The organism is Microbacterium hydrothermale, from assembly GCF_004854025.1.
Taxonomy (GTDB): Bacteria; Actinomycetota; Actinomycetes; order Actinomycetales; family Microbacteriaceae; genus Microbacterium; species Microbacterium hydrothermale.
This window is the reverse complement of the sequence record NZ_STGM01000005.1, coordinates 57672-173014: the sequence shown is the minus strand read 5'-3', so window position 1 is coordinate 173014 and position 115343 is coordinate 57672. Positions and strand designations below refer to the sequence as shown.

At 72.0% G+C, this 115343-nt stretch carries 98 protein-coding genes (2 of these 98 cut by a window edge); 46 read left to right on the top strand and 52 right to left on the bottom strand.

The genetic code is table 11. From position 1 onward, the window contains the following. The 3 genes in view from FB047_RS11605 to FB047_RS17375 are tightly spaced (each overlapping or abutting the next) and all read left to right on the top strand, a layout consistent with a single transcriptional unit that may run on beyond the window. On the top strand, positions 1 to 557 hold the 3' end of the coding sequence (locus FB047_RS11605; protein ID WP_136587357.1) for a heparinase II/III domain-containing protein. Its footprint begins 1366 nt before the window's first position; 557 of the gene's 1923 nt are visible here — the last part of the coding sequence; its start codon lies beyond the left edge, outside the window; the stop codon is at positions 555 to 557. Next, positions 554 to 1654, top strand: a complete 1101-nt coding sequence (locus tag FB047_RS11600; protein WP_136587356.1) for a substrate-binding domain-containing protein — start codon at positions 554 to 556, stop codon at positions 1652 to 1654. Before FB047_RS11605 ends, FB047_RS11600 begins: the two co-directional genes overlap by 4 nt. Next, positions 1651 to 3243 (top strand): DapH/DapD/GlmU-related protein, encoded by a 1593-nt coding sequence (locus tag FB047_RS17375; protein ID WP_136587355.1) that lies wholly within the window; start codon positions 1651 to 1653, stop codon positions 3241 to 3243. The genes FB047_RS11600 and FB047_RS17375 overlap by 4 nt, the downstream gene beginning before the upstream one ends. A gap of 96 nt (positions 3244 to 3339) precedes the next feature. On the opposite strand, the gene FB047_RS11590 is transcribed toward FB047_RS17375, so the two are convergent. Both FB047_RS11590 and FB047_RS11585 read right to left on the bottom strand, forming a co-directional pair. Continuing rightward, positions 3340 to 6882, bottom strand: coding sequence for a glycoside hydrolase (locus FB047_RS11590; protein WP_136587354.1), 3543 nt, complete (start codon positions 6880 to 6882; stop codon positions 3340 to 3342). Positions 6883 to 7279: 397 nt separating this feature from the next. Further along, the gene (locus tag FB047_RS11585; RefSeq protein WP_136587450.1) at positions 7280 to 8263 is read right to left on the bottom strand and encodes a LacI family DNA-binding transcriptional regulator; all 984 of its coding nucleotides are present in this window, start codon (positions 8261 to 8263) and stop codon (positions 7280 to 7282) included. A 194-nt stretch (positions 8264 to 8457) separates the two neighbouring features. Between FB047_RS11585 and FB047_RS11580 the strand changes: the two genes are divergently transcribed. The 7 genes from FB047_RS11580 (at position 8458) to FB047_RS11550 (ending at position 16258) form a co-directional block, all read left to right on the top strand. Next, the gene (locus FB047_RS11580; protein WP_136587353.1) at positions 8458 to 9381 is read left to right on the top strand and encodes a carbohydrate ABC transporter permease; all 924 of its coding nucleotides are present in this window, start codon (positions 8458 to 8460) and stop codon (positions 9379 to 9381) included. Beyond that, on the top strand, positions 9378 to 10307 hold the full coding sequence (locus tag FB047_RS11575) for a carbohydrate ABC transporter permease (protein WP_205822938.1): 930 nt from the start codon (positions 9378 to 9380) through the stop codon (positions 10305 to 10307). Before FB047_RS11580 ends, FB047_RS11575 begins: the two co-directional genes overlap by 4 nt. A gap of 91 nt (positions 10308 to 10398) precedes the next feature. Next, positions 10399 to 11760, top strand: a complete 1362-nt coding sequence (locus FB047_RS11570; protein ID WP_420812653.1) for an ABC transporter substrate-binding protein — start codon at positions 10399 to 10401, stop codon at positions 11758 to 11760. 70 nt (positions 11761 to 11830) lie between these two features. Continuing rightward, positions 11831 to 13351, top strand: coding sequence for an arabinosylfuranosidase ArfA (arfA, locus tag FB047_RS11565; protein ID WP_136587352.1), 1521 nt, complete (start codon positions 11831 to 11833; stop codon positions 13349 to 13351). 14 nt (positions 13352 to 13365) lie between these two features. Further along, on the top strand, positions 13366 to 15084 hold the full coding sequence (locus FB047_RS11560) for a glycoside hydrolase family 35 protein (RefSeq protein ID WP_136587351.1): 1719 nt from the start codon (positions 13366 to 13368) through the stop codon (positions 15082 to 15084). Positions 15085 to 15251: 167 nt separating this feature from the next. Continuing rightward, entirely contained in the window at positions 15252 to 15821 is a 570-nt protein-coding gene (locus tag FB047_RS11555) for a pyridoxamine 5'-phosphate oxidase family protein (protein ID WP_136587350.1), read from the top strand. Then, the gene (locus tag FB047_RS11550; RefSeq protein WP_136587349.1) at positions 15818 to 16258 is read left to right on the top strand and encodes a cupin domain-containing protein; all 441 of its coding nucleotides are present in this window, start codon (positions 15818 to 15820) and stop codon (positions 16256 to 16258) included. The genes FB047_RS11555 and FB047_RS11550 overlap by 4 nt, the downstream gene beginning before the upstream one ends. A gap of 16 nt (positions 16259 to 16274) precedes the next feature. On the opposite strand, the gene FB047_RS11545 is transcribed toward FB047_RS11550, so the two are convergent. Then, positions 16275 to 17291 carry a LacI family DNA-binding transcriptional regulator gene (locus tag FB047_RS11545; protein ID WP_136587348.1) on the bottom strand — a complete coding sequence of 339 codons (1017 nt, stop codon included), beginning with the start codon at positions 17289 to 17291 and terminating at the stop codon, positions 16275 to 16277. A gap of 140 nt (positions 17292 to 17431) precedes the next feature. Between FB047_RS11545 and FB047_RS11540 the strand changes: the two genes are divergently transcribed. The 4 genes from FB047_RS11540 (at position 17432) to FB047_RS11525 (ending at position 22731) form a co-directional block, all read left to right on the top strand. Further along, the gene (locus FB047_RS11540; RefSeq protein WP_136587347.1) at positions 17432 to 19495 is read left to right on the top strand and encodes a beta-galactosidase; all 2064 of its coding nucleotides are present in this window, start codon (positions 17432 to 17434) and stop codon (positions 19493 to 19495) included. Next, on the top strand, positions 19492 to 20421 hold the full coding sequence (locus tag FB047_RS11535; protein WP_136587346.1) for a carbohydrate ABC transporter permease: 930 nt from the start codon (positions 19492 to 19494) through the stop codon (positions 20419 to 20421). The genes FB047_RS11540 and FB047_RS11535 overlap by 4 nt, the downstream gene beginning before the upstream one ends. Next, on the top strand, positions 20418 to 21323 hold the full coding sequence (locus FB047_RS11530; protein WP_205822936.1) for a carbohydrate ABC transporter permease: 906 nt from the start codon (positions 20418 to 20420) through the stop codon (positions 21321 to 21323). Before FB047_RS11535 ends, FB047_RS11530 begins: the two co-directional genes overlap by 4 nt. 73 nt (positions 21324 to 21396) lie before the next feature. Next, the gene (locus tag FB047_RS11525; RefSeq protein WP_136587345.1) at positions 21397 to 22731 is read left to right on the top strand and encodes an ABC transporter substrate-binding protein; all 1335 of its coding nucleotides are present in this window, start codon (positions 21397 to 21399) and stop codon (positions 22729 to 22731) included. A gap of 73 nt (positions 22732 to 22804) precedes the next feature. On the opposite strand, the gene FB047_RS11520 is transcribed toward FB047_RS11525, so the two are convergent. Further along, positions 22805 to 23770 (bottom strand): helix-turn-helix transcriptional regulator, encoded by a 966-nt coding sequence (locus tag FB047_RS11520; RefSeq protein WP_136587344.1) that lies wholly within the window; start codon positions 23768 to 23770, stop codon positions 22805 to 22807. Positions 23771 to 23867: 97 nt separating this feature from the next. Here FB047_RS11520 and FB047_RS11515 point away from each other — a divergent pair, with 97 nt between their 5' ends. After that, the gene (locus tag FB047_RS11515) at positions 23868 to 24284 is read left to right on the top strand and encodes a VOC family protein (RefSeq protein ID WP_136587343.1); all 417 of its coding nucleotides are present in this window, start codon (positions 23868 to 23870) and stop codon (positions 24282 to 24284) included. Between the two features lie 217 nt (positions 24285 to 24501). Here the strand turns inward: FB047_RS11515 and FB047_RS11510 are convergent, their stop codons facing one another. Further along, complete coding sequence (locus FB047_RS11510; RefSeq protein WP_167494222.1) at positions 24502 to 25455, bottom strand: LacI family DNA-binding transcriptional regulator; 954 nt, start codon at positions 25453 to 25455, stop codon at positions 24502 to 24504. Between the two features lie 61 nt (positions 25456 to 25516). Here FB047_RS11510 and galT point away from each other — a divergent pair, with 61 nt between their 5' ends. Continuing rightward, positions 25517 to 26692 (top strand): galactose-1-phosphate uridylyltransferase, encoded by a 1176-nt coding sequence (gene galT / locus FB047_RS11505; RefSeq protein WP_136587342.1) that lies wholly within the window; start codon positions 25517 to 25519, stop codon positions 26690 to 26692. Next, on the top strand, positions 26689 to 27840 hold the full coding sequence (gene galK, locus FB047_RS11500) for a galactokinase (RefSeq protein WP_136587341.1): 1152 nt from the start codon (positions 26689 to 26691) through the stop codon (positions 27838 to 27840). The genes galT and galK overlap by 4 nt, the downstream gene beginning before the upstream one ends. 196 nt (positions 27841 to 28036) lie before the next feature. Here the strand turns inward: galK and FB047_RS11495 are convergent, their stop codons facing one another. From FB047_RS11495 to FB047_RS11480, 4 genes are all read right to left on the bottom strand, one after another. Next, positions 28037 to 29020, bottom strand: coding sequence for an LLM class F420-dependent oxidoreductase (locus tag FB047_RS11495; RefSeq protein ID WP_136587340.1), 984 nt, complete (start codon positions 29018 to 29020; stop codon positions 28037 to 28039). 238 nt (positions 29021 to 29258) lie between these two features. Beyond that, a complete protein-coding gene (locus FB047_RS11490) occupies positions 29259 to 30206 on the bottom strand; it encodes a DNA methyltransferase (protein WP_136587339.1) in 948 nt (315 codons plus the stop codon). After that, the gene (locus FB047_RS11485) at positions 30203 to 31252 is read right to left on the bottom strand and encodes a lipoate-protein ligase LplAB (protein ID WP_136587338.1); all 1050 of its coding nucleotides are present in this window, start codon (positions 31250 to 31252) and stop codon (positions 30203 to 30205) included. Before FB047_RS11485 ends, FB047_RS11490 begins: the two co-directional genes overlap by 4 nt. A gap of 167 nt (positions 31253 to 31419) precedes the next feature. Then, entirely contained in the window at positions 31420 to 32379 is a 960-nt protein-coding gene (locus FB047_RS11480; protein ID WP_136587337.1) for a DMT family transporter, read from the bottom strand. A gap of 71 nt (positions 32380 to 32450) precedes the next feature. Between FB047_RS11480 and FB047_RS11475 the strand changes: the two genes are divergently transcribed. Further along, positions 32451 to 33359 carry a LysR family transcriptional regulator gene (locus FB047_RS11475; protein ID WP_136587336.1) on the top strand — a complete coding sequence of 303 codons (909 nt, stop codon included), beginning with the start codon at positions 32451 to 32453 and terminating at the stop codon, positions 33357 to 33359. A gap of 103 nt (positions 33360 to 33462) precedes the next feature. Here the strand turns inward: FB047_RS11475 and FB047_RS11470 are convergent, their stop codons facing one another. Further along, positions 33463 to 34311, bottom strand: coding sequence for an alpha/beta fold hydrolase (locus FB047_RS11470; protein ID WP_136587335.1), 849 nt, complete (start codon positions 34309 to 34311; stop codon positions 33463 to 33465). Positions 34312 to 34418: 107 nt separating this feature from the next. Here FB047_RS11470 and FB047_RS11465 point away from each other — a divergent pair, with 107 nt between their 5' ends. From FB047_RS11465 to FB047_RS11445, 5 genes are all read left to right on the top strand, one after another. Then, positions 34419 to 34880: a MarR family winged helix-turn-helix transcriptional regulator gene (locus tag FB047_RS11465; protein ID WP_136587334.1), complete on the top strand. Its 462-nt coding sequence runs from the start codon at positions 34419 to 34421 to the stop codon at positions 34878 to 34880. Between the two features lie 8 nt (positions 34881 to 34888). Continuing rightward, positions 34889 to 36250, top strand: coding sequence for an MFS transporter (locus FB047_RS11460; RefSeq protein WP_136587445.1), 1362 nt, complete (start codon positions 34889 to 34891; stop codon positions 36248 to 36250). 143 nt (positions 36251 to 36393) lie between these two features. Further along, positions 36394 to 38004 carry a DHA2 family efflux MFS transporter permease subunit gene (locus FB047_RS11455; RefSeq protein WP_136587333.1) on the top strand — a complete coding sequence of 537 codons (1611 nt, stop codon included), beginning with the start codon at positions 36394 to 36396 and terminating at the stop codon, positions 38002 to 38004. Positions 38005 to 38142: 138 nt separating this feature from the next. After that, on the top strand, positions 38143 to 38733 hold the full coding sequence (locus tag FB047_RS11450; RefSeq protein ID WP_136587332.1) for a TasA family protein: 591 nt from the start codon (positions 38143 to 38145) through the stop codon (positions 38731 to 38733). A gap of 4 nt (positions 38734 to 38737) precedes the next feature. After that, entirely contained in the window at positions 38738 to 39889 is a 1152-nt protein-coding gene (locus tag FB047_RS11445) for a S24/S26 family peptidase (protein WP_136587331.1), read from the top strand. Positions 39890 to 39930: 41 nt separating this feature from the next. On the opposite strand, the gene FB047_RS11440 is transcribed toward FB047_RS11445, so the two are convergent. The 4 genes from FB047_RS11440 to FB047_RS11425 all read right to left on the bottom strand — a co-directional run bounded on the left by FB047_RS11440 (position 39931) and on the right by FB047_RS11425 (position 42756). Beyond that, positions 39931 to 40242 carry a winged helix-turn-helix domain-containing protein gene (locus FB047_RS11440; RefSeq protein WP_136587330.1) on the bottom strand — a complete coding sequence of 104 codons (312 nt, stop codon included), beginning with the start codon at positions 40240 to 40242 and terminating at the stop codon, positions 39931 to 39933. After that, positions 40239 to 40670, bottom strand: a complete 432-nt coding sequence (locus FB047_RS11435; protein ID WP_136587329.1) for a chemotaxis protein CheY — start codon at positions 40668 to 40670, stop codon at positions 40239 to 40241. Before FB047_RS11435 ends, FB047_RS11440 begins: the two co-directional genes overlap by 4 nt. 134 nt (positions 40671 to 40804) lie before the next feature. Then, positions 40805 to 41935 carry a Gfo/Idh/MocA family protein gene (locus tag FB047_RS11430; RefSeq protein ID WP_136587328.1) on the bottom strand — a complete coding sequence of 377 codons (1131 nt, stop codon included), beginning with the start codon at positions 41933 to 41935 and terminating at the stop codon, positions 40805 to 40807. Next, the gene (locus FB047_RS11425; protein WP_136587327.1) at positions 41932 to 42756 is read right to left on the bottom strand and encodes a sugar phosphate isomerase/epimerase family protein; all 825 of its coding nucleotides are present in this window, start codon (positions 42754 to 42756) and stop codon (positions 41932 to 41934) included. The genes FB047_RS11430 and FB047_RS11425 overlap by 4 nt, the downstream gene beginning before the upstream one ends. A gap of 103 nt (positions 42757 to 42859) precedes the next feature. Between FB047_RS11425 and FB047_RS11420 the strand changes: the two genes are divergently transcribed. Further along, the gene (locus FB047_RS11420) at positions 42860 to 43477 is read left to right on the top strand and encodes a TetR/AcrR family transcriptional regulator (protein ID WP_136587326.1); all 618 of its coding nucleotides are present in this window, start codon (positions 42860 to 42862) and stop codon (positions 43475 to 43477) included. 277 nt (positions 43478 to 43754) lie between these two features. Here FB047_RS11420 and FB047_RS11410 read toward each other — a convergent pair whose 3' ends face one another. The 5 genes from FB047_RS11410 to FB047_RS11390 all read right to left on the bottom strand — a co-directional run bounded on the left by FB047_RS11410 (position 43755) and on the right by FB047_RS11390 (position 50420). After that, complete coding sequence (locus FB047_RS11410) at positions 43755 to 45014, bottom strand: alpha-hydroxy acid oxidase (RefSeq protein ID WP_136587324.1); 1260 nt, start codon at positions 45012 to 45014, stop codon at positions 43755 to 43757. Between the two features lie 65 nt (positions 45015 to 45079). Continuing rightward, positions 45080 to 46546: a rhamnulokinase gene (locus tag FB047_RS11405; RefSeq protein WP_136587323.1), complete on the bottom strand. Its 1467-nt coding sequence runs from the start codon at positions 46544 to 46546 to the stop codon at positions 45080 to 45082. After that, positions 46543 to 48579: a bifunctional aldolase/short-chain dehydrogenase gene (locus FB047_RS11400; RefSeq protein WP_136587322.1), complete on the bottom strand. Its 2037-nt coding sequence runs from the start codon at positions 48577 to 48579 to the stop codon at positions 46543 to 46545. The genes FB047_RS11405 and FB047_RS11400 overlap by 4 nt, the downstream gene beginning before the upstream one ends. Positions 48580 to 48861: 282 nt before the next feature. Further along, positions 48862 to 50028: an L-rhamnose isomerase gene (rhaI, locus tag FB047_RS11395; protein ID WP_136587321.1), complete on the bottom strand. Its 1167-nt coding sequence runs from the start codon at positions 50026 to 50028 to the stop codon at positions 48862 to 48864. Beyond that, positions 50025 to 50420, bottom strand: a complete 396-nt coding sequence (locus FB047_RS11390; RefSeq protein WP_136587320.1) for an L-rhamnose mutarotase — start codon at positions 50418 to 50420, stop codon at positions 50025 to 50027. Before FB047_RS11390 ends, rhaI begins: the two co-directional genes overlap by 4 nt. Positions 50421 to 50502: 82 nt before the next feature. Here FB047_RS11390 and FB047_RS11385 point away from each other — a divergent pair, with 82 nt between their 5' ends. Continuing rightward, positions 50503 to 51501, top strand: a complete 999-nt coding sequence (locus tag FB047_RS11385; RefSeq protein ID WP_136587319.1) for a LacI family DNA-binding transcriptional regulator — start codon at positions 50503 to 50505, stop codon at positions 51499 to 51501. Positions 51502 to 51711: 210 nt separating this feature from the next. Here FB047_RS11385 and rhaS read toward each other — a convergent pair whose 3' ends face one another. Genes rhaS through FB047_RS11365 form a run of 4 tightly spaced genes read right to left on the bottom strand, consistent with a single transcriptional unit; the run spans position 51712 to position 56470 of the window. Beyond that, positions 51712 to 52752, bottom strand: a complete 1041-nt coding sequence (gene rhaS / locus FB047_RS11380) for a rhamnose ABC transporter substrate-binding protein (RefSeq protein WP_136587318.1) — start codon at positions 52750 to 52752, stop codon at positions 51712 to 51714. A 37-nt stretch (positions 52753 to 52789) separates the two neighbouring features. Continuing rightward, the gene (locus tag FB047_RS11375; protein ID WP_136587317.1) at positions 52790 to 53854 is read right to left on the bottom strand and encodes an ABC transporter permease; all 1065 of its coding nucleotides are present in this window, start codon (positions 53852 to 53854) and stop codon (positions 52790 to 52792) included. Further along, positions 53851 to 54885 carry an ABC transporter permease gene (locus FB047_RS11370; protein ID WP_136587316.1) on the bottom strand — a complete coding sequence of 345 codons (1035 nt, stop codon included), beginning with the start codon at positions 54883 to 54885 and terminating at the stop codon, positions 53851 to 53853. The genes FB047_RS11375 and FB047_RS11370 overlap by 4 nt, the downstream gene beginning before the upstream one ends. 52 nt (positions 54886 to 54937) lie before the next feature. Continuing rightward, positions 54938 to 56470: a sugar ABC transporter ATP-binding protein gene (locus FB047_RS11365; RefSeq protein ID WP_136587315.1), complete on the bottom strand. Its 1533-nt coding sequence runs from the start codon at positions 56468 to 56470 to the stop codon at positions 54938 to 54940. A gap of 142 nt (positions 56471 to 56612) precedes the next feature. Here FB047_RS11365 and FB047_RS11360 point away from each other — a divergent pair, with 142 nt between their 5' ends. Beyond that, entirely contained in the window at positions 56613 to 57623 is a 1011-nt protein-coding gene (locus FB047_RS11360; protein ID WP_136587314.1) for a LacI family DNA-binding transcriptional regulator, read from the top strand. 9 nt (positions 57624 to 57632) lie between these two features. Here the strand turns inward: FB047_RS11360 and FB047_RS11355 are convergent, their stop codons facing one another. After that, positions 57633 to 59099 carry an MDR family MFS transporter gene (locus FB047_RS11355; protein ID WP_136587444.1) on the bottom strand — a complete coding sequence of 489 codons (1467 nt, stop codon included), beginning with the start codon at positions 59097 to 59099 and terminating at the stop codon, positions 57633 to 57635. Positions 59100 to 59170: 71 nt separating this feature from the next. On the opposite strand from FB047_RS11355, the gene FB047_RS11350 reads away from it, so the two are divergent. After that, positions 59171 to 59782 carry a TetR/AcrR family transcriptional regulator gene (locus FB047_RS11350; RefSeq protein WP_136587313.1) on the top strand — a complete coding sequence of 204 codons (612 nt, stop codon included), beginning with the start codon at positions 59171 to 59173 and terminating at the stop codon, positions 59780 to 59782. 52 nt (positions 59783 to 59834) lie between these two features. Here FB047_RS11350 and FB047_RS11345 read toward each other — a convergent pair whose 3' ends face one another. From FB047_RS11345 to FB047_RS11335, 3 genes are read right to left on the bottom strand one after another with little or no spacing between them, the layout of a single operon-like run. Then, complete coding sequence (locus FB047_RS11345; protein WP_136587312.1) at positions 59835 to 60680, bottom strand: transglutaminase family protein; 846 nt, start codon at positions 60678 to 60680, stop codon at positions 59835 to 59837. 46 nt (positions 60681 to 60726) lie between these two features. Further along, positions 60727 to 61659 (bottom strand): alpha-E domain-containing protein, encoded by a 933-nt coding sequence (locus FB047_RS11340; RefSeq protein ID WP_108320594.1) that lies wholly within the window; start codon positions 61657 to 61659, stop codon positions 60727 to 60729. Continuing rightward, a complete protein-coding gene (locus FB047_RS11335) occupies positions 61653 to 63386 on the bottom strand; it encodes a circularly permuted type 2 ATP-grasp protein (protein WP_136587311.1) in 1734 nt (577 codons plus the stop codon). The genes FB047_RS11340 and FB047_RS11335 overlap by 7 nt, the downstream gene beginning before the upstream one ends. 108 nt (positions 63387 to 63494) lie before the next feature. On the opposite strand from FB047_RS11335, the gene FB047_RS11330 reads away from it, so the two are divergent. Beyond that, positions 63495 to 64718 (top strand): ATP-grasp domain-containing protein, encoded by a 1224-nt coding sequence (locus FB047_RS11330; RefSeq protein WP_136587310.1) that lies wholly within the window; start codon positions 63495 to 63497, stop codon positions 64716 to 64718. 145 nt (positions 64719 to 64863) lie between these two features. Here the strand turns inward: FB047_RS11330 and FB047_RS11325 are convergent, their stop codons facing one another. The 5 genes from FB047_RS11325 to FB047_RS11305 form a co-directional block, all read right to left on the bottom strand. After that, positions 64864 to 66045: a zinc-dependent alcohol dehydrogenase gene (locus FB047_RS11325; protein WP_136587309.1), complete on the bottom strand. Its 1182-nt coding sequence runs from the start codon at positions 66043 to 66045 to the stop codon at positions 64864 to 64866. Positions 66046 to 66133: 88 nt separating this feature from the next. Next, on the bottom strand, positions 66134 to 66838 hold the full coding sequence (locus tag FB047_RS11320) for a glycosyltransferase family 2 protein (protein WP_240752769.1): 705 nt from the start codon (positions 66836 to 66838) through the stop codon (positions 66134 to 66136). Between the two features lie 11 nt (positions 66839 to 66849). Next, positions 66850 to 68262 (bottom strand): PIG-L family deacetylase, encoded by a 1413-nt coding sequence (locus FB047_RS11315; RefSeq protein WP_205822934.1) that lies wholly within the window; start codon positions 68260 to 68262, stop codon positions 66850 to 66852. Then, positions 68256 to 69305, bottom strand: coding sequence for an acyl-CoA dehydrogenase (locus FB047_RS11310; RefSeq protein ID WP_240752768.1), 1050 nt, complete (start codon positions 69303 to 69305; stop codon positions 68256 to 68258). Before FB047_RS11310 ends, FB047_RS11315 begins: the two co-directional genes overlap by 7 nt. Before the next feature lie 361 nt (positions 69306 to 69666). Further along, positions 69667 to 70836, bottom strand: a complete 1170-nt coding sequence (locus FB047_RS11305; RefSeq protein WP_136587307.1) for an alpha/beta fold hydrolase — start codon at positions 70834 to 70836, stop codon at positions 69667 to 69669. A 160-nt stretch (positions 70837 to 70996) separates the two neighbouring features. Between FB047_RS11305 and FB047_RS11300 the strand changes: the two genes are divergently transcribed. Continuing rightward, positions 70997 to 72550, top strand: coding sequence for a molybdopterin-dependent oxidoreductase (locus FB047_RS11300; RefSeq protein WP_136587306.1), 1554 nt, complete (start codon positions 70997 to 70999; stop codon positions 72548 to 72550). Positions 72551 to 72887: 337 nt separating this feature from the next. Here the strand turns inward: FB047_RS11300 and rocD are convergent, their stop codons facing one another. Continuing rightward, positions 72888 to 74105: an ornithine--oxo-acid transaminase gene (gene rocD, locus FB047_RS11295; protein ID WP_136587305.1), complete on the bottom strand. Its 1218-nt coding sequence runs from the start codon at positions 74103 to 74105 to the stop codon at positions 72888 to 72890. Then, on the bottom strand, positions 74102 to 74986 hold the full coding sequence (gene ddaH, locus FB047_RS11290; RefSeq protein WP_136587304.1) for a dimethylargininase: 885 nt from the start codon (positions 74984 to 74986) through the stop codon (positions 74102 to 74104). The genes rocD and ddaH overlap by 4 nt, the downstream gene beginning before the upstream one ends. A 364-nt stretch (positions 74987 to 75350) precedes the next feature. Between ddaH and FB047_RS11285 the strand changes: the two genes are divergently transcribed. The 9 genes from FB047_RS11285 to mtnB all read left to right on the top strand — a co-directional run bounded on the left by FB047_RS11285 (position 75351) and on the right by mtnB (position 85774). Next, on the top strand, positions 75351 to 76346 hold the full coding sequence (locus FB047_RS11285; RefSeq protein ID WP_167494221.1) for a LacI family DNA-binding transcriptional regulator: 996 nt from the start codon (positions 75351 to 75353) through the stop codon (positions 76344 to 76346). A 97-nt stretch (positions 76347 to 76443) separates the two neighbouring features. Next, positions 76444 to 77766: an ABC transporter substrate-binding protein gene (locus FB047_RS11280; RefSeq protein ID WP_136587302.1), complete on the top strand. Its 1323-nt coding sequence runs from the start codon at positions 76444 to 76446 to the stop codon at positions 77764 to 77766. A gap of 63 nt (positions 77767 to 77829) precedes the next feature. Further along, complete coding sequence (locus FB047_RS11275; protein ID WP_136587301.1) at positions 77830 to 78705, top strand: carbohydrate ABC transporter permease; 876 nt, start codon at positions 77830 to 77832, stop codon at positions 78703 to 78705. An 82-nt stretch (positions 78706 to 78787) separates the two neighbouring features. Then, a complete protein-coding gene (locus FB047_RS11270; RefSeq protein ID WP_167494220.1) occupies positions 78788 to 79600 on the top strand; it encodes a carbohydrate ABC transporter permease in 813 nt (270 codons plus the stop codon). Between the two features lie 29 nt (positions 79601 to 79629). Then, positions 79630 to 82092, top strand: coding sequence for a carbohydrate binding domain-containing protein (locus tag FB047_RS11265; protein ID WP_136587299.1), 2463 nt, complete (start codon positions 79630 to 79632; stop codon positions 82090 to 82092). Positions 82093 to 82145: 53 nt separating this feature from the next. Next, positions 82146 to 83081, top strand: coding sequence for a glycoside hydrolase family 43 protein (locus FB047_RS11260; protein ID WP_136587298.1), 936 nt, complete (start codon positions 82146 to 82148; stop codon positions 83079 to 83081). A gap of 193 nt (positions 83082 to 83274) precedes the next feature. Then, on the top strand, positions 83275 to 84447 hold the full coding sequence (locus tag FB047_RS11255; protein ID WP_136587297.1) for a translation initiation factor eIF-2B alpha/beta/delta subunit family protein: 1173 nt from the start codon (positions 83275 to 83277) through the stop codon (positions 84445 to 84447). Next, positions 84444 to 85145 (top strand): acireductone synthase, encoded by a 702-nt coding sequence (gene mtnC, locus FB047_RS11250; protein ID WP_136587296.1) that lies wholly within the window; start codon positions 84444 to 84446, stop codon positions 85143 to 85145. The genes FB047_RS11255 and mtnC overlap by 4 nt, the downstream gene beginning before the upstream one ends. Next, positions 85142 to 85774 (top strand): methylthioribulose 1-phosphate dehydratase, encoded by a 633-nt coding sequence (gene mtnB, locus FB047_RS11245; protein ID WP_136587295.1) that lies wholly within the window; start codon positions 85142 to 85144, stop codon positions 85772 to 85774. The genes mtnC and mtnB overlap by 4 nt, the downstream gene beginning before the upstream one ends. Positions 85775 to 85983: 209 nt before the next feature. Here the strand turns inward: mtnB and mtnK are convergent, their stop codons facing one another. Genes mtnK through FB047_RS11225 form a run of 4 tightly spaced genes read right to left on the bottom strand, consistent with a single transcriptional unit; the run spans position 85984 to position 90879 of the window. Continuing rightward, the gene (mtnK, locus tag FB047_RS11240) at positions 85984 to 87180 is read right to left on the bottom strand and encodes an S-methyl-5-thioribose kinase (protein ID WP_136587294.1); all 1197 of its coding nucleotides are present in this window, start codon (positions 87178 to 87180) and stop codon (positions 85984 to 85986) included. Beyond that, on the bottom strand, positions 87177 to 88229 hold the full coding sequence (locus tag FB047_RS11235; RefSeq protein ID WP_240752767.1) for an ABC transporter permease: 1053 nt from the start codon (positions 88227 to 88229) through the stop codon (positions 87177 to 87179). Before FB047_RS11235 ends, mtnK begins: the two co-directional genes overlap by 4 nt. Continuing rightward, the gene (locus FB047_RS11230) at positions 88226 to 89788 is read right to left on the bottom strand and encodes a sugar ABC transporter ATP-binding protein (RefSeq protein WP_136587293.1); all 1563 of its coding nucleotides are present in this window, start codon (positions 89786 to 89788) and stop codon (positions 88226 to 88228) included. The genes FB047_RS11235 and FB047_RS11230 overlap by 4 nt, the downstream gene beginning before the upstream one ends. Beyond that, the gene (locus FB047_RS11225; protein ID WP_136587292.1) at positions 89785 to 90879 is read right to left on the bottom strand and encodes a substrate-binding domain-containing protein; all 1095 of its coding nucleotides are present in this window, start codon (positions 90877 to 90879) and stop codon (positions 89785 to 89787) included. The genes FB047_RS11230 and FB047_RS11225 overlap by 4 nt, the downstream gene beginning before the upstream one ends. Before the next feature lie 216 nt (positions 90880 to 91095). On the opposite strand from FB047_RS11225, the gene FB047_RS11220 reads away from it, so the two are divergent. After that, a complete protein-coding gene (locus FB047_RS11220; RefSeq protein ID WP_136587291.1) occupies positions 91096 to 91677 on the top strand; it encodes a 1,2-dihydroxy-3-keto-5-methylthiopentene dioxygenase in 582 nt (193 codons plus the stop codon). A gap of 183 nt (positions 91678 to 91860) precedes the next feature. On the opposite strand, the gene arfA (FB047_RS11215) is transcribed toward FB047_RS11220, so the two are convergent. Together arfA (FB047_RS11215) and FB047_RS11210 are read right to left on the bottom strand one after the other, a co-directional pair. Continuing rightward, positions 91861 to 93375, bottom strand: coding sequence for an arabinosylfuranosidase ArfA (arfA, locus tag FB047_RS11215; protein ID WP_136587290.1), 1515 nt, complete (start codon positions 93373 to 93375; stop codon positions 91861 to 91863). Between the two features lie 191 nt (positions 93376 to 93566). After that, positions 93567 to 97340 carry an aldehyde dehydrogenase family protein gene (locus tag FB047_RS11210; protein ID WP_136587289.1) on the bottom strand — a complete coding sequence of 1258 codons (3774 nt, stop codon included), beginning with the start codon at positions 97338 to 97340 and terminating at the stop codon, positions 93567 to 93569. 188 nt (positions 97341 to 97528) lie between these two features. Between FB047_RS11210 and FB047_RS11205 the strand changes: the two genes are divergently transcribed. Both FB047_RS11205 and FB047_RS11200 read left to right on the top strand, forming a co-directional pair. Then, positions 97529 to 98662: a S1 family peptidase gene (locus FB047_RS11205; RefSeq protein ID WP_240752766.1), complete on the top strand. Its 1134-nt coding sequence runs from the start codon at positions 97529 to 97531 to the stop codon at positions 98660 to 98662. Between the two features lie 158 nt (positions 98663 to 98820). After that, positions 98821 to 99798, top strand: a complete 978-nt coding sequence (locus FB047_RS11200; RefSeq protein WP_136587287.1) for an acetylxylan esterase — start codon at positions 98821 to 98823, stop codon at positions 99796 to 99798. Between the two features lie 21 nt (positions 99799 to 99819). Here the strand turns inward: FB047_RS11200 and FB047_RS11195 are convergent, their stop codons facing one another. Next, the gene (locus FB047_RS11195) at positions 99820 to 100380 is read right to left on the bottom strand and encodes an acyl-CoA thioesterase (protein WP_136587286.1); all 561 of its coding nucleotides are present in this window, start codon (positions 100378 to 100380) and stop codon (positions 99820 to 99822) included. A gap of 180 nt (positions 100381 to 100560) precedes the next feature. On the opposite strand from FB047_RS11195, the gene FB047_RS11190 reads away from it, so the two are divergent. Further along, positions 100561 to 101067, top strand: a complete 507-nt coding sequence (locus FB047_RS11190; protein ID WP_136587285.1) for a GNAT family N-acetyltransferase — start codon at positions 100561 to 100563, stop codon at positions 101065 to 101067. 2 nt (positions 101068 to 101069) lie between these two features. After that, on the top strand, positions 101070 to 101822 hold the full coding sequence (cofE, locus tag FB047_RS11185) for a coenzyme F420-0:L-glutamate ligase (RefSeq protein WP_136587284.1): 753 nt from the start codon (positions 101070 to 101072) through the stop codon (positions 101820 to 101822). A 367-nt stretch (positions 101823 to 102189) separates the two neighbouring features. Here cofE and FB047_RS11180 read toward each other — a convergent pair whose 3' ends face one another. The 5 genes from FB047_RS11180 to FB047_RS11160 form a co-directional block, all read right to left on the bottom strand. After that, positions 102190 to 102798: a CbiQ family ECF transporter T component gene (locus tag FB047_RS11180; RefSeq protein ID WP_136587283.1), complete on the bottom strand. Its 609-nt coding sequence runs from the start codon at positions 102796 to 102798 to the stop codon at positions 102190 to 102192. Then, positions 102792 to 103478 carry an energy-coupling factor ABC transporter ATP-binding protein gene (locus tag FB047_RS11175; protein WP_136587282.1) on the bottom strand — a complete coding sequence of 229 codons (687 nt, stop codon included), beginning with the start codon at positions 103476 to 103478 and terminating at the stop codon, positions 102792 to 102794. Before FB047_RS11175 ends, FB047_RS11180 begins: the two co-directional genes overlap by 7 nt. 109 nt (positions 103479 to 103587) lie before the next feature. Then, positions 103588 to 104691 (bottom strand): thiolase family protein, encoded by a 1104-nt coding sequence (locus tag FB047_RS11170; protein ID WP_167494219.1) that lies wholly within the window; start codon positions 104689 to 104691, stop codon positions 103588 to 103590. Next, a complete protein-coding gene (locus tag FB047_RS11165; protein WP_240752765.1) occupies positions 104678 to 105796 on the bottom strand; it encodes an AMP-binding protein in 1119 nt (372 codons plus the stop codon). Before FB047_RS11165 ends, FB047_RS11170 begins: the two co-directional genes overlap by 14 nt. Further along, entirely contained in the window at positions 105754 to 106350 is a 597-nt protein-coding gene (locus FB047_RS11160; protein WP_136587280.1) for a biotin transporter BioY, read from the bottom strand. The genes FB047_RS11165 and FB047_RS11160 overlap by 43 nt, the downstream gene beginning before the upstream one ends. A gap of 56 nt (positions 106351 to 106406) precedes the next feature. Here FB047_RS11160 and FB047_RS11155 point away from each other — a divergent pair, with 56 nt between their 5' ends. Beyond that, positions 106407 to 106952, top strand: coding sequence for a TetR/AcrR family transcriptional regulator C-terminal domain-containing protein (locus tag FB047_RS11155; RefSeq protein ID WP_136587279.1), 546 nt, complete (start codon positions 106407 to 106409; stop codon positions 106950 to 106952). Positions 106953 to 107061: 109 nt separating this feature from the next. Here the strand turns inward: FB047_RS11155 and FB047_RS11150 are convergent, their stop codons facing one another. The 3 genes from FB047_RS11150 to FB047_RS11140 are packed head-to-tail and all read right to left on the bottom strand — an operon-like array spanning position 107062 to position 110765. After that, positions 107062 to 109023, bottom strand: a complete 1962-nt coding sequence (locus FB047_RS11150) for a cytochrome b/b6 domain-containing protein (RefSeq protein WP_136587278.1) — start codon at positions 109021 to 109023, stop codon at positions 107062 to 107064. Next, positions 109024 to 109989 carry an electron transfer flavoprotein subunit alpha/FixB family protein gene (locus tag FB047_RS11145; protein ID WP_136587277.1) on the bottom strand — a complete coding sequence of 322 codons (966 nt, stop codon included), beginning with the start codon at positions 109987 to 109989 and terminating at the stop codon, positions 109024 to 109026. Continuing rightward, positions 109986 to 110765, bottom strand: coding sequence for an electron transfer flavoprotein subunit beta/FixA family protein (locus FB047_RS11140; protein WP_136587276.1), 780 nt, complete (start codon positions 110763 to 110765; stop codon positions 109986 to 109988). The genes FB047_RS11145 and FB047_RS11140 overlap by 4 nt, the downstream gene beginning before the upstream one ends. A 180-nt stretch (positions 110766 to 110945) precedes the next feature. Between FB047_RS11140 and FB047_RS11135 the strand changes: the two genes are divergently transcribed. Continuing rightward, positions 110946 to 111473, top strand: coding sequence for a MarR family winged helix-turn-helix transcriptional regulator (locus FB047_RS11135; protein WP_136587275.1), 528 nt, complete (start codon positions 110946 to 110948; stop codon positions 111471 to 111473). Positions 111474 to 111537: 64 nt separating this feature from the next. On the opposite strand, the gene FB047_RS11130 is transcribed toward FB047_RS11135, so the two are convergent. From FB047_RS11130 to FB047_RS11120, 3 genes are all read right to left on the bottom strand, one after another. Continuing rightward, positions 111538 to 112326 (bottom strand): enoyl-CoA hydratase-related protein, encoded by a 789-nt coding sequence (locus FB047_RS11130; RefSeq protein WP_136587274.1) that lies wholly within the window; start codon positions 112324 to 112326, stop codon positions 111538 to 111540. 177 nt (positions 112327 to 112503) lie between these two features. Beyond that, entirely contained in the window at positions 112504 to 113682 is a 1179-nt protein-coding gene (locus tag FB047_RS11125; protein WP_136587273.1) for an acyl-CoA dehydrogenase family protein, read from the bottom strand. A 254-nt stretch (positions 113683 to 113936) separates the two neighbouring features. Continuing rightward, complete coding sequence (locus FB047_RS11120; RefSeq protein ID WP_136587272.1) at positions 113937 to 114656, bottom strand: VIT1/CCC1 transporter family protein; 720 nt, start codon at positions 114654 to 114656, stop codon at positions 113937 to 113939. A 197-nt stretch (positions 114657 to 114853) separates the two neighbouring features. On the opposite strand from FB047_RS11120, the gene FB047_RS11115 reads away from it, so the two are divergent. Then, positions 114854 to 115343, top strand: the 5' portion of a protein-coding gene (locus FB047_RS11115; protein WP_136587271.1) for a choice-of-anchor I family protein. It continues 2996 nt past the right edge of the window; only the first 490 of its 3486 coding nucleotides appear in the window; its start codon is at positions 114854 to 114856; the stop codon falls past the right edge of the window.

The window sequence follows — 115343 nt, the reverse complement described above, 5'->3', positions numbered from 1 at the left end:
ACACCGCGGCCACGTTCGGTCCCGATCGCTACGACATCTGGACCATGCAGAGCTCCTGGCACAACGTCCCGGTCGTCCGGGGGACGACGCAACCCGCGGGCGGGGATGCCGCCGCCCGCGACGCCGTGACAGGGATCGACGACGAGCGGGCGACGTTCTCGGCCGACCTCGCGGGGGCCTATCCCGCGGCGGGCCTGGCGTCGTGGCGGCGCACGGCCGCCCTGGACCGCGTCACGCGGCGCATCGAGATCCGCGACGAATGGCGCTTCGCCGACGCCGCCCCCACCCGGGCCGACACGGCCCTGCACCTGCTGCTGGCCGGCGAGGTGCAGCTCGAGCGGGGAGGAGCGCGGGTGACGCCCCTCGGCGGCGCGCGGCCGGTCCGACTGCGCTGGGCCGACGACCTCGAGGCGACCGCGCAGGTGCGGCACCTCGACGATCCGATGCTCACCGAGGTGTGGGGCGAGCGACTCACGCGCCTCGCCCTCCCCCTGGCATCCCGCACGCAGCTCCTGCTCACGGTAGAACTGGACACACCGATCGAGGACCTCCCATGACCGACACCACTCCGCATCAGCCGCTGGCCGCGGAACGCCGCGCCCACATCCTGAGCGCGCTGCACAGCGACGGCGCCGTGCGCATCTCCCAGCTGACCGAGGACCTGGGGGTGGCCACCGTGACCCTGCGTCGTGACCTCGCCCAGCTCGAGAAGGAGGGAGTGCTGCGACGCGTGCACGGCGGCGCGGTGCCCGGCGAGAACATCCCGGCGCGCCCCGAACCCGCCGTCGACGAGACGAGGACCGGGTCGCTCGCGGTCCTCGTGCCCTCGCTCGCCTACTACTGGCCCGGGGTCGTCCGGGGGATGGAGACCGCCGCTCAGCGCCTCGGCTACAAGATGCTGCTGCGCGGAGCCTCGTACGAGCTGCAGGACGAGCGGCCCGTCCTCGAACGCCTCGTGGCCGGCGGAGACGTGCGCGGCCTGATCGTGGCGCCCAACACCGACACCGCCCACGCGAGCGACGTCATGAGCTGGCTGGCCGACTGCCCCGTACCCAGCGTCCTGGTCGAGCGCGACGCGGTGCCCGGGGCGGGCGGCATCCCGATGGAGTCCGTGACGACCGACCACGCCCTCGGAGCCCTCTTGGCGGCGCGGCACCTCGCCACGCTGGGGCACCGCAAGGTCGGCCTGATCCTCTCGCGGCACTCCCCCACCTCGCGCAAGATCGCCGCCGGATGGCAGACCGCGTGCGAGGAACTCGCTCTCACGCCCGCCGATCACTTCGAACAGACGCTGCCCGACCGCACGAGTCCGGACTTCTCCGACGTGGTCAACGCGACCCTCGACTCCGCTCTGGCCACCGGTGTGACGGCTCTGCTCGTGCACTCCGATCCCGAGGCGATGGCCTTCGTCGATCTCGCCCTCACCCGCGGGATCTCGGTGCCCGACGACCTGTCGATCATCGCCTACGACGACGAGGTGGCCCAGCTCTTCACGCCCGCCCTCACCGCGGTCAGCCCGCCGCGCGCGAGCGTGGGCGAGGCGGCCGTTGAACTGCTCGTGCGACGCATCGAGGACCCGGGCCGTCCGGTGCACCGGGTGCAGCTGAGTCCCCGGCTCAACGTCCGCGCCTCGACGGCGGCGCCGCGGTCATGACATCTCCCTCGTCTCACGACTTCTCGCCGTGGACGTTCTGGGACGAGGCATCCTCCGAAGACCGGGACCGGCAGCGCACCCACCTCGACGCGCTCCGCCGGGAGCACCCGGAGTGGAATTTCGGTGATCGCGTGTTCGTCTCGGAGCACGCGGGGGTCGACCCCGAACAGCTCGCGATCGGCGACCGCTCGTACCTCGCCCTTGGCACCTACGTCACGGGCACGATCCGCATCGGCGCCGACTGCTCGATCAACCCGTACACCGTCGTTCGCGGCGACGTGCAGCTCGGCGACGCGGTCCGCGTCGGCGCGCACACCTCGATCATCGGCTTCAACCACTCATTCGAACCGGGCAGCCCGGTCTTCCGCCAGCCCCTGACCTCGCGAGGCGTGCGCATCGGCGACGACGTCTGGATCGGCTCGCACGTCGTCGTCCTCGACGGTGTCTCGGTCGGCGATCACGCGGTGCTCGCGGCGGGGGCCGTGGTGACGAAAGACGTGCCGAGCGGCGCGATCGTCGGCGGCAACCCCGCGCGCCGTCTCCGGTGGCGCGTCGCTCCCCCGACTTCTCGTGATCCGCGCCGCGACGAGCTCGCGCGGTTCGCCGACCGCGCCCGCGACGATCTGGCATCCGTCCTCTCCCTCACCGCGGTCGAGGGCGGCTTCCGCGACCGCCCGGGCGCGGCGCCGTCGTTGCGCGGACTGGGTGACGCGGTCGAACTCTTCGACCTGCTCCACGACGCACCTCCCCCGGGTGCACGTCGCGCCGAGTGGATCGCCGAGCTGTCGTCAGCGCAGCGTCCCGCCACGGGGCTGACGACCGACGCGGCGTCGCTGTGGGACGACCCCGACGCCGCGTACGGCGTCCTCAGCGCCGGCTACGCCCTCGACCTGCTCGGTGCGCGCTTCCCCCATGCCCTCATCGACGTCGTCGATGCCGACGTCCCCGGTCTCGTCGCGCATCTCGAGGCCCTTCCCTGGGCCACCGACCCCTGGAGGGCGGGGCATCACGTCGATGCGTTCGGGACCGCGCTCCTGTGGAGCGGGCGGCGGACGGATGCCATCCCCCCGGGGCTCGCCGAGGCGCTGTTCGGCTGGCTCGCGCTGCGCGCCGACCCGCGCACGGGGATGTGGGGCGAGCCCGGCCCCGGTGGGGATTCACGCCTCCTGGTCAATGGCTTCTACCGCGCCGCGCGCGGCACCGTCGCGCAGTTCGGCCTCGACGTCGCGCACCCGCTCGCCGTGATCGACACCGTGCTGCGTCACGCGCGCGACGATCGATGGATGCGGCCCGAGCGACGCGACGCCTGCACCGTGCTCGACATCGTGCAGCCCCTCTGGCTCACGCGGTCGAGCGGCTACCGCACCGACGAGATCCGTGCTCTCGCCGCCGAGCTGCTGCGTCACGCCCTGAGCGGTTGGCGCGCGGGAGCGGGCATGGCCTTCCGCCTCGACGGCGACGATCCCGGCCTGCAGGGCACGGAGATGTGGCTCGCGATCGTCTGGTACCTCGCGGATCTGTTGGAGTGCTCCGACGCGCTGGGGTACCGACCGCGCGGAGTGCACCGCCCCGAGCCCGCCCCGCGCTGAGCGCTCGACCCGCCAAGGCGGGTGCCGGCCGCGCGGCGAGCTGAACCTCCGCCCCGCGGAGAGGGTGCGGCCCGCCGCAGCGGACCGCACCCGTTCTCACACCCGTGATCGACGGCGCCTCAGCAGGAGCGTTCCCGCGCCGAGGGCGAGGAGCAGCAGCGCGACGCCGGCCGTGACGGCCGCGCCCGTGGTGTCCTGACCCGTGGATGCCAGGTCGTCGCGCCCGTGGGGCTGGCCGGGGTCGGAGCCTCCTCCGGACGGCGGGCCGGGCGTGCCGGGCTCTTCGGGCGCTCCCGGCTGACCGGGCTCCGCCGGCTGACCGGGCTCGGACGGTTCGCCGGGTGCCGCCAGCGTCACCGCGACCGTGTAGGTGCGCGTCGCCCCGTCGGGGGCCGTGACCTGGACGGTGCCCGTGCCGTCGGCATCCTGAGGCTGCGTGATCGCGACGACGGCGTCCTCGTCGACCGCGAGGGCGAACAACTGCGGCAGCGTGTCGCCCTCCACCGTGACGGCGTACTCGGTCGTGGTCGGGTCGAATACCGCGACCGCGTCGTCACCGACGGTCAGTCGCGCGAGATCGACGACTCCCGCGGGCGCCGGGGCGTCCGCGAGGATCTCGACCTCCGACACGATCATGTGCTGGTTCTCGCGAGCGGTCAGCACGACCCGCACCTCGTCGACCCGGGCGCCGTCGACCGGCACCTCGACCCGCGGGGCGCCCTGCTCGGGCACGGGGACCGCGACCGGCTCGCCCTCGACCCACTCTCCGCCATCGAGGCGGTGGTCGACCCGGAGGCTGTCGGCCCAGCTCGGCCCGCCGTCGCGGAAGAACTGCACGGCGACGCCGCGCACGGTCTCCTCCGCGGCGAGCGCGTAGCTGAGCGTGTCGGAGGTGTTCTTGGCATCCGATCGCCAGTTCGACCAGCCCTTGTCGGCGGTGTCGCCGTTGATCGTGCGTTCCACGCCGTAACCGCTCTCCGTGTAGGTCGCCGAGGGCGTGCTCTCGGGAGCGACGTTGCGCTCGACCGCGGCGGTCACGATGACCGTGAGTCGCGCGTCGAGGCCGTCCTGCGTGGTGCCCGCGACCTCGACGGTGCCGGGCGCGGCGAACGCGGCGTCATCCACGCCCTTCCAGTCCCACGAAACCGGTACCGCGTAGCCGGACCCCGAAGGACGCAGCTCGGCGAGCACCGTGTCATCCGCGTGCGCCTGCACGGCGGCGAGCGCCGACCCGGCGACGACGGTGACCGAACGGGGGCGGGTCGCGGTGAACGCACCCACCTCGACCTCGGCGCGCGCCTCGACGGAGGTTCCGAAGACGTCGGCCGCCGTTCCGGGCACCGTGACGGTCCCCGCGGCGCCGACGTCGAGCCCCGCGGTGTTCCACGTGACGGGCGCCGCGCGGCCCACACCGTCGGCGTAGCGCACCGTCACGGTCTCGGGCAGATCGGGAGCCGTCCCCACGGGGGTCGCGACCGAGACCGGGTCGCTTCCCACGGCGGTCGTGCTCACGAGGCGCCAGGTCTGGTTGCCCGCACCGTTCGAGGTCCACAGCCCCACGGCCGCCCCGGCATCGCCGCTCGCGCCGTTCACATCGAGAACCCGCTCCGCGGCGACGTTGAGCACCGAGTACGTGGTGCCGTCGAGGGTCGAACCCATCCACTGGGTCGTCGGATCCGCCGCGGCCGTGGCGGCATCGGTGTCGATCAACGCCGTGGCGCCGTCCCGTGAACCGAGGAACATCCCGTCGCCGTTCTGGAGCGTGAACCGGTGGCGGTTGGTCCCGGCACCGTCGATCGTGCGCACCGTCCAGCCCTGGGCGCGAGCGGCTTCGGGGGTGGCGGCATCCGTCTCGATCGTGAGGTCGGTGTCGCCGTTCAGGGCGAGACCGCTCTGCACGCCCACGAGCTGCACGGTCTCGCCGTCGCGGAACGCCGGAGCATCCGCGGCGACGCCCGAGACGCCGTCGACCTCGAACGTGACGACCGATTTCGCGGGGATCGTGAGCCGGGCGATTCCGGATGCCGCATCCACGGCGACCGCGTCACCGGCGCGCAGCGCGTTGACGGTGGGCTCCTCGGCGGTCGACTGGGTCGTCACGATCGGGGTGACCGTGGCCCCGGGGGCGATCTCGCCGAAGCGGCTCAGGTCGAGCTCGACGGTCTGCTCGGCGTCGTCGGCGTTGACGTGGACGATCGACGCGCCCTGTCCGTCGGCGTCGATCGCCGCCGTCGAGTTCGTGTCGTCCGTCGCCATCAGCCGGTCACCCGGATGGATGTAGTGCGTGAAATTGCGCACGGTGTTGAACTTCTCGTTCGTCAGCACCTGACAGCTCGGGTCCGCCTCGCCGTCCGCGATGCGGCGCTCCGAGAGGCCCTCGGCATTGCAGTCGAAGTCGATGAAGACGCTGCCCCAGTTCAGCTTCTCGACCTTCTCCATGTTGTAAAGGTCTTCCACCGGCTGCCAGAACACCCACGCCTCGGGCTCGAGCTCGCGCAGGTCGCCGACGATGTGCGAGGCCATGCCGAGGCCGTTCTCGATGTCGTTCGAGACGAATCCGCGGCTCGTGTCGGTCCAGTTGCCCTCGACCTCGCTCATCCACAGGGGCTTGTCCGACGCCTTGGCGATGTCGCGCACGACGGGTCGCCCGCCCGTTCCGTACGTGTGCACGTTGAGCTGGTCGACGGCATCCTTCGACCCGTCGGACCACGTGTTCCAGTTGTTCGCGAAGATGCCCGGGTTCGTCTCGTCCATCGCCGAGATCACGGCATCCGTCGTCGTGTCGTCGCGCCCGAGTCGGTCGGCGAGCGCCCGGATCATCTCGTCCTGGCGCTCGGGGCCGATATGCGCGCCCTCCTGGCGACCACCGGTCGGCCATGTCGCGCCGTCAGGGATCTGCGTCTGCCAGTAGTTCGTGTTCGGCTCGTTGAAGGGATCGATCGTGTCGAACCGGATGCCATGGGCTTTCTCGAGCTCGTCGACGACGGTGACCAGATACCCGGCGAACTTCTGCATGTCGGCCGAGCGGAGCTGCTCGCTGGTGGCGTCGTTGACGCCGCCGGAGACGAAGCCGCTGTCGGTGAGGAAGTAAGGCGGGGAGTTGCTGAAGGCCTCCCAGTGGGTCACCTTGTCTTTCAGCGCGTCGAGCCACCACCGCTGGGCGGAGTCGGCGTCGAAGTCGTAGTGCGTCGGGTCGTCGGGGTTCCACGCGTCGCGGTAACGGTCGCGGTCGGCGTAGGTCGAGGTGATCTCGCCCTCGGCATCCGTCGCCGGGAGGTCGGGGTTCCAGAACCCGGGCACCGCGCCGCCCGCGCGCAGGTAGGGCGGCACGTCGGTCGCGTTGCCGCCGCCCACGTTGTAGCGGGCGATGTTGAGGTTGAGCCCCTCCTCGCCGAACACGGCGTCGAAGAGCTTCTGCCGCACGTCGGCGGGGTAGTTACCGGTGGCATTGGCGAACCACACCAGGCTCGTGCCCCAGCCCTCGAAGGCCTCGGTGGCCGAGGCGGGATTGGGCGTGATGCGCACGGCCGAGGGCGCGTCGGCGGCGCTCGCCGGGGGTGGCGCGGCGGCCGCTCCGGCGGTCAGGGCGCCGGCGACGAGAGCCGCGGCGCACGTGGAAGAAAGGACTCGAGACGTCATCGTCGTTTCCGTTTCCGGCCGCGTCGGTGCGACCTGTGGGGGGATGTTGACGTCAACATGTTGACGTCAACACCGAGCCTAAGCCGAGGCGCGGGGCGCGCGCAACGGTTCCGCCGCGCGGCGGACGGCTCGCGCGGGCCGCGTGCGCGTGCCACGTGGGGCCGTGCACGGCAGTCACGCGGGGCCACGTACCCGGGGCCAGCAAGGAGCCGCGCAGCGCCGTGCACCCAGCGCGCGCCGAGACTGCATCCGGCCGACATCCCGGCAGCACGCTGCACGGGGAGATGTCAGCGGCATGCAGTCTCACGGGCCAGATCGAGCGCGGGCGCGCGGGACCGGCGAGCGCCTCGAAATCACGGGCCCGATCGAGCCGAAGCGCGCCGCAGCGGCGACCGCCTCAGCGCCGCGGACCGGAGCTCGCCCGCACGACCAGGGAGGTCGGCACGAGGGTGCGCGCGTGCTCGCCGCCGCGCCCCTCGATGTCGGCGATGAGCGCGGTCATCGCCTCCTCCCCCACGCGCTCGAAGCGCTGGCGGACCGTGGTGAGCGGGGGCCAGAAGTTGGCCGATTCGGGCATGTCGTCGAAGCCGACGACGCTGACGTCCCCCGGGACGGCGCGGCCCGTCTCGTGCAGGGCGCGGATGACGCCGAGCGCCATCTGATCGTTGGCCGCGAACACGGCCGTCACCTCCGCCATGGTGGCCAGCGCGAGCCCGATGCGGTGCCCCGACTCGGCTGTCCAATCGCCGATCTGCACCACGGGCACGCGGCATCCGCGCTGTTCGAGGGCGGAGCGCCAGGCGTCGCGACGGCGCTCCGCGGCGAACGACTCGGGCGGCCCCGACACGTGCCACACGGTCTCGTGTCCGAGGTCGAGCAGGTGCTCGGTGGCGAGCCTCGCTCCCTGCGCCTGGTCGTTGTCGACCACGGCGTAGGGGTAGTCGGCACTGGAGTCGACGACCACGACCGGCAGGCCCGACGGGATCGACAGCTCGGTCTCGCCCAGGCGGTGGGTCTCGATGAGGATGACGATGCCGTCGACCGCGTGCTCGCGCAGGCGCAGGAAGGCCCCCGACACGTCGGACTGCGACGCGGACTGCACGGTGATGAGGGTGATGGAGTATCCGGATGCCGCGGCCATCGACGCCAGCGCGTCGAGGGTGCGCGTGTTGCCGTAGGAGCTCAGCGAGAACATGATCACGCCGATGCTGCGGAAGCGCCCCGAGCGCAGCGCGCGAGCCGCACTGTTGGGGCGGTAGCCGAGGGTCGACATGGCATCGAGCACCCGCTGACGCGTCTCGGGGTCGACGTTGGTGCGGCCGTTCGCGACGCGTGACACCGTCTGCCCCGACACTCCGGCGGCCGCGGCGACGTCGGCCATCGACACCTCGCGCCGACGCCCGCGCGCCGGCGCGGCGGTCGGAATCGCGGTCTCGATCGCGGTCGACGTCGTCGTCTCGCTCACGTGTGCCCCCTTGGGATGTTGACGTTGACACACTAGCGCGACGGAGTTATGTTTACGTCAACATCTCGACGACCCGGCCGAGATGCGCACCGACGAAGAGGCACCGGACGATGACGACCACCGCGGCACCCCCGCCCGCCCTGCGCACCCCCCGGCGCAAGCGGCGCACCCGAATCGACGACCGCGGCTGGCTGTTCGTCGCGCCCTTCGCGATCGTGTTCGCCCTGGTGTTCCTCGCGCCGCTCGCGTACTCGATCTACCTCAGCCTCTTCCGCGACCAGCTCATCGGCGGCAACGCGTTCGTCGGCTTCGCGAACTACGTGACGGCCTTCAACGACCCCCAGTTCTGGGACGGCCTGGGTCGCGTCGCGATCTTCCTCGTCGTGCAGGTGCCGATCATGCTGCTGCTGGCCCTCGCCGCCGCCCTCGCGATCGACAGCGCGCGTCTGCACGCCGCGGGCTTCTACCGCATCGTGATCTTCCTGCCCTACGCCGTGCCCGCGGTCGTCGCCGTGCTCATGTGGGGCTACATCTACGGCGACCAGTTCGGGCTCACCCGCAACCTCAACGACCTGCTGGGCGGTCAGTTCGTGCAGCCCTTCCTCCCGGAGTGGATGCTCGTCTCGATCGGCAACATCGTCACGTGGCAGTTCGTGGGCTACAACATGCTCATCTTCTACTCCGCGCTGAAGACGATCCCGAACGAGCTGTACGAAGCGGCATCCATCGACGGGGCGGGCGCGTGGCGCACGATCTTCTCAATCAAGATCCCCGCCGTGCGCGGCGCGATCGTGATCGCCACGATCTTCTCGATCATCGGCAGCTTCCAGCTCTTCAACGAACCCAACATCCTCAAGCCGCTGGCGCCGAACACGATCTCGACGTACTTCACGCCGAACATGTACGCCTACAACCTGTCCTTCGCCGGACAGCAGTACAACTACGCGGCCACGATCGCGATCATCATGGGCGTCATCACCGCCGTCATCGCTTACGTCGTGCAGCTGCGCGGCTCACGTCAGGAGGCGCGATGACCACCGCGACCGCACCCCGTACCGACACCGTCGCCGTGACGACCCCGCGTCGCGCGCCGCGCCTGGCGCGCCGCTCCCCCACCCAGGGCAAGAAGTCGCTCGTGCTGAGCATCGTCATGGGCCTGTACCTGCTCTACACGCTCGTTCCGCTCGCGTGGCTGCTCATCAACGCCACGAAGACGCAGCCCGACCTGTTCACCACCTTCGGCCTGGGCCCCGGCAACAGCTTCGCCCTGTTCGACAACATCGCCCAGACCCTGACCTATCGCGACGGGATCTTCCTGCGGTGGCTCGGCAACACGCTGCTCTACGTCGTGGTCGGCGCGGGCGGCGCGACCCTCCTGGCGACCCTCGCCGGGTACGGTCTGGCCAAGTACAACTTCCGCGGCCGCAAGGCGGTGTTCGCCGTCGTGCTCGGCGCGATCGCGGTGCCCGGAACCGCCCTGGCGGTGCCGACGTTCCTGCTGTTCAGCCAGCTGGGCATTACCAACACCCCGTGGGCGATCATCATCCCCTCGCTGATCAGCCCCTTCGGCCTCTACCTCATCTGGGTCTACGCCACCGACGCGATCCCGACCGAGCTGCTCGAGGCCGCGCGCATGGACGGAGCGGGCGAGTTCCGCACGTTCTTCACGATCTCGATCCGCCTGCTGACCCCCGGCATCGTCACGGTGCTGCTGTTCGCGGTGGTCGCGACCTGGAACAACTACTTCCTGCCGCTCATCATGCTCAGCGACCCCCAGTGGTACCCGCTGACGGTCGGCCTGAACCAGTGGAACGCGCAGGCGACCGGTGTCGCCGCGCAGCCCATCTACAACCTCGTGATCACCGGGGCCCTGCTGTCGATCATCCCGATCGTCGCCGCGTTCCTCGTGCTGCAGCGCTTCTGGCAGTCGGGCCTGAGCGCCGGCAGCGTCAAGCAGTGATCCCCTGACTCCCCCTCACCGCTGCTCCCCGTCCGCGGGGCGTCGCACCTGCAACCGCACCACATCCACAACAACGAAGTAGAGGAATCCGATGACATTCATGCGTTCCGGCTCCGCCGCGCGGCGGACCGTCTTCGCCGTCGCCGCGACCGCCCTGTCGGTGGCCGCGCTCACCGCCTGCTCGGGCGGCAGCACCGGCGGCGGCGCCGCCGCGGGCTCGGCCGACGACATCGAGAAGGCCCTCGAGGCCGGCGGCGAGATCACGTACTGGTCGTGGACCCCGTCCGCCGAGGCCCAGGTCAAGGCGTTCGAGGCGAAGTACCCCAACGTCAAGGTCAACTACGTCAACGCCGGCACGAACAAGGACGAGTACGCCAAGCTGCAGAACGCGATCAAGGCCGGCTCGGGCGCCCCCGACGTCGTGCAGATCGAGTACTACGCGTTCCCGCAGTTCGCCCTGTCCGACTCGCTCGTCGACCTGTCGTCGTACGGTTTCGGCGACCTGAAGGGCGACTACAGCTCCGGCACGTGGGGCTCGGTCGACTTCGACGGCAAGATCTTCGGCCTGCCGCAGGACTCCGGCCCGATGGCCCTGTTCTACAACAAGGCCGTCTTCGACCAGTACGGCATCGCGGTCCCCACCACGTGGGACGACTACTACGCCGCCGCGCAGAAGCTGCACGCGGCCGACCCGACGAAGTACATCACCGCCGACACCGGCGACGCCGGTTTCACCACCAGCATGATCTGGCAGGCCGGCGGCACCCCGTTCACGACCTCGGGCGATGCCGGAACCGACGTGAAGATCGACCTCCAGGACGACGGATCGAAGAAGTTCGCCGACAACTGGAACCGCCTCATCGAGGGCGGCCTCATCTCCGACACCCCGAGCTGGAGCGACGAGTGGTTCAAGGGCCTCGGTGACGGCTCGATCGCCTCGCTCGTGACCGGTGCCTGGATGCCGGGTGTGCTGGAGTCCTCGGTTCCCGACGGCGCCGGCAAGTGGGCCGTGGCCCCCATCCCCACCTACGACGGCAAGGCCGTGACGGCCGAGAACGGCGGCGGCGGCCAGGCGGTCACCAAGCAGAGCAAGAACCCGGCCCTGGCCGCGGGCTTCCTGAAGTGGCTCAACAACGACGAGGAGAGCCTGAAGATCTTCGCCGAGTCGGGCGGCTTCCCGTCCACGACCGCTCAGCTGAGCGACTCGGCGTTCGTCGACAAGGCCTCGGACTACTTCGGCGGCCAGAAGATCAACGAGGTCCTCACGCAGGCCTCGGGCGAGGTGCGCGAGGGCTGGAGCTACCTGCCCTACCAGGTCTACGCCAACAGCATCTTCAACGACACCGTGGGCCAGGCCTACGCCACCAAGGGCGACCTGAACGCGGGCCTGAGCGCGTGGCAGGACCAGCTCGTGCAGTACGGCAACGACCAGGGCTTCTCGGTCAACAAGTAACACTGTCGCGGGGGCGGGTCGCATCTGTCGTGCGACCCGCCCCTTCCTCTTCCCACCAGGAGAAACCCGAATGACCTCCCCCACCCGCATCGTCGTCGACCGCGCCGCGGTCGGAGCCGACGTCCCCCGCCGCCTGTTCGGCTCCTTCGTGGAGCACATGGGCCGCTGCGTGTACGACGGCATCCACTCCCCCGGTCACTCCACCGCCGACGCGTCCGGGTTCCGAGCCGACGTGCTCGAGCTCGTGCGCGAACTGGGCGCCACGGTCGTGCGCTATCCGGGCGGCAACTTCGTCTCGGGCTACCGCTGGGAAGACGGTGTCGGCCCCCGCGACGAGCGTCCCGTGCGCCTGGATGCCGCGTGGCACAGCACCGAGACGAACCAGGTGGGCCTGCACGAGTTCGCCGAGTGGGCGGATGCCGCGGGCCTGGAGGTCATGGAGGCGGTGAACCTCGGCACGCGCGGCGTCGCCGAAGCCGCCGACCTGCTCGAGTACGCGAACCACCCCGCCGGGACCGAGCTCAGCGACCGACGCCGCGCGAACGGACGCGACGAGCCGTTCGGCGTCCGCCTCTGGTGCCTCGGCAACGAGATGGACGGCCCCTGGCAGATCGGCCACAAGACCGCCGACGAGTACGGCCGCCTCGCCGCCGAGACCGCCCGCATGATGCGCTTCATCGACCCGGACGTCGAGCTCGTCGCCGCCGGCAGCTCGAACCACGAGATGCCCACGTTCGGCGAGTGGGAGCGCACCGTGCTGCGCCACACCGCCGGCCTCGTCGACCACATCTCGGTGCACGCCTACTACGAGGAGGACCCGGCCGACCCGGCGAGCTTCCTCGCCAGCGGCACCGCCCTCGACCGCTACATCTCCGACGTCGTCGACATCATCGACGAGGTCGGCGCCACGACCCCCGACGGCGGGACCATCGGCATCAGCGTCGACGAGTGGAACGTGTGGAATCAGACCCGCTGGAACGAGGTCGACAAGCCCCGCGTCTTCACCGGCGACTGGCCGATCGCGCCGCGCCTGATCGAAGACGACTACACCGTCACCGACGCCGTCGTCGTCGGCTCCCTGCTCATCACGCTCATCCGCCGCTCCGACCGCGTCTCGATGGCCAACCTCGCGCAGCTGGTCAACGTCATCGCCCCCATCCGCACCGAGCCCGGCGGGGGCGCGGCCTGGCGCCAGAGCACGTTCCACCCGTTCGCGCTCACCGCGAAGGCGGCATCCGGTCGCGTGGTCCTCCCGCGCGTCGAGGGCGCCACCATCGACACGGCCCGCCACGGCGCGGTGGACGCGGTCGACGCGGTCGCCACAGTGGACGGCGACACCGTCGCGGTGTTCCTCGCGCACCGCGACCTCGACGCTCCCACAGACGTCGAGCTCGATCTGGGCCCGATCGCCGATGTGGACGCCGTCGTGATCACGATCCCCGACGGCGGCGACCGTCACACCACCAACTCCGCCGACGCCGAACCCGTTGCGCCCGCTCCCCTGACCGTCGAGGTCGGAGCCGACGGCATCCTGCGCTTCACCCTCCCCGCCCTCGCCTGGGTGCGCCTGACCGCGCGCCTGACCGACTGATACCGAAAGACATCGTGACGACCTTCTCCCTCGGCGAGACCGACTTCCTGCTCGACGGACGACCGCACCAGGTCATCTCGGGCACGCTGCACTACTTCCGCATCCATCCCGAGCACTGGGCCGACCGCATCCGCACCGCCAGGGCGATGGGCCTCAACACGATCGAGACCTACGTCGCGTGGAACGCGCACGAGCCGGTGAAGGGCGAGTGGGATGCCACGGGCTGGAACGACCTCGGACGCTTCCTCGACCTGATCGCCGACGAGGGACTGCACGCGATCGTGCGCCCCGGGCCCTACATCTGCGCGGAGTGGCACAACGGCGGGCTCCCGGTGTGGCTGACCTCGACGCCGGGGATCGGCATCCGCCGCTCCGAGCCGCAGTTCGTGGAGGCCGTGACCGCGTACCTCCGCCGGGTGTACGAGATCGTCGCCCCCCGCCAGATCGACCGCGGCGGCAACGTCGTGCTCGTGCAGATCGAGAACGAGTACGGCGCGTACGGCTCCGACAAGGAGTACCTGCGCGAGCTCGTGCGCGTGACGAAGGAGGCCGGCATCACGGTGCCGCTGACCACCGTCGACCAGCCGATGCCGTGGATGCTCGAGGCGGGGAGCCTGCCCGAGCTGCACCTCACCGGCTCGTTCGGCTCGCGCTCCGCCGAGCGCCTCGAGACCCTCCGCGAGCACCAGCCCACGGGACCGCTGATGTGCAGCGAGTTCTGGGACGGGTGGTTCGACTGGTGGGGTAGCATCCACCACACGACCGACCCCGCGGCATCCGCCCACGATCTCGACGTGCTGCTCGCGGCCGGGGCCTCGGTGAACATCTACATGGTGCACGGCGGGACCAACTTCGGCACGACGAACGGCGCGAACGACAAGGGACGCTTCGACCCGATCGTCACGTCCTACGACTACGACGCCCCCATCGACGAGTCGGGTCATCCGACGGCGAAGTTCCACGCGTTCCGCGAGGTCATCGCGAAGTACGCGCCCGTGCCCGCCGACGTGCCCGCACCGCGACCGGCGGCACCCGCGTTCACCGTCTCGCTCTCGGGCGAGGGCGACTGGATGCCGGCCGTCGACGGTTCGCCGCGTCCGGCGCCGGCGAGCTTCGAGCAGCTCGGCCACCTCGGCCCGCTCGTGCGTTACGACGTCGACCTGCCCGCCTTCACCGGTCCCGCGGCGCTCGTGTTCGACGAGGTGCGCGACCTGGCCTGGGTCCACGTCGACGGCACCCCCGTCGGCCGCCTCTCGCGGAGCCTGCACGAGCGGGCCCTCACCCTCCCGGCCGGATCCCGGCTCACGGTGCTCGTGGAGGACCAGGGCCGGGTGAACTACGCCGACCGTCTCGGCGAGCCCAAGGGGCTCATCGGCGAGGTGACGCTGAACGGTGAACCGCTGACCGGATGGACCGCCACTCCCGTCGACCTCGACACCGTCGAGGGCAGCGGCACCGGTGCCGTCGGCCGGGCGTTCCTGCGCGGATCGTTCGACCTCGACGCCCCGGCCGACCTGTTCCTCGACACCGCGGCGTGGGGCAAGGGCTACGCGTTCGTCAACGGCTTCTTCCTCGGTCGCTACTGGAACAACGTCCCCCAGAACACCCTCTACGTGCCGGGTCCGGCGACCCGGGCGGGCGCGAACGAGATCGTCGTGCTCGAGCTCGAGCACGCTCTCGAACCGGTCGCGCGCTTCGTCGCGGAGCCGTCGCTGGGCCAGCTCGAGGAGTAGGCCCACCCCCTCTCGGCACAGGCGACCCGTCGACGACACGCTCGGAGGGTCGCCTGTTCGCGCGTGGGCGTCGCGACGGCGGGCGCGCGGGGCCGGCGTCCGTCGCCGACCGGCCTCGCCGACGGGCCTCGAGCGACGGCCGCGCCCGGGAGGAGCAGGATGGAGGGATGACGATGGCCGCCTGGCTCCGCTCGCTCCCCTCGCTCACCGGCACGGCTCCGCTCCCGGATGCCGCACCCCCGCCCGACGCGCCGGAGCCGCTGTTCGAGCGCTGGATCCGCGCGGCCGTCGACGCGGGCGTCGCCGAGGCGCACGGCGCCACCCTCTCGACGGTGGATGCCGACGGCATCCCGGACGCGCGCGTGCTCATCCTCAAAGACGTCGGCCCCCGCGGCTGGGCCTTCGCGGGACCGCGGGACTCCGCCAAAGCCGAGCAGCTCGCCGCGCGGTCCGCTGCGGCCCTGACGTTCTGGTGGCCTCCGGTGCTCCGCTCCGTGCGCGTGCGCGGTCGGGTGAACGAAGCGTCGGCGGAGGAGTCCGCGGCCGACCTCGCCGCGCGATCCGCCGCCGCTCGCGACGGGATCACCCCCGGCGGGTGGGTGCTGTGGCGGCTGATCCCCGACCGCGTCGAGTTCTGGGAGGGCTCCCCCGATCGCCGACACCGGCGCACGATCTACCGTCGCACCGCCGACGGCTGGCAGGTCTCCACCCCCACTACAGAGAGCGAACGGCCATGACCGACTACGAGATCACCGACATCGGCGCGATGGATGCCTGGCGCGCCCACTTCGGCGGGTTCGTCCCCGAGCGCTCCCGCGACGGACGGCGCGTGGTCGACCACGAGCTGGCGATGCAGTACATCGGCATGACGGCGAATGCCCTCCTCCCCGGCGAGGACGCGGGCTACTGGCACGCGCACAGCCGGGTCGAGGAGCTCTACGTCTTCCTCGAGGGACGCGGGCAGATGGGCCTCGACGATGACGTCGTGGACGTCGGTCCCGGCAGCGTCGTCCGCGTCGGACAGGGCGTGTGGCGCGTCTGGCGCGCCCTCCCCGACAGCCCCGGGGAGCTGCGCTGGCTGTGCATCCGCGCGGGAGGGGAGGCCCTGCCCCGCATCCCCGACGACAGCTCGCGCGACGCCGAGCGCCCGATGCCCTGGGCCGCGGCCGGCTGAGGGCGCCGGGGAAGGCCTACGCCGACCCGCGCCAGACGACCGGAGCGTCGAGAAGGATGCCGTCGGCGTCGGCGACGCCGCCCGACAACTGCAGCAGCACGGCCTCGGCCGCCGCGGCCCCGAGTCCCTCGGCGGGTTGGTCGACCGTGCTGAGCGGCGGGTCGGTGCGCAGCGCCCACGCGCTGTCGTCGAATCCCACGACACCGACGTCGTCGGGCACACGCCGCCCCGCCGCGCGCAAGGCCTGCACGGCGCCCGCCGCCACGGCATCCGATGCCCCGAAGACGGCGTCGAGGTCGGGCGCGCGCTCGAGCAGCCGGCGCATGCCCGCCTCGCCGTCGGCGAAGGCGTACAGCGGCACCGGCTCCACGAGGTCGGGGTCGAAGTCGTCGCCGAGGGCCTCGCGGAACCCGGCCAACCGATCGCTGCCCGAGTCGCGGTCGAGGGCGGCGGCGATCATGCCGATGCGACGACGGCCGGTCTCGCGCAGCTGACGGGTGATCGCGCGGGCCGCTCCGAGATTGTCGATGCCCACCCACGGCCGCGAGATCCCCGGCGGGTGCCCGACGTATGCGACCGGGAGGCCCAGTCGTTCGACGACGTCGGTGATGGGGTCGTGGTGACGGGCCGAGACGATCACGGCCCCGTCGACGAAGCCGCCGCTGAGGTAACGCGCGACGCGGTCGGTGTCGCGGTCGGTGTCGACGACGACGCACACCATCTGATAGTCGGCCTTAGACAGCGCTGTGTTGGCGCCGAGCATGATGCCGCCGATGTTGGGATCTTCGAGGAAGAGCGAGTGCGGCTCGTGCACGATGAACCCGACCGCCTGCGTGCGCTGTCGCACCAGGGTGCGGGCGGCGTTGTTGGGCACGTAGCCGACCTCGCGGATGGCCGACTGGATGGCCTCTCGCGCGTGCTCCGAGACGTAGCCGCCGTTCAGGACGCGGCTCACCGTCCCCCTCGACACCCCCGCGGCCTTCGCCACGTCATGCACCGTGCTGCGCCGGCGCCCGGGCGGAGGAGGCGTCATGAGGGTCAGCCTAGCGGCAGCGGGAAGTTGACGATCGCGTGACGCCGTGTCAGTATGTGCACGTTCACACATTTAACTCCGGATTTTCGGATGCCGAGTGTGTGCACGTTCACAGAACCACGCAAAGGAGCGCCCACCGGATGCTTGCCGTCGATCATCTGGCCCCGCTCGATCGCGAGAGCGATCGTGCGACCGACCCGACCCGCGAGGGCGGCGCGCTGGACGCCCTGACCCGCGAGGGTCTCGTCTTCGGCTGCGACTACAACCCCGATCAGTGGGATCGCGCCGTCTGGGACGACGACATGCGCCTCATGCGCGAGGCGGGCGTGGGTCTCGTGGCCGTCAACATCTTCGGCTGGTCGTGGATCAACCCCGACCACGGCGTGTGGAGCTTCGACGAGCTCGACGAGCTCATGGACCTCGCCCACGCGAACGGCATCCGGGTCAACCTCGGCACCGCGACCGCCTCGCCCGCCCCGTGGGTGACCGCGCGGCATCCCGAGATCCTGCCCGTCGCCGAAGACGGCACGCGTCGCTTCCCCGGAGGCCGCCAGGCCTACTGCCCGAGCTCGCCGATCTTCCGCGCCTACGCCGCCGAGCTCAGCCGCCGCGTCGTCGAGCGCTACGCCGACCACCCCGCCCTGGCCATGTGGCACGTCTCGAACGAACTCGGATGCCACAACGCCCTCTGCTACTGCGACGCCAGCGCCGTGGCGTTCCGCTCCTGGCTCGAGGCGCGCTACGGCTCGCTCGCCGAGCTCAACGCGGCGTGGGGCACCTCGTTCTGGAGCCAGCGGTACAGCGCCTGGGACCAGATCCTCCCGCCGATGGCCGCCCTGTCGCTGCGCAACCCCGGCCAGCTGCTCGACTTCCAGCGCTTCTCGTCCGACCAGCAGCTCGAGCTGTACCGCGCCGAAGCCGAGATCATCCGTCTGCGCAGCGCGGCGCCCGTCACCACCAACTTCATGGTCACCGCGCACATCCGCGCTCTCGACTACTTCTCGTGGGCGGGCGAGATGGACGTCATCGCGAACGACCACTACCTCGACCGGCGTCTCGCCGACCCGATCGCCGAACTCTCGTTCGCGGCCGACCTCACGCGCGGTCTCGCCGCCGGCACCCCGTGGCTGCTGATGGAGACCTCCACCGGCGCCGTCAACTGGCAGCCCCACAACCTCGCGAAGGGCGAGGGCGAACTGCTGCGCAACGTCGTCTCGCACGTCGCCCGCGGCGCCGACGGCATCTGCTTCTTCCAGTGGCGTGCCTCGGCGCAGGGGGCGGAGAAGTTCCACTCCGCGCTCCTCCCGCACGCCGGGACCGAGACCGCCCAGTGGCGGAGCGTGCTCGAGGTGGGCCGCACCCTGCGCGACCTGCAGCCGATCGCGGGAACGCGCGTCGCCTCCGACGCCGCCGTGCTCTTCGACTGGGAGAGCTGGTGGGCGTTGGAGAACGAGGGGCGTCCCAGCGAAGACCTGCGCTACCTCGACCAGGTGCACGCCGCTCACGCCGCGCTGACCGCCGCGGGCGTCTCGACCGACGTCGTCTCGGCCGACGCCGACCTGTCCGCGTACCGCCTGGTCGTCGTGCCGGCCCTGCACCTCGTCCGCGACGCCTGTGCCGACCGACTCGCGCGGTTCGTCGAGGACGGCGGGACCGCCGTCATCACCTTCGCGAGCGGGATCGTCGACGAGAAGGACCGCGTCCGCCTCGGCGGCTACCCGGGTGCGTTCCGCGACCTGCTCGGGATCGTGTCGGAGGAGTTCGCCCCCCTCGGACCCGCGCAGGTCGTCACCCTCGACGACGGCAGCACCGGCACGGTGTGGTCGGAGCGCCTGCGCACGTTCGACGCCGAGGTCGACGCCCGCTTCACCGACGGTCCGGCGGCGGGGCTGCCCGCCCGCACCCGTCGCTCCGTGGGCGCGGGATCCGCCTGGTACCTCGCGACCCTGCCCGCCGCAGACGCCTACCGCGACTTGATCTCGCGCATCGCCGCGACCGCCGGCATCCGCACCCTCGACGCGATCCCCGGCGTCGAGATCGTGCGTCGCGCGGGCGAGGACCGCGCGTACACGTTCGTCATCAACCACACCACCGAGTCGGTCGAGATCGCGGCGCACGGTCGCGACGCGCTCACCGGCGAGACCGTGGAGGGCTCCGTCGCCGTCGCCGGCGGTGCCGTCCGCATCATCGAGGAGGCCTCGTGACCACCACCGCTCCCGCTCCCGTGCGGGCCGACCGCGCGGGCGCACCGCGGCCCCGCCGCTCGCGCGTGCCCTTCAAGAGCGCGATCGTCATCCTGCTCGCGCCGTTCGCGGTGCTGTTCGCCCTCTTCTACGTTTTGCCGATCGTCTTCGCCATCGGGCAGTCGCTCCTGGTCGTGCGGCGCGAGGGCACGTTCGGCAAGGCCGAGCTCGTCTTCGGCGGTCTCGCGCAGTACGCCCTGGTCTTCCAGAACGAGGCGTTCTGGGCGTCGATGCTGCGCATGCTCGCGTTCGGCGTCGTGCAGGTCCCCGTCATGCTCGGTCTCGCGCTCATCTTCGCTCTCCTGCTGGACTCGCCCCTGCTGAAGGGCAAGCGGTTCTTCCGCCTGGCCTTCTTCGTCCCCTACGCCGTTCCGGGCGTGATCGCGGCGATCATGTGGGGCTCGCTGTTCTCGCCCAACCTGTCGCCGTTCACCGCGCTGACCAAGAACGTCGACTTCCTCGGCGCCGACCTCGTGCTGTGGTCGATCGCCAACGTCGTCACCTGGGTCTACGTCGGCTACAACATGCTGATCATCTACTCGTCGCTGCTGTCGATCCCCAGCGAGATCTACGAGGCGGCACGCCTCGACGGCGCGGGCCAGTTCCGCATCGCCTGGTCGATCAAGATCCCGCTCGTGCGTCCCGCGATCGTCATGACCGCGATCTTCTCGATCATCGGCACGCTGCAGCTGCTCGCCGAGCCGCAGGTCTTCCGCTCGTTCAGCTCCGCCGTGACGAGCACGTTCACCCCCAACATGACCGTCTACGCCACGGCATCCATCCCCAACGCCAACCTCGCCGCGGCGTTCTCGGTCGTGCTGGCCGTGACCACCTTCGTGCTGTCGTTCGGCTTCATGAAGTGGATGCAGAAGAAGGGCAACGCATGAGCGCCGTCACCACCTCCCGCAGCCCCCTCGGCACCCGCGCGGGCGCCTCCCGGTCGGGCGCGATCCGCGAACCCCTCGTCTCGCGCACCTCGGCGATGCTGGTCATGGCCGTGTTCACGGTCTACTTCCTGCTGCCGCTGTGGTGGCTGCTCGTGGCCTCGAGCAAGAGCACCGGCGACATCCTGACCACGAACCCGCTGTGGTTCGCCGACATGCGCCTGTTCTCGAACATCGGCGACCTGTTCGCCTACCGCGACGGCATCTTCCTGCGCTGGCTCGGCAACTCGCTGCTGTACGCGGGTCTCGGCGGGGCGGTCGCGACGCTGCTGGCCGCGATGGCCGGCTACGCGCTGGCGAAGTACCGCTTCCCGGGCCGCGAGCTCGTGTTCGACGTGGTGCTCGGCGGCGTGCTGGTCCCGGCAACCGCGCTCGCCCTCCCGCTGTTCCTCATCTTCAGCCAGGTGCAGCTCACGAACACGTTCTGGGCGGTGTTCCTGCCCTCGCTCGTCAGCCCGTTCGGGGTGTACCTCGCGCGCATCTTCGCGGCATCCTCGGTGCCCGACGAGCTGCTCGAGGCGAGCCGACTGGACGGCGCGGGCGAGATCCGCACGTTCTTCACCGTGAGCCTGCGGCTCATGAGCCCCGCGCTGGTGACGATGTTCCTCTTCCAGTTCGTCGCCATCTGGAACAACTTCTTCCTGCCGCTGATCATGCTGCGCAGCGAAGAGCTCTTCCCCGTCGTGTTCGGCCTCTACGGCTGGAACAACCAGCTCAACCAGATCCCCGAGCTGCGCGGACTCGTCCTGATCGGCGCCCTGCTGTCGGTCATCCCCCTCATCGTCATCTTCCTGCTCCTCCAGCGCTTCTGGCGCAACGGTCTCGGGACCGGCGCGCTGAAGTGATCCCTTCGGCGGCTCCGGCCGCCTCCACCCCGGACGGAATGGCCCGTCCGGGACACCAGAGAAAGGCATTCGCATGAAGCACAGAATCCTCGCGGCGACCTCGGGCGTCGCCCTGTCGGCTCTGCTCCTGGCCGGCTGCGCCGGCGGCGGAACCGACAGCGGCAGCGGCAGCGGCGCCGCAGCCGACTGCGCCCCCGCTGACGGCCCCGTCACCCTCGAGTTCACGTCGTGGATCCCGGGGATCGAGAAGGTCGTCGACATGTGGAACACCGAGAACCCTGACATCCAGGTCAAGGTGCAGACCGGCCCCAACGGCAACAACGGCACGTACCAGAACTTCTTCAACCAGATCGCGGCCGGCAACGCCCCCGACCTCGGCCAGATCGAGTACGACGCGCTGCCCAACTTCCTCGTGCAGGACGGTGTCGAGAACATCGCCGGATGCTCCGACGTCGTCGCGGCGAAGGACCAGTTCGTCGGTTGGGCCTGGAACCAGGTCGCCCTCGGCGAAGACGGCGCCGTCTACGGCATCCCGCAGGACATCGGTCCGATGGCGCTGTTCTACCGCAAGGACCTCTTCGAGAAGAACGGCATCGCGATCCCCACCACGTGGGACGAGTACACCGAGGCCGCCAAGAAGATCCGCGCGCTCGGCGGTTACATCACCAACTTCTCGCAGTCCGACATCAACCAGTTCGCCGGCTTCGTCTGGCAGGCCGGTGGACAGTGGTTCGGCAACGACGCGGACGGCTGGACCGTCTCGCTCACCGACCCCGCGTCGGAGAAGGTCGCCGACTACTGGCAGTCGCTCATCGACCAGGACCTCGTCTCGACCTACCCCGCGTGGACCGACGAGTGGAACAACGCCTACAACTCCAGCCAGGTCTGGACCTGGAACTCCGCCGTCTGGGGTGCGAACTCGATCTCGAGCGGCGCTCCCGACACCGCGGGCGGCTGGGCCGTGGCCGACCTTCCGCAGTGGAACGCCGGTGACAAGGTCTCGGGCAACTGGGGCGGATCGTCGATCGCCGTACTGAAGGGCAGCGAGCACCCCTACGAGGCGACGAAGTTCGCCCTGTGGCTGAACACCTCCGAGGAGGCGCTCACCGCGCTTAACGAAGAGGCCAACATCTACCCCGCCACGACCGAGGGCCTGAAGCTCCCCTCGCTGACCCAGGGTGTGGAGTTCTACGGCGGCCAGAAGATCTACGACGTCTTCGCCAAGGCCGCGACCGAGGTGACGCCCGACTTCGTGTGGGGCCCGACCATGACCAAGACCTACGCCGACGTCTCCGACGGCTTCAAGGCCGCGGTCAGCGGAAGCGGCACGCTCGCCGACGCCCTGCAGAAGGGCCAGGATGCCACCATCGGCGCCCTGGAGTCGCAGTCCATCCCCGTGAAGAAGTAACGCTCCTTCCTCGCCGCGACGCCCGCGGATGCTCCGGCATCCGCGGGCGTCGTGCGTTCGTGTCAGGGCGGGCTCAGGATGCCGCGGCGGTCGCGGCGCGGCGCGCGGCCTCGGCCAGGGCCTGCCGCAACGCGGCGGGGCGGGCGTGCGAGATCGGGCGGTCGAATCGGAGGCACTCCGCGGCGAGCGCACCCCACGACCACGATCCCAGCGACACGCGGGTCCTCCCGCCTCCCGCGTCGTCGAGCGTGCCCTCGACCACGAACGGTTCGAGCTCGGCCCGGGCCGCCGCGACCACGATCTCGCCCCGGCACGGCCAACGGCCCGTCTCGTCGCCCCCGCGGAAGCGCCCCTCGAGGTAGCGCACGGGATCCCCGCCGGGCAGCGGGCGCGGGATGAACGGGCGCCCGCGGTGGCTCTTGATTGTCATCCGGTCGACGCGGTAGACGCGCCAGTCCTCGCGGTCGGGGGTGAAGCCGAGGAGGTACCAGCGTCCCGCGGACGACAGCAGGTGATGCGGTTCGGTCACGCGCACCGGACCCTCCGCTCCGCCGTAGTCGAAGCGCACTTCCTCTCGCGCGTCGATGGCCGCCTCGATCGCGCCCAGCACGGCGGGATCGACGCCGACCGCCCCCGCCGGCGCGACCGTCTCGACCGCGAAACGCTGGGCGCGACGCCCGAGCGGAGCGGGCAACAGGCGGGAGAGGACGCTGAGCGCTTCGTCGGCGGCGTCGGCGAGCGGACCGCCCCCGGAGGCCGCGAGGCGCAGCGCCACGGCGACGGCGACGGCCTGATCGGCGTCGAAGGCCACGGGCGGCAGCTGCGTGCCCGCACGGAGGCGGTATCCGCCCGCGGGCCCGCGGGTGGAGTCGATGTCGTACCCGAGCTCGCGGAGCCGATCGACATCCCGGCGGATCGTGCGCTCGCTGACCTCGAGACGCCCGGCCAGCGCCCCCGCCGACCAGTCGCGGCGGGACTGCAAGACGGTCAGCAGCGACAGCAGGCGACGCGAGGTCGACGGGGCGGAGCTCTCCGGCATGGCGTCCATTCTCGGCGGAATTGCGGACGCTCACTGACCGCAACGGTCGGAACAGTGGGACGCATCCGGGATCCCCCGGCTGCAGACAGGACGCACCATGACCCTCACCACCACCCTCCACGTCAACTTCGACGGCCAGGCCGCCGACGCCCTCGCCTTCTACGCCGAGGTCTTCGGCGGCACCGTGACCGCCGTCCCGTACGGCGAGACGGCCGAAGAACCCGAACAGCGCGAGCAGATCGTCTGGGGCGAGATGATCGCCCCGAGCGGCGTGCACGTGATGGCCTACGACATCCAGCGCTCGCTCCCCCACGACCGCGGGGTCAACCCGTTCTACCTCGCCCTCCGCGGCCACGACGCGGACGAGGTGCGCGCCGCGTGGGAGGGGCTGAGTCAGGATGCCGAGATCCTCGCCCCGTTCGGACCGTCGGCGTTCTCGCCGCTCTACGGCAAGCTCGTCGACCGGTTCGGCGTCGTGTGGATCATCGACGTGATCGCTCCCTGGAACGGCTGAGCCGCGCCACGGTCGGGGCCCGGCGACGGGCCCCGACCGCCCGCATCCGCGCCGCACCCGCCCGCCGCGCCGCGGTCGCCCGCTCGCCCGCAGGAAGGGATCGACGCCCTCCGGCGTCACTCGCCCTCGGGCAGCAGGCCGGCGCGCAACGCCATCCCGTCGGCGACCACGCCGAGCCGCTCGTCGAAGGTCACGGGGGATCCCGAGACGACGCCCCTCAGGCGACGCCGCTGCTCGAGCGGGTGACCACCGCCGCGGCCACCGTCTCGGCGACCGGCGCTCCGCCCTCGATCGCCTCGACGAGCGCCGCCACCGCGCGGCGGCCGAGGGCGTCGAAGTCCTGGCGGACGGTGGTCAGCGGCGGGCGGAACTCCGCGGCATCCGCGATGTCGTCGAATCCCACCAGCGAGACGTCCTCGGGGACGCGTCGACCCGCGTCGGCGAGGGCGCGGAGGGCGCCGAGGGCCATCTGGTCGTTCGCGACGAAGATCGCGGTGGCGTCGGCGAGACGCCCGACGGCGGCGTTTCCGGATGCCGAGCTCCAGTCGCCGCGCACGGGCTCCGGCGGCACGACACCGGCGTCGCCGAGCGCCTCGCGCCACCCGCGCTCGCGCTCGGCGGCGGCGAACGACCGCGCCGGCCCCGCGAGGTGGTGCACGACGGGGTGACCGAGCTCGAGGAGGTGGTGGGTCGCGGCGCGGGCACCGCCGGCGTGATCGGTCTGCACGATCGAGAATCGCGGGTCGGGAGGCGAATCCACCACCACGAGGTGCAGGTCGGCGGGCGGCTCGGTGTCGCGCGCGAGCTCGGTCGCCTCGTTCAAGACCACGGCGCCGTCGACGCCCTGGGACCGCAGTCGGGCGAAGGCGTCGCGGATGCCGCGCTCCCCCACCGTCACCACGGCCAGCGCGTAGTCGCGCTCGGCGGCGGCCTCCGAGATCGCCTGCAGCATGCGCGAGTTGCCGACCGTGGCCAGGGTCGACACGACGAGCCCGATCGTCGAGGTCTGGCCGGTGCGCAGGGCCCGGGCGGCGCGGTGCATGCGATAGCCGAGGTCGGCCATGGCCTTCTCGACCCGGGCGCGCGTCGCGGGGTCGACGCGGGGGCTGCCGTTCGCGACGCGCGACACCGTCTGGGCGGACACTCCGGCCCGCTCCGCGACGTCGGCCATGGATACCCGCATCTCGCCCTCCGATGTTGACGATAGCACGCCCGGAATGTAGCGTGTTATCGTGAACACGGAGACCTCCCCGGCGATCGCCCTGGGCGCCGGCGTCATCAAACGCCCCACTCACCTCGCCGACGGCCGCGAGCTGATCTACTTCGACGATCCCGGCACGACCCTGGGCGCCGAGCGATCGGTCGACGCCCGCACCCTCGACCCGCGCCCGGCCACCGCGACCATGCGTCAGGACGTGCTCACCGGCGACTGGATCACCGTGGCATCCAATCGTCAGAACCGGGCGTTCCTCCCGCCCGCCCACCTCGACCCGCTGTCTCCGCAGACGCCGACGAACCCGTCGGAGATCCCCTCGCTGTACGACGTCGCGGTGTTCGAGAACAAGTCGCCCTCGTTCGGCCCCGCCCTCGACGTCGCGACCGGCGGCGCCCCCGCCGCGGTCGACCCTCCGCGCGGCGACGACGACCTCGAACACCTCGGTCTCGGACGCACGCGCACCTCGGTGGGACGCTGCGAGGTCGTGTGTTTCAGCCCGGAGCACGAGGGCTCGTTCGGCTCGCTCTCGCGCACGCGCGCCCGCACCGTCATCGAGGCGTGGGCCGACCGTACCGCGGCGCTGTCGGCTCTGCCCGGCATCCGCCAGGTCTTCCCGTTCGAGAACCGCGGTCAGGAGATCGGCGTCACGCTCCCCCACCCGCACGGCCAGATCTACGCGTACCCCTACGTGACCCCGCGCACGCACCGCCTGCTCGACACGATCTCGCGCACCTCCGCCGATCTGTTCGCCCGTATCCTGGAATTCGAGCAGGGCGGAGAACGCGTCGTGCTGCGCGGCGAGCACTGGACCGCGTTCGTGCCGTTCGCCGCGCGCTGGCCGATCGAGGTGCACGTACTGCCCCACCGCCACGTCGCCGACCTCGCCGAGACGACCGATGCCGAGCGCGACGAACTCGCCCCCTTCTACCTGCGCCTGCTGCGCGGCATCGACGCGCTGTACGACACCCCCACCCCCTACATCGCCGCCTGGCACCAGGCGCCGGTCGGACGGGGCCGGGATGCCGTACGCCTGAACCTGCAGATCACCTCGCCGCGTCGCGCGGCCGACAAGCTGAAGTACCTCGCCGGATCCGAGGCCGCCATGGGCGCCTGGATCGGCGACGTGACCCCCGAGTCGCAGGCCGAGCGCCTGCGCGCCGCCCTCGACACCGTTCCGGAGGTGACGGCATGACCGCCGTCGACGACGCCCGCGCCCTTCTCGCCGCCCCGCCCGAGGGGGTGTGGTCGGCCCCCGGCCGCGCCAACCTCATCGGAGAGCACACCGACTACAACGAGGGTTTCGTCTTCCCCTTCGCGATCGCTCAGCGCACCGCCGCGGCCGTCGCGCTGCGCGACGACGACGTGATCCGCGTGCGCTCGACCTTCGCGCCCGACGCGGTCGAGGTTCCACTCGCCGAGCTCGACGCGCGCATCGCCGCCGGTGGCCTCGACTGGGCCGGATACCCCCTCGGCGTGGCGTGGGCCCTGCTGCGGGAGGCTCCGGATGCCGCCCCCCGCGGCGTCGACATCGCTCTGGCGTCGGAGGTCCCGGTCGGCGCCGGCCTGTCGTCGTCGGCGGCGATCGAGGGGGCCGTGGCATCCGCCCTCAACGACGTCTGGAACGCCGGCCTCGACAAGGTCGCCCTGGCCCGCGTCGGACGCATCGCCGAGAACGACGCGGTCGGGGCGCCCACCGGGATCATGGACCAGATGGCCTCGATGCTCGGCGTCGCCGATGCGGCGACCTTCCTCGACTGCCGCACCCTCGAGACGCGGGCCGTGCCCCTGGGCTTCGCCGACGCGGGCCTGTCGATCCTCGTCGTCGACACGCTCGTCGAGCACGCCCACTCCACGGGCGGGTACCGCGAGCGCCGCGAGGCCTGCGAGCGGGGAGCGGCGGCCTTCGGCGTCGCGTCGCTGCGCGACCTGACGGTCGAGGACCTGCCTCGCGCGGCCGAGATGCTCGACGACGTCACCTTCCGCCGCGTCCGCCACGTCGTCACCGAGAACCAGCGCGTGCTCGACACCGTCGCCGCCCTCGACGCCGACGGCCCCGCCGCCATCGGCGACCTGCTCGTCGCCTCGCACGCCTCGATGCGCGACGACTTCGAGATCTCGGTGCCCGAACTCGACCTCGCCGTCGAGACGACGCTGGCTTCGGGCGCCCTCGGCGCGCGCATGACGGGCGGGGGCTTCGGCGGAGCGGCCATCGCGCTGATGCCCGTCGGGCTGATCCCGGCGGCGACCGAGGCGGTGCACGCCGCGTTCGCGGCATCCGGATTCCGCCGTCCCAACATCTTCACGGTGACCCCGTCGGAGGGTGCGCGCCGCGACGCCTGAGGCTGCGGCGTGGGCCCGCGCCCGTGCCCGCTCGGGACCCGCGCCGCAGCTGGAGCCGGAGCCGGTCGACGATAAACGCTGTTCCTGCCGAGACACGCTGCTCCTCCGCGTGTGTCGGCAGGAACAGCGTTTATCGCGGGGTTGGGCGGCGCCACGCGCCCGGTCGGGCGGGGTTGGGCGGCGCCGCCCGGGCCGGTCAGAGGTGCGGGATCACCTCGCGCTCGAACAGCGAGATGCCCGAGGTGTCGTACGCCGCCTCGGGGAAGTAGTGGATCGCGTAGCCGAGGCCGTGCGCGGCGCGCTCGCGCAGACGCTCGACGATCTGCTCGGGGGTGCCGAAGCCGTCGGACGAGCGGTAGTCGGCCTCGATGGCATCCGCCCGCTCGTCGCCGACGTGCGGACGCAGACGCGCGACGACCGCGGCGAGCCGCTCCTCGGCCTCGGCCTCGGTCTCGGCCACGATCGTGTTGAAGTTCGTCGACCGGGTGATCTCACCCGCGTCGCGACCGAGGGCCTCGCAGTGCCCCCGCAGCACCTCGGACTTGTGGTCGAACTCCTCCAGCGAGCCGCCGAAGTTCGTGTACGAGGCGTACTTCGCCGCGATCTTGAGCGTGACCTTCTCGCCGCCGCCGGCGATCCACAGCGGGATGCCACCGGGCTGGAGCGGCTGGGGCTGCACGATCGCCCCGTCGACCTCGTAGTACTCGCCCGAGAGGGTCGCCTCGCCGGTGGTCCACGCCTGATGCATGATCTCGACGCCCTCGCGCAAGCGGCCGAGGCGCTCGGCGATGGGCGGGAAGCCGTAGCCGTAGGCCTTCCACTCGTGCTCGTACCAGCCGCCGCCGATGCCCATCTCCGCACGACCACCCGAGATCGCGTCGACGGTGGCGGCGACCTTCGCGAGATAGGCCGGGTTTCGGTAGCCCATGCAGGTGCACATCTGGCCGAGGCGCACGCGGTCGGTCGCCGCGGCGAACGCGGCCATGAGCGACCACGCCTCGTGGGTGGCCTCGCGGCTGGGAACCGGGGTGGTGTGGAAGTGGTCGTAGACCCAGAGCGAGGCCCAGGGGCCGTCGTCGGCGCTCTGGGCGAGCGCGTTCATGACGCGCCAGTGTTCGGAGGGATCGATGCCGACGAGGTCGAACCGCCAGCCCTGGGGGATGAAGATGCCGAAGTCCATGGGCTCACCCTAGGCGTGGGGGCCGACGTCGGGGGCCGCGGGTCCCGAACCGGCCGCGGCGGCACCGGGCGCCGGCTTCGCGCGGGCGGCCCGGAGGCGCGGCAAACTCCGCGATGCGCAAGGCCGGTCGGGGGTTGGGCGCGTGGAGTGGGGCGCGTGGGGCGCGATACGTGCACCGGGGCGGATGCCGGACACCCCACTGCACGGCGGGCGCCCCGGCAGTACCGCGACGACGCACTCAGCCCGCGAACGGCTCCAGGCGCTTGTGCATCACGGCCACGGCATCCGCGTTGTCGTCGATGAGCACGGCGTCGCGGCCGAGCGGGGCGGCGACCGCGCCGAGCGTGCCGCTGCCGGCGAACATGTCGAGCACGCGATCGCCGGGGCGGCTCGAGGCCTGCACCATGCGCCGCAGCACGCCCTCGGGCTTCTGCGTCGGATAGCCCGTCTTCTCGCGACCGGTCGTCGGAACGATGGTGTGCCACCACACGTCGGTGGGCATCTTGCCGCGCGCGGCCTTCTCGGCGGTCACGAGACCGGGGGCCATGTAGGGCTCGCGGTCCACGGCATCCGAATCGAAGAAGTAGGTCGAGGGGTTCTTCACGTACACGAGGATCGTCTCGTGCTTCGTGGGCCAGCGGCGCTTGGTCTTCGCACCGTAGTCGTAGGCCCAGATGAGCTCGTTGAGGAACTTGTCGCGGCCGAACAGCGCGTCGCACATCACCTTGGCGTAGTGCACCTCGCGGTAATCGAGGTGCAGGTAGAGCGTGCCGTTGTCGGCGAGCAGGCGCCAGGCCTCGACCAGCCTCGGCTCGAGGAATCCCCAGTAGTCGTCGAAGCGGTCGTCGTAGGTGCGCAGGTCTCCGCGCAGGCGCGCGTACTCGCGGCCGTGGAAGCCGCGCTGAACCACCGGGGGCGGGGGCGGTTCCTCCTCGGGGAACGTCAGCATATTGGGATCGGATGCCACGGCCTCGGGCTCCGCGGCATCCTGAGGCTCTTCGACCGGGGGCGTCCACGTCGCCGACTCGACGGCCTTCGAGCGCGTGCGCCCGGTGTTGAACGGCGGGTCGAGGTAGACGAGGGCGAATGACCCGTCGGGAAGGGCCGGGGTCACCGTCAGATTGTCGGCATGGTGGATCTCGACGCGGCCGGGAGCGGGGGCGTCGGACAGGGCCTCGGTGCTCACGGGACGCGCTGCAGCCACGCGTCGGTGGCGAACTTCGTCTCGACGAGCGCTTCGGCCTCGGCGTACTCCTCGTCGGAGATGCGACCCTCGGTCGCGCCGTAGAGCGTGGTGAAGGTCTGGATGAAGCGCTCGATGACCTCGTCGCGCGGCAGGCCGGTCTGGCTGCGCAGGGGGTCGACGCGCTTCGCGGCCGAGACGGTGCCCTTGTCGCTGAGCTTCTCGCGACCGATGCGCAGCACCTCGGTGAGCACCTGGCCGTCCATGTCGTAGCTGAGGGTCGCGTGGTGCAGAACGCCGCCGTTGGCGAGGCGCTTCTGCGCGGCCCCGCCGATCTTGCCGTGGGGTCCGGCGATGTCGTTCAGCGGCTGATAGACCGCGTCGATGCCGAGCGAGCGGAGGGCCTGCAGCACCCAGTCGTCGAGGAAGGCGTACGAGTCGGCGAAGGTCATTCCGGCGACGAGGGATGCCGGCACGTACAGCGAGTACGTCACGATCGAGTTCGCGGCCATGAGCATCGCGCCGCCGCCGGAGATGCGGCGCACCACGTCGAAGCCGTGCTTCTCGGCGCCCTCGGGGTCGACCTCGTTGCGCAGCGACTGGAACGAACCGATCACGACGGCGTTCTCGTTCCACTCCCACAGGCGCAGCGTGGGCTTGCGCAGCCCCGCGCCCACGCGGGCGGTGAGCACCTCGTCGAGGGCCAGGTTCATGCGCGGCGAGACCGGGGCGTCGTGCACGACCTCCCACTCGAAGTCGGCCCAGCCGGGGGCCGTGACCAGCGCGCGACGGATGGCCGTGGCCACCGACTCGGGGGTGAAACCGAGCAGCTGCGCGCCCGCGGGCAGCGCCTGGCGGATGGCCGCCGCGATCGTGGGGACGTCTGACTCGACGGGCAGCCCGTTCACGGCCGCGTCGATGTCGTCGAGGGCGTCGTCGGGTTCGAGGAAGAAGTCTCCCGCGAGGTGGAAGCCGTGGATCCGGCCCTCGCGCTCCTCGAGGTCGACGACGACCAGCTTGCCCCCCGGGACCTTGTACTCGCCGTGCATGCGTCCAGCCTACGGCGGGGGCGCGGCCGTCGGGACGGCGGGGCGCGGGGGCGGGGCGCGGGGGCGAGGCGCGGCCGTCGGGACGGCGAGACGAGGCGGCGTCGCGGCTCGCGGCTCACCGAGACTGCATCCGGACGACGAAACGGTTGCAGGATGCCGCCGAGATGTCAGCGCCGTGCAGTCTCGGCGCCCGCGGCGACGCCCGCGGTGGGGGACGCGGCCGGGGGCGCAGCGGCGAGCGCGCGACGGTGGCGGCGCTCGATGGCCTGGCCCGCGTACGAGGCGGCGACGATCAGCGCTGCGCCGACCAGCCCCGGGGCGCCGACGGCCTCTCCTCCGACGGCCACCCCCACGGCGAGCGCCCACACCGGTTCGGTGCCCATCAGGATGCTCGCGCGCGTCGCCGAGGTGCGGCGCACGGCCCACAGCTGCACGACGAAAGCGAACACCGAGCACATCAGCCCGAGGAACAGCACGTCGATCCACCCGGATGCCGAGAGCCGACCCACCGCGAGGGGGAGGTCGCCGCCCGCCACCGCCGACGAGGCCACCGCGCACACGGTCAGCTGCACAAGCACGACCGCGAGACTGCTGTCGCTGCGCCCGCGCGTGAGCCGGGCGCTCGCGGTGACGTGCACGGCGCGCACCACGGCCGCGGCGATGACGAGGGCGTCACCGACGGTCGGCATCCGGAGTCCTCCCCCGGAGACGAGGAGGAAGACCCCGACCACCGCCGCCACGGCGGCGACGAAGTACGACCGCGGCAGCCACGACCGCGCCGCGATGCTCTCGAGCACGGGCGTGAAGACGAGGGCGAGGCTGATGAGCAGTCCCGCGTTGGTGGCCGAGGTGAGGTGGACGCCCCACGTCTCGAGACCGATCACGGCCGCCTGCGAGCAGCCGAGCAGCGCCGCGATCGCGAGACCGCGGCCGCGCGGCATCCGTTCCCGTCGCGCCGCGCAGACCACCCCGAGCGCGGCAGCCGCGACGAGGAAGCGGAGGGCGACCGCGGGAGCGACGCCGACCTCGGCGGCGAGGTCTTTCGCGGCCAGGAAGCTCGCACCCCAGACCGCCGCCACGGCGATGAGGAGGAGGTCGACGACGATCTCGGACGGGCGACGGGTCATGCGTTCAGCCTCGGCGCGAACACTCGGAAGATCAACGACGTTCTGCTTCACGATCTCGTAAGTTCGAGCTTATGGATCCTGTCCATCTGCGCACCCTCCGCGAACTCGGCGATCGCGGAAGCGTGGCCGCGGTCGCCGCGGCGCTGCACGTCTCGGCGTCGGCGGTGTCGCAGCAGCTCGCCCATCTGCAGGCGCGCGTTCCGGTGCCCCTGACGGCGCGTCGCGGCCGCGTGCTGGCCCTCACCGCAGCGGGAGAGGCCCTCGCCGCCGCCGGCACGCGCGTCGACGAGGCGCTGACCGCCGCGCGCGAGGCGGTCGGCGCGTTCCTCGACAGCGACGAACGCCCGGTGCGCGTGTCGGCCTTCCACAGTGCGGGACTCGCGCTGTTCGGTCCGCTGCTGCGCGAGCTCGACGGCATCCCGCCCCTCCATCTCGCCGACGCCGATGTGGCGCACCGGGACTTCCCGGGCCGGACCGCCGACCACGACCTGGTGATCGCGCACCGCCTCGCGCACGACGAACCCTGGCCCGCCGATCGGGTGGTGGCGACACCGCTGCTGACCGAGGCGCTCGACATCGCCCTGCCCGCGGCGCATCCCCTTGCTCGGCGCGAGCGGTTGCGCGCCGACGACGTGGCCGGCGAACGCTGGGTGTCGGTGCATCCCGGGTTCCCTCTCGCGGGCGTCCTCGACCATCTCGCCGCGCACGTCGGGCGCCCCCTCGACATCGCCCACCGCATCAACGAGTTCTCGGTCACCGCCGAGGTCGTGCGCGCGGGAGCGGCGATCGCGGTGCTCCCGCGCACCACCGCACTGCCGCTCGCCGGGGCGGGGCTCGTGCTGCGTCCGCTCGTCGACCTCCCGCTCGTGCGCCACGTCGACGCCCTCGCCCGCCCCGACGCCCTCGCCTACGCGGCGGTCCGACGCGTGCTCGCCGCGATGCGCACGGTCGCGGCGCGGGCGACGGATGCCGCAGGGTGAGGCGGGCGCGGCGGAGAGACCGGACCCCTCGACAGGCTCGGGCCCTGGGGGCCGCGGGGGTCGGGACCCCTCGACAGGCTCAGGGTCCGGGGGGGGAGACGCCTCAGCCCCGCGCCGGAACCCGCCGGTCGAGCCACGCGAGCAGGTCGGCGCGGACGGCATCCTGCTCCCGCTCCGCGAAGATCTCGTGACGCGCACCCGGGTACACCAGGGTGGTCACGTCGGTCAGGCCCGACCGCTCGCGGTACGCGTCGGCGAGTCGGTGGACGCTCCGGGGGCCGCCCACGGTGTCGTCGCGACCGACCATGAGCAGAATCGGCACATCGCGCCCGAGGTCGCGGCGCGGGCGCCCGAACAGCTTGGCCGCCTCGATCGGCCCGAACAGCTTCATCAGCGGCTCGGAGGTGGTGAGGGGGTCGGCGACGAAGTCGCGCCCGACCTGCTCGTCGCTCGAGAGCCACTCCATCCCCGATCCGCGCAGGTGCTTCCACGGGGCGTTGAGGTCGCCGGCGTTCAGGGAGCCGGGCCAGCGCAGGGCGGATCCGCTCAGCACGACGGCGTCGTAGGCATCCGGATGCCGATCCAGCAGCATCTGCGCGAGGAACGAGCCCCACGAGTGCCCGAGCAGGACGAGCGGCAGATCCGGGTGCGCCTCGCGGATGAGCTGCGTGAGGGTCCAGACGGCGTCCCGAGCGGCCCCGTGTCCGCCGGGGCCGAGCCGCCCGAGACGGCTGTGATCGCCGCCCCACTGGCGGAGCCCGGTGCGGCCGTGGCCGCGGTGGTCGTCGGCGTAGACCGTGTAGCCGTCGGCGACGAGGGCGTCGATGAGCGCGGCGTACCGGCCGGCGTGCTCCCCCACCCCGTGCAGCAGTTGCACGACCGCCCGTGGGCGGTCCGCCTCGTACACGTCGTAGACGATCGGGATGCCGTAGGCGTCGACGAACTCGGGCATGCGCCGAGTTTAGGGCGGCGGCGACCGCCCGGCCCGGTCTTCGCGGACGCGTCGACATCCGCCCATTCCGTTAGCAAGGCTAATGAGCTATCCTCATGGTCAGGAACATGAACGATCGCGTCGACGAATCCCCCCTTCCCGACCTGAGTCATGACTTCAGCGCCGCGGCCTCCGAGCTGCGCATGGCCACGTTCCGCCTGGCCCGCCGCCTTCGGGCGCAGCGGGCCGTCGACACCATGAGCGACGGGCAGTTCGCCGTCCTCGCCGCTCTGACGGTGCACGGCGCGCACACGCTCGGCCAGCTGGCCGATCGCGAGCGCGTCACCGCCCCGTCGATGAACCGCACGGTGTCGCTTCTCGAGGAGGCCGGCTACATCAGCCGCATCCCCGACGAGGTCGATCGTCGCCGCGTGACGATCGACCTCACCGACTTCGGGCGCACGATCGTCGACGAGACCGTCCGCCGCCGTGACGCCTTCGTGGAGGAGGCGCTCGCCGATCTCACCGCGGAGGAGCGCGACATCCTCGCGCGCGCCGCGGTGATCATGCGCAAGGTGGCCGACCGGTGAGCACGTCGATGTTCCGGTCGCTGTCGATCTTCAACTACCGCGTGTGGTTCGTCGGGGCCCTCGTCTCCAACGTCGGCGCGTGGATGCAGGCGACCGCGCAGAACTGGGTCGTGCTCACGCAGCTCACCGACAACGACGCCGCCGCGATGGGCGTGACCATGGCCCTGCAGTTCGCTCCGCCGCTGCTGCTCGTGGGCGTCACGGGGTGGGTGGCCGACCGCTTCGACCGACGCAAGCTCATCATGTGCACGCAGTCGGCCCTGCTCGCGCTGGCCGTGACCCTCGGCATCCTGCTGCTGACCGGCGCGATGACGCTTCCGCTGATGTTCGGCTTCGCCCTCGCGCTCGGCGTCGTCACCGCCTTCGACAACCCCGCCCGCCAGGCGTTCGTCTCCGACCTCGTCGCACAGGAGAACGCCTCCAACGCCGTCGCCCTCAACGCCGCGTCGTTCAACACCGCGCGCCTGATCGGACCGGCCGTGGCGGGCGTGATGATCGTCGCGGTCGGCACCGGCTGGGTGTTCCTCGTCAACGCCTTCACGTTCCTCGCGATGATCACCGCGCTGCTCGTCATGCGCCCGCACGAACTCGTGGTGCACCACCGGCGGGGCGGACCGGCACGACTCGCCGACGGCTTCCGCTACGTCGCGCGCCGGCCGGATCTCATCGTGATCTTCGTCATGGTGTTCCTGCTCGGCGCGTTCGGCATGAATTTCCCGATCTTCGCCTCGACCATGGCCCTCGCCTTCGGACGCGGCGCCGACGGCTTCGGCCTGCTGAGCTCGTTCGTCGCGATCGGCTCGCTCGCCGGCGCCCTGCTCGCCGCGCGCCGCGAACGCGCCCGGATGCGCGTGGTCGTGCTGGGCGCGGGCGGCTTCGCCGTGGCATCCGCCCTCTCGGTCCTCGCTCCCTCGTACGAGACCTACGCGGTCACGCTGGTGCTCACCGGGTTCTGCGTCGTCACCACCCTGACCACCGCCAACGGGTACGTGCAGACGACGACCGACCCCGCCCTGCGCGGGCGCGTCCTCGCCCTCTACATGGCGATCCTCCTCGGCGGAACACCCGTCGGCGCCCCCATCGTCGGGGCGGTGGCGGCCGAGTTCGGCCCGCGGACAGCCATCGCCCTCGCGGCGGGCGTCGCCCTCGTCGCGTGCGGGATCGGCGTGACCTGGACCCTCGCGTCGGGGCGCGTCCACCGCCATGACACCAAGCGCTTCCGCCTCACGATCGACGAGACCCGGCCGATCGCGACCGTGACGCCCGAGCCCGAGGACTTCAGCGACGAGATCGCCGGGACCACGCCCATCCCCCTCCCGCCGGGCGAGCGGCCCGCACGCGCCACCCCCCGCCCGCGGCACGGCGCCTGACCCCGCGGCGACCGAGGACGCGCGGTGGCGCATTCCCGGCGGCATCCGGACCGTCGAGGCCGCCCAGGGCGCGGGAGCGTGTCGAAAGTGCGAATCTCACGCAAGCCCTTTCCCTCGATAATCTAGCTAGATAATCTAGCTACATGACCGGAAACAGGGATGGGCGCCGCTGGGCGGGCCTCGTCTTCATCAGCATCGCCGTCTCGCTGATCATCGTCGACTCGACGATCGTCAACGTCGCCGTGCCCTCGATCGTCGAAGAGCTCAAGATCTCCTCGACCGAGGTGCAGTGGGTCCAAGAGGCCTACACCCTCGTTTTCGCCTCGCTGCTGCTGGTGTTCGGCAGCCTCGCGGACCGCTTCGGCCGACGCCGCCTCATGCTGCTGGGCGTCGTCATCTTCGGACTCGCCTCGATCGCGGCTGCGCTCGCGCCGAGCGGCGGGCTGCTCATCCTGGCCCGCCTCATCCAGGGCGTCGGCGGCTCGATGATCCTGCCCACGACGCTGTCGATCATCAACGCCACCTTCCGCGGACGCGAGCGCGGCATCGCCTTCGCCGTGTGGGGCTCCACGATCGGCGGAATGGCCGCCGTCGGTCCCCTGCTCGGCGGGTGGCTCACGACCGCCTTCTCGTGGCGGTGGGCGTTCGGCATCAACATCCCGCTCGGCGTCATCATCGTGATCGGCGTCCTCCTCACGGTCGCCGAGTCGCGCAGCGACCGCGTGGAGCGCATCGACGGCGTCGGCGCCCTTCTGTCGGTGCTGACCATGGCGCCGCTCGTGTTCGGACTCATCGAGGGACGCACCTACGGCTGGTGGGCGGTGGACACCGCCCCCACCATCGGCGACTGGACCTGGCCGCTAGAGCTGTCGCCGGTCCCCCTCGCCTTCGCGGTCGCCCTCGTCGCCCTCGTCGCCTTCATCGCGTGGGGCCTGCGCCGCCAGCGTCGCGGCGAGTCCACCCTGCTCGCCTTCGGGCTCTTCCGCATCGCCTCGTTCCGCAACGGCAACATCGCCGCCGCGGTCGTCTCCCTCGGGGAGTTCGGCATCATCCTCGCCCTGCCCCTGTGGCTGCAGTTCGTCGTCGGCTTCGACGCCCTGCAGACGGGCCTGCTGCTGCTCTCGCTCGCGGTCGGCTCGTTCGTGGCGAGCGGCATCGCCGGAGCACTCAGCGGCCGCGTCGCCCCGGTCTGGATCGTGCGCGGCGGCCTTCTGGCCGAGATCGTCGGCGTCGCGGGAGTCGCGTTCACGATCGGTCCGGATGCCACGTGGGGACCGCTCATCCCCTTCCTCTTCGTCTACGGGGTCGGTGTCGGACTCGCTACCGCGCAGCTCACGGGCGTCGTGCTCGCCGAGGTACCCCCGGCGGCCAGTGGACAGGCCTCGGGCACCCAGTCGACCTCGCGGCAGCTGGGCGGCGCCCTCGGCGTCGCCGTGCTCGGCACGGTGCTCTTCTCGACCACGGCGGGGGTTCTGGCATCCACCCTCGACGACCGCGGCATCCCGGCCGCCCAGCGCGATCAGGTCGTGTCGCAGGTGGTCGACAGCGCGGGAGCGGCGATCGCCGGTCTCGCCGCCTCGCCCGAGACGCAGGACCTGGCGATCAACGCCCGGGCCGCGTTCAGCGACGGGACCCGCGCGGCCGCGTTCACGGCGGCGGGATTCCTCGTGCTCGGGCTCGCCTCGACCCTCACGCTCGGTTCGGGCGCCGCGCGACGGGAGGGGGCGCGGGAAGAGACGGCGACGGCGTCGTAGGCGCCGGGAAAGGTCCATTCGCACGCATAGAGCACGACGGGCGGGGGCGTCAAGCCTCCGCCCGTCCGCGCGTCGGGCGGGGCCCTCTCCTACTGTGCAGGTGTCCTAACCGCTACCGATCTCGTGGGGAGATCCATCATGCCGAAGTTCACGCGCCGTTCCTCTCGCATCGCCACCGCGATCGCCCTTCCCGCCGCCGTCGTGGCCGCGGGAGCGCTGGTGTCGACGAGCTCCTACGCCGCCTTCTCGGACACCACCTCGAACGAGCAGAACAGCTGGCGCGCCGGCACCGTCCAGCTCGCCGACGACGCCGCGGGTCGCGCCCTCTTCACCGCACCGAACGCCAAGCCCGGAGACGCCGGAACCACGTGCATCGCCGTGACCTCGACCGGTTCGCTCGCCTCGGAGGTGCGGTTGTACGCCGACGACGCCACGGCGACGGCGGGTCTGTCCGACCACCTCGCCCTGGTCATCGAGCAGGGCGTCGGCGGCGGCTACGGCACCTGCGACGGCTTCTCCTCGCAGAACACGGTGTTCGCGGGGAGCCTCGCCGGCTTCGTCGGCGCGTCGTCGTCCTTCGCCACCGGGCTCTCCACCTGGAGCCCCGCGGGCGGAAGTGCGGAGACGCGCACCTTCCGCATCACGTGGAAGCTCTCCGACGACGCCCCGAACAGCGTCCAGGGCGGCACCGCATCGACCTCGTTCGTCTGGGAAGCGCAGAACAGCTGATCCGATGCGCTCGAGTCGCTTCCTCCTCGTCGTCGGGGTCGCAGCGGCGCGGGCGGTCGTGACGCTGATCCTGGCACTCGGGTTCTGGGCGGCGGCGCCGGTCGCCCTGGGGTGGCATCCCACCACGGTCATGACGGCGTCGATGGCGCCGGCGATCGACGTGGGCGACGTGGTCGTCGCGCGCCCGCTCCCGCACGACGCGCTCCTGACGGGGCGCGTCGTGCTGGCCACCGACCCCGACCGCACGGATCGCCTGCGCCTCCACCGCATCGTCGACCTCGCCCCCGACGGCGATCTCGTCACGAAGGGCGACGCGAATCCCGCGGCCGACTCGTCGCCCCTGCACCCCGATGCCGTCCTCGGCGTCGGGGTGCTGCGGGTGCCGTGGATCGGGATGCCGATCGTGTGGCTGCGCACGGGCGAGGTCGTCCCGCTCGCCGCCGTCGCCGCGGCGTTCGCCCTGTGCCTCGTGGTGGCGCTGCGCAAGGGGGACGATGACGACCATCCACCCCCGTCCCGCCGCTCCCGGCGGACGGGGCGGGTGCCGACGCCGGCGGGCGCGACGGCGGCACCCCCGCCTCGGGGCGCCTCCCCTCCCGCGCCGGCTCCCGGCGCCTCGCCCTCACCGCTTGCGACGTCGCCCGACCCGGCCGATGACGCCGCCGCGGCGGGCCCGTCTCCCGACACGGGTGACGGGGCGGAGCGCCGGCCACCTCCCCCGACGCGACGCGCTCGGCGCGCCCTCGGGCTCGCGACGGCGGTGGCCCTCGCCCTGGGCGCGGCGGCGACGCCGTCGTGGGCCACCCTCGCCGACGCGTCGGCCGCGCCGGCGGGAATCACGGCGGGACGGGTCTCGCCACCTTCCGGCCTGCAGTGCCGGAGCGACTTCTTCGGGGCCGTCGTGTCGTGGAGCTACGACGGGTGGGATCCGCGAGGGTTCGATCTGCTGGTGAATGGACGGGTCGTCCTCACCGACATCCCCGCGAACGCGCGTTCCGCGCGTGTGCCCGCGGACGGCTCGTTCTCGATCTCTCGGACCGACCGCGTGACCGTGCGCGCCAACGTCGGAGCCCGGTGGTCGGCCGACTCCGCGGCATCCGTGCCCGTCGGCGGGGTGCTGTTCGGCTTCGGGCGCCCGTATTGCCGGCCGGAGTGACCGTCCCGACCGCGCGCACGGCCGACCCGTCGCCGCTCCGGTCAGTCGGGGATGCCGGCGATCTCGCGCAGCGCCGCGAGGTGGCTCCGCCAGGCCGCCCGCCCGTCCGTGGTCATCGTCAGCGAGGTGCGCGGCATCTTGCCCGCGAACGACTTGCCCACCGAGAGGTATCCGGCGGCCTCAAGCGCGGAGACCTGCTTGCTCAGAGCGGAATCCGTGACCTCGACGGCATCCCGCACCTCCCGGAAACCGAGGGTCGTCGCCCGGTCGAGAGCGGCCATGATCGAGAAGCGCACGGCGTTCTGCAGGAGGTCGTCGAGACGGTGACGCGGATGCTGCGGCGCCAGGGTCACGAGCGGGCCTCGCGCGCCGCGCAGGCGAGGGCCACGACGAGCACGAGCCCCGAGGCCACGCTCGCGAGCACCACCGAGCCGTGCGCCCAGATGACCACCGACAACGCGATGGCGTAGGAGGTGAACCAGCTCGCGATGTAGACGGTCCAGCGCCGACTGCGGGCGAAGGCGGAGCGACCCTGGATGCTGATGACGAAGAAGAGCAGCAGCGCGAAGGTCACCGCCAGGGTGCCGACGTAGGCGAGACCGAACGCGTCGCCGGTGGCGAGGGCCATCGCGAAGGTGCCCATCGAGGTCGCCACCCCCAGGGCCACGATGAAGGTGATGTACGGCCAGCGGGTCGCGTCGTGGGCGGACCGACTGAGCCGAGCGGCCCGCTCGAGGAGGAGGCGCGCTTCGGGGGCGGTGACGGCGGAGGGGGTGTCCATGGGGACTCCTTTCGGTGCCTCCATCCTTGCAACTACTTTCCATATTGGCAAGTAGTTTCTCCTCGGCATGCGCGGACGCCTCCGAGACCGCCCCCACCGGCAAGGCGGTGCACCCGCCGGCGGGAGCGGCCCGCTCAGAGCGTGCGGGCGAAGGGATCCATCTCGCGCGGCACGACCGGCACCGGGGCGGTCAGAGTGCTCTCGACCGTCACGAACCCCGCTCCCGCCGCCGACTCCTCGGCCGACAGCAGCACGTCGAGCACGTGGTAGCCGAGCTCGCCGGTCGCCACGTGGGGGCGGTCCTCGGCGATCGCGCGCACCATGTCGAGCAGTCCGAGACCGCGGCCCACGGCCACGCCCTCCTGCGCGACGGCGATGCGCTCCTGCTCCGGACGCACGTGATCGAGGAGCACGCCCAGGGGTTCGATGCGGCTGATCTCGCCCTCGAAATGGTTGGGGTCGGGGAGGAAGATCGACCCCTCGGTGCCGTGCACCTCGAGCACTCCGGCCCTCTCGAGGGCGGAGTCGAAACTGAACAGCGCCTGCGCCTGCTGCCCGCCCTCGAACGAGAGGATCAGCTGCATCGTGGTGGGCACCTCGACGTCGAACAGCTCGCCGGCGGCGGGCCCGGTGTGGATGCGGCGCCGCGGGCGCGGGCGCGAGCCGATCGCCGCGACCCGGTCGACCGGACCGAAGAGGCTCACGAGAGCCGACACGTAGTACGGCCCCATGTCGAGCAGCGGACCGGCGCCGCGCGCGAAGAGGAACTGCGGCCCCGGATGCCAGAGATCCGGTCCCTGCGTCTGGAACGACGCCTGCGCGAAGAGGGGCTCACCGACGATCCCGTCGCGAATCGCGCGCTTGGCCGACTGGAACCCGGGACCGAGGATCGTGTCGGGCGCGGATCCGATGCGCAGGCCCGCCGCCGCGGCATCCGCCACCAGACGCGCGGTGCTCTCGCGATCGAGGCCGAGGGGCTTCTCGGTCCACACGTGCTTGCCCGCGGCGATCGCCGCCGCCGAGACCTCGACGTGCACGGCGGGGATGGTCAGGTTGACCACGACCTGCACGTCGGGGTGCGCGAGGACGTCGTCGGCCGTCCCCCACGCGGGCACGCCGTACTGCTCGGCCTTCGCGCGGGCGCGGTCGGCGATCATGTCGCCGACGACGAGCACCTCCACATCGGGGAACGACGTGAGGTTCTCGAGGTAGGTGTCGCTGATGACGCCCGCGCCGATGATGCCGATGCCCACGGGCGCGCTCACGCCGCGAGACCCTTCTCGAGCAGGAACGCGTAGCTCGCGGCGATGTCGTCGAACACGTCGCCCGGCGACTGGTCGTACTCGATGACCGCCCAGCGAACGGCATCCGTCGCCCGCATCGCCTCGACGAGCGGCACGTGCCCCTCGCCCGGACGACGCTGGTCGAGGTGGCGAGTGACCGTGCGATCGGCGTCGACGCCGAACGGGTTCTCGGCGGGGACGAAGCCGTCCTTGACGTGCACGGCCAGCAGGCGTGATCCGAGGCGCTGCACGAGGGCCGGCACGTCCTGCCCGCCGGTGAGCGCCCAGAACAGGTCGAGCTCGATCGCGATGCGCTCGTCGGTGCGCGCGACGACGTGCTCGAGGGCGCTGCGCCCGTCGATGTCGAGCAGGAACTCCTGCGCGTGGTTGTGGTAGCCCACGCTCAGTCCGTACGTCGCGGCGAGGTCGGCGACGGCGTTGAGGCGGTCGGCGATCTCGTTCACCCCGTCGACGGTCGACCAGCGCACCGGCTCGACGAAGGGGTCGATCACGGTGGTCAGCCCGACGACGGCGGCCGCCTCGAGCACGGCCTCGGGCTCGGGCGTGGGGATGGACCCGTCGGGGGTCCACAGCTCGTCGGAGAGCAGCGGCGCGTGTCCGGTCGGGGCGGTGAGCCCGCTGGCATCCAGGGCCGCCCGGATCTCGGCGGGTCGACCGACGAAGTCGAACGCCTCCACGTGCTGGAGGCCGATCGCGGCGAGCCGGTCGAGCGACCGGGCCGGATCGGCGCGGAACTCCTCGACCAGGGTGTAGAGCTGCACGGAGGGGGTGGGGAGCGACATCGGACCTTCCTCGTTCGTCGTCGAACGGCGTCGGGAGACGCCTGATGGGAACGGTACCACTAAACCGACCAGTGGTTGCTTTTGATGCCCCTACACTGGCGGGATGCGGCGTGACGACGACACCCCCTCGGCGTCCGACGACGACCGCCTCGGCCGGTCGGGGGCGTACTCGAAGGGCGTCGCGCGGCGGCAGGAGATCCTCGACCGCGCGATCGAGGTCTTCGCCGAGCGCGGCGCCGAGGGGGCGTCGCTGCGCAGCATCGCCCGCGCGCTCGGCGTGTCGCACGCGGCCCTGCTGCACTACTTCGACTCGCGCGAGCAGCTGCTCGTCGCCGTATACGACCACGCCAATCGCCAGCGGCCGCCGGAGCCCGCGGCATCCGCCCTCTCCACCCTCACCGACGCGGCGGCCCACAACACCTCGGTGCCGGGACTCGTCGAGCTCTACACCACGCTCGTCGCCGCCTCGCTGAAAGACGACAGCGCGACCGCCCGCGCCTACTTCACCGAGCGCTTCTCACGCCTGCGCGGCGAGCTCGCCGAACGCCTGCGCACCGAGCAGGCCGACGGACGCGTCCGCGCCGACATCGACCCCGACCGCATCGCCGCCCTGCTCATCGCCGCCTCGGACGGCCTGCAGGTGCAGTGGCTGCTCGATCCGTCGATGCCGCTCGCCGACGTGCTCGGGGCTCTGGGCGGGCTGCTGGCGCCGCCGCGCTGAGGTCGCGCGCGAGCGAAGCCCCGCGGGGCTGAGGCCCCGCGGGGGCGTGGGGCGTGGGGCGTGGGGCGTGGGGCGTGGGGCGTGGGGCGTGGGGCGTGGGTCCGGGCGCCCGGCGCGCGGGCCACGCTCGCACAACCTCAGCGATCCGCACAACCTCCGCGGCCTCGCCGCGAATCGCGCTGAGCTTGCGCAAATCACTGAGCGTGCGCGAGACCCCGGCGCCGCCGCGCGCAAAACCCCAGCCCGCGCGGCCCGAGACTGCGCTCCCGCCGCGGCGTCACACCCGCGCGTCGACCCCCGCGGCATCCGCCACCGGCACCAGCCGCGTCAGCTGCGTCACGTGACGGGGCTCGAGCTCGTCGAGCGACGAGACGCCGAGCAGGGTCATCGTGCGCTCGATCTCGCTGCGCAGGATCGCGATCGTGCGGTCGACGCCCTGGCGTCCGCCGGCCATGAGGCCGTAGAGATAGGCCCGGCCGATCAGCGTGAACTTCGCGCCGAGGGCGATGGATGCCACGATGTCGGCGCCGTTCATGATGCCGGTGTCGACCATGACCGTGGCGTCCTTGCCCACCTCGCGCACGACCTTCGGCAGCAGGTGGAAGGGGATCGGCGCGCGGTCGAGCTGACGCCCGCCGTGGTTCGAGAGCACGATGCCGTCGACTCCGCGGTCGATGAGGCGAGCGGCATCCTGAACGTTCTGCACGCCCTTGACGACGATCTTGCCCGGCCACATGCCGCGGATGACGTCGAGGTCGTCGTAGCTGATGGTCGGGTCCATCGCGGCGTTCAGCAGCTCACCGACGGTGCCGCCGGTGGTGCTGAGCGAGGCGAACTCGAGCTTGGGCGTGGTGAGGAAGTCGATCCACCACCACGGGCGCGGGATCGCGTTGACGATCGTTCCGACGGTCAGCTGCGGCGGGATCGAGAAACCGTTGCGCTTGTCGCGCAGGCGGGCGCCGGCGATGGGGGTGTCGACGGTGAACTGCAGGGTGTCGAAGCCGGCCTTGGCGGCGCGCTCGACGAGGCCGTACGAGATGTCGCGCTGCTTCATGACGTACAGCTGGAACCAGTTGCGCCCGACCGGGTTGGCCGCCTTGACGCCCTCGATCGAGGTGGTGCCGAGCGTCGAGAGGGTGAACGGGATGCCGGCGGCGGCCGCCGCGGAGGCGCCCGCGGTCTCCCCCTCGGTCTGCATGAGCCGCGTGAAGCCCGTGGGGGCGATGCCGAAGGGGAGGGCGGAGGGGCCGCCGAGGATCTCGCACGAGGTGTCGACGTCGGCGGCGGGACGCAGGATGTCGGGGTGGAGCTCAACGTCTTCGAACGCGCGACGGGCGCGGTCGAGCGAGAGCTCGCCCTCGGCGGCGCCGTCGGTGTAGTCGAAGGCGGCCTTGGGTGTGCGTCGCTTCGCGATCGTGCGCAGGTCGGCGATCGTCAGCGCGGCGTCGAGGCGGCGCTTGCGCGCGTCGAGCTCGGGCTTCTTGAACTGCATGAGCTCGAGGAGCTCGCCGACCTTGGGGAGCTGTCGCTGCACCATGGAGATCTCTCTTTCGTGTGGTCTGACCACATAGTACGCCCCGCTCGACGGGGCGGGAAGGGGGTTCAGGAACGAGGGGCGAATCGCCGCGGCGGGTACGCCTCGGCCACGCGTCGGCGCAGGTCTTCGAGCGACGTGTCGTCGCCGAAGCACCCCCTCGCCCGCGCCTGCACGAGGACGTTGCCCAAAGCCGTCGCCTCGACCGGGCCGGCCAGCACGGGTAGGCCGCTGCGATCGGCCGTCGCCTGGCAGAGCAGCGCGTTCAGCGCGCCCCCGCCGACGAGGTGGATGACGTCGATCGAGCGGTCGGCCAGCGTCCCGGCGGTGCGCACGGCGCGGGCGAAGGCGTCGGCGATGCTCTCCACGATGACCCGGGCGAACACCGCGCGCTCGGCGGCGTCGGCACCGGGAACCGGCGTCCCGAGCAGCTCCGCGATGCGCGCGGGCATGTCGCCGGGCCCCGCGAGCGAGGCGTCGTCCGCGTCGAAGAGCCGCGCGGGCAACGGCGCGTCCGCGGCCGCGGCGAGCAGCAGCGGCAGATCGACGGGCGCTCCGTCGGTCTCGGACCACGCCCGCACCGTCTCGCTCAGCAGCCACAGACCGGTGACGTTGTGCAAGAAGCGCACGCGCCCGTCGACCCCGCCCTCGTTCGTGAAGTTCGCCGCGCGCGCGGCATCCGAGACGATCGGCGCCGGCAACTCCAGCCCGACCAAGCCCCACGTGCCGCACGAGATGTACGCGGCGTCGGGGGTCGACAGCGGGACGGCGACGATCGCCGAGGCGGTGTCGTGCGACCCCACGGCCACGACGGGGAGCTCAGCGAGGTCGGCCGGGGCGCGACCGATCGTGTCGCCCGGATCGACGAGCGGAGGGAGCACGGATGCCGGGATGCCCACCTCGGTGGCGAGCGCGAGGTCCCACTCCCCCGTGTCGACCGCGAGCAGCCCGGTCGTCGAGGCGTTGGTCCGCTCCGCGACGCGGCGGCCGGTGAGCCGCTCGGCGAGGAGGTCGGGGATGAGCAGGCTCACCTCCGCGTCGGCCACACGCGGGTCGGCGGCGTACTGGTACAGGGTGTTGAACGGCAGGAACTGCAGACCGTTGCGCCGGTAGAGCTCCTCGAACGGGACGACCGCGTGAACGGCATCCACCCCGGCGGCGGTGCGCTCGTCGCGGTAGTGGAACGGCTCGGCGACAAGCCCCTCGGCGTCGAGAAGGCCGTAGTCCACGGCCCAGGAGTCGATGCCCACGCTCTCGATCGACGGCTCGCGCCGCAGGGCCTCGGCCAGTCCCGCACGCACGTGACCCCAGAGGGCCTCGAGGTCCCAGTGCCACCCGTCGGGGCGGCGCACCGGGCCGTTCGGGAAGCGCGCGACCTGTTCGAGCTCGAGCACGCCGTCGCCGACCCGCCCGATCATCACGCGCCCGCTCGTCGCGCCGAGGTCGACGGCCGCGACCGCGCGGACCGCGCCGTGCACCCCCGCGGCCGGCGACGACGCGGCCGTCGACGACGCGGCCGTCGACGACGAGCTCATCGCAGGAACGCCGCGGCGACGCCCGAGTCGACGGGCACGTGAAGGCCCGTCGTGCGCGAGAGCTCGGGTCCGGTGAGCACGTACACCGCGTCGGCGACGTTCTCGGGGACGACCTCGCGCTTGAGGATCGTGCGGTTGGCGTAGAACTGGCCGAGGTCCTTCTCGTCGACGCCGTAGGTGGCGGCGCGGTTGGCGCCCCAGCCCGCGGCGAAGATGCCCGAGCCGCGCACGACGCCGTCGGGGTTGATGCCGTTCACGCGCACGCCGTGCTCGCCGAGCTCGACCGCGAGCAGACGCACCTGGTGCGCCTGGTCGGCCTTGGTCGCCGAGTACGCGATGTTGTTCGGGCCGGCGAACACGGAGTTCTTCGACGAGATGTAGATGACGTCTCCGCCCATCTTCTGCGCGATGAGGGCCTTGGCGGCGGCCTTCGAGACGAGGAACGAGCCCTTCGCCATGACGTCGTGCTGCAGGTCCCAGTCCTTCTCGGTGGTCTCCAGCAGCGGCTTCGACAGCGAGAGCCCCGCGTTGTTGACGACGAGGTCGATGCCGCCGAAGGCGAGCACGGTGGCGTCGATCGCGGCCTGCACGCCCGCGGCATCCGCGACGTTCGCGGCGACCCCGATCGCGACGTCGGTCGAGCCGAGCTCGGCGGCGACGGCCTGCGCCTTCTCGAGGTCGAGGTCGGCGACCACGACGCACGCCCCTTCGGCGGCGAGACGGGTCGCGATGGCCTTGCCGATCCCGGATGCCGCGCCCGTGACGAACGCGATGCGCCCCTGGTGCGTCTTGGGCTTCGGCATGCGCTGGAGCTTGGCCTCTTCGAGCGCCCAGTACTCGATGCGGAACTTCTCGGCATCCGAGATCGGGGCGTACGTCGACAGCGCCTCGGCGCCGCGCATGACGTTGATCGCGTTGACGTAGAACTCCCCCGCCACGCGCGCGGTCTGCTTGTTCGCGCCGTACGAGAACATGCCCACGCCGGGCACGAGCACGATGAGCGGGTCGGCGCCGCGGATCGCGGGGCTGTCGGCCGTGGCGTGAGCGTCGTAGTACGCCTGGTAGTCGGCGCGGTACTCCGCGTGCAGTTCCTGCAGGCGCGCGATCGAGTCCTCGACCGAGGCGTCGGCGGGCAGGTCGAGGATCAGCGGCTTGACCTTGGTGCGCAGGAAGTGGTCGGGGCAGCTCGTCCCGAGCGCGGCGAGCGCGGGGGCCTTCTCGGATGCCAGGAAGTCGAGCACGACGTCGGAGTCGGTGAAATGGCCGACCATGGGCTTGTCGGTCGAGGCGAGACCGCGGATCGTCGGCGCGAGGGCCGCGGCCTTGGCCCGGCGCTCGGCCTCGGGCAGGGCCGCGAAGCCGGCGCGGACCCCGCCGAACGGCTCGGCGGCGCCGTGCTCGTCGATCCAGGCCTGCGCGGTGTCGATGATCCAGAGGCTGTTGCGCTCGGCCTCCTCCGACGTGTCGCCCCACGCGGTGATGCCGTGGCCGCCGAGGATCGTGCCGATCGCCTGGGGGTTCTGCGCCTTGATCGCCGCGATGTCGAGGCCCAGCTGGAACCCGGGGCGGCGCCACGGCACCCACACGACCTTGTCGCCGAAGATCTTCGACGTCAGCGCCTCGCCGTCGGCGGCGGTCGCGATCGCGATGCCGGCGTCGGGGTGCAGGTGGTCGACGTGCGCGGCATCCACGAGTCCGTGCATCGCGGTGTCGATCGAGGGGGCCGCCCCGCCCTTCCCATGCAGGCAGTAGTCGAACGCGGCGACCATCTCGTCTTCGCGCTCGATGCCCGGGTAGACGTCGACGAGGGCGCGCATGCGATCGAGGCGCAGCACCGCGAGGCCCTTCTCGGTCAGGGTGCCGAGGTCGCCCCCGGATCCCTTGACCCACAGCAGCTCCACCGGCTCACCGGTGACGGGGTCGATGTCGGTGCCCTTGGCGGAGGTGTTGCCGCCGGCGTAGTTGGTGACCTTCGGGTCGGAGCCGAGGCGGTTGCTGCGCGCGACGAGGTCGCGCGCGGTGGAGGTGGTCATGTCGTCATCCCTCATCGTCGGGTCGGGGTCATCGGGTCGTGTGTCGCAGGCGTGTGTCGCGGTGGTCGTCACGTGCGGGCGTGGAGCTCGCGTCGCTGTTCATCTCGGTGAGCGTCCAGAACACCCGGACATTTTTCGTCGGCGTCCGGGTGTCTTGGACACTCAGGGGCGGGGCGGGGCGGGGTGCGGAACACGTTCAGTGTCCAGAACACCCGGACATTCTTCGTCGGCGTCCGGGTGTCTTGGACACTCAGCCGTCGGTCGTGGCCCCGCACGCCCTCGTCAGGCCCCCCAGCCGGCCTGGGTGCCGCCGACGCGCTCTGCGGCGATGCGGGGCAGGTAACCGGATGCCGCGAACGCGGCCATGGGGTCGGCGGGGAGGCCGCGCGACTCGCGCCACTCGGCGAGCGCGGGACGCACATCGGTGTAGAAGGCGTCCATGAGCACCGCGTTGGCGCCGAGCACGTCGTTCGCCCGCTGCGCGGCATCCAGGGCGTCGCGGTCGACGAGCAGTGCGCGCGCCGTCATCTCCTGGACGTTCAGCACCGAGCGGATCTGCCCGGGGATCTTGTCCTCGATGTTGTGGCACTGGTCGAGCATGAACGCCACGTCGGGGTTGTTCAGGCCCCCGCCGCGCACGACCTCGGCGAGGATGCGGAACAGCTGGAACGGGTCGGCCGAGCCGACGATGAGGTCGTCGTCGGCATAGAAGCGCGAGTTGAAGTCGAACGAGCCGAGCTTTCCGAGGCGCAGCAGCTGCATGACGATGAACTCGATGTTCGTGCCGGGCGCGTGGTGGCCGGTGTCGAGGCAGACCATCGCCTTGTCGCCGAGGGCGGCGACCTGGGCGTAGGAGGTTCCCCAGTCGGGAACGTCGGTGTGATAGAACGACGGCTCGAAGAACTTGTACTCGAGTACGAGGCGCTGGTCGTCGCCGAGACGCGCGTAGATCTGCTGCAAGGAGTCCTGCAGGCGGTCCTGGCGGCCGCGCATGTCGTTCTGACCGGGGTAGTTCGAGCCCTCGGCGAGCCAGATCTTCAGGTCGCGCGAGCCCGTGGCATCCATCACGTCGATGCACTCGAGGTGGTGGTCGATGGCCTTGCGGCGGATGCGCTCGTCGTGGTGGGTGAGGGCACCGAACTTGTAGTCCTCGTCCTGGAAGGTGTTCGAGTTCACCGTGCCGAGGGTCACGCCGAGGTCCTCGGCGTGGCGGCGGAGGGCTCCGAAGTCGTCGACGAGGTCCCACGGGATGTGCAGGGCGACGCTCGGGGCGAGGGCGGTCAGGCGGTTGACCTCGGCGGCATCCGCGATCTTCTCGAACGGGTCGCGCGGGGTGCCGGCGGTGGGGAACACGCGGAAGCGCGTGCCCGAGTTGCCGAACGCCCACGAGGGCAGCTCGATCGCCTGGGCTTCGAGGGTCGAGAGGATCTCGGGAGACAGCGTCGTCATGGGCGGGTGCTTTCGGTCGGGGCGGATGCCATGGGGTCGGGGCTCGCGACGTCGGCGACGCCGGCGAGCTGGTCGGCGAGGTGGAACACCTCGGTGAGCGCGGTGGCGGCCTGGTCGGGGCGGCCGTCGAGGTCGAGGAAGAAGGGGGCCATCTCGGCTTCCCAGGCAGCCGCGATCGGGGAGGCTGCGAGGTAGGCCTGCGCGGCCGCGTCGTCGTCGGTCTCGTAGTAGCCGACGAGACGCCCGCCCTCGCCGAGGAACAGCGAGTAGTTGCGGCGGCCGGCGGCGGCGATCTCGGCGAGCATGTCGGCGCGGACCGGGGTGTGCCGAGCGACGTAGGCGTCGATCATCTCTGGTCGAACGCGCAGTTCGAAGCAGACGCGGGTGGGCATTCGGGCTTCTCTCCCTCGAGAATGAATCGTTTCATTGAACGATAGCACAGTGCGTCGACCCGTGCGATATCGTCGACGGATCATGGCGGTCAAGATCAAAGACGTCGCGGCGCGTGCCGGTGTCTCGGTGGGGACCGTCTCGAACGTCCTCAACGGCCGTTCGACCGTCTCGCCCGCGGCCGTCGAACGCGTGCGCGCCGCCATCGACGCGCTCGGCTACGTGCGCAACGACGCCGCCCGCCAGTTGCGCGCCGGCCGCAGCCGCGCGATCGCGCTGATCGTGCTCGACGTCGGCAACCCCTTCTTCGCCGCCGTCGCCCGCGGGGCCGAAGCGCGCGCCGCGGCAGACGGATACGTCGTCCTGCTCGGCTCGAGCGGGGCCGACGGCGATCAGGAGCGCCTCTACCTCGACCAGTTCCGCGAGCAGCAGGTCGCGGGGGTGCTCCTCACCCCGGCCGACGCCGACGGCGACGTGGTCGAGCGTCTGGCGTCAGCCGGCATCCCGGTCGTCCTCGTCGACGAGCAGACCGCCGTCGACGAGGTGTGCACGGTGTCGGTCGACGACGTCGAGGGCGGCTACCTCGCCGTCGCACACGTGCTGGAGCGCGGACGACGCCGCGTCGCGTTCGTCGGCGGGCCCCTCGGCACGCGCCAGGTGGCCGATCGCCTCGCGGGCGCCCGCCGCGCGATCGCCGAGGTCGAGGGCGCCGCGCTCGAGATCATCGAGACCGAGGCGATGACGGTCCTCGCCGGCCGGGCCGCCGGCGAAAGGCTGCGCGAACGTTCCGACCGGCCGGACGCCGTCTTCGCCGCGAACGACCTTCTCGCCGTGGGCGTCTTGCAAGCGCTGACCATGCTCGGCGGGGTCCGCGTGCCCGACGACATCGCCCTCGTCGGCTACGACGACATCGACTTCGCGTCCGCGACGGTGGTTCCGCTCACCTCGGTGCGGCAACCGGCCGAGGCGCTCGGGTCCACCGCCGTCGACCTGCTGCTGCGCCACTTCGACGGAGAGCTCGACACCGCCGAGCGGCAGGTGCGCTTCCGCCCCGAGCTCGTCGTGCGGGCGTCGAGCGGGTAGCTCCCTCGCCCCGCGGCGTGCTTCCCCCGTGCCGCCCACGCGCGGCGGCGCGTCGCGACCGAGTGTCCGAAACACCCGGACGATCCCCCGCAGCATCCGGGATTCTCGGACTCGACGCCCCGCAGCGCGGACCCGACACACATCGACGCGCCGGAACGACCGAAGCCCCGACCACCCCGAGGGCGGCCGGGGCCGGGTGCGTGCGTCGGCTCAGAAGTCGAAGTCCGCGATGTTCGAGGAATCGAACACGTAGGGGTCGCCGAGCAGGACCGTGGCGTCGGCGCCGACGGTGAACGAGCCGAGCTTGCCGGCCTCGAACGAGTCACCCTCCTTGCCCGTGATCGTGCCGTCGATCAGCGCCTTCGTCGCGTAGGCCGACAGGTAGCCGAGGTCGGCCGGGTTCCACAGCGCGAACGCGGTGATGGTGCCGTCCTGCACGTACTCGCGCAGCTGATTGGGCGTTCCCAGACCGGTGAGCGCGACCTTGCCCTTGTACTCCGAGGTCGACAGGTAGCGACCGGCCGCGGCGATGCCGACCGTCGTCGGCGAGACGATGCCCTTGAGATTCGGGTACGTCTGCAGCAGAGCAGCCGTGCGGTCGAACGAAGTCTGGTCGTCGTCGTCGCCGTAGACGACGTCGACCAGCTCGATGTTCGGGTGGTTGGCGGCGAAGTCCTTCTTCATCAGCTCGATCCAGGCGTTCTGGTTCGTCGCGTTGGCCGCGGCCGAGAGGATCGCCACCTGACCGGCGTCGCCGATCTGCTTCGCGACGAGGTCGACCTGGACCTTCGCGATGCCCTCCGCGGTCGCCTGGTTGATGAACAGGTCGCGGCACTTCGCATCGGTGTCGGAGTCGAAGGTGACGACCTTCACGCCGGCGCTGCGGGCCTCGTCGAGCGCGTCGCAGATGGCGGAGGGGTCGTTCGCCGAGATGACGAGCCCACCCACGCCCTGCTGCGCTGCGGTCTGGATGTACTGCACCTGCGAGGTGGGCGTGGCCTCGCTCGGACCGACCTGCTCGAAGGTTCCGCCGAACTCGCCGATGGCCTCTTCTCCGCCCTTGTTCGAGGTTTCGAAGTACGGGTTGCCGAGGTTCTTCGGCAGGAAGGTGATCGAGAGGTTGCCCCCGTCACCTCCGGATCCCGAGCCCCCGCCGGCTCCGCCGGAGCAGCCCGTCGCGACGAGCGTGACCGCCAGGGCGAGAGCGGCGGCAGCGGTGCCGACGCGGGTCTTGCGAGTGAATGCGAACATCGTTGTTTCCTTTCGTGGTGCGGGTGGTGCGTGCAGGTCAGACGGTCGCCGCTGCGGTGGCGGCGCGGGCGCTCTTGCGCTTGCCGAGGGCGGCCGCGCGGCGGGACTGCAGCCAGGCGAGCAGGCTGGCGGAGACCACCGAGAGCACGAGCAGCACCCCGGTGATGACGTTGATGATGTCGCTCGTGACTCCGGCGAGGCGGAGGGCGCTGCCGAGCGTTCCGATGAGCAGGACGCCGGCGATCACGCCGTGCAGGGCGCCGCGACCGCCGAAGATCGACACGCCTCCCAGAAGCACCGCGGCGATGATCTGCAGTTCCATGCCCATGGCGTTCTCGCCGCGGGCATTGCTGTACAGCAGCGTGAAGTAGACCCCGGCGAAGCCCGAGACGGTACCGCTCAGCACGAAGAGCACGAATTTGGTGCGGGCCACGTCGATGCCCGAGAACTGAGCGGCCTCCTTGTTCAGACCGATCGCGTACAGCGACCGCCCGAAGGGGGTGAGGTGCAGCAGCACAGCGAAGACGATCGCGAGCACCGCGAACGGGATCATGATCAGCGGCAGGGGGGTCCCGGGGATGTTGGCCTTGGCAAGGTCCGTCCAGGTCTCGGGGAACTCGGTCACCGCCTCCGTGCCGAGGAGTCCGACGGCGATGCCGCGGAACAGCGCGAGCGTTCCGATCGTGACGGCGAGGGACGGCAGCCCGACGACGGTGACGAGGAAACCGTTGATCGCCCCGGCGATGAGGCCCACGACGATTGCGGCGAGGGCGGCCACCTCGAAGGGCCACCCGGCCTGGGTGAGCACGCCCACGGTGACGCTCGAGAGCCCGACGATGCTCGCCACCGAGAGGTCGATCTCCTCGGTGATGATGATCAGCGTCATCGGCAGGGCGATGAGCAGGATGGGGGCGATGTCGCGCAGCAGGTACGTGACCGTGAGGGGGCTGTCGAAGTTGCGGACGGTCGCCAGCGACACGACGATGACCAGCAGCAGGATGCCGATGATGGCGGCTTCGCGGGTCAGCAGGGCGCGACGCCAGAACGGGCGGCCGTGCGCGCGGTAAGTCCGGGCGCGTTCGTCGACGGTGGTGGAGGTCATCGACCCGTCTCCCTCTCTGCGGTGAGCTTGCGCGACTGCCGGACGGCCAGCACGCGGTCGAGCACGATGGCGCCGAGGATGAGCGCTCCGACCACGGCCCGCTGCCAGAAGTCGTCGATGCCGAGGATGGGCAGCGCGCGGTTGATGGTGAGCAGTAGGTAGGCCCCGATCGCAGCGCCCCACACGGTGCCGACGCCGCCCGAGATCGCGACGCCGCCGATGACGGCCGCCCCGATCGCCTGGAGCTCCCAGCCGAACCCGGCGTTGGACGCGACCGTGCCGTAGCGCGCCGCGTAGAGCACGCCGGCCAGCCCGGCCAGCGCACCGCTGGTGACGAACGCGCCGATGATGCGGCGGTTCACCTTGAGACCGTAGAGGTGGGCGGCGGCAGGGTCCGATCCGATGGCGTACAGCTCGCGCCCGCTGCGGAGGTTCCGCAGGTACCAGGCCGCGGCGATGAGGACGACGACGGCGAGCAGGGTCAGGATCGGGATGCCGAGGATCTGGCCCGTACCCAGTCCGCGGAAGTCCGCGGGCAGGTCGGAGGCGTTGACGCGGTTGCTCCCCGCCCAGGCGACGTTGATGCCCCGGAAGATGTACATCGTGCCGAGGGTGATGACGAGAGCGGGCACCTTCGCGTACGCCACGAGAGCGCCGTTGACGAAGCCCAGGATGCCGCCGACCACGAGACCCGCGAGGAAGACCACCACGAGCGGCAGACCGGGGACGTCGATGAAGAGGCGCCCCGTGAGGTAGGCGGTCAGCCCCACGACGGACCCGACCGACAGGTCGACGTTGCGCGTGATGATGACGATGGCCTGGCCGACCGCGACGAGAAGCAGGAGCGACGGCGTGAGCAGCAGGTCGCGGAACCCGTCGGGCGAGAAGAGGAAGGTCGGATTGTTGAGGGTCGCGATGGCGACGATCAGCACGAGGGCGAGGACGATGCCGCTCTCGCGCGCCGTCGCCACGTGCGAGACGAGTTTGGCCGCGGGGCTCGTGCCCGGGCGGACGGGGGTGGCGGTGCTCATCGGTGGCTCTCCGCTTCAGGGGTGGTCAGGAAGACGAGCAGGGGGACGACGCTCACAGCGATGCCCCCGCTTCGGCGGTCGCGGCGAACATGACGGCCTCGGGGGTGGCATCCGCTCGTGCGAACTCCCCGGTCAGCCGCCCTTCGCGCATGACGAGGACGCGGTCGGCCATGCCGAGCACCTCGGGCAGCTCGCTCGAGATCATGAGGATCGCGAGGCCCTGCTGCGCGAGCTCGGACAGAAGCCGGTGCACCTCGCTCTTCGTGCCGACGTCGATGCCGCGGGTGGGTTCGTCGACGATCAGGACCTTGGGCTGGGTCGCCAGCCACTTGCCGATGACGACCTTCTGCTGGTTGCCCCCGCTGAGCGTTCCCGTCGTGGCGTCGAGGGCTGCCGTCTTGACCTCGAGGCGGCTCGCCCACTCGCGGGCGGCGCGGTTCTCATCGGTGCTGCGCAGGAGTCCCCAGCGGGAGAGCTTCTGCCGGATGGCGAGGGTGATGTTTCGTGAGACCCCCTCGTCGAGGACGAGCCCCTGCTTGCGGCGGTCTTCGGGCACGAGGGCGAGGCCGCGCGCGGTCGCCTGGCGGACGCTCGCCTTCGCCAGCGGGCTGCCCGCGAGGCGGACGGTGCCCGACTCGTAGGAGTCGACGCCGAAGATCGCGCGGGCGACCTCGCTGCGCCCGGCACCGACGAGCCCGGCGAGACCGACGATCTCTCCCGCGCGCAGGGTGAACGAGATGTCGCGGAACACGCCCTTGCGGGTGAGTCCCTCGACCTCGAGCACGACGTCGCCGGGGGTGGAGGGGAGCTTGGGGAAGAGCTCCGTCACATCGCGGCCGACCATCTGACGCACGAGGTCATCGACCGTCGTGTCGGCCAGAGGGGTGGTGTGCACGTATGCCCCGTCGCGCATGACCGTGACGGTGTCGCACAGGGCGAACACCTCGTCGAATCGGTGCGAGATGAACAGCAGGGCGCGACCCTCGTCGCGCAGGCTGCGCGCGACGGCGAAGAGACGCTCGACCTCGACACCGCTGAGCGCGGCGGTCGGCTCGTCCATGATCAGCACGCGCGCGTCGAGCGAGATGGCCTTGGCGATCTCGATGATCTGCTGGTCGGCGATCGAAAGTCCCTCGGTCACGCGGTCGGGGTCGAGGGCGACGCCCAGCCGGGCGAAGATCTGCGTCGCCTCGGCGCGCATCGCCGCGCGGTCGATGCGACCGAGCCGGCCGGTGGGCTGGCGGCCCATGAAGATGTTCTCGGTGACCGACAGGTCGGGGAACAGTGTCGGCTCCTGGTAGATCACGGCGATCCCCGCGGCCTTCGACTGCGCGGTGCTGGCGAAGTCGACGCTCTCGCCATCGAGGAGGAAGTCGCCGTCGTCGCGGCGGTAGAGCCCCGCGATGATCTTCACCAGGGTCGACTTGCCCGCTCCGTTCTCGCCGATGAGGGCGTGGATCGAGCCGCGGTCGAGCACCAGGCTCCCCGATCGCAGAGCGACGACGGGGCCGAAGGACTTCATCACCCGGCGCAGCTCGAGGGCGTGGTCGGACGGCGTGCGTGTCGCGTCCATCGCGTCAGCCATGCGGCCTCCTCGTTGAGGTTGATCCGGTCTCCCGGCTCGATCTGAAACGTTTCAGATCGGATGCGGATCACTGTAGGGTGAGCCCGACGACGTGGTCAAGTCGGGATCGCGTCGAGACCGGATCGTGACGTGAGGAGGCGCCGTGCCGATCAGCATCCGCGATGTCGCGACCCTCGCGGGCGTCTCCGTCGGCACCGTGTCGAACGTCCTCAACCGACCCGACACCGTCTCCGCCTCGTCGATCGAGCGCGTCAACAGTGCGATCGAGCAGCTCGGATACGTGCGGAACGACGCCGCCCGTCAGCTGCGGGCGGGGGTGAGCACGACCGTGGGTTTCGTCGCCCTCGACGGGCGCAATCCGTTCTTCGCCGACGTGGTCGGCGGCGCCGAACGCGAGGCCGCGGCCCGGGGGCTCGCGGTCCTGCACGGGAACAGCGACGAGGATGCCGCTCGCGAGACGCTGTACATCGACCTGTTCGAGCAGCAGATGGTGCGGGGGCTCCTCATCGCGCCGTTCGGCGACGTCACCGCGCGACTCACCCGCCTCCGAGCGCGCGGCATCCCCTCGGTACTGATCGACCGATTCTCGGGGGACGCGCGCTTCTCGTCGGTCTCCGTCGACAGCGTCGCGGGCGGGCGGCTCGCCGCGGAGCACCTCCTCGAGCGCGGTCGCCGAAGGATCGCCTTCGTGGGGGGCGCCTTCGACATCCGACAGGTCACGGATCGTCTCGCGGGAGCCCGGAGCGCCGTCGAGAACAGCACGCGTCCCGCCACACTGGAAGTCGTCCCCACCCACGCGCTGACGGTGGACGAAGGTGTGGCGGCGGGGCGTCGACTGCTCGCGCGCGATCGCGTCGACCGCCCCGACGCGGTCTTCGCCGCCAACGATCTGCTCGCGCTCGGGCTCCTGCAGAGCCTCGTCGTGGGCGGGCGCATGCTGGTGCCCGACGAGATCGCCGTGGTGGGCTTCGACGACATCCCCTTCGCCGCGGCCGCGGCGGTGCCGCTCACCTCGGTGCGTCAGCCGAGCGCACTCATCGGAGGGACCGCGATGCGGATCCTGCTCGACGAGGCCGACGAACCGGAGCGCCCCACGCGGCAGACGGTGTTCGCGCCCGAGTTGGTGGCACGGGCGTCGACGGGGGCGTCCTGAGGAGGCCCCTCAGCGCCCCGGCACCCCCTGCACGCCCTCGGCCGGCTTCGGCGTCCGCACGAACGCGGCGAGCACGATCACCGCGAGCGACAGGCACGCCGCGACGAAGAAGGCGGTGTGGATGCCGGAGGCCGTGGCCTCCACGATCCCGCTGCCCTCGGATGCTGCGGAGGCCGCCCCCACGGTCATGAGCGTGACGAACAGCGCCGTGCCCGCGGCGCCCGCGAGCTGCTGGACCGTCGACACGATGGCGGATCCGTGCGGGTAGAGCACGGGCGGCAGCGAGCCGAGCGCCGAGGTCATGAGCGGGGTGAACATGAACGCCAGCCCGAGGCTCAGCACGCAGTGCACGGCGATCACGAAACCGATGGGCGTCGACGCCGAGAGGGTCGCGAAGCCCCACAAGGCCACGGCCGCCACGACGGCACCCGGCAGCACGAGGGGGCGTGCACCGAAGCGGTCGAAGAGGGTGCCGACGAGCGGGGCCATGAGCCCCATGAGCAGTCCGCCGGGCAGCAGCATGAGACCGGTGGGGAGGGTGCCGAGCGCCAGGACGTTCTGCAGGTACAGCGGCAGCAGGATCAGCACGCCGAACAGCGTCGTCATCGCGACGACCACCAGGATGACGGCGACGCTGAAGGTCGAGTGCCGGAACACGGCGAGGTTCAGCAGCACGCGATCGGTCGCCCCGAGACGCAGCTGGCGCACGACGAACGCGGCGAGTGCGACCGCGCCGACGGCGAGCGGGATCCAGATCGGCACCAGGGCGTGGCCGCCGGCGGCCTCTCCGATGCTGGACAGGCCGAAGATCAGCCCGCCGAACGCGAGGGCCGAGAGCACCACCGAAACCACGTCGAGGGTCACCCGGCGCGTCTCGGTGAGGTTCTGCACCCATCGGGCGCCGAGGGCGATCGCGACGAGGGCGATCGGGATCATCACGATGAACATCGCGCGCCACGGGAACACCGACAGGATGAGCCCCGACACCGTCGGCCCGACGGCGGGAGCGACCGAGATCACGATCGAGATGAGGCCCATCATGCGCCCCCGCCGGTGCACGGGCACGACATTGAGCACGGTGGTGAACAGCAGCGGGATCATGATCGCCGTGCCCGAGGCCTGCACGATGCGCCCGATCAGCAGCACGCCGAACCCGGGGGCGACGGCGGCGATCACGGTTCCGAGGGTGAACAGCCCCATCGCGGCGAAGAACAGCGCGCGCAGGGGGAAGCGTTGGATGAGGAACCCGGTGGTCGGGATGACGACCGCCATCGTCAGCAGGAACGCGGTGGTCAACCACTGCGCCGTCGCCGCGGCGATGTCGAGTTCGCGCATCAGCTCGGGCAGGGCGACACCCATGATCGTCTCGTTCAGGATGACGACGAACGCGGCGACGACGAGGAGGGCGATCACCGCACCGGGGCGTGTCGCCTTCGCGGCGGAGGGGGCGGTGGGGACGGTTCCGGTGGAGACCATGACGACCAATCTGAGCAGGTGGGGCCAAGTTGGCAGGAACTGCCAAAACAGCATCCGCTACTCTAGCGGATATGACGACCCCGGACGCGCCCGTCGAGGGCCTCCGCGACCGCCGCCGCCGAGAGACGTCGATCGAGATCTGCGCGGCCGCCCTCGACCTCTTCGAACAGAAGGGTGTGCACGGCACGACCGTCGACGAGATCGCGGCGCGCGCCGGCGTCTCGCCCCGCACCTTCTTCCGCCTCGCGGGCACGAAGGAGGATGCCGTCTTCATCGACGACGGCCGCTTCGCCGACGCCCTCTCGGGGATCGGCGCGGTCGGCGATGACATCCGCGCCCTCCTCGCCGCGCTGCGCGAGGTGTTCGCGCGCGAACTGAGGCTCCTCGACGCCGACGTGAGCGCGCGCGAGCGCTACCTGCGCGTGCGCAGGCTCATCGCGCACGAGCCCGCGCTCCTCGGCGCGGCGGTGCGGCGCGAGGTGACCTCGTCCGACCGGTTCGTGCCGGAGATCGCCGACCGGATCGGCCTCTCCGCGCTCGATGTGCGCACCGCTCTCGGGGTCGCCGGCCTCGAGATGCGCACGACCCTCGACGAGTGGGCCCGCCGCTACGACGCGGGCGAAGAGGGCCCCCTCGAGCCGCTGCACCGCGAGGTGCAGTCCCGCGTCGCCGGCGCGGTCTGACGACCTCCCCGGCGCGGCCCCCCACGCCGCGCCGAGCGGACCGCCACGGCGATCACGTCTCGCGCGTGATCGTCACCTTCACCTTGAGGTTGCTCTTACCGGGACCGGCGTAGACGCCCCGCAGCGGCGGCACGTCGTTGTAGTCGCGACCACGGCCGACGAGCACGTGCCGGTCGCCGATCTCGATGTTGTTCGTCGGGTCGAAGCCCTGCCAGTCCCCCGCGAACCACTCGACCCAGGCGTGCGACTCCCCCGTGACGGCCTCGCCGACCTCGGCGGACGGCTTGGGGTGCAGGTAGCCCGAGACGTAGCGGGCGGGGATGCCGACCTCGCGGAGCGCTCCGATGGCGATGTGGGCGATGTCCTGGCAGACGCCCTTGCGGGCCTCCCACGCGTCGACCGCGGTCGAGTGCACGCCCGTCACGCCCTGCATGTAGTCGATCGCGTCGCCGATGGCCTCGGCGATCGCGTGCGCCGCCGGTCCCGGACGATCGTGCTGCGCCGCGATCGAGCGCGCCAGCTCGGCGACCTCGGGATGCGGCGCCGTCCGACGGGTCTGCGTGAGCTGCTCGACCGTCGTGATCGAACGTTCCGCCTCGGCGGCGAGCTGCTCCCACGTGATGTCGGCGTGTTCGATGGGCCGGGGCCGCACCTCGACGAGAGAGCGCGCCGTGATCGTGAGCGCGGCGTGCGGAGAGAGCACGTCGAAGGCCGCGACGCGCGTGCCGAAGTAGTCGACGTACTGGTTGACCGACGTCGATGGTTCGATGTCGAGCGACGAGCTCAGCACGAACTGGCTCTCGGTCGAGTGCGGCAGCATCCGCGCCTCGTTGTACGAGGCGACGACGTCGCCCGGGTACACGAAACCGGTCTGGTGCTCGATGCGCAGGCGCTTCATCGACGGCCCCCCGAGGTTGTCGTCCGGCCGGTGGTCACGGCATCCGTCATGAGATCTCCCCGATCCAGCTCGGCTCGGCCTGCGTCGGGAAGAACCGCGAGCGGATCGCCTCCGAAGCCTCGCGCGTGACCGTCTGCACGCGCTGCATGTGCTCGGGCAGCTCCGCGAGGATGTCGCTGACCGGGCGGTACTCGAGGTCGTTGCGGATCTGCCCGAGGGCGCGCAGCACCGTGTTGGAGTGCCCGACGCGATCGGCGCGCGGGTCGATCGCGCTCATGCAGTCCTCGGCGCGTTGGATCGAGTAGATGATCGAGCGCGGGAACAAGCGGTCCAGCAGGAGGAACTCGGCCGCGTTGCGGGCGCTCGGCATGCCGCGGTACGTGCGCAGGTACGCCTCGTACGCGCCGCACGAGCGCAGGATCGTCGTCCACGACGGGCCCGAGACCTCGGTGAGCGAGCGCGTGGCGAGCAGGCGCGCGGTCATGTCGGTGCGCTCGATGCTGCGCCCGAGCGTGAAGAACTGCCACGCCTCGTCACGGTTCGTGGAGGAGTCGACGATGCCGATCGCGAGGGCCGCGCGTTCGCGCACCCACTGGAAGAACTCGTGCACCTTGTCGGTCTGCAGCCGCCGCGGCATGCGCGAGTTGGTGGTGTTGAGGATCTCCCACAGTTCGGTGGAGACGATCTCGCGCGCGCGGCGGGCGTTCTCGCGCGCCGCGGTGAGCGAGTACGCGATGCTCGAGGGGTTCATCCGGTCCACGGCCAGGCGCGCGAGCACGTCGTCGCGGCGCACCGTATCGACGTTCTCGGGCCACGCCGAGCCCATGACGCTCAGCAGCGACCGGCAGGCGGTGTCCTCGTCGATCCACGGATCCTCGAGCAGCAACTGCAGGTGCACGTCGAGGATGCGGGCGGTCCCGTCGCTGCGCTCGATGTAGCGCCCGATCCAGAACAGGCTCTCCGCGATGCGGCTCAGCATCCGGGCACCTCCTCGCACCGCTCCCGCGCCTGCTGCTGCTGCTCCGCCTGCGGACCGTGCTGCACCGCGGCATCCTGCTGCTGCTGCTCCTGCTGCTCCTTGCCGGCGCCCGGTCGCGGGTCGCGCGGCGAGGTGGTCGGCGCGGGCTGGCCGTCGTAGATGATCGGGATCGCCTCGGTGACCGCCGCCTGGTCGGCGACGAGACCCGAGACGCCGTTGCCCTGGCCGTACTCGACGTGCGAGGGGGCCGAACCGCCGACCACCCAGGTGTCCTTCGAGCCGCCGCCCTGGCTGGAGTTGACGACGAGCTGCCCCTCGGGCAGGGCCACGCGGGTGAGGCCGCCGGGCAGCACCCAGATGTCGTCGCCGTCGTTCACGGCGAACGGGCGCAGATCGGCGTGGCGCGGGCGCATTCCGTCTTCGACGAGCGTGGGGATGGTCGAGAGCATCACCACGGGCTGCGCGATCCAGCCGCGGGGGTCGGCCAGCAGGCGCTTGCGCAGCGCATCGAGCTCGGCGGGCGAGGCATCCGGACCCACGACGAGCCCCTTGCCGCCGGAGCCGTCGACGGGCTTGACCACGAGCTCGGGCAGGCGGTCGAGCACCTCTTCGAGCGCGCCCGGATCCTCGAGACGCCACGTGTCGACGTTCTTCAGGATCGGCTCCTCGGCGAGGTAGTAGCGGATGAGATCCGGCACGTACGTGTAGAGCAGCTTGTCGTCGGCGACGCCGTTGCCCACCGCGTTGGCGATCGTGACGTTGCCCAGGCGCGCGGCGAGCATGAGTCCAGGGGCTCCGAGCATCGAGTCGGCGCGGAACTGCAGCGGGTCGAGGAAGTCGTCGTCGACGCGGCGGTAGATGACGTCGACGCGCTGCGGACCGCGGGTCGTGCGCATGAACACCTTGCCGCCGATGCACAGCAGGTCGCGGCCCTCGACCAGCTCGACGCCCATGAGGCGCGCGAGCAGCGTGTGCTCGAAGTACGCCGAGTTGTAGACACCCGGCGTGAGCACGACGATGTTCGGGTCGTCGATCCCGGGCGGGGCGGACGCGCGCAGGGCCGCGAGGAGTTTGTTGGGGTAGTCGCCGACGGGGCGCACGCGCATCGAGACGAACAGCTCGGGCAGCGTCTGCGCCATGACGCGGCGGTTGGAGATGACGTACGAGACGCCCGAGGGCACGCGCACGTTGTCTTCGAGCACGCGCATCTCGCCGTGCTCGTCGCGGATGAGGTCGATGCCCGACACCTGGATGCGCACGCCGTTGGCGCTGCGGATACCGGCGGCCTGACGGTAGAAGTACTGCGACGACGAGATGAGACCCGCCGGCAGGATGCCGTCGCGCACACAGTGCTGGTTGCCGTAGGCGTCGTCGAGGAACGCCTCGAGCGCCCGGACGCGCTGCTTCACGCCCGCCTCGATGCGCGACCACTCGTCGTACGCGATCACGCGGGGGACGGCGTCGAGGGGGAAGGGCCGCTCCTCGCCCGCGAAGTCGAACGTGACGCCCTGCGCCAGGTACGAGCTCGCCAGCGACTCGGTGCGGCCGCGCAGCTCCTCCTGGGTCATCTGCGCGAGCGTCTGGTACAGCTCCCGGTACGCCTCGCGAGAGGGGGCGGCATCCCCGGCCGAAGCCGGCAGGCCGAACATCTCGTCGTACGCCGGGATGCCGGAAGCGGTCTTGCGCGGCGCCAGCGTGGAGCCGTAACCGTCGAACAGGTCACCCATGCTGAGACTCTACTCAGCGCCGTGTTGCGGAGACGTTTCCCCCACGCGGTCCGACCCGCGTGGATAGAGTGACGGCCAACGTCCGCCGCAACGACCAGGGGTGCCTCCATGCGCGTGCTCGTCACAAGTTCTCGTAACACGTTCGCCCTCGATCTCATCCGAAAGCTCGGCAGCGTCGGACACACGGTCTTCGCGGGCGACACCTACGACGGCGCCGTGGGCAATCACTCGCGGTTCCTCTCCGGACACCTGGCGACGCCGTCACCGCGGTTCGCCACCGACGCCTTCATCGCCGCGGTGAGCGCCTACGTCGACGAGCACGAGATCGACGTGATCATCCCCACGTTCGAGGAGGTCTTCTACCTCGCCGCCCGCGTCGCCGACCTGCCCGCCCGCGTGCGCCTGTACGCCGGGAGCTTCGCCGACCTCGCCCGCCTGCACGACAAGGCGAGTTTCCAGCGCCTGGCTCAGGATGCCGCCGTGCCCATCCCCGAGACCGTCGTCGTCACCTCGCCCGGCGAACTGCGCGAGGCGATCGACTCCTTCCCCCGCTACTTCGCCCGCGCCGCCTTCTCGCGCGGCGGCGTGGGACTGCTGACGAACACCGGCCCCCTCGCGGGCAGGGTCCCGGTCGAGGAATGCGTTCCGACCCCCGAGCAGCCGTGGCTCGTGCAGCCGTTCGTCGACGGGCCGATGGTGTGCACCTACAGCGTCGTCGTCGAGGGCCGCGTTCAGGCGCACACCACGTACAAGGCCGCGGAGCAGTGGGCGCACTCGACGGCGATCGCCTTCGTCGCCGTCGACAGCACCGACACCCTCCGCTACACGCAGCAGCTTGTCGACGCCCTCGATCCCGGCTTCACCGGGCAGATCTCCTTCGACTTCGTCGACCACGGCAGCGCGGCCGCCCCCGACTACAAGATCATCGAGTGCAACCCGCGGCCCACCAACGGCGTCATCCTGCTCGACGCCGACGACGTCTCGCGGGCGATCCAGGGCGAACTGGCCGAGCCGGTCGTGGCGATCCCCGGAACCGAGCGTCAGATCACCCTCGCGGTGCTCGCCGACGCGTTCACCGAACCCCTCTCGCACCTCCCCCGCACGCTGCACGACCTGCTGCACGTGCGCGACGTGGGTGCGGGCTGGTGGGACGACGCGGCGATGCTGTGGAGTCCCGCGACCCTCGTGCACGGCGCCAAGATCTCGCACGGCGACCGCAAGGAGATCCTCGCGGCCCTCGGCGACGACATCGTGTGGAACGGCGAGCCCATCGAGGGGATGAGCCCGGCCGACGCCGACGCCCTCGAGGCCGTGCACGCGGGTCGCGTGTAGGTCCCCCGCGCCGCGGTCCGGGCAGCGCGCGCCGAGCCGCGCGCGCCGGTCCGCGAGACTGCATCGTGCTGACGAAACCCCCGCACCCTGCGAGGGATTCGTCAGCTGGATGCAGTCTCGGCGACCCTGACCGGCCGGGCGGGCCTCACGAACCCGGGCGCAGCACGACCTTGATGCAGCCGTCCTCCTTCTTCTGGAACGTCTCGTACAGGCGCGGGGCGTCCTCGAGCGGGGCGTGGTGGGTGACGAGATCCATGACGCCGAGGGGATCGGCGGGGTCCTCGACGAGCGGAAGCAGATCGTCGATCCACCGCTTGACGTTGCACTGCCCCATGCGCAGGTTGAGCTGCTTGTCGAACATCGTCTTCATCGGCAGGATGTCGGCCTCCCCCGCGTACACGCCGCTCAGCGACACCGTCCCCCCGCGGCGCACGAGGTCGATCGAGGCGTAGACGGCGGCCAGTCGGTCGAGGCCCGCCTTGTCCATCACCTTCTGCGCGAGGGCGTCGGGGAGCAGCCCCACGGCGTTCTGGGCCAGCTTGACGCCGCCGTTGCCGTGCGCCTCCATGCCCACGGCATCCACGACGGCATCCGCTCCGCGCCCCTCGGTGAGGTCGACGAGCTCGTCGACGACCGTGTCGGTGAGGTCGTAGGTCAGGATGCCGTGGCGCTCGGCCAGGGCGCGACGCTCCGGCTCGGGCTCGATCGCGAGCACGCGGTACCCGAGGTGCACGCCGATGCGGGCCGCGAACTGTCCGACCGGGCCGAGGCCCATCACCGCGAGCGTGCCGCCCTCGGGCACGTTCGCGTACTGCACGCCCTGCCAGGCGGTGGGGACGATGTCGCTGAGGAAGAGGTAGCGGTCGTCGGGGAGGTCGTCGCCGACGCGGATGTGGTTGTAGTCGGCCAAGGGCACGCGCAGGTACTCGGCCTGGCCGCCCGGCACCTGTCCGTAGAGCTTCGTGTAGCCGAACAGGGCCGCTCCGCTGCCGTACTCGCGCACCTGCGTGGTCTCGCACTGCGACTGCAGGCCGCGACGGCACATGAAGCAGTGGCCGCACGAGATGTTGAACGGCACGACGACCCGGTCACCGACCGCGAGCGCCGTCACGGCGGAGCCGACCTCGACGACCACGCCCATCGGTTCGTGGCCGAGCACGTCGCCCTTGTCGATGAAGGGGCCGAACAGCTCGTAGAGGTGCAGGTCGGAGCCGCAGATCGCGGTGGAGGTGATCTTGACGATCGCGTCGGTGGGCTCGAGGATCTGCGGGTCGGGGACGTCCTCGACGCTCACTCTGCGCGTGCCCTGCCAGGTCAGTGCCTTCATGGTGGTGCCTCTCGTTCCGGGGGAGACGGTCAGTCTGCGGTGTGGGACGCGGCTCACCGAGGTGGTTGACGAGCCCCCGCCCCGTGCGTCATGCGCGGGTTTCGGCGAGCGGCGGGCCCTCGATCCGCTCGTGCACCATCCGCAGGAATGCGGCGTACCCCGCCGGGGTGCGCCCCGCGAACCGTCCGGAGGTCTCCACCTCGTGCACATCGCTCGCGTGCACGGCAGCACCGATCGCCCGGACGGCGCGGACGAAGGCGACGTCCTCGTGCTCCGCGAGGTGAGGGATGCCACCCGCTCGGGCGTAGACGCTCGCGCGGACGCCGAGATTCGCCCCGTGCACGTTGCCAGCCGGTTCACCGCGCCGGTGCGTCGCGCGCCAATACGCGACATGACGGGCGCTCAGATCGGCGAAGTCGGGACGCACCGTCCCCAGGACCAGATCGACGCCGGCGTCCATTAGGTCGAGCTGATGCGTGATCCAGTCGCGGGGCACGACGGTGTCGGCATCCGTCATCGCGATCCAGGTGTCGGCCCCCTCGCTCCCGAGCAGGCGGAGGGCCCGCGCGACGCCGGCCCGGCGGGCGGTGCCGACGCGCCGCGCGGTCAGCTCCACCGTCTCGATGCCCCGGCGGCGCACCTGCGAAGCCGTGGTGTCGGTGCACGTGTCCAGCGCGACCACGACCACCGTGCGCAGGTCGTGCTCCCGCTCGCGGGCGTGCGCCACCGCCCGCTCGACGGAGGCGAGGCACCGACCGATCAGCGCCTCCTCGTCGTGTGCCGGGACCACCACCGCGACCGCCCTCACGGGACGAGCCCCGCTTCGCCCGCGACGGACCGGGCCCCCGCGCGCCCGAACACCTCGAGGAGGAAGTCCTCCTCCTCATGCCGCACGAGGCGGGTCAGACCGGGCGTCGCGGCGATCACCGCGTGCACCTCGTCGCCGCTGCGCGGGTATTCGGCGACCGGATGCCGCCAGTGGCAGGCGACGAGATGCCCATCGGCGGTCAGGGCGGACACGGCCGCCGTCAGGCCCAGATCGAGGTCGTCGCCCGCCCAGTAGTAGGCCACTTCCGACAGCACGACGAGGTCGAACTCCCCCTCCGGCCACTCGGCGGGCAGGGTCGCTCGACGCAGTTCGACGGTCCGGTGCGCGGAGAGACGCGACCGGGCGCGCTCGAGAGCAGCGGGGGCGAGGTCGACGGCGAGCACCCGCTCCGCGCGTTCGACGAGGGCCTCGGTCAGGGCTCCGGTCGCGCACCCGGCCTCGAACAGCGTGCGATAGCGCCGACGAGGGAGCGCGGCCAGGACAACCGCCCTCTTGCGCTCCTCGTACCACCGCGAGTCGAACCCCCAGGGATCGTCGTGTCGCGCGTACATGTCGTCGAAGTAGTCCTGGCCGATGGTTCTCGCCCCGCCGCGGATCTCGGCTCGGTCCGCCGCCGACGCGGCGGCCTCGGCCGCCGGGGCGAAGAACACCTCGACATCCCGGTCGAAGTGCGCCCGCATCCGCTCGTGCAGCAGGGCTTCGTCGCCCGGGGCGGCCGACAGCGGATGCAGCTGAGTGACGTGCGCCTGGATCGCCCGGGCCTTGGCATCCCGCGCCCCTACATCGAGAACGACGCGCTCGGCTCGCTCCCACGGCACGTCGGCGGGGCCGCCCCAGTGCCAGAGCCAGATCGGGAAGGCGCGCGATCTGACGCCACGGGCCCCGCACACGGCCTCGACGACCTCGCCCACCACCCGGTGATCGCGATGCCCGTCGCCGCGCCACGGCGACACCACCAGAATGCGCTCGCCCGGGGCCTCCTCGAGAGCGCGGTCGAGAGCGCGATCGAGCGCCGCCGCGACGGCATCCACGTGCGCGTCGGTGTCGCCGTCGGGCAGTCCGAGGAACATCGGCTCGCGCTCGGCCCCGACGATCGCCGCCGCCGCGCGCAGCTCCCGACGCCGCAGGAGCGCGAGGGTCGCGGGGCTGTGCGTGGGCGAGTCGGGATGGGAGCCCTCGCCGTCGGTGATGACGAGCAGATCGATCCGGATGCCACGGGCCGCCGCCATGGCGATCAGGCCCGCCGCCCCGAGGGTCTCGTCGTCGGGGTGGGCGGCGACGACGACGAGGCGATCGACGTCGAGCTCCATCGCGGGCAGATCGTCTCGCAGCACCCCGGCCCACGCGCCCTCGTCGGTGCCCGGGTCGCGGTGGTCGAAGCTCACCACGCCCCGGCTCCCGCCACGATGTCGGCGCCGATGCGGGCGAGGTCGCGCTCGGCGTGGTGCTGCCGCACGTACACCTGCAGATCGGCGACCCGCTGCGCGTGCGACCGGTCGACCGTCAGGGGTGCAGGACCCAGGGCATGGGCGGCCCCGGCGAGGGTCGCCTCGACGGCGTCCGCAACCACCGCGCGGGCACGGTGCGCGCGCAGTCCCTCGGATGCCGACGACCCGGCGTCGAAGACGCGTGCGGTGTCGAAGAGCACGGCGCGGGCCGCCCAGAGCACGACATCGACACGGCCGAGGTGCACGCGTGCGAGCTGGTCTGCCCGCGCGTGCGCGGCGGCGGCGGCGAGCGCCTCGCGCACCGGAATCGCCCCTCCCCACCAACAGGCCGCCACCCCGACGGCGCCGTGGGCGAAGCCGGGGCGCTCCAGGTACCAGCCGGGCTCGCCGATCGGGACGACGACGGCGCCCTCGACGTCGATCGGCGCGCTCACGACCCGGTCGAGACCCCGGGCGTGCCACGGGCCCGACCGCGCCGACACCGCGGGGTCGCGCAGGTCGAGCGCGAACAGCTGCCGCCGGTCGTCGGCGACCCAGGCGGTCACGAGCGCGCGGTCGAGATCGGCGGCGAGGGAGCACCAGGGCTTCGTCCCGTGCAGCGTCCACGTGCCGCCGTCTCGGCGCGCCTCGAGTCGCGCGCCGGGGGCCTCGGCCGCGAAGACGCCCCACGAGCCGCTCGTGTCGAGAGCGGGCCTCACCCCCGCATCGGCCGCCTCAGCGAGGATGGCGAGCGCGTCGAGGTGAGGTTCCAGCATGCGGGCCGCGGCGACGTCGCGGGCGGCGACCCCGGCGAGTAGTTCCCAGTTCGCCGCGAGCGAGGCCGGCCGGGTGACGCCGCGCACCCAGGCGAGCGTGGCGGCGAGGTCGGAGCCGAGCGCGTCGCATGCGGCATCCGCCCGATCCAGGGTCGCTCGGACGCCGTCGAGGTCCGCCGCACCGGGAGGACAGAGCAGGGGGAAGTGGGGATGGTCGCCGTCGGTCACGGGCTCACCCTCGGCGCGCGAAACGCAGCGGGATAGATCCTTGACACCGCCGCTCGACCCCGCACCACCGGGCGGGCCCTCGCACCTCGCCCGGTCGTGTCGCCGCGGCCGTCGTGCGGAGACGCCCGCGATCGGGCCGGCGAGCGACCCGGGATTCCGGCGTGTCGGCCGCCCCCTCCGCAGGACGGTCGGCCGGCCCCTCCGCAGGACGGTCGGCCGGCCGGGGTCCGCGGGACGGTCGACCGCCGGGGTCCCACAGGACGATCGGCCGGCCGGGGTCCGCAGGACGGTCGGCCGCCCGGAAGCCCGCGGGATTCCCCCGGCGACACCGATACGGCGGATGCCGGACCCTCCGGCCGGGTCAGCGGCGACGCAGGACCCGGCGCCGCAGCAGGGCGTCGAGGCGGGCGATGTGCACCAGGAGCCGGGGGAATGACGCCGACAGCCCCGTGCGGCGCAGGCGCTCCAGGGCCGGTTCGTCGCCGGGGAGGCGGTCCTGCTCGCCGCGGACGAGACGACGCGTCGCGTTCAGCAGCGCCATCGGGTGGGTGTCGAGGGCGCTGTGTCCGTTGTGCAGGCGCACGAGGACGGCATCCGGAGCCGCGGCGACGACGCGCTCGGCTATCGCGGGCGGGGTGCGCAGGTCGCGGTCGCCCGAGAGCACGACGAGCGGCCACTCGAACGCGCGCACGGCGGCGAGCAGGTCGTACGGCTCGCCCGCGAAGGAGGGGTACCGCGCGGCGAGGGGCAGGTACGTGCGCACCGGGTCGAGCGGATGACCGTCGAGGATGCCGCCGTAGCCGAGCTCGCGGAACGCGATCGTCCCCACGAGGTCGAACTCGTAGATGCGCGGGATGTCGGCGATCTCGGCGTCGCGCGTCGCGTACGCGGTGAGCGCGCGCCACGCGAGACCGGGCTCGTGACGCACGAGCGGGTGGACGAGGTCGGTCCCGCCGAGCTCGTACGCGGCCCGCACGACGTCGAGCACGATGCGCTCCGACACCCCCGCCGCCACGAGACGCCGGACTCCGCGGGCCATGTCGTCGTCGGCATCCCAGAACAACCGCCGCACCGTCGCGCGCTCGAGGTCGACGTCATGGGCCGACTGCAGGGCGGAATCGAGCAGCATGGCCGCCACGCGCCCCGGATGCCGCACCCCGAACGCCATCGCGAGATAGCTGCCGTACGACGAGCCGACGATCACCGCACGCTCGATGCCCTCCGCGTCCAGCACCGCGGCCACATCGTCGAGCACGGCGGTGATGTGCATCGCCGCGGGCGGGAGGAGGCGTCCGTCGAGGTCGCGGCGCGACCGGCCGACCCCGCGGTGCTCGATCATCACGAGGTCGAGGCCGCCGTCCGACGCCCGTCGGCGCAGCCCGCGGTACGGCAGCACCGACGCCAGTCCCGGGCCTCCCGGGATCACGACCACCGGCGTCGCCCCGCGCGGCCCCGAACGCACGTACGTCAGGTCGAAGGCGGGCGCCCCCTCCGCGGCCGGGCGCCGCACCTGTCGCAGGCTCTCGCGCATGGGGTGAACGCTACCGCGGGGGTGCGGGGGCGCGGGCGGGCGGCATCCTGATTCGTGCGCGCCCCCTCGGCGGCTCTCAGGCGGGATCGACGGATGCCGACTTTCTGTGAGTTCCGCCCGCGTCGGCACCGGGGTCTCGCACGCTCCCTATGCTCCGAGGGTGGCCCCCGCTTCCTCCCGCCTGCGTGATCTGCCCGCCGTCGTCGCGGGGGTCGCCGCGACCGTGCTCGGGGCGGGGCTCGGCGAGCTGGCCGCGGCGATCGCGGCTCCGTCGGCGAGCCCGTTCGCGGTGATCGGGGGCGCGATGATCGACCTCGCCCCGGCCTGGGCGAAAGACCTCGCCATCGACCTCTTCGGGACGGGCGACAAGGCCGCCCTTCTCGTCGGCATCGCGGTGCTGCTGCTGATCGTCGCGGGAGCGGCCGGGGCGCTCGAGAACCGTCGTCCGCCGTGGGGGCGCGTCGTGCTCGCGGGTCTGGGCGTTCTCGGCGCCGTCGTGTCGATGACGCGCGCCGACGCGGGACTGCTCTCTCCCGTTCCCTCGCTCATCGCGGGCGCGGGGGCGGCCGTCGCGGGCGCCCTGCTGATCGCCCGCCTGCGGCGACCGCGCCGAGGCGCCGCCCCCGACAGCGACCCCGCGACCGACGGCGTCACGCGCCGCGGCGTGCTGGCCTTGTCCGGCGTCGCGGTGATGGCCGGGGCGCTCGCCGCGTTCGGCTCGGTCGCGCTGAGCGGCGGCGCCCGCGCGATCAGCGCCGTGCGCTCCGCTCTGCGGCTGCCGCAGCCCGTCTCGACGACGACGGTCCCGGATGCCGCCGACCTCGGCATCGACGGCCTCTCTCCCGTCATCACGCCGTCGGCCGACTTCTACCGCATCGACACCGCCCTCGTGGTGCCGCAGGTCGATCCCGCGACCTGGAGCCTGCGCGTGCACGGGCTGGTCGAGCAGGAGGTCGTGCTGCGCTGGGACGACCTCGTCGCCCTCCCGCAGAAGGAGACGGTGGCCACGCTCGTGTGCGTCTCGAACGAGGTGGGCGGTTCGCTCATCGGGACGGCGCGCTGGCTCGGCGTGCCCCTGCGCGACGTCCTCGCGCGTGCGCGGCCCACGGCCGAGGCCGACATGGTGCTCTCGCGATCGATCGACGGGTTCACGGCATCCAGTCCCCTCGAGGCCCTGACCGACGAGCGCGACGCGCTGCTCGCGATCGGCATGAACGGCGAGCCGCTCCCGATCGAGCACGGCTTCCCCGTGCGCATGGTCGTGCCGGGGCTCTACGGCTACGTCTCGGCGACGAAGTGGGTCACCGAGCTCGAGGTGACGCGGTACGACCGCGCCGAGGGCTACTGGACGCCGCGCGGGTGGTCGGAGCGCGGACCGGTGAAGCTGCAGTCGCGCATCGACGTGCCCCGCGCGGGCGCGCGCGTCGAGGCGGGCACCGCCGTGATCGCCGGCGTCGCGTGGCACAACCACGTCGGCGTCGCCGGAGTCGAGGTGCAGATCGACGACGGCCCGTGGCAGGCGGCGACGCTCGCGAGCGCGATCTCGGCCGACACCTGGGTGCAGTGGAGCTTCCCGTGGGAGGCGACGAGCGGCCTGCACACCGCCCGCTGCCGCGCGATCTCGGTCGACGGCACGACTCAGACCCCCGACGAGGCGCCTCCCGCCCCCGACGGCGCCACGGGTTGGGACGAGATGACGATCTCGGTCGCCTGACGGGGATCTGGCGGCGGGTGGGGCCGGTGTCGGGGCGCGGCGCCACAGCGCAGCGCAGCGAGACTGCAGCCGCGTGACAATTCGGCAGCACCCTGCAACCGAGATGTCAGCAGGATGCCGTCTCGCCGCCCGCCGCGGCATCGCCGCCGCCGCCGCGCCGCCGCCGCGCGCCCGCCGTCTCACCGCCCACCGTCGCGCCGAGCCCGTCACCGCACCGCGAGACTGCAGCCGCCTGACAATTCGGCAGCACCCCGCAAGCGAGATATCAGCGGCATGCCGTCTCGTCGCCCGCCGCCGCGCCGCCCGCCGCCCAACGCCGCCCGTGCCCCGCCCCGCGTCAGGCCGCCAGCACGTGCTTCAGCTGTTCGACCGCCCAGTCGAGCTCGGTCGCGCGGATCGTCAGCGGGGGCGCGATGCGGATCGTCTGCCCGTGCGTGTCCTTGACGAGCACGCCGCGCGCGAGGAGCTTCTCCGCAATCTCGCGGCCCGTGCCCACGGCGGGGTCGATGTCGACGCCCGCCCACAGTCCCGCGATACGCACCTCGGTCACGCCGTGGCCGACGAGGGTGCGCAGGTTCTGCTCGAGGTGCGCGCCCAGCGCCTTCGCGCGGGTCTGGAACTCCCCGGATGCCAGCATCTCGACCACCCGCAGTCCCACGGCCGCGGCCAGCGGGTTGCCGCCGAACGTCGAGCCGTGCTCACCGGGGCGGATGACGCCGAGCACGTCCTCGTTCGCGACGACCGCGGAGACGGGGAGGATCCCGCCGCCGAGCGCTTTTCCGAGCAGGTAGAGGTCGGGAACGACGCCCTCGCGGTCGCACGCGAACGTCTCGCCCACCCGGCCGAGGCCCGACTGGATCTCGTCGGCGATGAACAGCACGTTCCGCTCGCTGCAGATCTCGCGCACCCGCCGCAGGAACCCCTCCGGCGGGACGACGACTCCGGCCTCGCCCTGGATCGGCTCGATCAGCACCGCGGCGGTGTTCTCGTCGATCGCGGCGGCGATGGCATCCGCGTCTCCGTACGGCACGTGCACGAAGCCCGGGGCGTAGGGACCGAAGTCGTCGTGCGCACTCGGGTCGTCGCTGAACCCGACGATCGTGGTGGTGCGGCCGTGGAAGTTGCCGTTGGCCACGACGATCGTCGCGGCATCCGGGGCGATGCCCTTCGTGCGGTAGCCCCAGGCGCGGGCGACCTTGATGCCCGTCTCGACGGCCTCGGCGCCGGTGTTCATCGGCAGGACCATGTCTTTTCCGCACAGCTGCGCGAGGGCGGCGGCGAACGGACCGAGGCGGTCGTTGTGGAACGCACGGCTCGTGAGGGTCATGCGCTCGAGCTGCTCGCGGGCCGCGGCGAGAATCGCCGGATGCCCGTGACCGAAGTTGAGCGCGGAGTAGGCCGACAGCAGGTCGAGGTAGCGCTTGCCCTCGACGTCGGTCACCCACACGCCCTCGGCGCGCGCGGCGACGACCGGCAGCGGGTGGTAGTTGTGCGCGAGGTGCGCCCCCTCGGCGGCGATCAGCTGGGCGCCGAGGTCGTCGACGGCGGTGCTCATCGGGTGCCCCCGCGCAGCTCCAGCGTGCAGCACTTGATCCCGCCGCCGCCGAGCAGCAGCTCGGACAGGTCGACCAGGACGGGGGTGTAGCCGCGCTCGCGCAGCTGTGCCTCGAAGCCCTTCGCGCGCGGCGAGATGATGACGTTCTTGCCGTCGCTCGCGGAGTTCAGGCCGAACACCGAGCCGTCGGCATCCGAGACCCGGATGGCATCCGGGAAGCGCTCGCGCAGGATCGACTGGCTGCGCTCGTCGAACGCGTTCGGAAGGTACGCGATGTTCGCCTTCTCGACGCCGCCGGGGCCTTCGACCGGGTCGAGCACGGCGAGCGCGGTGTCGAGGTGGTAGAACCGCGGGTCGGTCAGCGTCAGCGACACGACCTCGCGCGAGAAGACCTCGCCGACCTCGCGGTGACTGTCACCGGTGGAGCGGAACCCCGTGCCCGCGAGGATCGTGTCGCCCACGAGCAGGAAGTCGCCCTCGCCCTCGTTCACCTCGATGGGCTCCGCGACCTCGAAACCGTTCGCCGCGAACCAGTCGATGAAGGCGGGGGCCTCGGCCGCGCGCTCGCGGAAACGGAATTTGGGCCCGTACGCGACGCCGTCGATCACGAAGCCGCCGTTGGCCGTGTAGACCATGTCGGGCAGTCCCTCGAGCGGATCGATCAGGTCGATCTCGTGGCCGAGCGAGACGTAGGTGTCGTACAGCGCCTGCCACTGCTGCACAGCGAGGTTCGTGTCGGTGGGGCGCGAGGGCTCCATCCACGGGTTGATGCTGTAGCTCACCGTGAAGTGCGTGGGCCGGCACATGAGGTACCGGCGGTGCTGCTGGACGCGCTCGCCGGTCGACGACGCGGCGGTGGTGGCGGTGGGGGTAGCGGACATCTCTGCTCCTCGGAGGAAAGGTGCGGCGGACGCTGTCCTGGGGCTCGGTGGCCCTTCGACCCGGTGACGCCGTTCGAGGCGCCGTGGCGGGGAAAGGTCGGTCCGAGCACGCCGTGCCCATTCTCGCACGGGCGCGCGGACGGGAGAGAGTACGGCGCCGGCGGATCGGGTGTTTCGGCTCGACGCCGCCGCGGCACACCCCGAGCGATGTGCGACAGGTCAGCGGCATGCAGGCGAACCGGACGGAAGGCGCGCAGGAAGCCGGGGGAAGGACGCCGGCGCTGTGCGGCCGCAATGGCCATTGGTACGCTCCAAACATGCGCAGACGAACGGGCGAGGACGGTGGTCGAACGTGCGGCGCCGAGTGACCCTGGAGCACGTCGCCGCCGAGGCCGGGGTGTCCAAGAGCAGCGTCTCGAACGTCATCCGCAATCACCCACACGTGCGCGAGGAGGTGCGCCAGAAGGTCGCGGCCGCAATCGACAAGCTCGGGTATCGTCCGCAGGCGATCGGCCAGAACCTCGTGTCCGGACGCACGGGCCTGGTGGCGTTGGCCATCCCCAACTTCGCCCAGCCGTACTTCGCGGAGATCGCTCGTTCGGCCGTGGCTGCGGCAGACGAACTCGGCATGCGACTCCTCGTACAGCAGACCGACAACCTCCTGGACAAGGAGCGTGAGGCGGCCGACGCATGGAATCTCGGCGCCGCCGACGGCTTGATCTTCAGCCCGTCGGTCATCGGCGACGACGAGATCGAGAGTCGGCGAGCGGGAATGCCGCTCGTGCTTCTCGGCGAGCGTTCCCACCTCATGACGGTGGACCGCGTCGGAATCGAGTCCATTGCGATCGCCGAGATCGCCACGCGGCATCTGATCGACCGGGGTCGCACGCGGATCGCGATGATCGGCGAGAAGACCTCCGGTGACCAGTTCGTCGTCTCGGAGCGCGAAGAGGGCTTTCATCGAGCGCTCGCCGCAGCGGGGCTCGCAGAAGCGAGCCCTGTGGGGGCCGTTGATGATTGGACGAGGGAGGACGGATCGGCCGCCGTCGATGCCCTCGTCGCCTCAGGGGATACGTTCGATGCGCTCTTCTGCGCGAACGACCTCTTGGCGCTCGGCGCGATGTCCGCCCTGCGCCGGCACGGGTTGCGCGTTCCAGAGGACGTGGCCGTGATCGGCGTCGACGACATCGAGGATTCGCGCTTCTCGACGCCCGCCCTCTCCACCGTCTTCATCGACAAGGACTGGATGGCCCGACAGGCAATTCGCCTGATCGCAAAGCAGATCCAGAACGCGGACGCACCGCCCGAACAGCTCAGTGTGCCCTACCGCCTGATCCCCCGCGCGTCGACGTCGCTCTGACGGCGCTTGACACGCGGTGACGCAGGCATCAAAATCATCTTCGTTCCAGTTTGGAGCGCTCCAAACCACCGTCTCAAATCTCAATGGAGAGCACGCGATGCACCAGCACACCCGAGCCGCCCGCACCGGCACCCGCCCCTCCTCGACCTCGCGCGGCGCGTTCCGCCACGGCAAGACCGTCGTGGCGGCCGTCCTGGGCGCCACGCTCCTTCTCGCCACCGCCGGCTGCAGCACGGCATCCGCCGCCGGGGACGGAGGCAAGACCGTCCTGAAGGTCTACGGATGGAAGGGCGGCGACGCAGAGCCGGCGAACATCAGCGAGATCAACGACGCCTTCGAGAAGGCCAACCCCGACATCGACCTGCAGTTCGAGTTCGTCCCCGCCAACGACAAGTACACGCAGCGCGTGCAGCCGGAACTCCTGGCCGGCAACGCCGCGGACGTCATCATGACCGACTCCGCCAAGGTCCAGGACTGGGGCTCCTCCGGGTACCTCGAAGACCTGTCCGCGAGCGACTGGACGTCGAACGTCCGATCCGAGGTGACGCCCTTCATCCAGAACGCCGGCACCACCTACGCCCTCCCGATGGAGGTCATCGGCATCTCGCTGTACGCCAACAACGATCTGCTGAAGAAGGCCGGCGTCGACAGCGTGCCCACCACGTGGCCGGAGTTCGAGGCGGCCCTGCAGAAGGCGAAGGATGCCGGCATCACACCGCTGTCGCTCCCGAACAAGGGCGGCTGGACGGGGTCCTCGGCGCTGAATGCGATCGCCGCCTCGCTGGTCTACAAGCATAACCCCGACTTCGACCAGCAGTTCCTCGACGGCAAGGCATCCTTCAGCTCGTGGAAGACCTCCGCGCAGCAGCTGATGGATCTGCAGTCCAAGGGCTTCGTCAGCTTCGCCGATGAGCTCGGCGTGGACGAATGGACGACGGGCATCTCCGACTTCGAGGCGGGAAAGAGCGCGTTCTACGTGCAGGGCGCCTGGAACCAGTCCGCGTTCGAGAAGGCCGGTCTGAACGACTCGTTCATCCCGTGGCCCGCGGAGACGTCGGGCGCCTCCAACGCGAACCTCTTCGTGGGCACGATGTGGAGCGTCAACGCCGCTTCCAAGGTCAAGGATGCCGCGGAGAAGTACGTGGACTTCTGGGCCGACAGCGCGAACGCCTCCCCGTTCCTCGAGGCGGAGAACGCCGTGTCGCCCTTCTCCAACGGCACGAGCCCGTCCAGCCCGGCGACCAAAGCCTTCGTGGATGCCGTCGACGCGGGCGACTACCGCATCCTGCCGTCCAACACCTGGTTCAGCGCCGCCGGCGAGAAGGTGATGCAGCAGGAGGTCCAGGCTCTGTGGCTCGGTCAGCAGGACATCGACCAGACGCTGCAGAACCTCGACAAGAAGCTCGCGCCCACCGGCTGACGAACCTCGATGGGACCGGGCGGCAGCGCTCGCCCGGTCCCATCGATCCCCACGGAGACGACGATGATCCACCGCAAACCCCTGACCGCTGCCCTCTTCCTGGCGCCCGCCCTCGCGATCTACCTCCTGATCGTCGCGTACCCGCTCTTCCAGGGGATCTCCCTGAGCCTCACCGACAGCAAGGTCGGAAACGCGGGTCACTTCGTCGGCGCCGCCAACTACGCAAAACTCGCCACCGACGGCGACGTCGTCCGGGCGCTGGGGATCACCATCGTCTACGCCGCGGTCGTCGTGGTGCTTCAGAACGGCATCGGGCTCCTGCTCGCGCGCGCCCTGTACAACCGTCCGCGCGTGCGCCGATCGGGGAATGCCCTCGTCCTCGTCCCGACGCTCATGTCGGCGGTCATGGCGGCCTTCATCTGGAACTCGCTGCTCTCGCCCGACGGGTCGATCAACAGCCTCCTTCGCGCCGCCGGCCTGGACGCGCTGACCCGGGTTTGGCTGGGCGATCCGGCGACGGCCCTCTGGGCGATCGCGCTGGTGAACATCTGGATGTTCGCCGGGTATTCGGCATCCATCTTCCTCGCCGGGTACATGAACCTGCCCGCCGATCTGCTCGACGCGGCGCGAGTCGACGGAGCTTCCGGATGGCAGCGCTTCTCCGCCGTCGAATGGCCGCTGCTCGCACCGGCGTTGACGGTGAACATCACGCTCTCGCTCATCGGCTCGCTCAAGGTCTTCGAGCTGCCCCTCGTGATGACGAACGGCGGCCCCGCGGGCTCGACCACCACCCTCACGATGCTCATCTTCTTCAAGATCTTCGGCGGCCAGGGCAGCTTCGCCTACGGCGCGACCATCGCCACCCTCCTCCTCGTCGTGGTCGTCGTCCTGGCGAGCACGACCCAGGCCCTTCTTCGCCGTCGCGAAGACCGCATCTGACCCGGATCGGCACGAACACATGACTGTTTCCCACGCCCCCCGCGGTGTCGCTTCGACTCCCCGTCGCGGAGCTCGACGCCCCGTGTCCGCCCTCATCGGCGACGTGCTCCTCGCGATTACGGTCCTGCTGATCGTCGCCCCGTTCGTCTACACCGTGATCGCCTCGCTGCGACCGGCGGCGGACATCACGGCGGATCCGCTGGGACTTCCCACCCGGATCACGCTCGACAACTTCGCCAACGCCTTCGCGAAGATGAACTACGCCCAGGGCGTCTTGAGCTCGACCGTGGTGCTGCTGGGCTCGCTGCTGCTCACGATCCTGCTCGGCGCCCTCGCTGCCTATCCCCTGGCGCGCATCACCCGACGGTGGACGACGTGGACCTACCGCCTCTTCATCGCCGGATCCACGGTGCCGATCTTTGTCCTGATCGCCCCGCTGTACCTGCTCCTGCGCGACCTGGGTCTCCTCAACAGCTACCAGGGGCTGATCCTGACGTACGCGGCGATCAACCTGCCGGTGGCGATCTTCTTCTACACCTCGTTCTTCCGGCAGATCCCCCTCGAGCTCGAGGAGGCCGCCGCGCTGGACGGCGCCGGTGCGGTCCGGACGTTCTTCGTCGTCCTCTTCCCGCTCCTGCGGCCCATCACCGCCACCCTCGCGACCTTCCTCACCATCACCGTCTGGAACGACCTCGTCGTCCCCCTCGTGTTCGTCCAGAACCCCGCACTGAAGACAGTGATGGTGAACGCCTACTCGCTGGTCGGCAGCTACTCGCTCGACCCCTCGCTGTTGTTCCCGGCCGCGCTCCTCGGTGTCACGCCCCTGCTCGTCGTCTTCGTCATCCTGCAGCGCCAAGTCGTCGCGGGGCTGACCATGGGCGCCGTGAAGTCCTGACCTCCTCCGAAACGAAAGGCATGAAGACAATGACGTCATCCATCGCGCTCCGGCCTCGAACAGTCGCTCTGGCGATACTCGGCGCCCTGACCCTCGCCGTCGCTCCCGTGATCGCCGCACCGGCCTCGGCCGCTTCCACGGCGTATTACGTCGACTGCTCGGCCCCGAGCAACGGGACGGGCACCTCCGCATCCCCGTTCAACGCCCTCTCCGCCGTCAACGCCCTCACCCTCGGCCCCGGAGACAGCGTGCTGTTCAAGTCGGGAACGACGTGCACGGGTCAGCTCTCCCCCGCCGGCTCGGGCAGCTCGGCATCCCCGATTCGGATGAGCGCCTACGGCACCGGCGCGAAGCCGATCATCGATGCCGCCGGCGCGGTGGGTCCGGTCATCCACCTCGTGAACCAGCAGCAGTGGGAGATCTCGAATCTCGAGCTGCGCAACGCGGCGACGACTCCCGCCTACCGCTCCGGCATCCTCGCCGAGAACTCCTCCGGGGGCGTGCTCACCCACCTCAAGATCACCGGGATGACGATCCGCAACATCAGCGGGTACTCCGGCGGCTGGTACGCGACCAACGCCGGGGTCGGTGTGCAGACGAACCACACCACCACCGTCTCGACCTGGGACGACATCACCATCTCGAACAACACGTTCGACCACGTCGACCGCATCCCCGTGGCGGTGACTCCCGACCGCGACGGTCAGGGCACCGGCCTGAGCACGAACGTCCGCATCCAGTCGAACACGATGCGCTACTCCGGCGGCGACGACATCCTCGTCGTGAAGGGCCAGGGCGCGCTGATCGACGGCAATGACACCGCGTACGGCGGCTCCAAGTCGCTGAACGCGTGCCCGCCGAGCGGTCAGTACTGCAACGGGGCATCCGCCTCCATCTGGATGTCCGGCAGCAACGACACCGTCGTGCAGAACAACTCCGCGGTCTGCTTCGTCAACGAGGCGGACGGTCAGGGCTACGACGTGGACTGGGGCAACCACAACACGACGTTCCAGTACAACTACTCGCGCAACAACCGCGGCGGGTTCATCCTCGTCATGCCGCCGATCAACGTTCCCGACGAGCCGACGTCCAGCACCCCGAGCGACGGCACGATCATCCGTTACAACGTCAGCGAGGACGACACGAACACCGGACCCTGCCCGCTGCAGCCCGCGTCACAGGGGCCGAAGGACGTCATCCACTTCGCCGGCGGCATCCCGAACCGTGCGAACTCCGCCACCGCGCAGCCGGACATCTACAACAACACGATCTTCATCCCGTCCGGACGCTCGACCTACGTCACCGGGAGTCGCAGCGGCGTCAGCGCCAGCGGCTCATACAAGTTCCGCAACAACCTCGTCGTCAACTTCGGCACCGGCGGGTACGTGCAGACCACGGGCTCGGTGTACGCCAACAACCTCCTGTACGGCAACCCGCACTCCACCGCCCCGACGACCGGGACGATCACTCTGGATCCGCAAGTCGTGGGGCCGCTCCCCACGGCGTCGCAGACGTCCGCGGGCGCCTCGTCGTTCCGCATCCGTCCGTCGTCTCCCGCGCTGGCTCGCGGGGTGGCGATCGCGGGCAGCGGCGGCCGTGACTTCGCCGGCGCGACGATCGGAACCGTCCCCTCCATCGGCGCCTACGAGCAGCCCGTCGACAACCTCGTCACCAACCCCGGCTTCGACACCGGCAACCTGACCGGGTGGACGACCAGCGGGAGCGGCACCGCCGCGACGGCGAGTACGTCGGATTTCGTCAACGGAACCGCGTCGGTGAAGACCGGCGCCGCCAATAGCGGCGTGCAGCAGACGATCTCGGGGCTCGCGCCGTCGACGACCTATCTGTTGACCGCGTCGACGAAGGTCGCCACGGTGGGAGAGCAGATCGCCCTCGGGGCGAAGGACTTCGGCGGGACCGAGACCTTCGCCCGTTCGACAGCGACCACGTGGGCTCCAACCACGGTCGTCTTCACGACCGGAGCATCCGCGACATCCGCGACGATCTACTGCTACAAGAACAGCGGATCCGGCACGGGATCGTGCGATGCGTTCAGCCTGCAGCCGCTGACCACGCCCGCGAACCCGATCGCCAACCCGGGCTTCGAACAGGGGTCGCTCGGCTCGTGGTCGGCGTCGGGATCGGGGACCGCCGCGACCGTCACGACGGCGGCCGCCGCGACCGGCTCGTACGGGCTGCAGACCGGAGCCGCGAACTCGGGGGCGCAGCAGGTCATCACGGGCCTGGCGCCGGGAACGTCGTATGTCCTCACAGGCTCGCTCCGCGCGGCCGCGAATGAGGAGATCGCGCTGGGAGTGAAGGGGTCGGGAGCAGCTGAGACGTTCCAGCGTGTCGGCGGCGCCCTCTACGGGCCGGCGACAGTGACGTTCACGACGGGCACCAACGTCACGAGCGCGACCGTCTACTGCTACAAGAACAGCGGCTCCTCCACGGGTGCGTGCGACGACATCCGCCTGACCCGACTGGGTTGATCCCTCGGGAGGGGGCCGACGGCCCCCTCCCCCCTGACGAAAGCACGACATTCATGCCGCACCTCTCCGAGCTCCGCATCCGGGATCCGTTCATCCTCCGATTCGAGGGGAAGCTCCTCCTGTTCGGCACCACGGACGACGACCCGTGGGGCGGAGAAGGCCGAGGATTCGACCGGTACGAGAGCATCGACGGCGAGGACTGGGCCGGCCCCTTCCCCGCCTTCCGCCCGCCGACGGACTTCTGGGGGCGGACGCAGTTCTGGGCACCGGAGGTGCACCTCTATCGCGACCGCTGGTGGATGTTCGCCACCTTCGCCGACGGCTCCGGCGGGCGCGGCACCCAGGTGCTCGCCGCGGCACGCCCGGATGACGCGTTCGAGCCGTGGTCCATCGGCCCGGTCACCCCGGACGGGTGGATGTGCTTGGACGGCACTCTCCACATCGACGAAGCCGGCGACCCCTGGCTCGTGTTCTGCCACGAATGGCTGCAGGCGGGCGACGGCCGGATCTACGCCCAGCGCCTCTCGACGGATCTCACCCGGAGCGAAGGAGATCCGCAACTCCTCTTCGCCGCATCGGACGCGCCGTGGGCGCGCCCCTTCCGCAACACTGACACGGGATACGAGACGAGCGCCTACATCACCGACGGTCCCTACCTGTTCCGGGACGCGGACGGGCTCGCGATGGTGTGGTCCAGCGGTGGCGACGGCGGCTACTCGGTGGGCCTGGCCCGCAGCGCCTCGGGGCACGTCCTCGGCCCGTGGTGTCATCAAGACCGTCCGATCGTCGACTCGGACGGCGGCCACGCCATGGTCTTCGAGGCAGACGGCGGACTCGCTCTCGCCTTCCACCAGCCCAACGATGTCCCGCGCGAACGGCTGCGCGTGACCGCTCTCGTTGAAGACCACGACGGCTACCGACTCGGTGACGCGGAACCATCTGCGGCCGAGGTCGCCGAACCCGCGACCGCTTCGCGCGCTCTGCCCTGATCGGCGGGGGCGCAGCGCACCCTCGGCGATCGTCGCCGGGTCAGCGGCATCCGCCCGGAACGGGCTGAGGGTGCGCAGATCGCCGACGCAGCGCGACGCGGCCCGCGTCGCCGGCACACCCCACCGCTGCGGCGCGCGTCGCGCGGCGTCATCGGCACGGCGCGTGTCGGCGGGCCGTGGGAGGATTACGGCGATGTCTGCCACCCTCGAGAACTCCGTCGTCCTCGACGAAGCCGCCGGTGTCGTCCGCATCCTCGACCGGCGCGTGTTCCCCGCCCGGATCGAATGGGTGGATGCCACCACCCCCGACGAGGTCGCCACGGCCATCCGCGACATGGTCACCCAGAGCTCGGGCCCCCTCTACGCGGCCACAGCCGGGATGGCGCTCGCCGCCCTCCAGGTCCGCGGTCTGCCCCTCGGAGAGGCGCGGACCGCCCTCGGCCGCGCGGGTCGCGCCCTCGCGACCGCTCGCCCCACGAACGCGCACCCGCGCGACGCCGTCGCCCGCATCCTCGCCGCCGGTCGCGACGCCGACGACACCGCGGCGCTCGTGGACGCGACCCTCGAGACCGCGGCCGCCGTCGACCGCGACTACCGCGAGGCGAGCCTGCGCCTGGGCCGCGCGACGCTGTCGCTGCTGCCCGAGTCGCCGCGCATCCTCACCCACTGCTGGGCCGACGCGTATCTGTTCGGTCTGGTGGCCGCCGCCCGCGAGGCCGGCCGCGAGATCGAGTGGATCGCCACCGAGACGCGACCGTACCTGCAGGGCGCCCGCCTCACCGCGCACTCGCTGCGGGAGCTCGATCAGAGGGTCACGCTCATCACCGACGGGATGGCCGCGGCCGCGCTCGCCTCCCCGAACGGCGTCGGTGCGGGTCCGATCGACGCCGTCGTGACGGCGGCCGACCGGGTCGCCCTCGACGGCTCCGTCGTCAACAAGGTCGGCACGCTCGCGCACGCGGCCGCGGCGGCGGCGTTCGGCATCCCGTACATCGCGATGGTCGAGGCCCCCGATCCCGGGGCGCCGACCGGCGACGACATCGTCATCGAGGATCGCGACCCGCGCGAGGTTCTCGAGGTGCTCGGGCACCGCACGGCGAGCCCCCTCGTGACCGAGGCCTGGTACCCCGCCTTCGACGTCACCCCGCCCCGCCTGGTGACCCGCATCGCCACGAGCCGGGGCACGTTCGCCCCCGACCGGGTGGGCGAGCACTTCACCGCCGACCCCGACGCCCCGGTCGCGGCGGCGGTCACCGTCGTGCGACGCCGGTCCCCCGAGCGGCCGGCTCCCGTGGCCGCCACCCTCCAACCCGACACGATCGCCTTCCGCCCCGTGTCCCCCACCCCCGACGAGGATCCTTCATGACCCGCATCTCCGCCGACGTCGTCGTGCTCGACATCGAGGGCACCACCAGCGCCGCCGGTTTCATCCTCGGCGACCTCTACGACTACGCCCGCCCGCGCCTCGACGAGGTGCTCGGCCGCGAAGACGACACCGTGCGCGGCGCCCGCGCGGACGCGATCGCCGAGACGGGTCTGGATGCCGACGCCACCGACGCCGAGGTCGCCGACGCGCTGCGCGACCTCATGGCGTCCGACGTGAAATCGACGCCGCTGAAGACCCTGCAGGGCATCATCTGGGCCGAGGGCTTCGCCGCGGGGGAGATCCACTCGCAGTTCTTCGACGACGTCCCGCCGCGCCTGCGTGCCTGGCACGAGGACGGCATCCGCCTCGCCGTGTACTCCTCGGGGTCGATCGCGTCGCAGGTGCCGTGGTTCCGGCACGCGCCGCAGGGCGATCTGACGGTGCTCGTCGAGGACTTCTTCGACACCGTCAGCGCGGGTCCGAAGAAGGAGTCCGGCTCGTACGACCGCATCGCGGCGGCGCTCGGCGTCACCCCCGAGCGCGCGCTGTTCCTCACCGACCACCCCGACGAGGTCGCCGCGGCGCTGTCGGCGGGCTGGCAGGTCGTCGCGCTCGACCGCGCCGGGGAGCCGTGGGCCGGGTCCGACTTCGCGACGGATGCCGTGGCATCCTTCGACCGGATCGAGATCGCGCGATGAAGCTCCCCCTCGCCGCCCGCGTGCAGGAGGCCGGCGCCGCCCTCGCCGCCGAGGCCCGGCGCTTCTCGGGCTACGGCTGGATGCGCGGCACCTCCGGCAACCTCTCGATCGTCGTCGACCGCGACCCCCTGGTGCTGACGGTCACCGCGTCGGGCCTCGACAAGTCCGAGCTCACCGACCGCGACGTCGTGCTGATCGACGCCGACGGCGAGGCACTCGACGCCGACGACCCGCGTCCCCCCTCCGCCGAGGCGGGACTCCACGCGCACATCGCCGCGCGGACCGGCGCGGGCGCGGTGTTCCACGTGCACGCGTTCGACGCGGTCGTCGCCGGGCACCGGTGGCCGGGCGGTGTGGAGATCCGCGACATGGAGATGCTGAAGGGCATCGGCCACCGCGCCCACGACGAGACGGTGACGATCCCCGTGATCGCCAACGATCAGGACATGCGCGTCGAGGCCGCCCGCTTCGACGAGGTCTACGTCCCGGCGACGGCGGAGGTGCCCGAGGTGCCCGCGCTCATCGTCGCGAACCACGGCATGTACGCGTGGGGCGCCGACGTCGCCGCGGCCCGCCGCCACCTCGAGATCGCCGAGTGGCTGCTGCGCTTCACCGTCGCGACGCGCTGACATCGCGGCATCCGGCGCGGGGCGGGGCGACGAGCCGCGGCGCCCCGACGTGGGGCGCGACAAACGCTGTTCCTGCGCAGAAACGCGGCCTCCTCGCGTTCATCGGCACGAACAGCGTTCATCGGTGACTCCCCCGGCCGGCCCGACGCCGACCTCCTCGCGCGCGGAACACCCCGGCGCGCACCCGCGCCCCACGGCCCGGCCCGGCCTCAGCCGAACAGCTCCCCCGTCCGCGCCGTGAGCACGCGCGGGTCGGCGTCGTCGAGACGCGCGGTGCCCAGCGTGCGCGCGGCGCGCAGCACCAGGCGAGCGGCCTCGGCCTGCTCCGCCTCGGGCAGGGTCAGGGTGTCGGCGACCTTCGAATACCCGACGATGCGACGCACCGCCTTGGCCGCTCCGTAGGCCGCGGCATCCGAGCGCACCTGCGCCAGCGTCCGCTCGAGCACCTCGTCGCCGTACACGCGCGGATCGACCCGGTCGGGCCAGCGGCGCCGGAACTCCACCTCGAACGCATCCACCAGCTCGATCGGCAGAGCCAGCAGCGTTTCGGCGTCGGCCGGACGACCGAGCACCTGCGCGCGCGCCGCGGCGATCAGGAGGTTCGCCCACACGGCGCCGAGGTCGAACCCGGTCGGGCCGTAGGTTCCGAACTCCGAGTCGAACGCGCGCACCGATTCGCCCACCGCGCGCACGAAGACCGACCCGGTGTGCAGATCGCCGTGCATGAGGCTCTGCGTGCTCTCCTGGAACCGCTGCTTGGCCAGGCCCATCTCGCGCACGAAGACCTCGTCGGCGCGCAGCTCGCGCACGTCGCCGGCGTTGGCCTCGAGCCACCCGTTGTGCTCGTGATCGACGTACGGCTCGGTGAAGACGAGGTCCTCGGTGATCTCGCTCAGCTCGGGATTGGTCGCGGCGGCGATGGCGCGGCGGCGCTCGGGGCCCGGAGTGCCGAACACGCTGGTGGCGAAGCCCACCGCCCCCACGTACTGGCCCAGCTGGGCGGCCGCGTAGGGGTGCAGGCGTCCGGCGATGAGTTCCCCGCGCCACACGGCGTGATCGCTGAGATCCTCGATCGACAGGGCGAGGTTCTCGGCGTCGAAGCCGTGGAACGCCGGCACGTGCGCCGGGTCGATCCGCTCGTGCACGCCCAGTACCACGGCCTCGCGCGCCGCCCGCTCGCGGGTGAGGGGCCAGGAGGGGTCGACGCGCACGTGCGGCAGCGACTGCTTCACGACCACGCCGTGGCCGGCGGCATCCTTCACGACGAAGACGAGATTGAGGTTGCCGTCGCCGACCTCGTCGACAGAGACGATGGATGCCGGGTCCACCGGCCCCGACAGGTGCGGGCGCTCCGCGAGGTAGGCGGGAACCGACTCGACGGTCAGCTGTTCGGTGAGGAGGGTCATGATGCGGTGGTGCTCCCGGCGACGATGGTGGTCTTGCGACGGCGGAACGTGAAGCTGAACAGCAGAGCCACCAGCAGCACGACGCCCTTGCCGAAGTCCTGGATGTAATACGGCAGTCCCTGCATCGAGAAGCCGGTGACCATGACCGCGATCAGGACGGCACCCAGCGCCGTCCCCCACGCGTTGGGCCGGCCGATGCCGAGCACCGAGACACCCACGAGCGAGACGGCCACGGCGTCGAGCAGCAGGCTGTTGCCGGCCGAGACGTCGCCCTGGCCGATGCGCGCCGCCAGCACGAGACCGGCGATGGATGCCAGGATGCCGCAGCCGATGTAGGCGGCGGCGCGGTACGCCCGCACGCGGATGCCGGCGAGACGGGCGGCCTCGGGATTGGATCCGACAGCGGCGAGCGCGCGGCCCCAGCGCGTGCGGTCGAGCACGAACCACAGCAGCACGGTCAGTCCGAGGAACAGCAGCACGGGAACCGACACGGGGCCGATCGACCCGCGGTCGAACCACACGAAGTCGGGGGTGAAGCGCCCGGGAGCGGTCGTGCCGTCGTCGAGGGTCATCTGCGACGAGATCGACTTGCCGTCCACGATGATCAGCTTGAGTCCGACGACGGTGAACATCGTGGCGAGGGTCGCGAGCAGGTCGGGGATGCGCGCGAAGACGATGAGGGCCGCGTTGACGGCGCCGATCAACGCCCCCGAGATCAAGACGACGCCGACGGCGATCCCGCCCACCTGGTTGCCGATGACCATGGTCCACGCGGCGATCGAGACGGCGAAACCGGCGTTGGCGCCGACGGAGAGATCGAGACCTCCCACGGTCATGGCCAGGGTCACCCCGAGGCCGGCGATGCCGATCGGGGCGATGTACTTGAGCATCCCGAAGACGTTGTCGACCGTCGCGAACGCGGGCTCGGTCAGCGCGAAGAACACGATGAGCAGCACCGTGACGGCGACGAAGCCCCATTTCGCGACGGCGTCGACGGCGCGGGAGCCGAGGCCCGCCCGCGCGGGCGCGGCGGTGGACACGCTGGTCATGCGATTTCCTTCCGGTGGCCGGGGTCGTCGAGGAGCGCGGCGACGATCCGCGCCCGGTCGAGCACGCCGGCGGGAGTGTCGAGCGCGATGCGGCCCGAGACGAGGACGATGATGCGATCGGCCACGTCGAGCACCTCGTCGACGTCGCTCGAGAGCACCACGACCGCCGCTCCCGACACGGCGCGCGCGCGGGCGGCGTCGCCGATGCGGCGGCGGGCGCCGATGTCGACGCCGCGGAACGGCTCGTCGAGCACCGCGAGACGCGGGTCGGTGCGCAGCCAACGGCCGACGATCACCTTCTGCTGGTTGCCGCCGGACAGATCGTCGACGTGCGCGTCGGCGGAGGGCGCCACGACGCCGTAGGCGTCGATCACCTCCTCGGCGGCGAGGTGCTCGCGCCGGGTCGCCATGACCCCCGCGCGCGAGAGAGCGTTCAGCACCGGCAGACCGACGGTGCGCGCGATCGACCACCCGGGCTGGATGCCCTGCCGCTGGCGGTCCTCGGGCACGAGCACGACTCCCGCGGAGATCGCGGCGGCGGGAGAGGCCGGGCGATACGGTTCGCCGTCGAGCGAGAGGTGCGCGTCTGCGGCCGGGCGCACCCCGGCGACGATCTCGGCCAGCTCGGTCTTGCCCGCCCCCAGCAGACCCAGGATGCCGGTCACCTGACCCCCGGCGACCCTCAGGGTCAGGGGCTCGGCGCCGGGCAGCAGCACGGCCCCCTCGACGGCGAGCACGTCACGACCGGCCGGGAGGGGTTCGGTGACGTGCTGCTGCAGCTCGGTGGGCACGCCCAGCATGGCCTCGAGCGCGGCGTGCCAGTCGAAGGGCCGGTGCGCGTCGAGCTCGAGGCTCCCGTCGCGCAGCACGACGATGCGGTCGGCGAGGCGTTCGATCTCGCCGAAGCGGTGGCTGACGAAGAGGATCGACAGCCCCTCATCGCGCAGCGTGCGCAGCACCGCGAAAAGGCGATCGGCCTCGGCGGCGGTGAGCGCCGAGGTGGGCTCGTCGAGGATGAGCAGGCGCGGGGTCGAGCGCAGGGCGCGGGCGAGGACGAGCAGTTGTGCGTCGGAGGTGCCGAGGCGATCGGCGTCGGCCCGCAGCACCTCGTCGCTCCACGACAGGCCGAGCCGCCCGAGGGCGGAGCGGGCGATGCGCTCGGCCTCGGGCCGGCGGACGAGTCGGTGGCCGCCGGTCGCGAGGTCGGTGAGCGCGAGGTTGTCGGCGACGCTCAACCCGGGCACGATGCCGTCGGCGATGCGCTGGTGCACCGTCTCGATGCCGGCGCGGCGGGCGCGGGCGGGCGATCCGAGGCGCGCGGGGGCGCCCCCCACGGCGATCTCCCCGCTGTACGCCGCGTTGGCCCCCGAGACGGCGCCGATCAGCGTCGACTTCCCCGCGCCGTTCGTCCCCAGCAGTGCCGTGATCGTCCCGGGCTGAAGGGACAGCGAGATGTCGCGCAGCACCTGGTGGCTGCCGAAGCGTACGCCGACGCCGCTCAGGCGGACGACGGGGGTGTCGTCGGCCGGAGCGGCGTCGGTGTGCCGGGGTGAGGTCATCCCGAGATCGCGGGGAGCCAGTCGGCCACCACGGTGTCGCTCAGCAGCAGCGAGGGCTCGGCCTCACGCAGCTGGGCGACGTTGGTGATGCCCTTTTCGAGCAGGAAGTCCCGGGTGATCGTGATCGCGGGGAACTGCACGCTCGTCTCGTCGAGCTGTCCGGCGAGCTTCAGCGCCAGTGCGCGCACGACACCGGCGCCCACTGCGGACGGGTCGGTCGCGCTCGTGGCCACCCAGGGGCTGCCGTCGGCGGTCATGACCTCGATGTCGGCGTTCGAGATGTCGATGCCGTAGACCTTCACCTTGTCCTGCAGGTTGTTCTGCTGCACGGCCTGCACGACGCCCTTGGTGATCTCGTCGTAGGGGGCGAAGATCGCCTGGATCCCGGGGTTCGCCTTGAGCGCGGCGTCGATGAGCGGGATGTTGTCGGTCGCGGTCGACTCGGTCACCTTGCCGGTGAAGAAGAGCTGGTCGAGACCGTGCTCGGCGACGACCTCGTCCCACACCTTCTTGCGACGCTCGAGCGGCGCGAAGCCGTCGGTGCTCGCCAGGCCCACCTTGGCGCCGTCGCCCACGTCGGCGACGAGCTGGTCGAGCACGCCCTGCGCCATCGACGCGTCGGACTGCGAGGTCACGATGACGCCGGTGGGGTCGTTGAGCGCGAGGTCGTACACGATGACCGGGATGCCGGCATCCACCGCGTCGTGCACGTGCGACTCGATCGTGTCGGTCTGACCGTGGTCGACGATGATCGCGGCGGGCTTGGACGCGATCGCCTGTTCGAGGTCGGATGCCTGCTTGGCGTTGTCGTTACGGGCGTCGTACACCGTGAGGTCGATGTTGATCGCGGCGGCCTGCGCCTTCGCGCCGGCCGTCCACGCGGTGAAGAAGTCACCGGCGCCGGACTGCTGCACGAGAGCGACCTTCACGGGCGCACCGTCGAACGGCGCGGGCAGGTTGTCGACCTTCTGCACGGGAGCCGCCGAGGCCGCGGGAGCGGCGGTGTTCTGCTGCGCGCAGCCGGAGAGGGCGAGGGCGGCGATGCCGGCGGTCGCCAGGAGCGTCGCCCAGCGGTGGGATCGAACGGACACGGTGGTCCCCTTCGTCGAGGAGTCGGGTGCGAGGGCCCGTCCGGATGCTGCGCCGGTCGGCCGTCGAGCAGTCAAGCAGCAGCCACGCAGCGCCGGTTAGTCGAGGTTGCACTTTGTTACATCCCAGGCGTTGATACGGGCTCTGGAGTGGGCACTCGGTCGCCGAGGGCGAGAGAATCTGTTCATTCCGCTCATATCGCGTCGAGAGGAGGAGCCGTGACGCTCCTGACCGTCTGGAAAGAGACCGACCCGAGCACGCCCGTGCTCGAGACCACCGACGAGGCCGAGATCCGCGCGGCGCTGGCCGAACTCGGCGCGCGCTTCTCGCGCTGGGAGATCCGCGACGTGCCCTCCGGCGCCTCGCAGGACGACGTCCTCGCGCTGTACGCCGCCGAGATCGGCGAGGTGAAGGAGCGCGAGGGGTACACGCTCGTCGACGTGGTCGCCCTCGACCCCGCGCAGGAGAACTACGACGAGGTGAAGACCCCCTCGCGGCAGAAGTTCCTCTCGGAGCACCAGCACGACGACGACGAGGACCGCTACTTCGCCAAGGGCGCCGGCGTGTTCTACCTGCACGCGAACGAGAAGGTCCACGCGGTGTACTGCGAGGCGGGCGACCTCATCTCGGTGCCGGCTAACACGACCCACTGGTTCGACATGGGCACCGCGCCGCACTACGTCAGCGTGCGCTTCTTCCACGACGACGACGGCTGGGTGGGCCACTTCACCGGCAGCCCGATCGCCGAGTCGTTCGCGACGTTCGACCAGCTCGCCGAGCGTCGCGCGCAGCTCGCCTGACGCCTGACGCCCGCGTCACCTGGTTTCGGGGCGCGATTCGCCGTTCGGGGCGTGATTCTTCCGCCCCCGACCGAGGATCGCGCCCCGAACCGTGAGCCTCGGCCGGATCTCGCAGAAACGCGGCGTCCACGCACGCGGCACGGCCCACGGCGCTGCAGGCTCTGCGCCGTGCTGCCCGCGAGGTCAGCCGAGACGCCGCAGCGACAGCGCCGCCCACGCGACGGGCGGAAGCGTGACGTGCAGGATGCCATCGACAACGCGCGTCTCGAGCGTCCGGGGCTGCACGCGCTCGGGGTCCTCGAGCGTGTTGCGCGCGTAGGGGTCGTCGTCGTGCAGCACGTGCGCCTCGACGACCTCGACGTCTTCGAGTCCGGCGACGTCGATCTGCAGCTCGATCTCGTCCGTCCGGCCGCGGTGGACGAGGAAGATCGCGCTCGCCCCGGTCTCGGCGTCGTGGGTCGCGACGGCGTCCACCGCCGGGACCGCGCCGAACTTCGCCGTCTCGATCAGCGGTGACTCGACCTGCAGGCGCACGGCGTCTCCCTGCGCGAGGCGCGAGGTGATCGCGAAGGGGAAGAACGTCGTCTGGCGCCAGGACGGTCCGCCGGGCTCGGTCATGATCGGCGCGATGACGTTGACGAGCTGGGCGAGCGAGGCGGATGCCACGCGGTCGGCGTGCGTGAGCAGCGAGATCAGGAGGCTGCCGAAGACGACGGCATCCAGAGCCGAGTACACGTCCTCGAGCAGGCGCGGGGCGACGGGCCAATCGTCGATGGCGGTGGGCTTCACCGAGGCGACACGGTCGATGTACCAGACGTTCCACTCGTCGAAGGAGATGTCGATCTTCTTCGCGCTGCCGCGCACCGCGCCCACGTGGTCGGCGGTCGCGACGACGGCCTCGATGAAGCGGTCCATGTCGACGGACGAGGCGAGGAACGAGTCGATGTCGCCGTCGTGCTCCTGGTAGTACGCGTGGCACGAGATCATGTCGACGTCGTCGTACGTGTGCTCGAGCACGACGCGCTCCCACTCGCCGAACGTCGGCATCTGCGCCCCCGACGACCCGCACACCACGAGCTCGATCGAGGGGTCGAGCTGGCGCATGCCCTTCGCGGTCTGCGAGGCGATCTTGCCGTAGTCGTCGGCCGAGCGGTGGCCGAGCTGCCACGGTCCGTCCATCTCGTTGCCGAGGCACCACACCTGCACGCCGAAGGGCTCGGCGCGGCCGTTGTCGATGCGCTGCTGCGAAAGGGTGGTTCCCCCGGGGACGTTGCTGTACTCGAGCAGGTCGAGCGCCTCGAGCACGCCCCGGGTGCCGAGGTTGACGGCGAGCATCAGGTCGCTGCCGGCCTTGTCGAGCCAGTCCGAGAACTCGTGCAGGCCGACCTCGTTCGTCTCGGTCGAGTGCCACGCGAGGTCGAGGCGGCGCGGGCGCTGCTCGCGCGGCCCCACGCTGTCCTCCCACCGGAATCCCGAGACGAAGTTGCCGCCGGGGTAGCGGATCGTCGAGACGCCGAGCTCGCGCACGAGCTCCAGCACGTCGCGACGGAAGCCCTGGTCGTCGGCCTCGGGGTGTCCGGGTTCGTAGATGCCGTCGTAGACGTGGCGGCCGAGGTGCTCGACGAAGCCGCCGAACAGGCGGCGACGCACGGCCCCGATCGGGAAGCGGGGGTCGACGGTGAGTCGGGCAACGGTCATCGGTGCTCCTAGCGTTCGACCCCCGACGCTATCGTTCTCTCCGCCGTTCGCTAAACGTTTTCGAAACCCGTCGCCGCGGCATCCGCGTCGCGCCGAGATCACACGATCGGCGCGAGCGCACGCGTTCCGGCCGCGCGAGAACGGGTGCTTTCGCGCCGATCGTGTGATCTCGCGCGGAGGGACACCCCGCCTCAGATGACCTCGGCGCTCCACCCGTCGACGCGACCGAAGCGGAACGCCCCGATCGACACCGCCTGCTCGCGCAGGAACGGCAGCAGCTCGAGGCGCCCCGCGGTGGTGACCTCGTCGGTGTAGAGCGCGAGCGACGCGTCGGCGCCGACCGTCTCGGCGACCGCCAGGCGCACGGCGGCGACCGACGCCGCCGGACCCACGAGTCGCACACGACCCGGGCGCGGGGCGACGATCGGCTCTTCGACGCCGGGCTCGGCATCCGGGATGCCGCCCGCCAGGCGCTGCAGCCACTCCTCGTCGCTCTCGACCGACACCGCGATCTCGCTCTCGCCGAGCAGGTGCCGCACCGCGGCGGGGAGCCCCACCGGGGTGCTGAGCGAGAACGTCGACCCCGAGCGCACCGCCGCGACGAGCACGCGCAGCACGGCCTGCCAGGGGGCGTCGGCCGTCGCGCGCACGGCCACGTCGGCGGGACGGTACCGGCGCAGGTTGCGCTCCACGCCGAGTCGCGAGACGTCGCGGACGCGGCCGTACTCGCGGTCCCACGCCACCGCGTCCGAGAGGGCGCCGCGGCGGAGCCAGTCGAACGCCTCGTACGACAGCGTCGGCTGCGCGGCCTCGATGAGCGCGGTGATGCGGCTGTCGAGTCCGCGCAGGTGCAGCGTCGACGACGACGCCCCGCCCGTCGAGGGACGCCACGAGCCGAGGGTGACGAGCCGGTGGGGTCCGCCCGACATCGCCCCGTCGCCGACGGCGGCCTCGCCCCATCCGCCGAGCGGTTCGCGCTGCACCACGGCCCCCGTGGAGGCGCGGTTCACCCGCAGCACCGCGGCCTCGACGGTGTCGAGCCAGAGGTCGAGATCGGCCGCGTCGCGCGTGTGCAGACCCGCGACGAAGCCCGACCCGATGGCGTTCTGCAGCTCGATCGCCCGCGCGAGGGTGGGAGCGTGCAGGATGCCGAGCACCGGAACCGCCACCGCGGCCCGGGTCAGGTGCGAACCCGCGGTGATGCCCGTGCGCACGCCGGGCGACCAGAACCGCCCCGCCGTCTCGGGGCCGAGGTCGAGCTCGCGCGGCTCCACGAGCCAGCGTTCCCCGTCGCCCAGCACGGTCAGCGCGCGCCGCGCCTCTCCGGTCGGCTCCTCGACGAGCGGTCCGACGTCGGAGAGCGGATCGTCGGCCGGTCCCACGCGCAGCGAGGACACGGCATCCTTCAGCTGCTCGGTGAACCGGCTGGAGCGCGCGACGGCACCCACGAGGATCACCAGCGACACGGCGGTCGCCGCCTGGCCCGCGCGCGCGAAGGCCCCGGCCACGACGTCGGCGACCGCCTCGTCGAGGTCGGCGGAGGGCGCGACGATCGCGACGTTGCGCCCGGCGGTGAGGCCCTGCAGGCGCAGAGCGGGGCGCCAGCCGACGAACCGCTCGGCGGTCGAGCGGGCACCCGCGAGCAGCACGCGGTCGACGCCGGGGTGAGCGATGAGCGCCCGGCCGGAGGCGTCCTCGTTGAGGTCGACGTAGGCGAGGACGTCGCGCGGCACACCGGCCGCCCAGAGCGCCTCGGCCACCACGGCCCCCGCGCGGCGCGCCCGGGGTGACGGGGTGAGCAGCACACCGGAGCCGGTGGCGAGGGCCGCGAGCACCTCCCCCGCGCACAGTCCGACCGGTGAATTCCACCGTGGCGCGACGACCGTGACCCGATCGGGCACGAAGACCGCCCCGGGCACGCGGTCCAGTTCTTTCGCCGTCGAGGCGTAGTAGGCGGCGGCGTCGACCGCCTGCCCCACCTCGGCGTCGGCCTCGGCCAGCAGCGCCCCGCCCTCCGACGCGAGCACCTCGATGAGCTCGGCGCGGCGGTCGGCGAGCGCGCGGGACGCCGCCTGCAGCACCCCCGCGCGGTCCGCGGCCGCGAGCGCGCCCCACGTCTCGGCGGCGTCGCGCACGCGCGCGACCACCGCGTCGAGTCCGGTCTCGTCGTCGACGCGTCCCGCGGCGGCCGTGGCGTCTCCCGCGGTCGAGCCCGCGACCCGCGCGAGCACCGAGAGGGCCCACGCCCGGTCGGCGCGCACGGTCGGATCGGTGTCGGCGACGTTGCGGAAGCCGGCGGCGCCCCCGGCGAGCTCGGCGCTCTCGCGCGACGAGAACACCGCGGTGTCGACGAACGCCTGCCCGCCGAAGAGCATCTGCTGCACGTCGGGCCCGAGGGCGGAGGTGTCCTCGGATGCCGCGGCCTCGCGCGCGATGCCGAGCACGGCCTGCGTGAGGCCCGCGGCCTCGGCGTCGTCGTCGGCGGGGTCTCGCAGGATCGCCGGCTCGGCGTCGGCGCGCACGTCACGCTGCGGCTCGCGGGAGGGCGGGAGCGGGGTGTCCGCGGCGGCGAGCGCGCGACGGGCGCGGGCGGCGACGGCGGCGGTCTCGGGCGCCGGTGCCTCGGCGTCGTCGGGGATCGGTGCGGTGTCGCCGCCGTCCGTCGCGGGGCCGCCCTCCGCACCATCCTCCGCCGCCGAGGCCGCCGAGGGCGCCGAAAGCGCCGCGGGCGCCGCGGGCGGGAGGCCGGGGGCGCCGGCGATGCGGGAGGCCGCGGCGGCCGCGAGAGGGGCCGCGACCGCGTCGAGGTCATCGGGGTGCACGACGGCCACCGTCCGCACGAAGGCGTCGTCGGGGGCCCACGCCGCCGCGTTCGGCAGCACGAGGGTGATCCCGACCCCCGCGTCGTCCCCCCACGCGAGGGCGAGCGCCGCGCGCTCCGGGTCGGCCGTCGCGACCTCGACGTGCAGTCCCTCGACAGCGCGTGCGCTCGAGGTCTCGCGCAGCACCCGCACCAGGGCCGCATCGATCTCGTCGCGGGTCGTGACCGCGGGCGCCGGCCACCCGTGGCGGGCCGAGATCGCGGCATCCGGGGTCTCGATCGGGGCGTCGTCGAGACGCACGGTGAGGCGAGCCCCGCCGTCGTGCGTGCGCGTGCGCGCCCAGGCCGCGAGCTCGCGGACCGCGTCGACCGTCTCGGCGACGCCGACGGGCAGGGCGATGCCGGCGGTCATCCCGGTCAGGCGCGGCTCCTCGAGCACGCGCGTGAGCACCGCCACCGTCGCGTCGAGGTCGGCGCGGTCGCGCGCGACGAGCGTGAGGTGGGTGCCGGCGGCGTCCGCGTCGAGGAAGAGCGGCAGCACGCGCTCGGCGGCGTGCTCGACCTCGGCATCGAACGCCCAGTCCGACCGCCCCGCCAGGGCGTCGGCGAGCGGGAACGACACCCGTTCGACGTCGTCGCGGCTCACCAGGGCGCGGATGCCGTCGAACCGGCGCCGCGCGGCCGTGTCGCCGAGCACCGCGGGGCCCTCCAGCCGCAGGTCGGGGGTCCCGCCCTTCGCGGCGATCGCCTCGATGCCCGCGGACAGTCGCTCGGGCCGGGCGTCGAGCACGAGGGCGGCGAGCAGGTCGCGCAGCGCGCGCTTGGCCAGCGGCACGGCCGGGGTCGGCATGACGGGAGCCACGGCGCCGCCGAGCTGGAGCGCCCCGCGCACGAACCACGGCAGCGACGAGGGCACGTCGTCGGCGAGGCGGTGCAGGGCGGCCGCCGCGGCGGTGAGGCTCTCGGGCCGCAGCACGCCGTCGACGGCGCGGGCGGTGAACGCGGCGGCGGGGGCGTCGGTGGCGAGCTCACCCCGGGCGGGGCCGAGGGCGCGCGTCGAGAACGCGGCGATGCGGGTCGCGGCGCGCTCGGCGACGGCGGAGGAGAGCGCCGGACCGGTGGTGCGCGGGTCGTTCGTGCTCATGATCGTCAGCCTAGGGATCGCGCGCGTGGCATCCCGGCGGCCCGCCGCGCAACCCGTGGATCGGCGCGACCGGACTTCTTGCACCCGGATCAGCAATGCGCGGAAAATCCTTCGCTTTTCGTCTCCTGCGTGCTTTCATGGCGGTGGGTACCCACCATTTATCCCCCCTGGATGGAAGGTCACTCCTCGTGAACCGCATATCGAAATCGGTCGTCGGCGCTGCCGCCCTCGGCCTGTTCCTGACCACCGTCGCCACCGCTCCCGCGCTGGCGCAGACCCCGGCAACCCCTCCGGCCACCGACGCCGCCGCGACCGACGGCGTCGGCACGCAGCTGCTGCAGGCGATGGCCGACGACCTCGGCACCGACGTCGCGGGCGCCGCCGACGTGCTGCGTTTCCAGGCCGACGCCGCCACGACCGCCGACGACGTCGCCGCGGTGACGGGCGACGCGTTCGCCGGCACCTGGCTCGACGAGGGCAGCCGCACCGTGTACGCCGCGGTGACGACGGATGCCGCGTCGAGCGCCGCGACCGACGCCGGCGCCGTGCCGGTCGCGGTCGAGCACTCGCTCGCCGACCTCGAGACGATCACCGCGCAGCTCGAGTCGAGCGCCGTCCCCGACGTCATCCCCTCGTGGTGGATCGACGTCGCGGCGAACGACGTCGTGCTCGACGTCGTCGCCGGCGGAGACCAGGAGGCCGCCGCGTTCGTGGCGGGCCTCGACGCCCCCGCCGGCGCCGTCCGCCTCGAGACCGGCGTCGAGGCGCCCGAGACGTTCGCCACCGTCCGCGGCGGCATGGCGTACAACATCAACAATCAGAGCCGGTGCTCGGTCGGCTTCGCCGTGCAGGGCGGATTCGTCACGGCCGGCCACTGCGGCGACACGGGCGACAGCACCACGTACGGCACGTTCCAGGGCTCGTCGTTCCCCGGGAACGACTACGCCTGGGTGGCCACGCCCTCGCACACGCCGGTCGGGCAGGTCATGGACTACGCCGGCGGCGCCGTCGCGGTGAAGGGATCGACCCAGGCCGCCGTCGGTGCGACCGTCTGCCGGTCGGGTTCCACCACCGGGTGGCACTGCGGCCAGATCCAGGGCTTCAACTCGACGGTGCGCTACGCCGAGGGCTCGGTCTCGGGTCTCATCCGCACGAACGTGTGCGCCGAGCCCGGCGACTCGGGCGGCTCGCTGCTCGCCGGCAACCAGGCGCAGGGCGTCACCTCGGGCGGCTCCGGCGACTGCACGTCGGGCGGCACGACCTACTGCCAGCCGGTGAACGAGATCCTGCAGACCTACGGCCTGCGCCTGCTCACCAGCTGACCCCTCTCGGGTACCCCGGTGCCCCGGCCGCCGCGCGCGGTCGGGGCACCTTCGTCTCGCCCGGAGGCGGCCGCCCGCAACCGGGCGACGCACGAGCGCCGCCGACCGGCGGCTTTTCGCTACTGTCGGTGCAGCCCCCACCTCGACCGGAGATCCGCATGGCTCAGACCTTCACCGACCTGCCCCTCGACGAGCTGGTCGACTACCGCCCGGCGCTCGACGCGCCCGACGACCTCGACGCGTTCTGGAGCGAGACCCTCGCCGAGGCGCGCGCGGCGGCGGGCCCCACGGTCCTCGCCGAGGTCTCCTCCCCGGTGCGGACGCTGCACGTGCGCGACCTGACGTTCACCGGCTTCGGCGGCGACGAGATCAAGGGCTGGGTGGTGCGCCCGCACGGCGACGAGGAGCTCCCGGCGGTGGTCGAGTTCATCGGATACGGCGGCGGCCGCGGCCTGCCCGGCGAGAAGAGCGCGTGGGCGAACGCGGGATACGTGCACGTCATCATGGACACCCGCGGGCAGGGTTCCTCCTGGAGCGTGGGCGACACCCCCGACCCGCACGGCTCGGCCGCCGCCTTCCCGGGCGTCATGACCCGCGGCATCCTGGATCCCCGCGACTACTACTACCGCCGCCTCTACACCGACGCGGCGCGCCTCATCGACGAGGTCTCCCGCCTCGACGGCGTCGACGCCTCGCGCATCGCCGTCACCGGCGGTAGCCAGGGCGGCGGACTCGCGATCGCCGCCGCGGCGCTGGCCGGCGAGACCGTGGCCGCCCTGCTTCCCGACGTGCCGTTCCTCGCCGACTTCCCGCGCGCGATCGTGCGCACACCGCTGGCACCGTTCACCGAGATCACGCGGTTCCTGTCGATCCACCGGGATGCCGAAGACGCGGTGCTGCGCACCCTCTCGTACGTCGACGGGGCGATCCTCGCCCGCCGCATCACCGTTCCCGCGCTGTTCTCCGTCGCGCTGATGGACGACATCGTCCTCCCCTCCGGCGTCTTCGCGTCGTTCCACGCCCTGCAGTCGTCGGACGCGGCGATCGAGGTCTACCGCTACAACGGTCACGAGGGAGGCGGCTACCGCCACTTCATGAAGCAGGTCGCCTGGCTCGACGCCCGCTTCGGGCGCTGACCCCGCGGCATCCCCCGTCGGTCAGCTCCAGACGCTCGGAGCGGGACGCTTCGTCGAGGGCAGCGCGGAGCCCGCGGCCCACTCCAGCACCCACGGTTCGATGTCGGGCAGCCCCTCGGGGCGCCCGACCGCCGCGAACAGCTCATCGTGCGGCACGGTGCCCCCGCTGCGGCGGAGGATGCGCGCGCGGATGATCGCGCGGGCGTAGATCTCCCCCTTCACCAGCGCGCGGTGCTCGAGGTACACGGCGCGGTCGTCGTGGCCGATCATGCGCGTCTCGAGCTCGAATCTCTGCCACAGCTCGAGCGAGCGGCGGAACGTGATCGTCTCGGCGGCGACGACCGCGTACCAGCCCTGTTCCGTCATGGCCGAGGTGAGTCCCGCGCGGGTGAGCAGGTCCCAGCGGCCGAGATCGAACAGCGACAGGTATCGGCCGTTGTTGAGGTGCCGCAGCAGATCGATGTCGGTCGGCAGCACGCGGATGCGCAGGCGCGCCACGGTATTGGGGTCGATCGGCCCCTCGCGGCGCAGTCGACGACGGGCACGGAAGAGCACGAGAAGCGTGCGCCAGAGGACGTTCACGAGGGGCGAGCGTAGCGAGTCCACGACGGATCGGCGATTGCGTTGTCCGCCTTCCACAAACCGCCCCGGCGGACTCAGAACGAGCCGGTGCGGCGGGCCCCGAGAGGCCCCTCTCTAGCGCATCGAAGCCCGTTCCGACGCCGATTTCACCTCCGCCGCACCCGCGCGTAGAGTCGCGCCATGACTGCGGAAACCCGAACCGACATCGTCGTCCGTCCGGTGCGCGACGTGGATGCCGAGGCCCTGGGCCGCGTGCACGCCACCTGCTGGCACGAGACCTACGACCACCTCATCAGCAAGGCGGCCCTCGAGGCCGTCTCCCCGCGTCGCATGGCGGAGCTCTGGACCCACTGGGCCGCCCAGGGCGAGGACTACCGCATGCACGCCGCCCTCGTGAACGGCGAGATCGTCGGCTTCGTCGGCTCCGGCCCCGCGCGCGACGAGGACGCCCCGCGCGAGCGCGAGCTGTACTTCATCTACCTGCTCGACGCCTTCCACGGCACCGGCATCGGCCAGCAGCTGTTCGACGCCGCCGTGGAGGAGGGCGAGGGCCTGTACCTGTGGGTCGCCGATGACAACCCACGCGCGCACCGCTTCTACACGCGCAACGGCTTCGCGCTCGACGGCGCCTCGCACACCGAGCCCTTCCTCGGCGAGGAGCTCACCGAGGTGCGCTTCGTCCGCTGACCGTGCTGCAGATCTGGGCCCTCGACGGCATCCCTGAGATCACCCCGGGAGACGATCTCGTCGGGGTGATCCTGGATGCGGTCTCCGAGCCCCTGCAGGACGGCGACATCGTTGTCGTCACCAGCAAGATCGTCTCGAAGGCCGAGGGGCGCATCATCCACGCGTCCGATCGCGAAGACGCGATCACGCGCGAGACCGTGCGCCTCGTGGCCTCCCGCACCTCACCCAGCGGACACGTGACCCGCATCGTCGAGAACCCTCTCGGCATCGTCTCGGCCGCCGCCGGCGTCGACGCGAGCAACACCCCCGAGGGAACCGTGCTGCTGCTGCCCGTCGACCCCGACGCGTCGGCCCGCCGCATCGCCGAGGGCCTGCGCACGGTCGCCCGCGTGGGAGTCATCATCACGGACACGCTCGGCCGCGCGTGGCGCGAAGGCCAGACCGATCACGCGATCGGGGCCGGCGGCATCCACGTGTTCGAAGACCTGCGCGGAACGACGGATGCCGAGGGCCGCCCCCTCGTGGTGACCCTGCCGTGCGTGGCCGACGAGCTCGCCGCGGCCACCGACCTCGTGAAGGGCAAGGCATCGCGGCGTCCCGTCGCCGTGGTGCGCGGCCGCGCCGACCTGGTGGGCGACCTCGACCTCCCCGGCGCCCGCTCGATCGTGCGGGATCCGGCGCGCGACATGTTCCGCCAGGGAGCCGACGAGGCGTACGCCGAGGGCTTCGCCGCGGGCCGCGTCGCGCGGGGCTGACAGCCGTCTGCCTCTCGCGCTCTGCGCCTCGCGCTCTGCCCCTTCGCGCTCTGCCCCCTCGCCCTTACCCCCTCGTCCCACTTATAGGGGTGCATGTCCCACATATGGCCGGTGAGAGGAGCTCGCACCGACCATAAGTGGGACGAGGGTGGTCATGTCAGCGGATGCCGCGGGCCACGCCACGCGAGACTGACTCGCTCTGCCCCGCGCCCGTACCCCCCTCGTCCCACTTATAGGGGTGCTTGTCCCACATATGGCCGGTGGGAGACGCCCGCACCGACCAAAAGTGGGACAAGGGTGCTCAAACCCGCGGATGCCACGCCCCCAGCGCGACGCCCGCACCGACCAGAAGTGGGACGAGGGCGGGTCAGCGGATGCCGCGGGCGGCGAGCGCGTCGCCCAGGTTGTCGGCGTGGCGCAGGGCGACGACGAGGAACGGCAGGGTTCCGCGCAGGAGCGACGGGCGGAGCCCGCGCGCCCGCTGAGCGTCGCGCACCTCCGCGGCGTGACGGGCCAGGACGGGGATCGTCGTGAGCGTCACCATCCACAGCAGGGCGACGCGCGCCGGGTCGATGCCGACGAGACGCAGCGGCCGCGCCCCTCTCTCGAGGGCGTCGAGCATCGCCGAGACGGGGGTCGTGAGCGGAAGCACTCCCGCGACGAGCACGGCGGCCGCTACCCGTGCGGTGTTCGCCGCGGCCGGCTCGGGTCCGAGGAAGATCAGCTGCCCCGCCGCCGTGATGGCGATCATCCAGCGGAGCGCCCACGCCTGACCGCCGAGGGCGCGCAAGCCCTCTCCGACACCCATTCCGGCCGAGGCATACACGACGAGCGGAACGCCCACCGCAATCGGCACCGCGGCCCACACCGGCGGAAGCGCCGCGACGACCAGCGCCACGACCGCGAAGAGAACGAGCTTCGGGCCCGGCGGCATCCGGTGCATCCATCCCCCGCCGGGGCGGTACATCGTCAGCACGCCAGGGCCCTCTCGTAGGCGTCGACGACCTCGTCCGCGGTACCGGATGCCGCGACCCGGCCGTCCGCGAAGAGCACGGCTTCCTCGCACCGGCGTGCCAGGGCGAGGTCGTGCGTGACGACGACGAGCACGTGCCCGGTGTCGGCGAGGAGGTGGTCGGCGACGGCGCGGGCGTTGCGCGCGTCGAGGAACGCCGTCGGCTCGTCGGCGACGACGAGGTCGGGCGCGCGCACGAACGCACCGCACAGGGCGAGGAGCTGCTTCTGCCCCCCGGACAGGTCGTGGGCGGGACGGTCGGCGAGTGCGTCCAGCCCGAAGCGTTCGAGCGACGCGGCGACGCGGCGGGCGCGTTCCTCGCGCGGGAGACGGAGGGGGCGGAGAGACAGGGCGACGTCCTCGGCGACGGTCGGCATGACGATCTGCGCGTCGGGGTTGCTGAGGACGAGGGCGACGCGACGGCGGAGGGCTGCGGCATCCTTCTCGGGGTCGAGCCCGAGCACCTCGAGGTCTCCCGACGCGCGCCGCACGAGGCCAGCGGCGAGCCGGGCGAAGGTCGACTTTCCCGAGCCGTTGTCGCCGACGATGGCGATGGTGCGGGCCCCGAGGTCGAGGGCGACATCGTGCAACACCTCGCGGTCGCCGAGACGGGCGCTCAGCCCGCGGCAGCGTACGACGCTCACCGGACGACCTCGAACACCGCGGCGACGCCGAGGCCGCCGCCGCGCAGGACGCCCACCGCACGGGCTCGAGCAGCGAGCCGCGCGCTCAGCTCCCGACAGCGCAGCACCCTCACCGGACGACCTCGAACACCGCGGCGACGCCGAGGCCGCCGCCGACGGATGCCGCGGCGAGCCCCACCGTGCCCGCGGGGGCTCCCGCGCGCACGAGCCGCGAGAACAGGCGCACGACGGCCACCGCTCCGCTCGCTCCCCACGGGTGCCCCAGGGCAAGCGCGCCTCCCTCGGCGCAGACGCGCGCGTCGTCGTCGCCGAGGCCGAGGCGCGACAGCACGGCGATGCTCTGCGCGGCGAACGCCTCGACGAGCTCGATCGCGGTGACATCGGGAAGGCTCAGCCCCGCCTGGGTGAGGGCGGCCTCGATCGCGGGCGCGGCCCCGATGCCGGGGAGGGCCGGGTCGCAGCCCACGACGGCGGTGGCGCGAATCGCGAGCCCCGGCGCCGATCCGGCCGGGGCGACGACGACCGCCGCGGCCCCGTCGCCGATGCGGGTGGAGGTCGCTGCGGTGACGGTGCCCCCGTCCACGAGCGGCGCGAGACGTGCCCACGCCGCCGCGGAGACGCCGATGCCCTCGTCGCCGGTCATCCCCGCCACGGGCACGATCTCGGCGTCGAAGCGCCCGGCCGCTCGCGCGATCGTCGCCCGCGCGTGGCTGCGCTGCGCGTACGCGTCCTGCCGCGCGCGCGAGAGCCCGTCGTGGGCGGCCAGGTCGTCGGCGGCGCGCAGCATGTCGGGGTCGGCGAAGCCCGCGGGGGCGAAGGGGGCTCGTGCGAAGGGCATCCCGTCGTGCACGCGGACGGGAGCGGTCGAGGCGCTCTCGACCCCGCCCGCCACGCGGACCCGACCGTCGGCGCGCGTCGCCAGCGCGGCATCCCCGATCGCCGCGAGTCCGCTCCCGCACTGGCGGTCGACGGTGCCCCCGGGGACGCCCACCTCGAGGCCAGCCGCGAGAGCGGCGATGCGGCCGAGATTGCCGCCCGGACCGGTGCAGTTGCCGAGGACCACGTCGGCGACCGGCGGGGATCCCGCGTCGGCCACGACCGCCGCGACGACCTCGCCGGCGAGAGCGCCCGCGTCGAGGCGGGCGAGGCCGCGCCCCCGCACCGCGAGGGGGCTGCGCCGCGCCGCGACGACGACGGGGTCAGTGTCGGCCATCACGCTCGCCCTCCATCAGCCGCGCCGCCTCGGCGCGCGCGGGCTTTCCCGAGGGCGTCCGCGGGATCTCCCCGAACGCCCAGCGTCGCGGACGATGAGCGGGGGCGAGCAGGGCGGCGGCCGCGGATCGGACGGCGGCCGGGTCGGCATCCGGCCCCTCCACGAACGCGGCGATCAACGCGCCCACGCGGGGGCGCGGCATCCCGAACACGACGGCGTCGCGCACACCGGGGATCGTGCGCAGCGCCTCCTCGACCTCGGACGGGATGACGGTCGCCGAGGCGCTGAGGATCGCGTCGTCGGCCCGGCCGTGCAGGCGCAGACGTCCGTTCCGCAGCTCCGCGCGATCGCCGACGGTGGCCCACGCCCCGTCGCGCCGCAGCGGACCGTCCGCTCCGAGATAACCGGATGCCACGAACGCAGAGCGCACCCACACCTCACCGCCCCGCACGTCGAGCTCCACCCCCGGAAACGCGCGCAGCCCGTCGCCGGTGTTGACGGCGACGAACGACAGCTCCGCGGCCCCGTAGTACGACACGACCCGCACGCCGGCGGCGGCGGCGCGCTCGCGCAGCGACGGGTCGAGCCAGGATCCTCCGACGAGGGCGACGCGCAGCCGCGGCAGCGAGCCGTCGTCGAGCACGGCGCGCAGACCTTCCGGCGTCGCGTGCAGGAGCGTCGCGGCGGGATCCCGCCCGAGCACCGGCCGCGGCCCGCCCTCGAGCGCGTGCGCGAGAGAGAACAGGGTCAGCGACGACGACGCCGGGGCGGGGAGCGACACGATGTCGTCCGGCCCCGCCCCCAGGAGCGCGCTCACCGCCGCGAACGAGTCCGTCCAGGATGCGGCCGTCCGCCGCACGATGCGCGGAGCGCCGCTGCTGCCCGAGGTGAGGGTCGCCCAGGCCGTGGCATCCGCGTCGTCGATCCCGGATGCCACCCGCTCCACGCCCGCGCGCTGGTCGGCGCTCCAGCGCGGATCGGCGATCAGCACGGCGTCGCCGGCTTCGCGGGTCGCGGCGATGCGCTCGACGAGCCGCCCGTCGTCGCCGTCGAGGACGACGATCACGCCGCGGCGGCCGCGGGCGTCGCCGCCGGTCGCGTCCACGCGCGGCGGAACCCGCGCGGGTACGCCCGCACGAGCGCGGCGACGACGGCGGTCGCGAGCGCGGCCTTGAGCAGATCGCCAGGCACGAAGACGAGGCTCGTCACCGCCGTCTCGCCGAGGGGAAGGCGCGTAACCGCACTCTGCACGGGGATGCCGATCGCGTAGATCGCCCCGACACCACCCGCGATCATCGCGAGGGCGGTGCGCCACACGACGGGGCGCCGGCCTCCGGCGTGGACGACGAGACCCACGACGATCGCCCCGAGGATCCACCCGAGCGCGTAGCCCGCGGAGGGGCCGAAGAAGACGCCGAGGCCGCCGCGCCCTCCCGCGAGCAGCGGAAGGCCCGCCGCCGTGAGCGCGAGGACGACCGTCACCGACAGGGCGCTGAGCCAGGGGCCGAGCACGGCCCCCGCCAGCATCACGCCGAGCGTCTGGGCGGTGATGGGCACCCCGCCGAACACCGGGAAGCTCCCGGGAAGTCCCAGCACCACGATGAGCGCGGCGAAGACGGCGACGCGGGCGAGGTCGGTCGCATCGAGGGTGCGGGTCATGAGCGGGCCTTTCCTGAACGGCGTTCACCTGAACGGCGTTCACTATACTCGGACGCATGTCACCCCGAGGTCACTCCGCCGACGATGTCGCCCGGGCCGCCCTGCGGATCCTCGACGATCACGGCCTCCCCGACCTCACGATGCGCCGCCTCGCGACCACGCTCGAGGTGCAGCCCAGCGCCCTGTACTGGCACTTCCCGAACAAGCAGACCCTGCTCGCGGAGCTCTCGGACCGGATCGTCGGGCGGATGGCATCCGGAACCCCCGACGACCTGCGCGTCGAGGCGAACGCCCTGCGCGACGCCCTGCTGGCCTACCGCGACGGCGCGGAGGTGGTCTCGAGCACCCTCGCTCTCGGTCTCGGGTCTTCGCTGGCACACGGCCGGCTTGCTGCCGCCGTCACCGCCGCGGGCTTCGACGCCGACACCGCCCGCCGGGTCGCGACGACCGTGCTGCACTACGTGCTCGGCTTCGTCTGGCACGAACAGCAGCGCCTGCAGTATGACAGCGCCGGCGCGCGCGAGGGCGCCTCGGGCCTGGAGCCCGACGACTTCGCCTTCGGCCTCGACCTGGTCGCGTCCGGCCTCCGCGCGCGCGTCTGAGCGCTCGCGCGACCCCCGAGATCACACGATCGGCGCGAGATCACAGCGAACGCGGGCCCGCGAAGGGGTGATCTCGCGCCGAACGTGTGATGTCGGCGGATGCGGCGCGTCAGCGCTGCTTGACCTCGCCGAACAGACGGGCGATCGGCACGAGCACCGCGGGACGCGCGGCGATCCAGGCCGCGGCCATCACGACGAGGGATGCCGCGAAGATCAGCAGACCGGTCGGATCGCTCGTGTACGCCCCGGGGTCCACCGCGCCGCGGGCGGCGTACATGTGATTCAGGTTGCGCAGGGCACCCGTGGCGAGCACGAGGGCGACGTGCACGACGATGAACGCCACGAAGAACAGCATGGTCGGGAAGTGCACCTTCCGCGCCCACTCCACCGGGTACAGCCGGTTGAGCCGCGCGGCATCCTTCGGCCAGACGCCCGAGAGCCGCACGCCGCTGACGATCGCGAGGGGCGCCGCCACGAAGGTGATGGCGAAATACGACAGCTGCTGCAGGCTGTTGTAGTTCACCCACCCGTTCTCGGTCGGCCAGTCGAGCGAGGCGTACTGGAGGGCGGCCGAGAGGGCGTTCGGGAGGACCTCCCACGAGGTCGGCACGATGCGCATCCACTGCCCGGTGGTGAACAGCAGCACGACGAAGACGACGCCGTTCGCGATCCACAGGATGTCGAGCGCCTGGTGGAACCACAGGGCGAGACTGATGCGGCGCTTCTTGTTGTTCCGCGGCGACCAGAAGGCCGCGGGCCTCTTCTCGCGGCGCACCTGCCATCCGGTGCGGATGATGAGCAGCAGGAAGAAGCTGTTGAGGAAGTGCGACCAGTTCAGCCACGCCGGCAGCCCCACGGGTGCCGACGCGGGCAGGGGGTACTCCCCCGGGAACGCCTCGAGGAACCCCCGCCCGGGTCCGATCGCGAGCACGAAGCGCGCGAGCAGCACGACGATGCCCACGAGCGCGAGGGCGAAGACGCCGAGCACCGCGGTGGAGCCGAGCAGCTGAACGGGAGAGAAGTCGCGCAGCGCGGCGGACCCCGCCGCCGACGGTCGAGCCGCGCCTCCGGCGGGGGCGGGTGCCGCGCCGACGGGCCGTCCGGATCGGGCCTCTCGTGCGACGGCGGCGCGCCGCGCCGCGGCTCCGGGCCACACGGTACGGCGGACGGTGAGCGGAGGGCGCGGGGCCGCGGGCGCGGGGTTGGCGGAGAGTGCGGTGCTCGCGGGTGACGCGGGGCTCGCGCCCGCCCCGGGCTCGGGCGACGCGGGCGCGGACCCCGCCCCGGGATCCGGCGACTCGGGCGCGGACCCCGCCGACGAATCCCGCGTCGGCGCGGATGCCGATCCCGCGGGCGCTCCCGATCCCGCTGCCGACGGCGCACCCGCCGCGACGGATGCCGGCGGCCAGGGCTCTCCGCCCGCCTCGCGCGGCAGACCCCGGCGCACACCGGCGGTCGCGGCATCCGCTCCCGCGGGCGTGACGGCCACGCTCGCAACATCGGCCCCGCGCGCGGGTTCGACGGAATCGGCGGCGGGCGGCGGAACCTCCGGCGCAGGCGTCGCCGCTGCGGTTCCGCTGCTCCGATCCGGCTCGGCCGCGGGGCGCTTCCCGGGTGCGACGGATGCCGGCGGCCAGGGCTCCCCGCCCGGCTCGCGCGGGAGACCCCGGCGCACACCGACGGTCGCGGCATCCGCCATCGCGGGCGCGATGGCCGCGCTCGAGTCGTCGGCACCCGGCACCTCGACCGAGGCGGGCGAGGGGGGCGCGGCATCCGCCGACCGCTGCTCGGACGAGGACGAGGACGACGTCGGACCGTTCGTCTCCCGAGGCCCGGGTGCGAGCTCCGCACCGTTCTGCGCGCTCGCGGCGCTGGCTCCCCGCGGCCCGGACGAGGTGAGCTCCGCACCGTTCCGCACGCTCGCGGCCGAGACGGCGCCCGGCACCGCGGCGGCGTCCGCGCCCGGCACCGCGACGTCGTCCGAATCCGCGCCGGAGACCGCGGGCGGCCACGGCTCCCCACCGGGGACGCGCGGCAGCCCGCGACGCGGGGAGCGGGGTGTGGACGCCATCTATTTCTTCGGAGCCTCGAGCGCGCTGATCAGTTGCGGGACGACGGTGAACAGATCTCCGACGATACCGAAGTCGGCGATGTCGAAGATGGGCGCCTCGGGGTTCTTGTCGACCGCTACGATCACGCCCGCCGTCTGCATGCCCGCGCGGTGCTGGATGGCCCCGGAGATACCGAGCGCCACATACAGCCGCGGAGAGACCGACACCCCGGTCTGCCCCACCTGGGCGGTCGCGGGCACGTATCCCGCGTCGACGGCGGCTCGAGACGCGCCGACGGCCGCGCCGAGCACGTCGGCGAGCTGCTCGACGAGGGCGAAGTCCTCTTTCGAGCCCACCCCGCGGCCTCCCGCGACGACCGCGGCGGCTCCGCGCAGCTCGGGCCGCGTCGAGGGCGCGGCGGTCTCGGAGAAGTCCTCGACCCGTGCCGAGGGGATTCCGGATGCCGACACGTCGAGGCCCCGCGCCGACAGCGGTCGCGCGTCGAGGCGGCCGTCCACCGCCCCGGGGCGCAGCGTCGCGACCAGCGGCCCGAACGTGGGCGCCCCCTCGACGGTGAACGCTCCGCCGAAGGCCGAGTGGTGGGCGACGACGCCGAGGTCGTCGCGGCGGATGCCGACGACATCGGTCGCGAGCGGAAGGCGCAATCGCACCGCGAGGCGGGCCACGGCGTCGCGCGACTCGATCGCGTTCGAGGCGAGCACGAGGTCGGGGCTCTCGACGGCCACCGCCGCGGCGAGCGCGTCGACGACGGGGCCGGTCAGCACGGCGGGATCGACGGCGGCGGTGAGCACGCGCACCGCCCCGAGGCCCGCGGCCTGCTCCGCGGCGCCCTCGAGCACGTCGGCCGGAGCCGCGATGACGGCGACCGGCTCGCCCACCCCGGCGGCCGCGGCCAGCAGCCCGGCCGACGAGGCGGCGAGCGCACCGGACGGCAGCACCTCGAGCAGCACCACGGCGACGCTCACCGGGCCACCCCCTCGGCGATGAGGAAGGCCGCGAGCTTCTCACCCGCATCACCCTCGTCGACGATCTTCGTGCCGGCCGCGCGCGGCGGCCGCTCGGCGACCGACAGCATGATGTACCGCGCTTGGGCGGGGTCGTCGGCCTCGACGCCGAGCTCGGTCGGATCCCACGTCTCGTACGGCTTCTTCTTCGCCGCCATGATGCCCTTGAACGTCGTGAAGCGTCCCTCCGGGAGCGCCTCGGTGACCGACACCACGGCGGGCAGGGATGCCGACACGCGCATCGTCCCGGCGTCGCTCACGCGGTCGCCCGACACCGTGTCGTCGGTCAGCTCGAGGCGCGACAGGGCCGTGAGCTGCGGCACGCCGAGGATCTCGGCGATCATCGCCGGAACGACTCCGCCGCCGCCGTCGGTGGAGAGGTTCCCCGCCACGACGAGGTCGAACCCCGTGCGGCGGATGGCCGCGGCGAGCACGTCGGCGGTCAGCAGCAGGTCGGCGCCGCGCAGGGCGTCGTCGACGACGTGCACGGCCGAGGTCGCCCCCATCGCGAGGGCCTTGCGCACCGTCGCCGTCGCGGAGGCCGGAGCCATCGTGAGCACCACGACCTCGGTGCCCGGGTGCTCGTCGGCGTGGGCGAGGGCGGCCTCGACCGCGCGCTCGTCGATCTCGTCGAGCACCGGGGCCGAGGCGGAACGGTCGGTCAGCCCCGTCTCGAGGTCGAGGCGTCGTTCTCCCCACGTGTCGGGGACTTCTTTGATCAGCACCACGATCTTCATCGACCTGGCTCCTTCGGTGAGGGGGCGGATGCCGCTGCAGCGCGGCGGCGGAGGAGTTCGGGGCGCGGGGGCTCCGACGGGCTCGGCCGCCACTCCCGCGAGGTCCCTGAGCCTGTCGAAGGGACCGGAAGCCGCGTCCCCGAGCCGGCCGAGCGGTACCGTGAATCGCGAGGAGGACCCATGACCCGACGACTGCCGGTCGATCCGATCGCCGAAGCCAAGCGCCAGTGGCTCGCGCACGGCTGGGACGACGCGGCCGGCGGCATGACGGTCGTGACCTCGGTGATCCGCGCGCACCAGTTGCTCATGGCATCCATCGACCGCGCGTTGAAACCCTTCGACCTGTCGTTCTCGCGCTTCGAGATGCTGCGACTGCTCGCCTTCACCCGCGAAGGGCGGATGCCGATGGCCAGCGCCATCGCGCGCCTGCAGGTGCACCCCACGAGCGTGACCAACACCGTCGAGCGCTTGGCGCGCGACGGATACGTCACGCGGGAGCCGCACCCGACCGACGGCCGCGCCGCGCTGCTCGCGCTGACGGACGCCGGGCGGCACCGGGTCGACGAGGCCACGGCGGCGCTGAACGACGTGTTCGCCGACCTCGGGCTCGACGACGCGGATGCGACGGAGCTCGTGCGCATCATCGCGCGCTTCCGCAAGGGCGCGGGCGATTTCGCCGACCCCGCACCGGTGCCCGACCCGCTCTGACCCTCGCCGGGCAGCGCGGATCCGCGGGCCGCAGCGCCCGCCGGATGCCGTCGCCCCTCATCGCTCATCGGTGCGTGAACGACGGCGACCGCTTCTCGCGGAACGCCGCCATCCCCTCCTTCTGGTCGGCCGTGTCGAAGAGCGACGCGAAAGCCTGCCGCTCGAAGCGCACCCCCTCGGCGAGGGTGGACTCGAGGGCGACGTCGAGCGCCGCCTTCGCCGCGTACAGGGCGGGGAGGGGTTTCTCGGCGATCGTGCGGGCGACGCTCTCGGCCTCGTCGAGCAGCTCCGCGGCGGGCACGACGCGCGACACCAGGCCCGCGCGCTCCGCCTCCGCCGCATCGATCATGCGTCCCGTGAGCACCAGCTCCGCGGCCTTGTAGTACCCGAGGGCGCGCACGAGTCGCTGCGTCCCGCCCATGCCGGGGATCACGCCGAGCTGCACCTCGGGCTGTCCGAACCTCGCGCGATCGGAGGCGAGGATCACGTCGCACATGAGGGCGAGTTCGCATCCGCCGCCCAGGGCGTAGCCCGAGACCGCGGCGATCACGGGGGTGCGGACGGCCGCGAAGCGCGCCCACGCCCCGAAGTGATCGGTGAGCATCATGTCGAGGCCCGACTTCTGCTCCATCTCCTTGATGTCGGCACCCGCGGCGAAGGCCTTCTCGCTCCCCGTCACGACGATCGCGCCCACGCCCTCGTCGGCGTCGAACGCCTCGGCGGCGGCGACGACGTCGCGCATCGACTGCGTGTTGAGGGCGTTCAGCGCCTCGGGCCGGTCGAGGGTGATCCACCCGACGCGGCCCCGCTGCTCGACGCGGATCGTCTCGTACGCGGCATCCTGATCGGTCATGTCACTCCCGTCGTGTCGTCGCGGTTGGCCCCGCTTCTGGCATGCTCGCACGCTGCTCGGCCCGTCGCGCGCCGAGATCACACGTTCGGCCCGAGATCACGCGCAACGCCGCCGCTGGAGCGTGTGCGTTCGCGCCGAACGTGTGATCTCGCGGCCCCGCGGCGCGCGTCGCGCCGCTCACGCGGCGAGGACGTTGCGCCCCACGATGAGGCGCATGATCTCGTTCGTGCCCTCGAGGATCTGGTGCACCCGCAGGTCGCGTACGACCTTCTCGATGCCGTAGTCCTGCAGGTAGCCGTAGCCGCCGTGCAGCTGCAGCGCCTCGTTCGCGACGCGGAAGCCCACGTCGGTCGCGAAGCGCTTGGCCATCGCGCAGCGGGTCGCGGCGTCGGGGGCCTTCGCGTCCAGAGCCTGGGCGGCGTCGCGCACGAGCAGGCGCGCGGCGTCGAGCTCGGTAGCCATGTCGGCGACCGCGAAGATCACCGACTGCTTCTCGCTGAGGGCCTCGCCGAACGTGAAACGCTCGTGCACGTAGGCGATCGCGCGGTCGAGCGCCCACCGCGCCCCGCCGAGCGAGCACGTGGCGATGTTCAGGCGCCCGCCGTTGAGCGCCGTCATCGCGATCGAGAACCCGCGGCCCTCGCCGCCGAGCAGGTTCTCGGCCGGAACGCGCACCTCGTCGAGGATGACGGGGCGGGTGGGTTGGGCGTTCCACCCCATCTTCTTCTCGTTGGGTCCGAACGACAGCCCCTCGGCGTCGGCCGGCACGAGGAAGGCGCTGATCCCGCGCGCCCCCGGCTCTCCGGTGCGCGCCATGACGACGTAGACGGATGCCTCCCCGGCGCCCGAGATGAACTGCTTCACGCCCGTGAGCACGTAGGTGTCGCCGTGGCGGATCGCCGAGGTCGTGATGGCGGCGGCATCCGAGCCCGCTCCCGGCTCGGTGAGGCAGTAGGCGCCGAGATCGTCCATCGCGATCAGAGACGGCAGCCATCGCTCCCGCTGGGCGGCGGTTCCGTAGGTGTCGATCATCCACGCGACCATGTTGTGGATCGTGATGTAGGCCGTCACGGTGGGGTCGCCGTAGGCGAGCTCCTCGAAGATCGCCACCGCGTCCGCGCGAGAGAGCCCGGCGCCGCCCACGTCGTCGTTGACGTAGACGCCGCCGAGACCCAGCTCCCCGGCGCGGCGCAGGACGTCGCGGGGGAAGTGCTTCTCGGCATCCCATTCGAGGGTGTGCGGGGCGAACTCGGTCGCGGCGAAGTCGCGCACGGCGTCGAGGATCGCGGCGCGCTCGTCGGCGGACAGGGTGCTGACCGGCGAGGCGTCGAGCGCGGGGGCAGGGGTGGTGTCCATGCGGCTCTCCTTCGTGAGGCGACGGCGTCGTCGCCCTCCCGAGGTTACCTGGACGTCCTACTAATTAATAGGCCCCGCGACTTCCATTCCCCTCTCGATAAACGCCATTCCTGTCGGGAAACGCGGTGACAGAGCGTTTCTCACCCGGAACGGCGTTTATCGAGGAATGCCGGCGCTCACGCCGCCGCGGGCGGCACCGCCTGCCCCGCGGGCGGCACCGCCTCACCCGTGCGGAGCAGCGTTCGCTCGGGCGGTCATCCGGCGGACACACCGAAGAGCGCGCCCACGGCGTAGGTCGCGGCGAGCGCGAGCGCCCCGCCGATCACCGTGCGCAACACGGCCCGGCCGCGCCGCGCCCCGCCGATGTAGGCCGCGACGTACCCGGTGACGGCGAGGGCGATGAGCACCGCGACGAACGTCGAGGGCACCCGGATCTCGACCGGTGTGAAGAGGATCGTGGCCAGCGGCAGCAGGGCGCCGATCGTGAACGCCACCGCCGAGGCGATCGCCGCGGCCCACGGGCTCACGACGTCGTCGGCGTCGATGTTGAGCTCGACCGCGAGGTGGGCTTTGAGGGCGTCGGATGCCGTCAGCTCGGTCGCCACGCGCGTCGCGGTGTCGCGAGAGAGCCCTTGGGCCTCGTACATGCCGACGAGCTCCGCGAGCTCGGCGTCGGGGTCTTCGGCGAGCTCGCGCTTCTCTTTCTGGATGAGCGCGTGCTCGCTGTCGCGCTGGCTCGACACCGAGACGTACTCGCCCAGCGCCATCGAGATCGCGCCGCCGACGAGGGCCGCGAGACCAGCGATCAGCACGGGGCCCGTGTCGCTCGTCGCCCCCGCGACGCCGACCACGACCGCCGCGGTCGAGACGATGCCGTCGTTGGCGCCGAGGACTCCGGCCCTCAGCCAGTTCAGGCGCTGCGAGAGGCCCTGGCGGTGCGGTTCGTCGGCGTGCGCGCCGTTCGCGGTGGTCATGGCGTCAGGGTAATCCTGCTCGCCCGCGTGTCGGGGGTCTTGCGCCGCGCAGCCACGGTTGTTCCGGGAGGGACGTTCCCCCCTCGTTCACCCGGGAGTCACCGCCGCGCGACATGATCGCCGCGGCGCCGCCCCCGCGGCATCCTCGTGCGCCGTTCGCGACGCGTGAGTTCCCCCCTGCATCCGAGGACACAGCCATGCCTTCGCCCCTTCTCCGCCGCGCGGTCGCGTTCAGTGCGACCACCGCGGCGGTCTGCGCTCTCGCCCTGTCGAGTGCCACCGCGGCATCCGCCGCTCTCGTCGCCGATCCCGTGCGCGACACCGCCGCCGACAGCGCGGTGACGCTGCGCCCGCTCGGCACGTACGAGACCGGTGTGTTCGACCAGTCCGCCGCCGAGATCGTGCACGCCTACAAGAACCGCCTGTTCGTCGTGAACGCGCAGGCCGGTGCCGTCGACGTGCTCGACAACCGCAACCCCGCCGCTCCCGCGAAGCTCTACGCCATCGCCGGCACGGGCGTCGCCAACTCGCTCGCCGTGCGCGCCGACGGCCTCGGCGTGATCGCCCTCGAGGCCGCCGACAAGACCGCGCCCGGCCGCCTGGTGTTCTTCGACGCGGATGCCGCCGAGCCGACGATCCTCGGCGAGGTCATCGTGGGCGCCCTGCCCGACATGGTGTCGATCTCGG

Bases quoted from the DNA above. Each gene is read 5' to 3' on its own strand.
- FB047_RS11600 (WP_136587356.1), top strand. From the start codon at position 554: ATGACCGACACCACTCCGCATCAGCCGCTGGCCGCGGAACGCCGCGCC.
- FB047_RS17375 (WP_136587355.1), top strand. From the start codon at position 1,651: ATGACATCTCCCTCGTCTCACGACTTCTCGCCGTGGACGTTCTGGGAC.
- FB047_RS11590 (WP_136587354.1), bottom strand. From the start codon at position 6,882: ATGACGTCTCGAGTCCTTTCTTCCACGTGCGCCGCGGCTCTCGTCGCC.
- FB047_RS11585 (WP_136587450.1), bottom strand. From the start codon at position 8,263: ATGGCCGACGTCGCCGCGGCCGCCGGAGTGTCGGGGCAGACGGTGTCA.
- FB047_RS11580 (WP_136587353.1), top strand. From the start codon at position 8,458: ATGACGACCACCGCGGCACCCCCGCCCGCCCTGCGCACCCCCCGGCGC.
- FB047_RS11575 (WP_205822938.1), top strand. From the start codon at position 9,378: ATGACCACCGCGACCGCACCCCGTACCGACACCGTCGCCGTGACGACC.
- FB047_RS11570 (WP_420812653.1), top strand. From the start codon at position 10,399: ATGACATTCATGCGTTCCGGCTCCGCCGCGCGGCGGACCGTCTTCGCC.
- arfA (WP_136587352.1), top strand. From the start codon at position 11,831: ATGACCTCCCCCACCCGCATCGTCGTCGACCGCGCCGCGGTCGGAGCC.
- FB047_RS11555 (WP_136587350.1), top strand. From the start codon at position 15,252: ATGACGATGGCCGCCTGGCTCCGCTCGCTCCCCTCGCTCACCGGCACG.
- FB047_RS11550 (WP_136587349.1), top strand. From the start codon at position 15,818: ATGACCGACTACGAGATCACCGACATCGGCGCGATGGATGCCTGGCGC.
- FB047_RS11545 (WP_136587348.1), bottom strand. From the start codon at position 17,291: ATGACGCCTCCTCCGCCCGGGCGCCGGCGCAGCACGGTGCATGACGTG.
- FB047_RS11540 (WP_136587347.1), top strand. From the start codon at position 17,432: ATGCTTGCCGTCGATCATCTGGCCCCGCTCGATCGCGAGAGCGATCGT.
- FB047_RS11530 (WP_205822936.1), top strand. From the start codon at position 20,418: ATGAGCGCCGTCACCACCTCCCGCAGCCCCCTCGGCACCCGCGCGGGC.
- FB047_RS11525 (WP_136587345.1), top strand. From the start codon at position 21,397: ATGAAGCACAGAATCCTCGCGGCGACCTCGGGCGTCGCCCTGTCGGCT.
- FB047_RS11520 (WP_136587344.1), bottom strand. From the start codon at position 23,770: ATGCCGGAGAGCTCCGCCCCGTCGACCTCGCGTCGCCTGCTGTCGCTG.
- FB047_RS11515 (WP_136587343.1), top strand. From the start codon at position 23,868: ATGACCCTCACCACCACCCTCCACGTCAACTTCGACGGCCAGGCCGCC.
- FB047_RS11510 (WP_167494222.1), bottom strand. From the start codon at position 25,455: ATGGCCGACGTCGCGGAGCGGGCCGGAGTGTCCGCCCAGACGGTGTCG.
- galK (WP_136587341.1), top strand. From the start codon at position 26,689: ATGACCGCCGTCGACGACGCCCGCGCCCTTCTCGCCGCCCCGCCCGAG.
- FB047_RS11495 (WP_136587340.1), bottom strand. From the start codon at position 29,020: ATGGACTTCGGCATCTTCATCCCCCAGGGCTGGCGGTTCGACCTCGTC.
- FB047_RS11485 (WP_136587338.1), bottom strand. From the start codon at position 31,252: ATGCACGGCGAGTACAAGGTCCCGGGGGGCAAGCTGGTCGTCGTCGAC.
- FB047_RS11480 (WP_136587337.1), bottom strand. From the start codon at position 32,379: ATGACCCGTCGCCCGTCCGAGATCGTCGTCGACCTCCTCCTCATCGCC.
- FB047_RS11475 (WP_136587336.1), top strand. From the start codon at position 32,451: ATGGATCCTGTCCATCTGCGCACCCTCCGCGAACTCGGCGATCGCGGA.
- FB047_RS11470 (WP_136587335.1), bottom strand. From the start codon at position 34,311: ATGCCCGAGTTCGTCGACGCCTACGGCATCCCGATCGTCTACGACGTG.
- FB047_RS11465 (WP_136587334.1), top strand. From the start codon at position 34,419: ATGAACGATCGCGTCGACGAATCCCCCCTTCCCGACCTGAGTCATGAC.
- FB047_RS11460 (WP_136587445.1), top strand. From the start codon at position 34,889: ATGTTCCGGTCGCTGTCGATCTTCAACTACCGCGTGTGGTTCGTCGGG.
- FB047_RS11455 (WP_136587333.1), top strand. From the start codon at position 36,394: ATGACCGGAAACAGGGATGGGCGCCGCTGGGCGGGCCTCGTCTTCATC.
- FB047_RS11450 (WP_136587332.1), top strand. From the start codon at position 38,143: ATGCCGAAGTTCACGCGCCGTTCCTCTCGCATCGCCACCGCGATCGCC.
- FB047_RS11445 (WP_136587331.1), top strand. From the start codon at position 38,738: ATGCGCTCGAGTCGCTTCCTCCTCGTCGTCGGGGTCGCAGCGGCGCGG.
- FB047_RS11435 (WP_136587329.1), bottom strand. From the start codon at position 40,670: ATGGACACCCCCTCCGCCGTCACCGCCCCCGAAGCGCGCCTCCTCCTC.
- FB047_RS11425 (WP_136587327.1), bottom strand. From the start codon at position 42,756: ATGTCGCTCCCCACCCCCTCCGTGCAGCTCTACACCCTGGTCGAGGAG.
- FB047_RS11420 (WP_136587326.1), top strand. From the start codon at position 42,860: ATGCGGCGTGACGACGACACCCCCTCGGCGTCCGACGACGACCGCCTC.
- FB047_RS11410 (WP_136587324.1), bottom strand. From the start codon at position 45,014: ATGGTGCAGCGACAGCTCCCCAAGGTCGGCGAGCTCCTCGAGCTCATG.
- FB047_RS11405 (WP_136587323.1), bottom strand. From the start codon at position 46,546: ATGAGCTCGTCGTCGACGGCCGCGTCGTCGACGGCCGCGTCGTCGCCG.
- FB047_RS11400 (WP_136587322.1), bottom strand. From the start codon at position 48,579: ATGACCACCTCCACCGCGCGCGACCTCGTCGCGCGCAGCAACCGCCTC.
- rhaI (WP_136587321.1), bottom strand. From the start codon at position 50,028: ATGACGACGCTGTCTCCCGAGATCCTCTCGACCCTCGAAGCCCAGGCG.
- FB047_RS11390 (WP_136587320.1), bottom strand. From the start codon at position 50,420: ATGCCCACCCGCGTCTGCTTCGAACTGCGCGTTCGACCAGAGATGATC.
- FB047_RS11385 (WP_136587319.1), top strand. From the start codon at position 50,503: ATGGCGGTCAAGATCAAAGACGTCGCGGCGCGTGCCGGTGTCTCGGTG.
- rhaS (WP_136587318.1), bottom strand. From the start codon at position 52,752: ATGTTCGCATTCACTCGCAAGACCCGCGTCGGCACCGCTGCCGCCGCT.
- FB047_RS11375 (WP_136587317.1), bottom strand. From the start codon at position 53,854: ATGACCTCCACCACCGTCGACGAACGCGCCCGGACTTACCGCGCGCAC.
- FB047_RS11370 (WP_136587316.1), bottom strand. From the start codon at position 54,885: ATGAGCACCGCCACCCCCGTCCGCCCGGGCACGAGCCCCGCGGCCAAA.
- FB047_RS11365 (WP_136587315.1), bottom strand. From the start codon at position 56,470: ATGGCTGACGCGATGGACGCGACACGCACGCCGTCCGACCACGCCCTC.
- FB047_RS11355 (WP_136587444.1), bottom strand. From the start codon at position 59,099: ATGGTCTCCACCGGAACCGTCCCCACCGCCCCCTCCGCCGCGAAGGCG.
- FB047_RS11350 (WP_136587313.1), top strand. From the start codon at position 59,171: ATGACGACCCCGGACGCGCCCGTCGAGGGCCTCCGCGACCGCCGCCGC.
- FB047_RS11345 (WP_136587312.1), bottom strand. From the start codon at position 60,680: ATGAAGCGCCTGCGCATCGAGCACCAGACCGGTTTCGTGTACCCGGGC.
- FB047_RS11340 (WP_108320594.1), bottom strand. From the start codon at position 61,659: ATGCTGAGCCGCATCGCGGAGAGCCTGTTCTGGATCGGGCGCTACATC.
- FB047_RS11335 (WP_136587311.1), bottom strand. From the start codon at position 63,386: ATGGGTGACCTGTTCGACGGTTACGGCTCCACGCTGGCGCCGCGCAAG.
- FB047_RS11330 (WP_136587310.1), top strand. From the start codon at position 63,495: ATGCGCGTGCTCGTCACAAGTTCTCGTAACACGTTCGCCCTCGATCTC.
- FB047_RS11325 (WP_136587309.1), bottom strand. From the start codon at position 66,045: ATGAAGGCACTGACCTGGCAGGGCACGCGCAGAGTGAGCGTCGAGGAC.
- FB047_RS11305 (WP_136587307.1), bottom strand. From the start codon at position 70,836: ATGCGCGAGAGCCTGCGACAGGTGCGGCGCCCGGCCGCGGAGGGGGCG.
- rocD (WP_136587305.1), bottom strand. From the start codon at position 74,105: ATGAGCACCGCCGTCGACGACCTCGGCGCCCAGCTGATCGCCGCCGAG.
- ddaH (WP_136587304.1), bottom strand. From the start codon at position 74,986: ATGTCCGCTACCCCCACCGCCACCACCGCCGCGTCGTCGACCGGCGAG.
- FB047_RS11280 (WP_136587302.1), top strand. From the start codon at position 76,444: ATGCACCAGCACACCCGAGCCGCCCGCACCGGCACCCGCCCCTCCTCG.
- FB047_RS11275 (WP_136587301.1), top strand. From the start codon at position 77,830: ATGATCCACCGCAAACCCCTGACCGCTGCCCTCTTCCTGGCGCCCGCC.
- FB047_RS11265 (WP_136587299.1), top strand. From the start codon at position 79,630: ATGACGTCATCCATCGCGCTCCGGCCTCGAACAGTCGCTCTGGCGATA.
- FB047_RS11260 (WP_136587298.1), top strand. From the start codon at position 82,146: ATGCCGCACCTCTCCGAGCTCCGCATCCGGGATCCGTTCATCCTCCGA.
- FB047_RS11255 (WP_136587297.1), top strand. From the start codon at position 83,275: ATGTCTGCCACCCTCGAGAACTCCGTCGTCCTCGACGAAGCCGCCGGT.
- mtnC (WP_136587296.1), top strand. From the start codon at position 84,444: ATGACCCGCATCTCCGCCGACGTCGTCGTGCTCGACATCGAGGGCACC.
- mtnB (WP_136587295.1), top strand. From the start codon at position 85,142: ATGAAGCTCCCCCTCGCCGCCCGCGTGCAGGAGGCCGGCGCCGCCCTC.
- mtnK (WP_136587294.1), bottom strand. From the start codon at position 87,180: ATGACCCTCCTCACCGAACAGCTGACCGTCGAGTCGGTTCCCGCCTAC.
- FB047_RS11235 (WP_240752767.1), bottom strand. From the start codon at position 88,229: ATGACCAGCGTGTCCACCGCCGCGCCCGCGCGGGCGGGCCTCGGCTCC.
- FB047_RS11230 (WP_136587293.1), bottom strand. From the start codon at position 89,788: ATGACCTCACCCCGGCACACCGACGCCGCTCCGGCCGACGACACCCCC.
- arfA (WP_136587290.1), bottom strand. From the start codon at position 93,375: ATGACCGTTGCCCGACTCACCGTCGACCCCCGCTTCCCGATCGGGGCC.
- FB047_RS11210 (WP_136587289.1), bottom strand. From the start codon at position 97,340: ATGAGCACGAACGACCCGCGCACCACCGGTCCGGCGCTCTCCTCCGCC.
- FB047_RS11200 (WP_136587287.1), top strand. From the start codon at position 98,821: ATGGCTCAGACCTTCACCGACCTGCCCCTCGACGAGCTGGTCGACTAC.
- FB047_RS11190 (WP_136587285.1), top strand. From the start codon at position 100,561: ATGACTGCGGAAACCCGAACCGACATCGTCGTCCGTCCGGTGCGCGAC.
- FB047_RS11170 (WP_167494219.1), bottom strand. From the start codon at position 104,691: ATGGCCGACACTGACCCCGTCGTCGTCGCGGCGCGGCGCAGCCCCCTC.
- FB047_RS11160 (WP_136587280.1), bottom strand. From the start codon at position 106,350: ATGACCCGCACCCTCGATGCGACCGACCTCGCCCGCGTCGCCGTCTTC.
- FB047_RS11155 (WP_136587279.1), top strand. From the start codon at position 106,407: ATGTCACCCCGAGGTCACTCCGCCGACGATGTCGCCCGGGCCGCCCTG.
- FB047_RS11150 (WP_136587278.1), bottom strand. From the start codon at position 109,023: ATGGCGTCCACACCCCGCTCCCCGCGTCGCGGGCTGCCGCGCGTCCCC.
- FB047_RS11140 (WP_136587276.1), bottom strand. From the start codon at position 110,765: ATGAAGATCGTGGTGCTGATCAAAGAAGTCCCCGACACGTGGGGAGAA.
- FB047_RS11135 (WP_136587275.1), top strand. From the start codon at position 110,946: ATGACCCGACGACTGCCGGTCGATCCGATCGCCGAAGCCAAGCGCCAG.
- FB047_RS11130 (WP_136587274.1), bottom strand. From the start codon at position 112,326: ATGACCGATCAGGATGCCGCGTACGAGACGATCCGCGTCGAGCAGCGG.
- FB047_RS11125 (WP_136587273.1), bottom strand. From the start codon at position 113,682: ATGGACACCACCCCTGCCCCCGCGCTCGACGCCTCGCCGGTCAGCACC.
- FB047_RS11120 (WP_136587272.1), bottom strand. From the start codon at position 114,656: ATGACCACCGCGAACGGCGCGCACGCCGACGAACCGCACCGCCAGGGC.